At 62.8% G+C, this 115,343-nt stretch carries 92 protein-coding genes and 1 pseudogene (1 of these 93 running past the window's edge); 38 read left to right on the forward strand and 55 right to left on the reverse strand.

All coding sequences use genetic code 11. From position 1 onward, the window contains the following. Positions 1-315: 315 nt before the first annotated feature. On the reverse strand, positions 316-801 hold the full coding sequence (locus tag ACQ4WS_RS10090) for an asparaginase domain-containing protein (protein WP_034781194.1): 486 nt from the start codon (positions 799-801) through the stop codon (positions 316-318). A 177-nt stretch (positions 802-978) separates the two neighbouring features. On the opposite strand from ACQ4WS_RS10090, the gene ACQ4WS_RS10095 reads away from it, so the two are divergent. Beyond that, positions 979-1,752, forward strand: coding sequence for an L-asparaginase (locus ACQ4WS_RS10095; RefSeq protein ID WP_436475857.1), 774 nt, complete (start codon positions 979-981; stop codon positions 1,750-1,752). Here the strand turns inward: ACQ4WS_RS10095 and ACQ4WS_RS10100 are convergent. Next, positions 1,740-2,753 carry a D-2-hydroxyacid dehydrogenase family protein gene (locus tag ACQ4WS_RS10100; protein ID WP_436475859.1) on the reverse strand — a complete coding sequence of 338 codons (1,014 nt, stop codon included), beginning with the start codon at positions 2,751-2,753 and terminating at the stop codon, positions 1,740-1,742. The two genes, ACQ4WS_RS10095 and ACQ4WS_RS10100, sit on opposite strands and share 13 nt — an antisense overlap. A gap of 328 nt (positions 2,754-3,081) precedes the next feature. Between ACQ4WS_RS10100 and ACQ4WS_RS10105 the strand changes: the two genes are divergently transcribed. Further along, complete coding sequence (locus tag ACQ4WS_RS10105; RefSeq protein ID WP_436475861.1) at positions 3,082-4,953, forward strand: phosphoenolpyruvate carboxykinase (GTP); 1,872 nt, start codon at positions 3,082-3,084, stop codon at positions 4,951-4,953. 142 nt (positions 4,954-5,095) lie between these two features. On the opposite strand, the gene uvrA is transcribed toward ACQ4WS_RS10105, so the two are convergent. Beyond that, a complete protein-coding gene (uvrA, locus tag ACQ4WS_RS10110; RefSeq protein ID WP_436475863.1) occupies positions 5,096-7,945 on the reverse strand; it encodes an excinuclease ABC subunit UvrA in 2,850 nt (949 codons plus the stop codon). Positions 7,946-8,326: 381 nt separating this feature from the next. On the opposite strand from uvrA, the gene ssb reads away from it, so the two are divergent. Then, positions 8,327-8,836 (forward strand): single-stranded DNA-binding protein, encoded by a 510-nt coding sequence (gene ssb, locus ACQ4WS_RS10115; protein WP_034781209.1) that lies wholly within the window; start codon positions 8,327-8,329, stop codon positions 8,834-8,836. Positions 8,837-9,041: 205 nt separating this feature from the next. Here ssb and ACQ4WS_RS10120 read toward each other — a convergent pair. Continuing rightward, a pseudogene (locus ACQ4WS_RS10120) lies at positions 9,042-9,451 on the reverse strand (transposase); the annotation flags it as partial. 466 nt (positions 9,452-9,917) lie between these two features. Between ACQ4WS_RS10120 and ACQ4WS_RS10125 the strand changes: the two are divergent. The 14 genes from ACQ4WS_RS10125 (at position 9,918) to ACQ4WS_RS10190 (ending at position 30,084) form a co-directional block, all read left to right on the forward strand. Next, positions 9,918-10,628 carry a response regulator gene (locus ACQ4WS_RS10125; protein ID WP_436475865.1) on the forward strand — a complete coding sequence of 237 codons (711 nt, stop codon included), beginning with the start codon at positions 9,918-9,920 and terminating at the stop codon, positions 10,626-10,628. A 10-nt stretch (positions 10,629-10,638) separates the two neighbouring features. Next, positions 10,639-13,794, forward strand: a complete 3,156-nt coding sequence (locus tag ACQ4WS_RS10130; protein ID WP_436475867.1) for a ligand-binding sensor domain-containing protein — start codon at positions 10,639-10,641, stop codon at positions 13,792-13,794. Positions 13,795-13,991: 197 nt separating this feature from the next. After that, on the forward strand, positions 13,992-15,158 hold the full coding sequence (locus ACQ4WS_RS10135) for a DUF5009 domain-containing protein (RefSeq protein WP_436475869.1): 1,167 nt from the start codon (positions 13,992-13,994) through the stop codon (positions 15,156-15,158). Position 15,159: 1 nt separating this feature from the next. Then, on the forward strand, positions 15,160-16,263 hold the full coding sequence (locus ACQ4WS_RS10140) for an acyltransferase family protein (protein ID WP_436475871.1): 1,104 nt from the start codon (positions 15,160-15,162) through the stop codon (positions 16,261-16,263). A gap of 7 nt (positions 16,264-16,270) precedes the next feature. Beyond that, positions 16,271-17,533 carry a glycoside hydrolase family 18 protein gene (locus tag ACQ4WS_RS10145; RefSeq protein WP_436475873.1) on the forward strand — a complete coding sequence of 421 codons (1,263 nt, stop codon included), beginning with the start codon at positions 16,271-16,273 and terminating at the stop codon, positions 17,531-17,533. Further along, entirely contained in the window at positions 17,530-18,447 is a 918-nt protein-coding gene (locus ACQ4WS_RS10150) for a glycosyl hydrolase family 18 protein (RefSeq protein WP_436475875.1), read from the forward strand. Before ACQ4WS_RS10145 ends, ACQ4WS_RS10150 begins: the two co-directional genes overlap by 4 nt. Before the next feature lie 160 nt (positions 18,448-18,607). Continuing rightward, positions 18,608-19,372 carry an aldo/keto reductase gene (locus ACQ4WS_RS10155; RefSeq protein ID WP_436475877.1) on the forward strand — a complete coding sequence of 255 codons (765 nt, stop codon included), beginning with the start codon at positions 18,608-18,610 and terminating at the stop codon, positions 19,370-19,372. A gap of 201 nt (positions 19,373-19,573) precedes the next feature. After that, a complete protein-coding gene (locus ACQ4WS_RS10160) occupies positions 19,574-22,234 on the forward strand; it encodes a TonB-dependent receptor (RefSeq protein ID WP_436475879.1) in 2,661 nt (886 codons plus the stop codon). Between the two features lie 117 nt (positions 22,235-22,351). Then, positions 22,352-23,956, forward strand: coding sequence for a glycosyl hydrolase family 18 protein (locus ACQ4WS_RS10165; RefSeq protein WP_436475880.1), 1,605 nt, complete (start codon positions 22,352-22,354; stop codon positions 23,954-23,956). Positions 23,957-23,975: 19 nt separating this feature from the next. Next, positions 23,976-24,878, forward strand: a complete 903-nt coding sequence (locus ACQ4WS_RS10170) for an SMP-30/gluconolactonase/LRE family protein (protein WP_436475882.1) — start codon at positions 23,976-23,978, stop codon at positions 24,876-24,878. Beyond that, positions 24,851-25,528, forward strand: a complete 678-nt coding sequence (locus tag ACQ4WS_RS10175; protein ID WP_436475883.1) for a PulJ/GspJ family protein — start codon at positions 24,851-24,853, stop codon at positions 25,526-25,528. The genes ACQ4WS_RS10170 and ACQ4WS_RS10175 overlap by 28 nt, the downstream gene beginning before the upstream one ends. Beyond that, a complete protein-coding gene (gene gspK, locus ACQ4WS_RS10180) occupies positions 25,528-26,472 on the forward strand; it encodes a type II secretion system minor pseudopilin GspK (protein WP_436475885.1) in 945 nt (314 codons plus the stop codon). Before ACQ4WS_RS10175 ends, gspK begins: the two co-directional genes overlap by 1 nt. A 75-nt stretch (positions 26,473-26,547) precedes the next feature. Then, positions 26,548-28,206: a beta-N-acetylhexosaminidase gene (locus ACQ4WS_RS10185; RefSeq protein ID WP_436475887.1), complete on the forward strand. Its 1,659-nt coding sequence runs from the start codon at positions 26,548-26,550 to the stop codon at positions 28,204-28,206. 9 nt (positions 28,207-28,215) lie between these two features. Then, positions 28,216-30,084 carry an MFS transporter gene (locus ACQ4WS_RS10190; RefSeq protein ID WP_436475889.1) on the forward strand — a complete coding sequence of 623 codons (1,869 nt, stop codon included), beginning with the start codon at positions 28,216-28,218 and terminating at the stop codon, positions 30,082-30,084. A gap of 422 nt (positions 30,085-30,506) precedes the next feature. Here the strand turns inward: ACQ4WS_RS10190 and ACQ4WS_RS10195 are convergent, their stop codons facing one another. The 6 genes from ACQ4WS_RS10195 to ACQ4WS_RS10220 all read right to left on the reverse strand — a co-directional run bounded on the left by ACQ4WS_RS10195 (position 30,507) and on the right by ACQ4WS_RS10220 (position 38,507). Continuing rightward, positions 30,507-32,759, reverse strand: a complete 2,253-nt coding sequence (locus ACQ4WS_RS10195) for a YgiQ family radical SAM protein (RefSeq protein WP_436476028.1) — start codon at positions 32,757-32,759, stop codon at positions 30,507-30,509. 248 nt (positions 32,760-33,007) lie between these two features. After that, on the reverse strand, positions 33,008-33,286 hold the full coding sequence (locus tag ACQ4WS_RS10200) for a DUF4404 family protein (protein ID WP_436475890.1): 279 nt from the start codon (positions 33,284-33,286) through the stop codon (positions 33,008-33,010). Positions 33,287-33,297: 11 nt separating this feature from the next. Further along, positions 33,298-33,510, reverse strand: coding sequence for a VF530 family protein (locus ACQ4WS_RS10205; RefSeq protein ID WP_071326083.1), 213 nt, complete (start codon positions 33,508-33,510; stop codon positions 33,298-33,300). 109 nt (positions 33,511-33,619) lie between these two features. Further along, positions 33,620-35,773, reverse strand: coding sequence for a M3 family metallopeptidase (locus ACQ4WS_RS10210; RefSeq protein WP_436475891.1), 2,154 nt, complete (start codon positions 35,771-35,773; stop codon positions 33,620-33,622). A gap of 225 nt (positions 35,774-35,998) precedes the next feature. After that, complete coding sequence (locus ACQ4WS_RS10215; RefSeq protein ID WP_436475892.1) at positions 35,999-38,134, reverse strand: M3 family metallopeptidase; 2,136 nt, start codon at positions 38,132-38,134, stop codon at positions 35,999-36,001. A gap of 154 nt (positions 38,135-38,288) precedes the next feature. Then, positions 38,289-38,507 carry a SlyX family protein gene (locus ACQ4WS_RS10220; RefSeq protein ID WP_436475894.1) on the reverse strand — a complete coding sequence of 73 codons (219 nt, stop codon included), beginning with the start codon at positions 38,505-38,507 and terminating at the stop codon, positions 38,289-38,291. A gap of 160 nt (positions 38,508-38,667) precedes the next feature. Here ACQ4WS_RS10220 and ACQ4WS_RS10225 point away from each other — a divergent pair, with 160 nt between their 5' ends. Together ACQ4WS_RS10225 and ACQ4WS_RS10230 are read left to right on the forward strand one after the other, a co-directional pair. Next, positions 38,668-39,048: a type II toxin-antitoxin system RelE/ParE family toxin gene (locus tag ACQ4WS_RS10225; RefSeq protein WP_436475895.1), complete on the forward strand. Its 381-nt coding sequence runs from the start codon at positions 38,668-38,670 to the stop codon at positions 39,046-39,048. Beyond that, on the forward strand, positions 39,045-39,401 hold the full coding sequence (locus ACQ4WS_RS10230) for an addiction module antidote protein (RefSeq protein ID WP_436475896.1): 357 nt from the start codon (positions 39,045-39,047) through the stop codon (positions 39,399-39,401). Before ACQ4WS_RS10225 ends, ACQ4WS_RS10230 begins: the two co-directional genes overlap by 4 nt. A gap of 7 nt (positions 39,402-39,408) precedes the next feature. Here the strand turns inward: ACQ4WS_RS10230 and ACQ4WS_RS10235 are convergent, their stop codons facing one another. Beyond that, on the reverse strand, positions 39,409-41,469 hold the full coding sequence (locus ACQ4WS_RS10235) for a UvrD-helicase domain-containing protein (protein ID WP_436475897.1): 2,061 nt from the start codon (positions 41,467-41,469) through the stop codon (positions 39,409-39,411). A 209-nt stretch (positions 41,470-41,678) separates the two neighbouring features. Between ACQ4WS_RS10235 and ACQ4WS_RS10240 the strand changes: the two genes are divergently transcribed. Continuing rightward, the gene (locus ACQ4WS_RS10240) at positions 41,679-42,164 is read left to right on the forward strand and encodes an SRPBCC family protein (protein WP_436475899.1); all 486 of its coding nucleotides are present in this window, start codon (positions 41,679-41,681) and stop codon (positions 42,162-42,164) included. Between the two features lie 9 nt (positions 42,165-42,173). Here the strand turns inward: ACQ4WS_RS10240 and ACQ4WS_RS10245 are convergent, their stop codons facing one another. Beyond that, on the reverse strand, positions 42,174-43,295 hold the full coding sequence (locus tag ACQ4WS_RS10245) for an HD-GYP domain-containing protein (protein ID WP_436475900.1): 1,122 nt from the start codon (positions 43,293-43,295) through the stop codon (positions 42,174-42,176). 164 nt (positions 43,296-43,459) lie between these two features. Next, positions 43,460-44,908: a dihydrolipoyl dehydrogenase gene (locus tag ACQ4WS_RS10250; protein ID WP_436475902.1), complete on the reverse strand. Its 1,449-nt coding sequence runs from the start codon at positions 44,906-44,908 to the stop codon at positions 43,460-43,462. A 128-nt stretch (positions 44,909-45,036) separates the two neighbouring features. Between ACQ4WS_RS10250 and ACQ4WS_RS10255 the strand changes: the two genes are divergently transcribed. Continuing rightward, positions 45,037-45,927: an ArgP/LysG family DNA-binding transcriptional regulator gene (locus ACQ4WS_RS10255; RefSeq protein WP_436475904.1), complete on the forward strand. Its 891-nt coding sequence runs from the start codon at positions 45,037-45,039 to the stop codon at positions 45,925-45,927. Position 45,928: 1 nt separating this feature from the next. Here ACQ4WS_RS10255 and ACQ4WS_RS10260 read toward each other — a convergent pair whose 3' ends face one another. Next, positions 45,929-47,992 carry a primosomal protein N' gene (locus ACQ4WS_RS10260; RefSeq protein ID WP_436475905.1) on the reverse strand — a complete coding sequence of 688 codons (2,064 nt, stop codon included), beginning with the start codon at positions 47,990-47,992 and terminating at the stop codon, positions 45,929-45,931. Between the two features lie 409 nt (positions 47,993-48,401). Between ACQ4WS_RS10260 and ACQ4WS_RS10265 the strand changes: the two genes are divergently transcribed. From ACQ4WS_RS10265 to ACQ4WS_RS10320, 12 genes are all read left to right on the forward strand, one after another. After that, on the forward strand, positions 48,402-48,569 hold the full coding sequence (locus tag ACQ4WS_RS10265; RefSeq protein ID WP_436475907.1) for a Flp family type IVb pilin: 168 nt from the start codon (positions 48,402-48,404) through the stop codon (positions 48,567-48,569). Between the two features lie 76 nt (positions 48,570-48,645). Further along, positions 48,646-49,194, forward strand: a complete 549-nt coding sequence (locus tag ACQ4WS_RS10270; protein WP_436475908.1) for an A24 family peptidase — start codon at positions 48,646-48,648, stop codon at positions 49,192-49,194. After that, positions 49,191-50,024 (forward strand): Flp pilus assembly protein CpaB, encoded by an 834-nt coding sequence (gene cpaB / locus ACQ4WS_RS10275; protein ID WP_436475910.1) that lies wholly within the window; start codon positions 49,191-49,193, stop codon positions 50,022-50,024. The genes ACQ4WS_RS10270 and cpaB overlap by 4 nt, the downstream gene beginning before the upstream one ends. A gap of 43 nt (positions 50,025-50,067) precedes the next feature. Further along, positions 50,068-51,513 (forward strand): type II and III secretion system protein family protein, encoded by a 1,446-nt coding sequence (locus tag ACQ4WS_RS10280; protein ID WP_436475912.1) that lies wholly within the window; start codon positions 50,068-50,070, stop codon positions 51,511-51,513. After that, positions 51,506-51,793 (forward strand): hypothetical protein, encoded by a 288-nt coding sequence (locus ACQ4WS_RS10285; protein WP_436475914.1) that lies wholly within the window; start codon positions 51,506-51,508, stop codon positions 51,791-51,793. Before ACQ4WS_RS10280 ends, ACQ4WS_RS10285 begins: the two co-directional genes overlap by 8 nt. Before the next feature lie 12 nt (positions 51,794-51,805). After that, complete coding sequence (locus tag ACQ4WS_RS10290) at positions 51,806-52,963, forward strand: CpaE/TadZ family protein (protein WP_436475916.1); 1,158 nt, start codon at positions 51,806-51,808, stop codon at positions 52,961-52,963. Positions 52,964-52,977: 14 nt separating this feature from the next. Further along, a complete protein-coding gene (locus ACQ4WS_RS10295) occupies positions 52,978-54,327 on the forward strand; it encodes a TadA family conjugal transfer-associated ATPase (protein WP_436475918.1) in 1,350 nt (449 codons plus the stop codon). A 1-nt stretch (position 54,328) separates the two neighbouring features. Next, positions 54,329-55,303: a type II secretion system F family protein gene (locus ACQ4WS_RS10300; protein ID WP_436475920.1), complete on the forward strand. Its 975-nt coding sequence runs from the start codon at positions 54,329-54,331 to the stop codon at positions 55,301-55,303. A 22-nt stretch (positions 55,304-55,325) separates the two neighbouring features. Continuing rightward, positions 55,326-56,270 carry a type II secretion system F family protein gene (locus ACQ4WS_RS10305; RefSeq protein WP_436475921.1) on the forward strand — a complete coding sequence of 315 codons (945 nt, stop codon included), beginning with the start codon at positions 55,326-55,328 and terminating at the stop codon, positions 56,268-56,270. Positions 56,271-56,298: 28 nt separating this feature from the next. Further along, entirely contained in the window at positions 56,299-56,715 is a 417-nt protein-coding gene (locus ACQ4WS_RS10310) for a TadE/TadG family type IV pilus assembly protein (protein WP_436475923.1), read from the forward strand. A gap of 27 nt (positions 56,716-56,742) precedes the next feature. Continuing rightward, positions 56,743-57,147 (forward strand): TadE/TadG family type IV pilus assembly protein, encoded by a 405-nt coding sequence (locus ACQ4WS_RS10315; protein ID WP_436475925.1) that lies wholly within the window; start codon positions 56,743-56,745, stop codon positions 57,145-57,147. 31 nt (positions 57,148-57,178) lie between these two features. Further along, complete coding sequence (locus ACQ4WS_RS10320; protein WP_436475927.1) at positions 57,179-58,399, forward strand: pilus assembly protein TadG-related protein; 1,221 nt, start codon at positions 57,179-57,181, stop codon at positions 58,397-58,399. Positions 58,400-58,402: 3 nt separating this feature from the next. On the opposite strand, the gene ACQ4WS_RS10325 is transcribed toward ACQ4WS_RS10320, so the two are convergent. The 3 genes from ACQ4WS_RS10325 to hemE all read right to left on the reverse strand — a co-directional run bounded on the left by ACQ4WS_RS10325 (position 58,403) and on the right by hemE (position 62,718). Beyond that, positions 58,403-59,092 carry a response regulator gene (locus tag ACQ4WS_RS10325; protein ID WP_436475929.1) on the reverse strand — a complete coding sequence of 230 codons (690 nt, stop codon included), beginning with the start codon at positions 59,090-59,092 and terminating at the stop codon, positions 58,403-58,405. Further along, complete coding sequence (locus tag ACQ4WS_RS10330) at positions 59,092-60,762, reverse strand: sensor histidine kinase (RefSeq protein WP_436475930.1); 1,671 nt, start codon at positions 60,760-60,762, stop codon at positions 59,092-59,094. Before ACQ4WS_RS10330 ends, ACQ4WS_RS10325 begins: the two co-directional genes overlap by 1 nt. Before the next feature lie 870 nt (positions 60,763-61,632). Beyond that, positions 61,633-62,718, reverse strand: coding sequence for a uroporphyrinogen decarboxylase (hemE, locus tag ACQ4WS_RS10335; RefSeq protein WP_072457493.1), 1,086 nt, complete (start codon positions 62,716-62,718; stop codon positions 61,633-61,635). A 198-nt stretch (positions 62,719-62,916) separates the two neighbouring features. Between hemE and ACQ4WS_RS10340 the strand changes: the two genes are divergently transcribed. The 5 genes from ACQ4WS_RS10340 (at position 62,917) to ACQ4WS_RS10360 (ending at position 72,281) form a co-directional block, all read left to right on the forward strand. Next, positions 62,917-64,860 carry a dipeptidyl-peptidase 5 gene (locus ACQ4WS_RS10340; RefSeq protein WP_436475932.1) on the forward strand — a complete coding sequence of 648 codons (1,944 nt, stop codon included), beginning with the start codon at positions 62,917-62,919 and terminating at the stop codon, positions 64,858-64,860. Beyond that, complete coding sequence (locus tag ACQ4WS_RS10345) at positions 64,857-69,038, forward strand: DEAD/DEAH box helicase (RefSeq protein ID WP_436475934.1); 4,182 nt, start codon at positions 64,857-64,859, stop codon at positions 69,036-69,038. Before ACQ4WS_RS10340 ends, ACQ4WS_RS10345 begins: the two co-directional genes overlap by 4 nt. Positions 69,039-69,093: 55 nt before the next feature. After that, positions 69,094-69,582, forward strand: coding sequence for a hypothetical protein (locus ACQ4WS_RS10350; protein WP_436475935.1), 489 nt, complete (start codon positions 69,094-69,096; stop codon positions 69,580-69,582). A 167-nt stretch (positions 69,583-69,749) separates the two neighbouring features. Beyond that, entirely contained in the window at positions 69,750-71,609 is a 1,860-nt protein-coding gene (locus ACQ4WS_RS10355; RefSeq protein ID WP_436476030.1) for a DUF885 domain-containing protein, read from the forward strand. Between the two features lie 171 nt (positions 71,610-71,780). Next, positions 71,781-72,281 (forward strand): hypothetical protein, encoded by a 501-nt coding sequence (locus tag ACQ4WS_RS10360; RefSeq protein ID WP_436475937.1) that lies wholly within the window; start codon positions 71,781-71,783, stop codon positions 72,279-72,281. An 83-nt stretch (positions 72,282-72,364) separates the two neighbouring features. On the opposite strand, the gene tatC is transcribed toward ACQ4WS_RS10360, so the two are convergent. The 38 genes from tatC to ACQ4WS_RS10550 form a co-directional block, all read right to left on the reverse strand. Beyond that, the gene (gene tatC / locus ACQ4WS_RS10365) at positions 72,365-73,120 is read right to left on the reverse strand and encodes a twin-arginine translocase subunit TatC (RefSeq protein ID WP_436475939.1); all 756 of its coding nucleotides are present in this window, start codon (positions 73,118-73,120) and stop codon (positions 72,365-72,367) included. After that, the gene (tatB, locus tag ACQ4WS_RS10370; RefSeq protein WP_436475941.1) at positions 73,117-73,650 is read right to left on the reverse strand and encodes a Sec-independent protein translocase protein TatB; all 534 of its coding nucleotides are present in this window, start codon (positions 73,648-73,650) and stop codon (positions 73,117-73,119) included. The genes tatC and tatB overlap by 4 nt, the downstream gene beginning before the upstream one ends. A gap of 48 nt (positions 73,651-73,698) precedes the next feature. After that, complete coding sequence (gene tatA, locus ACQ4WS_RS10375; RefSeq protein ID WP_071075001.1) at positions 73,699-73,935, reverse strand: Sec-independent protein translocase subunit TatA; 237 nt, start codon at positions 73,933-73,935, stop codon at positions 73,699-73,701. An 80-nt stretch (positions 73,936-74,015) separates the two neighbouring features. After that, positions 74,016-74,387, reverse strand: coding sequence for a histidine triad nucleotide-binding protein (locus ACQ4WS_RS10380; protein ID WP_436475944.1), 372 nt, complete (start codon positions 74,385-74,387; stop codon positions 74,016-74,018). 16 nt (positions 74,388-74,403) lie between these two features. Then, complete coding sequence (locus ACQ4WS_RS10385; protein ID WP_034753849.1) at positions 74,404-74,775, reverse strand: phosphoribosyl-ATP diphosphatase; 372 nt, start codon at positions 74,773-74,775, stop codon at positions 74,404-74,406. Next, a complete protein-coding gene (hisI, locus tag ACQ4WS_RS10390) occupies positions 74,772-75,209 on the reverse strand; it encodes a phosphoribosyl-AMP cyclohydrolase (RefSeq protein ID WP_436475945.1) in 438 nt (145 codons plus the stop codon). Before hisI ends, ACQ4WS_RS10385 begins: the two co-directional genes overlap by 4 nt. 32 nt (positions 75,210-75,241) lie before the next feature. After that, complete coding sequence (hisF, locus tag ACQ4WS_RS10395) at positions 75,242-76,003, reverse strand: imidazole glycerol phosphate synthase subunit HisF (protein WP_436475946.1); 762 nt, start codon at positions 76,001-76,003, stop codon at positions 75,242-75,244. A gap of 59 nt (positions 76,004-76,062) precedes the next feature. Continuing rightward, positions 76,063-76,836, reverse strand: coding sequence for a 1-(5-phosphoribosyl)-5-[(5-phosphoribosylamino)methylideneamino]imidazole-4-carboxamide isomerase (gene hisA / locus ACQ4WS_RS10400; protein WP_070219639.1), 774 nt, complete (start codon positions 76,834-76,836; stop codon positions 76,063-76,065). 49 nt (positions 76,837-76,885) lie between these two features. Then, the gene (hisH, locus tag ACQ4WS_RS10405; RefSeq protein WP_436475948.1) at positions 76,886-77,524 is read right to left on the reverse strand and encodes an imidazole glycerol phosphate synthase subunit HisH; all 639 of its coding nucleotides are present in this window, start codon (positions 77,522-77,524) and stop codon (positions 76,886-76,888) included. Between the two features lie 35 nt (positions 77,525-77,559). Further along, positions 77,560-78,150, reverse strand: coding sequence for an imidazoleglycerol-phosphate dehydratase HisB (gene hisB, locus ACQ4WS_RS10410; RefSeq protein WP_010402123.1), 591 nt, complete (start codon positions 78,148-78,150; stop codon positions 77,560-77,562). 19 nt (positions 78,151-78,169) lie between these two features. Then, positions 78,170-79,264: a histidinol-phosphate transaminase gene (gene hisC, locus ACQ4WS_RS10415; protein WP_436475951.1), complete on the reverse strand. Its 1,095-nt coding sequence runs from the start codon at positions 79,262-79,264 to the stop codon at positions 78,170-78,172. Between the two features lie 33 nt (positions 79,265-79,297). Beyond that, on the reverse strand, positions 79,298-80,239 hold the full coding sequence (locus ACQ4WS_RS10420) for a DNA-methyltransferase (RefSeq protein ID WP_436475952.1): 942 nt from the start codon (positions 80,237-80,239) through the stop codon (positions 79,298-79,300). Beyond that, entirely contained in the window at positions 80,236-81,561 is a 1,326-nt protein-coding gene (hisD, locus tag ACQ4WS_RS10425) for a histidinol dehydrogenase (protein ID WP_436475954.1), read from the reverse strand. The genes ACQ4WS_RS10420 and hisD overlap by 4 nt, the downstream gene beginning before the upstream one ends. A 24-nt stretch (positions 81,562-81,585) precedes the next feature. Continuing rightward, complete coding sequence (gene hisG / locus ACQ4WS_RS10430) at positions 81,586-82,260, reverse strand: ATP phosphoribosyltransferase (protein ID WP_436475956.1); 675 nt, start codon at positions 82,258-82,260, stop codon at positions 81,586-81,588. A gap of 6 nt (positions 82,261-82,266) precedes the next feature. After that, positions 82,267-83,517 carry a UDP-N-acetylglucosamine 1-carboxyvinyltransferase gene (gene murA, locus ACQ4WS_RS10435; protein ID WP_070257789.1) on the reverse strand — a complete coding sequence of 417 codons (1,251 nt, stop codon included), beginning with the start codon at positions 83,515-83,517 and terminating at the stop codon, positions 82,267-82,269. Positions 83,518-83,521: 4 nt separating this feature from the next. Beyond that, positions 83,522-83,758: a BolA family protein gene (locus ACQ4WS_RS10440; protein WP_010402134.1), complete on the reverse strand. Its 237-nt coding sequence runs from the start codon at positions 83,756-83,758 to the stop codon at positions 83,522-83,524. Between the two features lie 58 nt (positions 83,759-83,816). Further along, positions 83,817-84,578, reverse strand: coding sequence for an ABC transporter permease (locus tag ACQ4WS_RS10445; RefSeq protein WP_436475958.1), 762 nt, complete (start codon positions 84,576-84,578; stop codon positions 83,817-83,819). Next, complete coding sequence (locus ACQ4WS_RS10450; RefSeq protein ID WP_099379208.1) at positions 84,575-85,492, reverse strand: ABC transporter ATP-binding protein; 918 nt, start codon at positions 85,490-85,492, stop codon at positions 84,575-84,577. Before ACQ4WS_RS10450 ends, ACQ4WS_RS10445 begins: the two co-directional genes overlap by 4 nt. A gap of 203 nt (positions 85,493-85,695) precedes the next feature. Continuing rightward, a complete protein-coding gene (locus ACQ4WS_RS10455) occupies positions 85,696-86,043 on the reverse strand; it encodes an STAS domain-containing protein (RefSeq protein WP_436475960.1) in 348 nt (115 codons plus the stop codon). Between the two features lie 52 nt (positions 86,044-86,095). Then, positions 86,096-86,731 (reverse strand): MlaC/ttg2D family ABC transporter substrate-binding protein, encoded by a 636-nt coding sequence (locus tag ACQ4WS_RS10460; RefSeq protein ID WP_436475962.1) that lies wholly within the window; start codon positions 86,729-86,731, stop codon positions 86,096-86,098. Between the two features lie 71 nt (positions 86,732-86,802). Further along, on the reverse strand, positions 86,803-87,687 hold the full coding sequence (locus tag ACQ4WS_RS10465; protein ID WP_436475964.1) for an MlaA family lipoprotein: 885 nt from the start codon (positions 87,685-87,687) through the stop codon (positions 86,803-86,805). Beyond that, entirely contained in the window at positions 87,684-88,154 is a 471-nt protein-coding gene (gene mlaD / locus ACQ4WS_RS10470) for an outer membrane lipid asymmetry maintenance protein MlaD (RefSeq protein WP_034753810.1), read from the reverse strand. Before mlaD ends, ACQ4WS_RS10465 begins: the two co-directional genes overlap by 4 nt. 78 nt (positions 88,155-88,232) lie before the next feature. Beyond that, on the reverse strand, positions 88,233-89,018 hold the full coding sequence (gene mlaE, locus ACQ4WS_RS10475) for a lipid asymmetry maintenance ABC transporter permease subunit MlaE (protein ID WP_436475967.1): 786 nt from the start codon (positions 89,016-89,018) through the stop codon (positions 88,233-88,235). After that, positions 89,015-89,824 (reverse strand): ABC transporter ATP-binding protein, encoded by an 810-nt coding sequence (locus ACQ4WS_RS10480; RefSeq protein ID WP_436475969.1) that lies wholly within the window; start codon positions 89,822-89,824, stop codon positions 89,015-89,017. Before ACQ4WS_RS10480 ends, mlaE begins: the two co-directional genes overlap by 4 nt. Positions 89,825-90,083: 259 nt before the next feature. Then, on the reverse strand, positions 90,084-91,547 hold the full coding sequence (locus tag ACQ4WS_RS10485; protein ID WP_436475971.1) for a glutamate synthase subunit beta: 1,464 nt from the start codon (positions 91,545-91,547) through the stop codon (positions 90,084-90,086). A 69-nt stretch (positions 91,548-91,616) separates the two neighbouring features. After that, on the reverse strand, positions 91,617-96,317 hold the full coding sequence (locus tag ACQ4WS_RS10490) for a glutamate synthase-related protein (protein WP_436475972.1): 4,701 nt from the start codon (positions 96,315-96,317) through the stop codon (positions 91,617-91,619). A 193-nt stretch (positions 96,318-96,510) separates the two neighbouring features. Further along, the gene (locus ACQ4WS_RS10495) at positions 96,511-97,218 is read right to left on the reverse strand and encodes a transposase (protein ID WP_436475974.1); all 708 of its coding nucleotides are present in this window, start codon (positions 97,216-97,218) and stop codon (positions 96,511-96,513) included. Positions 97,219-97,373: 155 nt separating this feature from the next. Then, the gene (locus ACQ4WS_RS10500; RefSeq protein WP_436475976.1) at positions 97,374-98,054 is read right to left on the reverse strand and encodes a response regulator transcription factor; all 681 of its coding nucleotides are present in this window, start codon (positions 98,052-98,054) and stop codon (positions 97,374-97,376) included. A gap of 139 nt (positions 98,055-98,193) precedes the next feature. Continuing rightward, entirely contained in the window at positions 98,194-99,330 is a 1,137-nt protein-coding gene (locus tag ACQ4WS_RS10505) for a PAS domain-containing sensor histidine kinase (RefSeq protein ID WP_436475978.1), read from the reverse strand. 49 nt (positions 99,331-99,379) lie between these two features. Next, positions 99,380-102,484 (reverse strand): DEAD/DEAH box helicase, encoded by a 3,105-nt coding sequence (locus ACQ4WS_RS10510; RefSeq protein ID WP_436475980.1) that lies wholly within the window; start codon positions 102,482-102,484, stop codon positions 99,380-99,382. A gap of 208 nt (positions 102,485-102,692) precedes the next feature. After that, on the reverse strand, positions 102,693-103,181 hold the full coding sequence (locus ACQ4WS_RS10515) for a YbjN domain-containing protein (RefSeq protein ID WP_436475981.1): 489 nt from the start codon (positions 103,179-103,181) through the stop codon (positions 102,693-102,695). Between the two features lie 11 nt (positions 103,182-103,192). After that, a complete protein-coding gene (locus ACQ4WS_RS10520; RefSeq protein WP_436475983.1) occupies positions 103,193-103,900 on the reverse strand; it encodes a hypothetical protein in 708 nt (235 codons plus the stop codon). Positions 103,901-103,906: 6 nt separating this feature from the next. After that, positions 103,907-105,646: a putative porin gene (locus ACQ4WS_RS10525; RefSeq protein WP_436475985.1), complete on the reverse strand. Its 1,740-nt coding sequence runs from the start codon at positions 105,644-105,646 to the stop codon at positions 103,907-103,909. A 37-nt stretch (positions 105,647-105,683) separates the two neighbouring features. After that, the gene (locus tag ACQ4WS_RS10530; protein ID WP_436475987.1) at positions 105,684-106,400 is read right to left on the reverse strand and encodes an energy transducer TonB; all 717 of its coding nucleotides are present in this window, start codon (positions 106,398-106,400) and stop codon (positions 105,684-105,686) included. Between the two features lie 10 nt (positions 106,401-106,410). Then, positions 106,411-106,821 (reverse strand): ExbD/TolR family protein, encoded by a 411-nt coding sequence (locus ACQ4WS_RS10535; protein ID WP_436475989.1) that lies wholly within the window; start codon positions 106,819-106,821, stop codon positions 106,411-106,413. Between the two features lie 13 nt (positions 106,822-106,834). After that, on the reverse strand, positions 106,835-108,616 hold the full coding sequence (locus ACQ4WS_RS10540) for a DUF2341 domain-containing protein (protein ID WP_436475991.1): 1,782 nt from the start codon (positions 108,614-108,616) through the stop codon (positions 106,835-106,837). A 56-nt stretch (positions 108,617-108,672) separates the two neighbouring features. Then, entirely contained in the window at positions 108,673-110,304 is a 1,632-nt protein-coding gene (locus tag ACQ4WS_RS10545; protein WP_436475992.1) for a ShlB/FhaC/HecB family hemolysin secretion/activation protein, read from the reverse strand. A 141-nt stretch (positions 110,305-110,445) separates the two neighbouring features. Then, positions 110,446-115,343, reverse strand: the final stretch of a protein-coding gene (locus tag ACQ4WS_RS10550) for a filamentous hemagglutinin family protein (protein WP_436475994.1). Its footprint extends 8,785 nt past the window's final position; only the last 4,898 of its 13,683 coding nucleotides appear in the window; its start codon lies off the right edge, out of view; the stop codon is at positions 110,446-110,448.

The following is a 115,343-nucleotide window of genomic DNA, read 5'->3' on the forward strand; positions in this document are numbered from 1 at the left end:
GCAGCCTTCCGTACAAGTTTGGGGCTTTGATGATAACGGACATCTCACCCGACTGCGTCGCCTCATATCCGCTTCCTGTTCGTCAGGCCAGCGCTTTGCCTTCGGCTTCCTCCAGATTCGCAGTCGCCCGCGACACCCTTGCCGTTCAGCTAACTCTTCCCCTTGTCGGGCGAGTAGAGGACTTGCACCTCCCAGTGAGTGCGCCCTGCCGGGCGCACCGTAAAAAAAGCCCGTTAAAACGGGCTGGTCGAATTGTGACAGCGTGTCAGCCAGAGCGTTTGCCGGTCTGCCTGTCGCGCCCTGTCTGGCGTTGGCTTACAAGGGCTGGAACACGCCGGCGGCGCGGTTCTTTTGTACATTGTCCCAGGCGAAGATCTGGCCATTCATGGCCACGTAGACGCCGGCTGGCAAGGTTTGCGCCACGCCACAGGCAAAGCCCAAGTTGAACAGGGCATCGGAGTTGTCGATTTCGTAGGGAATCATGGCGCCCGTCAAAATCACCGTTTGCTGCAGGTTCGCCGCGCCCAGCACTTGCGCCGTTTCGCGCATGGTGTCGGTGCCGTGGATGATGACGATGGCTTTTTCCTGCGCCGCGCGGCACGAGGCCAGCACGCGCTGGCGGTCCGCATCTTGCATGTCGAGCGAATCGAGCAGGGGCAGTTGCTCCAGCGCTACCGGCGCCGTCATGCGCGCACGGGCAATCGCTGCCGGCAAATGACTGTCGGAAAAGCCCAGGGTACCGTTCAATTCGTTGTAGTGTTTGTCGAAAGTGCCGCCGGTGGCGAGTATGCGCAAAGTCATGATGTGGTCACGATGTCAGTGGAGAATGACGCGCATGATAGCGTGGATTGGCAGCGTTGCGTGAATGCCATCGCAGATGGGGCCGCGTGCTTGCCGCCCTGCTACAGCACCGCATCTGGAAAATTTGGCCATCTGTGAGTACACTGGTTTCTTTGTTTGCCTACCGCCCGACTCCGTATGAAAGCGCTCGCTCCCGGCACCGTCATTTTTCACCGCCACCGCGGCTATGGCGTCATCACGTCCGTCAATTTGCTGACGGGCTGGATCGCCGCCCGTTTCGGCAGCGAAGCGCGGACCCTGGACCTGAACCTGTCGACCGATGATGTGCAATTCGCCGACGGCGAAGCGATCCTGTTTCGCCGCGCGCCACCGGACCGCATGCCGCACGCGCGCCTGATGGCCATGGTGCGCGAGCTGCACCAGGCCGGCTATCAAAAACTGTATCTGTATTCCTGGCCCAAGCCGTCCGGCCTGCACTGGCGCTGGCATTTGTTTACGGGGCCGCGCGACAGGATGCAGCGGCCCTGGCGCGAAGGCTGGTACGGCTCGGGCGCCGATTACAACGTCAATCCCGTGATGGGCTGGGGCGATACGCCCGGCGCCACCACTGACGAGCTGATCGATGCGCTGGCGCGTTTCGACCCGCAGGGGCTGGCACAGGCGCTGGGGCGCGACGACGACCATAGCGCGTGGTTTGGCCGCGTCTGCGACGCTCTGTTACCTGATTACATGTACAGCCTGGACATGCCGCGCACGCCAGGCGAGCCCTTGCCCGACATGCCGCCCGTGCCGGTGGTTGCCGTGCGCGCCGGCGTGGCGCCGTACGCTGGACCGGACATTGCCTGGCCGCCCGGCTGGGCCGGCCTGTGGCGTGGCCGGCACGTGCTGCCCGCGCCCGCCATCCGTATTACAGGCGAGCCGGATCTCGTCAAGGGTTTTCAGCGCTCCTGAGGGGCTTGCCGCGCATGCTGCAATGCCTCGGGATTGAGCAGGCGCGTGCATTGACCCTGCGTAAAATCGACAATGTTTTGCAAGGCGTAGCGGAAATACAGCTCATAGCTGTCACGCTCGACGTAGCCCAGGTGTGGCGTGGCCAGCACGTTCGGCAGCCGCAGCAATGGAGAACCTGGCGGCAGTGGCTCGTCCGTAAACACGTCCAGCGCGGCGGCGCCAGGGCGCCCCTGCGGCAGCGCCGCTTCCAGCGCGCCTTCTGCCACCAGTTCGGCACGGCTGGTGTTGACGAACAGGCTGCTCGGTTTCATGCGCGCCAGGTCTTCGCTTGTTACCAGGCCGCGCGTCTTGTCGGACAGGCGCAGGTGCAGGGTCAGCACGTCGGCCTGCGCAAAGAAGGCCTCGCGCGATGTCGCCGCCGTATCGCCTGCCGCCACGGCTGCCGCGCGGCTCGCTTCGCTGCCCCACACGAGGATGGTCATGCCGAAGGCGCGGCCATAGCCGGCGATCAATTGACCGATCTTGCCGTAGCCCCAGATCGCCAGCGTGCGCCCTTTCAATACCGTGCCGAGCGTATTGCGCTCAGGCTCCAGCGACGCCGTCTGCCACAGGCCTTCCTGTAAATGTTGTGCGTATGGCACGATCTTGCGCTGCGCTGCCATGATCAGCGCCCACGTCAGTTCGGCCGGCGCCGTGGGCGAGCCGATGCCTTCCGCGATGGCGATGCCCAGCTCGGTGGCGGCAGGTACGTCGATGTGTCCGCTGACCTTGCCCGTTTGCGAAATCAGTTTCAGATTCGGCAGTTTCGACAGCAAGGCCCGGTTGAAACTGCTGCGTTCACGGATCAGCACCAGCGCGTCGAACGGCGCCAGGCGGATCGCCAGCTGGCCCAGTCCCCGCGCCGTATTACTGAACACTTTGACCTCGTGGCCATCAAGCAACTGAAAGCAATCGAGGCCGCGCACGGCATCCTGGTAATCATCGAGTATGGCAATTTTCATGGTGGATGGCCGATTTTAATGAGGATTTGGTAGGGAAATAACAGGATACGCGAAATGCTGAATAGCCTACTACATTAGTCAAGCTATTCTCCTACATTTTTGCGAGAATAGCCGTTACGCGGGTGTACAATCGCCGGCACTTTTGAAGCTTCCTGAGTATAGTTATAGCGCAAACTGTTCCCGCAGCCTGGGCGCATGATCCAGGTAAACGACACCAGAGCCCTGCCCGCGTGAAGGATCCGCCCGCAGTGAGCCGCAGCCACCTCTCAACGATGCTGCCTGTCTTGCCGGAATGACCAGAATTTCTTTTATTGGTATTGGAGGTAATATGAATCAGCCCGTCATGGGTGGCGTCGCCGCACTCAACGTCCCAGCTTATATTAAACAACAGAAACTGATCAACTGGGTGGCCGACATTGCTGCGCTGACCAAGCCAGAGCGCATCTACTGGTGCGATGGCTCGCAAGAAGAGTACGAGCGCCTGTGCGCAGAAATGGTTGCCAGCGGCACCATGAAAAAACTGAACGCGCAAAAGCGCCCGAATTCCTACCTGGCCTGCTCCGACCCGAGCGATGTGGCCCGCGTCGAAGACCGTACGTATATCTGCTCAGCAACGAAAGAAGCGGCTGGCCCGACGAATAACTGGACCGAACCTGGCGAGATGCGTCACACCTTGAACGGCCTGTTCGATGGCTGCATGCGCGGCCGCACCATGTACGTCGTGCCCTTCTCGATGGGCCCGCTTGGCTCGCCGATCGCGCACATCGGCGTGGAACTGTCCGATTCGCCTTACGTCGCCGTCAACATGAAGATCATGACCCGCATGGGGCGTGCCGTGTACGACGTGCTGGGCACCGATGGCCAGTTCGTGCCGTGCGTGCACAGCGTGGGCGCACCGCTGGCTGCCGGCCAGGCCGACGTGAAATGGCCGTGCAACAGCACCAAGTACATTGTGCACTTCCCTGAAACGCGCGAAATCTGGTCCTTCGGTTCCGGCTACGGCGGCAACGCCTTGCTGGGCAAGAAATGCTTCGCCCTGCGCATCGCCTCGAACATGGGTTACCAGGAAGCGCAATCGGCCGATAACAACCCGGGCTGGCTGGCCGAACACATGCTGATCCTGGGCGTGGAATCGCCGGAAGGCAAGAAGCATTACGTCGCAGCAGCCTTCCCATCGGCTTGCGGCAAGACCAATTTCGCCATGCTGATCCCGCCGGCAAGTTTTAACGGCTGGAAAGTGACCACCATCGGCGACGATATCGCCTGGATCAAGCCGGGCGCCGATGGCCGTTTGTATGCCATCAATCCGGAAGCGGGCTACTTTGGCGTGGCACCGGGTACCAACGAAAAAACCAACTACAACTGCATGGCGTCCATGCGCGACAACACGATCTTCACCAACGTGGCGCTGACGGACGATGGCGATGTCTGGTGGGAAGGCTTGACCAAGGAAGCACCAAGCCACCTGATCGACTGGCAAGGCAAGGACTGGACGCCCGCGTCCGGCACCAAGGCCGCGCACCCGAATGCGCGCTTCACGGTTGCTGCTACGCAAAACCCTGTCATCGACGCTGCCTGGGACGATCCGGCCGGCGTGCCGATCTCGGCCTTCATCTTCGGCGGCCGCCGCTCCACCACCGTGCCGCTGGTAACGGAAGCGCGCAACTGGGTCGAAGGCGTCTACATGGCCGCCACCATGGGCTCGGAAACGACGGCCGCCGCCGTGGGCCAGATGGGCGTCGTGCGCCGCGATCCATTTGCCATGTTGCCGTTTATCGGCTATAACATGAGCGACTACTTCCAGCACTGGCTGGACATGGGCGTCAAGGTGGGCAAGGTCAACCCGGCCGCTCTGCCGAAGATCTATTGCGTCAACTGGTTCCGTACGGACGAGGCTGGCAAATTCGTCTGGCCTGGCTTTGGCGACAACATGCGCGTGCTGAAGTGGATGCTGGAGCGTATCGAAGGCAAGGCGGGCGGCGTGGAAAACCTGTTCGGCACGACGCCACAGTATGGCGACCTGAACTGGGATGGCTTGCCATTCACGCAGGAACAGTTCGATACCATCACCTCGATCGACAAGGCCGCGTGGGTGGAAGAATTGAAATTGCATACGGAGTTGTTTGAAAAACTCGCGTATCATCTGCCGCAAGAATTGGCAGATAACAAGGCCGCGCTGGAGAAGCGTTTGGCTGAGTAAGATTTAGTAGTGGGGGAGAAACACGCTGGCAAAGACTGGCGTGCTATAAATGACACGCCGGCAATGACTGGGGTGCTAGCAAAAAGAGAAACGGCGCGGATTGCATGAGCAATCCGCGCCGTTTTTTATTGTGCTGCCGTCGTTACTGCTTCAGCAGCGGCCCCAGATACTTGCCCGTCACGCTAGCCGGGTTCAAGGCCACGTCTTCCGGCGTGCCCGTGGCGATGATCTGCCCGCCGCCGGCGCCCCCTTCAGGGCCCAGGTCGACGATCCAGTCGGCCGTCTTGATGACGTCGAGGTTGTGCTCGATGATGACGAGGGTGTTGCCCTGGTCGCGCAGGCGGTGGATGACCTTTAGCAACAAATCGATGTCGTGGAAGTGCAAGCCCGTCGTCGGTTCATCGAGGATGTACAGGGTGCGGCCCGTGTCGCGCTTGGACAGTTCCAGCGACAATTTCACGCGCTGCGCCTCGCCGCCGGACAAGGTGGTGGCACTCTGGCCCAGCTTGATGTAGCCGAGGCCCACGTCGAGCAGGGTTTGCAGCTTGCGCGCGATCAAGGGCACGGGCTTGAAGAATTCATGCGCTTCTTCCACTGTCATGCCCAGCACTTCCGTGATGTTCTTGCCCTTGTAGTGCACTTCCAGGGTTTCGCGGTTGTAGCGCTTGCCGTGGCAGACGTCGCACGGTACGTAGACGTCGGGCAAGAAATGCATCTCGACCTTGATCACGCCATCGCCCTGGCACGCTTCGCAGCGTCCGCCCTTGACATTGAACGAGAAGCGGCCCGCGCTGTAGCCCCGTTCCTTGGCTGTCGGCACGGTGGAGAACAGGTCGCGGATCGGCGTAAACAAGCCCGTGTAGGTGGCGGGGTTCGAGCGCGGCGTGCGGCCGATGGGCGCCTGGTCGACGGAGATGACCTTATCGAAATGCTCCAGGCCGCTGATCGATTCGTGCGGCGCCGGTTCCGTCTGCGAACCATACAAATGGCGCGACAGGGCCGGATATAAAGTATCGTTGACCAGCGACGATTTGCCCGAGCCGGATACGCCCGTCACGCACGTCATCAAGCCCACCGGCAAGCTCAGCGACACCTTTTTCAGGTTGTTGCCCGTCGCGCCAGTAATGAGCAGCTGCTTTTCCGGATTGCTGGCGTGGCGCTTGGCGGGCACGGCGATTTTCAGCTTACCGTTCAGGTACTGCGCCGTCAGCGATTTCTTGTTCTTGAGAATATCTTGCAGGGTGCCTTCGGCGATGATCTCGCCGCCGTGCACGCCCGCGCCAATGCCCATGTCGACGATGTAGTCGGCCGTGCGGATGGCGTCTTCATCATGCTCGACCACCAGCACGCTGTTGCCGATGTCGCGCAAGTGTTTTAACGTTTCGATCAGGCGATCATTATCGCGCTGATGCAAGCCGATCGACGGTTCATCGAGCACATACATGACGCCCGTCAAACCGGAGCCGATTTGCGATGCCAGGCGGATGCGCTGTGCTTCGCCGCCGGAGAGCGTGTCAGCGCTGCGGTCCAGCGACAGGTAATCGAGGCCCACATTGTTGAGGAATTTCAAGCGCGAAATGATTTCCTTGACCACGCGGTCGGCGATCTCTTTCTTGGCGCCCGTCAGTTTCAGTTTTTCAAAGAATTCCAGCGTCTCGCGCAGCGGTTTTGCCGCCACTTCATAGATGGCGCGCTGCTGCTTGCCCGTGCCGACCTTGACGAAGCGCGCTTCCACGCGCAGCCGCGCGCCATCGCATGAGGGGCAGCATTTTTCATTGATGAACTTGGCCAGTTCTTCCTTGACGGCCATCGAGTCCGTCTCGCGGTAGCGGCGCTGCAGATTGTTGACCACGCCTTCGAACGTGTGTTCCTTGATGACGGTACGGCCCCGTTCGTTGACATAGGTGAACGGAATCACTTGCTTGCCGGAACCGTACAGCACGGCTTGCTGCGAATTCAAGTCCAGCTGCTCGAACGGCATGTCCAGGTCGAACTCGTAATACGCGGCCAGGTTCGACAGCATCTGGAAGTAAAACTGGTTGCGGCGGTCCCAGCCCTTGACGGCGCCGGAGGCGAGCGACAGGTTCGGGAACGCGACGATGCGTTTCGGGTCAAAGAATTCGATGTGTCCCAGGCCGTCGCATTCGGGGCAGGCGCCCATGGGGTTATTGAACGAGAACAGACGCGGCTCCAGTTCCTGCAGGGAATAGCCACACACATTGCAGGCGAACTTGTTGGAGTACACGTGCTCCTGGGCGGTCTCCATTTCGTAGGCAATGGCGCGGCCATCGGCCAGGCGCAGGGCTGTCTCAAAACTTTCCGCCAGGCGCTGCTTGATTTCCTGGTTCACCTTGATGCGGTCGATGACGACATCGATCGTGTGTTTTTCCGTCTTTTTTAATTTCGGCAGGTCATCGACTTCATAGATCTTGGCCGCGTGCGTGCCGCTCTGCACGCGAAAGCGCACGAAGCCCTGCGCCTGCATCTGCTCGAACAGATCCACGTGTTCACCCTTGCGGTTGGCGACGACGGGCGCGAGTATCATCAGCTTGGTGTCTTCCGGCATGGCCAGCACGGCATCGACCATTTGCGACACGGATTGGGCCGCCAGCGCGTTTTCCGGGTGGTCGGGGCAGTACGGCGTGCCCACGCGCGCGTACAGCAGGCGCAAATAATCGTGGATTTCCGTCACGGTGCCCACCGTCGAACGCGGGTTGTGCGAAGTTGCCTTCTGTTCGATGGAGATGGCGGGAGATAAACCCTCGATCAGGTCGACATCGGGCTTTTCCATCAGCTGCAAAAACTGGCGCGCATACGCCGACAGCGACTCGACATAGCGGCGCTGTCCTTCCGCGTACAAGGTGTCGAAGGCCAGCGAAGACTTGCCGGAGCCGGACAAGCCGGTAATCACGATCAGCTTATTGCGCGGCAAATCGAGATTGATATTCTTGAGGTTATGCGTGCGAGCGCCGCGAATGCGGATCTGTTCCATGTGATTGCCTTGCTTTCAGTGAGTGGTGCGGCCGGCGCATCGGGCCAGGGTGCGGATGAAAGGCCACAACGGGTCAACCTGTAACTATAGCCGGGTTTTGCTCTGCATGCCTGAGGCGTCCATGGGCGGATTGCGCCGCCGGGCGAACGTGCCCTGACAAAGTTTGATACAGATGCGTGCAGACGTCGAAACACTGTATATAATACCAGTATTCGAGTTTCTTGTTTTCGCCTGCCGTGAAAAAAACGTGCTGCCGCACGGGAGATGGCGTCCGCCAGAAAGCGGGTGCTTTGCGCCGCGTGGTCGCTTATAATCCTCGTTTAGTACACTAAACTAACGCGCGGGACACCGGCTCCCGCTGCAGTTCATCAGGAGTTATTCATGGCATCAGTCAACAAAGTCATCATCGTCGGCAATCTGGGCCGTGACCCGGAAATCCGCTACATGCCTAGCGGCGACGCGATCGCCAATATCGCCGTGGCCACTTCGTACAAATCGAAGGACCGCAACACGGGCGAACAAAAAGAATTGACAGAGTGGCATCGCATCTCGTTCTTCGGCCGCCTGGCGGAAATCGTCGGCCAATACCTGAAAAAAGGTTCGTCCGTCTACGTTGAAGGCCGTCTGCAAACCCGTAAATACACGGACAAGGATGGCGTCGAGAAGTATGCAACCGACATCATCGCGGAACAGATGCAAATGCTGGGCGGTCGCTCCGGCATGGGCGGCGACGCCGGCGGTGGCGATGACAGCTACGGTGGCGGTGGCGGCTACGAAGCACCTGCCCCGCGCCAGGCGCCAGCCCCGCGTCCAGCCCCGGCACCGGCACCACGCCCGGCACCGAAGCCAGCGCCGAACTTCTCGGATATGGATGACGATATTCCGTTCTGAGACCTAGTAGTCTCTAATTTGTAAACTAAGCCCTGTAGGTCATTGATCTACAAGGGCTTTTTTTTCGCAATTTTTTGACAACTGCCCGAGAATTTATATAGGCTAATATTTTCATGCGTAAACAATAGGTCGTAACTTGCCGGCACGATATTCAGTAAAAACAGTTCGAGTTAGCGCCGGTGAGCGCGTGCCTTTGCTCATTGACAGCCACGACAGCGTTTTCCGCATCGAGCTTGGCGCGATAGCGATAACAGGTCTGGCTAATGCAAAATGCCTGACCGGCCAGTCCTATGGTGGCTGAACGCTGGGCCACGGCGCATTGCGCCATCTCCCGCCGCTGAGATGGCGCCACCATTTTTTTGTCAGGCCCTCCGCGACGATCTCGGCTTGCAAGCGCTCTTCGGCGTACATCTTCTTCAGGCGCCTGTTTTCATCCTCCAGCTCCTTCATGCGGGCCATCAGCGAGGCATCCATGCCGCCAAACTAGGAGCGCCCTTTGTAGAACGTGGCGTTGCTGATGCCGTGCTCGCGGCACAGCTCAGTGACTGGCGATTCGCCTTCGGCTTGCTTGAGAATGGCGATGATCTGGCTATCGATAAAACGGGACGTCTTCATGCAGAACTTTCAAAAAAACTGAATTTGGAAAATTCTACTTTTAAACGCAATCATTTGCTGGGGGGATTACCCCCCGTATGTCCGAACAGCAAGGATTTTTGTTAAGTTTTGTAAGAGTTTCTCGCTTGGCGTTGGAGCCGGCGCCACGGCTGCACAGGCTCTCGCCCCTGCAGCGACGGCTCCGGTAAGGAAATGTAATGCGCTCGGCAGCTGAAAAACACTTTTCTTAAAGAAATCAATGGCTTGAAGTCAATTCGTGAGGCCGGAAGGCCGGTGCTAGAATAAATCAGTGGGTATCAACCGCCGGGTTCCGGGTTGGTTCCCGCAGTTTGCGGAATCACATATTCCGCCCTTTGTATGGTGCTTCTCCCTTTTGCCGGTGCCCCGCCGGGCGCCGGCTTTTTCTTTCCTGCACCTTTTGGTTATACTAGGCGGAATTCGAACTGATTCATCTGACAGGAAGCGTATGCGCAAGATATTGATTGCGGAGGATGACCAGAAGGCCGGCGCTTTACTGAAAACCTACCTGGAAAAACACCAGTACGAAGTCATCCTGGCCCCGGACGGCCTCACTTTCCAATCCGAATTCTCCCGCTTCGCCGACCAGCTGTCACTAGTGATACTCGATGTGATGCTGCCCGATACCGACGGCTTTGTACTGTGCAAAGAGGTGCGCCGCCGCTCCAACCTGCCGATCATCATGCTGACCGCCATCTCCGATGGCGCCGACCGCATCGTCGGCCTGGAGCTGGGCGCCGACGATTACATCGCCAAACCCTATGACCCGCGCGAACTGCTGGCGCGCATCAAGTCGCTGCTGCGCCGCGCCGGCATCGACAACCAGAACGTGACGCGCTACTACCGCTTTGTCGGCTTTACGCTGGATCTGCTGGAGCGTACCGTCACGGACAGCGCTGGCGCGCGGGTGCCGCTCACCGGCCTGGACTACCAGCTGCTGAAGTATTTCGTCGAACACCCTGGCCATATCCTGGACCGCAGCGTGTTGTGCGAACAAACGCGGGGCCGCGACGCCGGTCCGCTCGACCGCTCGCTGGACGTCCAGATCAGCAAACTGCGGCTGCGCCTTAACGACGACGGCAAGCAGCCCTCGCTGATCAAGACCGTGCGCGGTGCAGGCTATGTGTTCTCGGCCAATGTCGCCGTCGTGCCGGCTTGAGCCGGCCGGTATGCTGCGCAATGTCATACTGGCTTGCTGCTTCTGGCTGCTGCACTGCGCGGCCATGGCCGCCGTGCCGCATACGCTCAACTTCGACCAGCTGAGCGTCAAGGACGGGCTGGCGCAGGAAACCGTCACCGCCATCGTGCAGGACCAGCAGGGCTATATGTGGTTCGGCAGCCAACATGGCTTGAGCCGTTACGATGGTTATCGCGTCACCGTCTACCGCACCATCCCGAACGATACGCGCAGCCTGGCCGACAACTGGGTGCAGGTGCTCCACGTCGACAAGAAGAACCGTTTGTGGATAGGCACGCGCGGCGGCCTGCAACGCTTCGATCCGGCGACCGGCGATTTCACGCGTTTTCCCTCGGCCGCCGCCGATGGTCCCGGGCGGGTCGGGCGGCAGCAGGTGCAGGCCATCATCAGCGACGGCTACGGCCAGCTATGGCTGGGCACCAGCGACGGTGTCCACCACTTCAATCCCGAATCGGGACGGTATACGGTGCTGCGCCACGACGCAGCCGATCCGGCCAGCCTGGCCAACGACCATGTCAATGCGCTGGCCCTGGATGCGGAAGGGGGACTGTGGGTAGGCCACAAGCAGGGGCTGGACCGGCTGGCCGGCGGTGCCACCGGCTTCCAGCACTTCCGCATCGACACGCCGACCAACCCCAACGCGCCGTTGAATGAGGTGCAGCAGCTGCGCATCGACCAGCGCCAGGTCCTGTGGCTGGTGACCATGGATGGCCTGGTCAGCTGGCAGCTGGGCGTGCCGGGCATGCCGCGCCATGTGTTTGGCCCGGCCGACGGACTGGCGCCGGGGCTGGTGACGGCGCTGGTGCAGGACCGCGACAACACGCTGTGGCTGGGCACCAATACCAACGGCTTGCATCGCTGGGATGCAGGCCAGCGGCGCTTCGTCATGATTCCCGCCGATCCCCACCAGAGCGCCGGCAACGAGGTCTCCAGCCTGTTCCAGGATCACAGCGGCACCTTGTGGGTCGGCAGCTGGACCGCCGGCGTACGTCGCGCCGATCTCGCCAGCGGTGGCTTCAGCCGCTACTTCCACATCCCCGGCGATCCGCACACCTTGCACGACAACCGCATCTACGGCATGAGCAGCGATGGCAGGGACGGGCTGCTGCTGGCCGGCATAGGCGGCATCGACCGGCTCGACCCGGCCACCGGCAAAGTCACCCGGGTGCGTGGGGACGCCAGGCTGGAACGCCATATGAACAACAAGGAGATCGTGCTGGCGGTGTACCGCGACGCGCGCGGCGGCACCTGGATCGGCAGCAGCGCCGAGCTGGGACGCCTAGATCCTGACCGCGGCACCTATACCGCACACAATTTCAACACGCCCGATCCGAACAGCGACTCGATCACCCACATCGCCGGCGACCGCGCCGGCAATCTGTGGGTGGCCAGCCGTGGCGGCTTGCACCGCATCGACAGCGCGGGAGGGCCGGACCGCAGCTTCCGCCATGACGAGAGCGATCCGGCCAGTCTCAGTGACGACTGGGTGCGCATGACGGTGCAAGACGCCAGCGGTGCCATCTGGGCCGCCACCGACAACGGACTCAATCTGCTGGCGGCCGACGGCAGCGGCTTCCGTCACTTCCATCACGACCGGACGGACATCACAAGCCTCAGCAGCGACCGCGTGCAATCGCTGTTCGTCGACCGTCAAGGCACGCTGTGGGTCGGCACCAACGGCGGCTTGAACCGCATGATGCGCGATGCTTCCGGCGCCATTCGTTTCCGCCGCTACACCACGCGCGAGGGATTGGCGGACGACTCCATCGGCGCCATCCTGCAGGCCGACGACGGCGCGCTCTGGCTCAGCACCGCCAACGGTATCTCGCGCATGGAGCCGCAGGCGGCCACCTTCAAAAACTACTCGGCGCGCGACGGTATGATCGAGGGTTACTACTTTTCCGGCTCGGCCTACCGCAATCGCGACGGCACAATGTATTTTGGCGGCGTCAATGGCCTGACCGTGTTTCATCCAGCGGCCATCCGCGACAATCCCTATCCGCCGCCGGCCGTGGTCACCTCCATGCAGGCCGGTGGCAAGCCGTTGCCCATCGATGGCGCCAGCGTGCGGCTGGGGCACGACGCCGCCGCGCTGTCCTTTGAATTCGCGGCGCTGCATTACAGCGACCCGCAGCGCAACCGTTTCCGCTATCGGCTGGCGGGCTACGATCATGACTGGACCGGCAGCGACGCCAGCAAACGTATCGCCACCTACACCAATCTCGATCCCGGCCGCTACGAGTTCCAGGTGCAGGCCGCGAACAAGGACGGGGTCTGGGGCCAGCCTTCGCCGCCGCTGGTGTTCGAGATAGCACCGCCATACTGGCAGCGCTGGTGGTTCCGGCTGGCGGTGCTGCTGTCCGCGCTGATGCTGGTGTGGGGCGGCCACCATACCCGCGAACGCATGCACTCCCGGCGCCAGCGGGAACTGGAGGTGCAGGTACGCACCCGCACCCAGGAACTGGAACAGGCCCAGACTCAGTTGCAGCGCTACGTGGCGGACCGCGAGCGCCTGTTCCTTTCGATCTCGCACGATCTGCGCACGCCGATCACGCGCCTCAAGCTGCGCTCCGAGCTGCTCAACGACGAAGCCGTGCGCGGCGAGTTCCACGATGACCTGGATGACCTGGATATGATGGTCAAGGGTGCTCTGCAGACCGTGAAGGACAGCGACATCTACGAGAACACCACCCCGGTGCGACTGGACGCGCTGATCGACCGCATGCTGCGCAGCGCCCAGCTGGCCGGGCACCGTATCGGCTTCGCGCCGGCCGGCCTGGTGGTGCAGGCCAAGCCGCTGGCGCTCAAGCGCGCAATCGGCAACCTGCTCGACAACGCGCTGTTCTATGGCGGCGCCGCCGATGTCTGCACCGAGGAGTACGACGGCGTGGTGCATATCCAGATCCGCGACCACGGACCCGGCGTGCCGGCGGAGAAGCTGGCGCAGTTGTTCGAGCCGCACGTCCGGCTCGATCATGGTCGCGCCCAGAACGCCACCGGCCTGGGGCTGGGACTGGGCATCGCACGCGGCATCATCGAAGACAGCGGAGGCGTGCTGGTGTTGCAAAACCATGCCGAGGGTGGCCTGGTGGCCACGATCATCCTTCCCGGCGCCACAAATTCGTAATGATTTGTGAATCCGCCCCGGGCCCGCCCACAGCTTCTGGGGCGATGCGGGGCACTTGTGTAAAGAAACGTAAGCAGGGCCGCGCCATTTTTTGAAATTAGTGATTTTAATCAGTGACTTGGCGTGTACAGGGGGCGACGTTGCAAGGCCCGTCGGGCACATGCTAGTGTCTGTCCATCCTGATTGAAAGACCCTCCATGCCTGCTACCCTCCCTGTACTGCCACGCCAACGGATCTTCGCCATCGACGCCCTCCGTGGCCTGACCTTTTTCGTCATGCTGTTCGTGAATTGCCTGTCCGGCGCCAGCGGCATCCCCTACGGCATCCAGCACATGGCCGCCAGTGTCGACGGCATGAGCTTGGCCGATGTGGTGTTCCCGGCCTTCCTGTTCGTGGTCGGCACCTCCATCCCTTTCAGCCTGAATCACCGATTGGCGGTGGAAGGCGGCATGCGCCAGACCTTGTGGCAGATCGTCACGCGTGCGTTCGGCCTGATCGTCATCGGCCTGTTCATGGTCAACACGGAAGAGGGCTACAACGAAGCGGCGATGGGTATCTCGATCCAGTTGTGGGCCCTGTGTTTTTACGCGGCGGCGATGCTGGTGTGGGGCACGCGCAGCCACCGCGTACTGCGCTGGTTGGGCGCCGCCGTGATCGTGGTGCTGGCGCTGATCTATCGCAGCGGCCCTGATGGACAGGGCTGGATGCAGACGTCGTGGTGGGGCATCCTGGGCTGCATAGGCTGGGCCTATCTGGTCTCCAGCCTGGCCTACCTGGCCGCGCGCGGACGTTTGCCGGCACTGGCGTTGGCGATCGCCGCCTGCGTGCTGTGGTTCATCCTCAGCCAGGCGGTGGATGGCAACGAAGTGATCGCCATGCACGCCACGCATATCAGCATAGTGCTGTGCGGCGCCTTGTGCGTGCTGCTGTTGTTTGACGGCGCGCGCAGCCACGGCCGCGGCGGAGCGCCACGGTTGGCCGCTGGTACCTTGCTGGCGCTGGTGTTGGCGTTGTCCGCGTGGTTGCTGCACCACTACTACCCGATCTCCAAGATCGGAGCGACGCCGCCGTGGGCGCTATATTGCGCGGCGCTGTGCGGTGCGCTGTTTGTGTTGCTGTACTGGCTGATCGAAATGCGCCAACTCACGCGCTGGACCGCGCTGGTGCAGCCGGCTGCGGCCAATCCGCTAGTGACCTATCTGCTGCCGGTGGTGCTGGCCACGCTAATGCGCTACCTGCACCTGCGCTGGTGGCCGGTGCTGATGCACGGCGGCGCGGCGATCGCCTTCGCGCTGCTGTTCTCCGCTGTCGTGATGGCGGTGGTGGCTGTGCTCAATACCTATAACCTTAAATTGAAACTCTGAGATGTCGAATTCTGCTTCCCCACGCTATCTGGCCCTGGACGTGTTTCGCGGCCTGACGCTGGCGTTGATGATCATTGTGAATACGCCCGGCGGAGAAAACAGCTACGCGCCGCTCGAACACGCGGTCTGGCACGGCTTCACGCTGACCGACCTGGTGTTCCCCTCGTTCCTCTTTGTGGTGGGCGCAGCCATGAGCCTGAGCATGAAGAAGTTCGCCGTGCATAACGAAGCCTATTTTCTCAAGCACGTGGTCAAGCGCGGCGCGCTGATTTTCCTGTGCGGCTATGTGTTGTACTGGTTCCCATTCTTCACCCCGGACCTGACGCTAGCGCCGTTCGCCAATACAAGGGTCATGGGCGTGCTGCAGCGCATAGGCTTGTGCTATCTGTTCGCGTCGTTGATTGTGCGTTACAGCGGCTTGCGCGGCGCCGCGATATTCAGCGCGGCAGCCTTACTGGGCTATTGGTGGATCCTGGCTTCCTTCGGCGACTACACGCCGGGCGGCAACGCGGTGCTCAAGCTGGATCTTGCCTTGCTGGGCGCACCGCATATGTACCACGGCGAAGGCGTCGCCTTCGACCCCGAGGGGATACTCAGTACTTTGCCAGCCATCGTCAACGTGTTGGCCGGCTACGCTGCGGCGGTCTGGCTGCGGCACAAAGGACCCAACCAGCGCACGCTGGCGGCGCTGGTGGTGGCCGGCGCGGCATGCCTGTTGCTGGCATATGGATGGAATGCGCTGCTGCCAATTAACAAGAAGCTGTGGACCGGTTCCTTCGTCGCCTGCACCACGGGCTTCGACCTGATCATACTGGCGCTGCTGGTCGGCGTCATCGACATGGCCGGCCTGCGCTTCGGCACCTATTTCTTCGAGGTGCTCGGCAAGAACACGCTGTTCATCTACTTGCTGGCCGACGTCGCGGTGATCGTGCTGGCGCGTATTCACGTGGATGGGCAGATGCTCTACCGCCGCCTGTATGAAGTCCTGTTTCTATCGTGGGCATCCCCATACAACGCCTCGTTGCTGTTCGCGGTGGCGTACATGCTGGCGTGTTGGCTGGTGGCGTATGCGATGGACCGAAAAAAGATCTATATCAAACTCTGAGGAGACTATGCGTACACATTTATCTTACCTGGCCCTGACTGCGGCCCTGCTGGCCTACGGCGCGCAAGCGGCCGAAGTGGGTTCCTACTACACCGGCTGGAGCGTGGGGAAGGGCTTCCGCCTGAAGCAGCTGGACCAGTCGGGCGCCGCTGCCGGCTTCACCTATCTGGTATACGCGTTTGAAAACGTCTACAAGATGCCAGATGGCGGTGTCCGCTGCGACAGCGGGCGTGACAGCGAGGACGTTGCCAACGGCATGAACGCAACGCTGGACTACGCCCGCCGATTCACCGCCGATGAATCGGTTGACGGCAGCGCCGACCGGGAAGGGCAAGCGTTGGCCGGCAACTTCAACCAGCTGGCGCAGTTGAAGAAGCGCCATCCGGCATTGAAGGTGCTGGTGGCGTTGGGCGGCGGCGAATGGTCGCATCAATTTCCGGCCGGCGCGTCCACCGCGGCCGGGCGCAGCGCGCTGGTGTCGTCCTGCATCGATCTTTACCTGCGCGGCAACCTGCCCAAGCTGGCGGGACACGGCGGCGCCGGCGCGGCCGCCGGCGTGTTCGATGGCATAGACCTGGACTGGGAACATCCGGGGCCGGGCGACAAGGCCAACTTCACGCTGCTGCTGGAAGAATTCCGCCGCCAGCTGGACGCGCTGGGCAAGCGCAGCGGCAAGCACTATCTGCTGACCGCCGCCATCAACAGCACCGACGACAAGATGCGCTATACCGATCCCGCCGCCTACAGCCGCTCGCTGGACTGGATCAACCTGATGACCTACGACTTCCATGGCGCCTGGAGCAAACAGGGGCCGACCGGCTTCCAGTCCAATCTTTACAGCGATCCGGCCAGCGCCGACGCCACCCCGCGCAGCGTCGAGGCCGGAGTCAAGCGTTTCATGCAAGCCGGCGTCCCGGCGAACAAGATTGTGGTGGGTGTGCCGTTCTACGCGCGCGGATGGAGCGGCGTCGCCCCCGCCAACAACGGCCTGTACCAGCCGGCAACCGGCGCCGCGCAAGGCTTCGAGGAGGGCGCGGAACAGTACTCGACCATCGCGGCGCGCGGCCTGACCACTTTCTATCATCCGCTCACCAAACAGCTATGGACCTACGATAAGGGCACCTTCTGGACTTACGACGATCCGCGCGTGATCCGCGACAAGGCGGACTATGTGCGCGCGCAAGGCTTGCGCGGGCTGATGTCCTGGTCGCTGGACCAGGACGATGCCACGTTCTCGCTGTCGCGCGCGATGCAGGAAGTGCGCAAGTGAATCTGCGACACCTGGTCGCCGGCGTATGCATTACCGCTGTTGTCGCCGCTGTCGGCGCCACGCTGGTCATGCCGGGCCAATCGCCAGGCGGCTTGCCGGCGCGCGTTCTCGCCGGCTACTACCCGGCCTGGTACGAATCGCCGGCGCGCCTGCGCGACATCGATCCCCACTATGGACTGGTGTACCTGTTCGCCGCACGGCCGGTCGGCGGTACGCCCGGCACCACGGGCGCCGTCTACTGGAAAGCGCCCGGCGACGGACGCGGCGCCGCCGCCCACTTCAAGGAGGACCTGCAGCATGCGCGCAGGGTCCAGGGGCGCAAGGTCATCCTCTCCGTCGGCGGCGACGGCAACGGCATGAGTTTTCCGGAGCGCGCCAAGTCGCGCGCCTTCGTTGCCAGCATCGTCGACCTGTATCGTCAGTTCGGTGGCATCGATGGACTGGACTGGAACACTTTCCAGTCCAACCAGCGGCCGGACACCGCCGAAATGATCTGGATCAGCCTTGAACTCAAGCGCCTTTACCCGGGCTTCATCATCAGCGCGCCACCGGCGCCGTGGAGCACGATCGACCAGCGCTTTTGCCGCGACATGCTGAGCGCCGGCGCGCTCGATTACTGTGCGCCCCAGTATTACGACGGTCCCAATCTGGCCGATCCGGCCTGGGTTGCCGCCAACGTCGACCAGTGGGTCAAGCTGCTGGGCGCAGCCCACGTGATGGTAGGCTTCGGCATCAACAACGCCCCCAACTTCATGAGCGATGCGCAGGTTGCCGGCACCTGGCGCGAACTGCAGCGCCGCCACCCGGATTTGCGCGGCGCCTTCAACTGGGAACTTGCCACCGACGAGAGCCAGGGCTGGCCGTTCGCCCGCAAGATTGGACCGTTGGTGCTGCAAGGCGTCACACGCCGCTAGCTTATTCAAATTTGAATAGTTTATTGACTTCTCTTTACACACCATGACCACTTCCGTTCCACGTATCGCCCTCAGCGCTAAAGGTCCAACTTTGTCAGGTATTACGTTTGGCTGCTGGCGTATGGCCGGCTGGCAGCAGACGCCCCAGTAGCGGCTGGCGTTGATCGAGCAGGCGCTGGAGTTGGGCATCACCGGTTTCGACCATGCCGACATCCACGCCAGCGAAGCTCCTTTTGGCGCCGTGCTGGCGCTGGCGCCGCATCTACGCCAGCGGATGGAGATCGTCGGAAAATACGGTATCCACGGCGGCCTGTTTGGTGCGCGCCTCCCCCACTACAACACCGGCAGCGCGCACATCATCGCCAGCGCCGAGCAAAGCCTGCGCCACCTCAATACCGAGCACCTCGACCTGCTGCTACACAGGCCCGATCCGTTGATGGATGCCGACGAAGTGGCGGAAGCCTTTGCCGCCTTGCGCGCGGGCGGCAAGGTGCGCCACTTCGGCGCGTCGAATTTCAATCCGGCGCAGTTCGAACTGCTGAATGACCGGGTCGCCATGGTCACCAATCAGGTCGAGTTCTCGCCGCCGTGCCTTGACCGCTGGGCGACGGCACGCTGGATCAGTCGCAGCAGCCACCTGTTCGAGCATCCGGCCATCGCGGCGATGCTGGAAGAACTGGCCGCGCGGTATGGCGTCGCGTCGGCTGACCGATTCAAGCCGGGTAGAAGCATTGCGCGGCTGCGAGCGCCGCCACCGGCATCGAGGTGCCGTAATCAGGCTTCCTTGTTGCAAGCGCGGCACAGTATCTCTGTAATGAATTGTAAGCGCACGAGGGATTTTTCAGGCGCCGCCCGGGGCGCTGGGGGCAGGCGGGAATGCTGCGTAAGGAAGTGTAAAGACGGCTTTTGGCGTTCAGGAAAATAATCAATAAATTCAGAAGCTTATAAGTAATTTAACGGTACGGGGCGATGATTTGTCCTGGCCGCGAAGGCAATGTTAGTGTTGAAAAACGGCTGCAGATAAACGCAAACACGAGCCGCAACGCCGTAGCGAAGCACCTAAATAAGCAGTTGGGATTTCAATCGAGATGACGGCATGTCCGTCACGCCAACAAGAGGAAAGAGCATGTTTGATTTGAATCGCAGAAAGACCCTGATCAGCACTGCAGTCGCAGGCGCGCTGGCCGTACTGGCGGCGCCGGGGTTCGGGCAGGAAGCCGGCCCACCGCCAGAATCCGCCGACACCATTCAGGAGATCATGGTGACGGCTACGCGCTACAGCACGTCGCTGCTGAAAACGCCGGTGGCGGTGACCGCCGTCACGCAGGATGACTTGACCCGCCAGGGCGCGGTCAACGTCAAGTCGCTGTCCGGCGAAGTGCCCAACCTGCAGCTGGGTGGAGCGGTGGACGGCAGCTCCGGCGTGCAGATCGCCATACGCGGCGTGTCCAATTCCGACTTCAGCGAAATCGGCAACCCTGCGGTCGGCCTGCACGTGGCAGGGATTTACTCGCCGCGTCCACAAGGTGCGCTGGCCCTGCTGTTCGACCTGGACCGGCTGGAGATTTTGCGCGGCCCGCAGGGCACGCTGTTTGGCCGTAACTCCACCGGCGGCAGCATCAACATCATTCCCAACAAGCCTGTCATCGGCAGCAAGGAAGGCAGTGCCGAACTGGATCTGGGTAACTACAACCACCGCCAGCTGAACGTGGTGCAGAACATCCCGGTCACCAACGACATCGCGTTGCGCTTCACCGCCATGGGCGTCAAGCGTGACGGCTGGATCAATCAAACCCAGGACAAGTACGACGTCAATATGCCGGCCAAAGGTTTTCCGGCCGACGGCATTCCAGACACCGACCAGCGCCGCAACCGCCAGCTGGACAAGAGCGACTACTACACCAACCGCAACCAGTGGGCGACGCGCCTGTCCGGCCTATGGAAGGTGAGCAAGGACCTGCAATGGCTGGTCTCCTACGAAAACTACCAGAACAACGACGCCGGCGAACTGGCGCTCAAGGACTGCGCGCAGGCCGCCGGTACGGCATATGCCTGCAAAGGCGGCAAGTACGATGTTGCCATCAACGTGCCGGGGATTACCGACATGTCGATCCGCACGCTGCGCTCCAACATCGTCTGGAATGTCAGCAAGCAGACCGACATCGAATACAGCTACGCGCATGCGACGCAGCGCCGCTCCCAGCAGCAGGACAGCGACGCCGGCTACCAGAACATCGAGGCCGACGTCAACGCCACTGCGGCGGCGGGCGGCGATCACTGGCCGGTGGTGGACAACGCCACCTATACGCTGGGATCGAAATTCGCTTCCGACGTCCACGAACTGCAACTGCGCCAAAACTTCGGCACGCTGCGCTATGTGGCCGGCCTGTTCTACATGAAGGAGAAGAACAACATCGACTTCGGCCAGGACTTCCTGAATCAGGGACCGAACGGCTACCCTTACTCCAACTACTACCACCAGCCGGACCGCCGCTCCGAATCCAAGGCGGCGTTCGCGCAGTCCGACTGGCAGTTCACCCCGGCCTGGAACTTTACCGCCGGTGTCCGCATGAGCAAGGACTCGCGCGCCGACAACAACGGCCAGTTCTGGGAGTCGTATGGCAAAGACTACTTCAACGGCATCCTCGATCCGGGCGGTCCGGGCACGCCAGGCTACACCGGCGTCAATTCCGGCATGCTCAAGCCGGGTATGGGCGCCTACTATGGCAGCGGCGTGTTCCCGGCTGGCTCGGCAATCAGCAACCACGCGGAATCGTGGAGCAAAACCACCGGCCGCCTGGGCCTGACTTGGCAGATCGACTCGCGCAACATGGTTTACACCTCGCTGTCCACCGGTTACAAGGCTGGCGGCTTCAACGATCGCTTCAATCTGTGCGGCTCCGAGCTCGATGCCAGCGGCAAGCCTTATGATTGCGCCACCGGTCCGGCCGGCCCACAGTACTCCTTCCTGCCGTACCGGCCGGAGACCGTCACCAATCTGGAATTCGGCTACAAGGGCAAGCTGCTGGACGATCGTCTGACCTTGTCGGCCACGGTGTTCTACAGCCGCTACAAGGACATGCAGGTCACCGGCCAGCACACCGTCGGCCGCAGCAAGCGTACCTGCGATGCGGAACATCCAGCCTGCGACGCGGTGATCAGCTGGTATTCGACTCAGAACGTGGGCCGGGCCGATATCAAGGGCCTGGAACTGGAAGGCCAGTATCGGCCATGGCGTGACGCCCGCATCAGCTACTCGGCCTCGCTGCTGAGCGCGAAGATCGCCGACTACCCGACCTACAGCGACGACATCGGTTGCGACGCCCGCGCCGCGCAAGGTGTGACGCCGTGCCCGGAATATTACACCGGAACCGATCCATCGCTGGCCCAGCTGCGTCCCTACAACGTGGTCGGCAACCATCTGCCATACTCGCCGCCCAAGACCATGAACCTGAGCTTCTCGCAGGATTTCTACTTCAACGACGGCTGGTCGCTGACGCCATGGGTCCAGTGGCGCTGGCAGGACAAGATGTACTTCTCGCTACGTAATCTCGATACGCCGCACCTGTCCGACGCGCAGAAAGCCTACAGCCAGGTGGATGCCTCGCTGCGCCTGAGCGCACCGGGCGGCGCCAAGTATCCATGGCACGCCGAGCTTTACGTCCGTAACGTGGCCGACGTGCGCGCCAAGACCTGGGCCGGCATCGCTGGCCCGCAGCAGACCTTCACTGTAGCGTCGTACAACGATCCGCGCATGATCGGCATCCGCATGGGTACCGAGTGGTAAGCGCCCCGGCAGTCTGATTCACCCCGTGGTAAAGCAGCAAGCGGCGGTCAGTACGCGGACCGCCGTGGGCGGAATGCGCCCGGTCCATCCTGTTCATAACCTAACCTGGAGACTTTCGTGATCGCTACCAAATTTGTTCCGAGCCCGCTGCGCGCATTGGCCGCGTCCTTCACCCTGGGGGCCGCCGTCCTGAGCGCCGATGCTTCGGCCGCGGCGTTCGTGCTGGCCTATACGGACGGGCAGATCGCCCAGTCCTACACCAATCTGCAGGCCTTTTACGGCAACCTGTCGGCCGTCGGTCTGGGTTCGTCCTACGCCATGCTGGCCAACGGCAGCATCGACAGCAGCGGCCTGACCACCACCACCAACAACATCATCACCTTCTCCAAGAGCAAAAACCTGCCCTTGTATCCGACCGTCTCGGACTACAGCAATTCCTTCGGCGGCTTTGATCCGTCCGTGAGCAACGGTTTCCTCGCCAGCGCCGCCAGCCGCGCGACCGCCGTCTCCAACCTGGTCAACCTGGCCGTGAACAACGGCTTCGCCGGCATCAACATCGACCTCGAAGCTGTGCAGCCGGCGATGAAGACGCAGATGTCGTCCTTTATCAGCGCACTGGCAACGGGCCTGCACAATCAGGGCAAAAAACTCATTATCAGCATTCCGCCGATGAGCGGCGATGGCCAGCCGGCCTATCTGGCCGGTTACGACTACGCTGCGATCGGCGCGGCGGTGGACTACTTCCAGCTGATGACGTATGACGAAGTCGGACCTGGCTGGTCCTCGTCCAATTCGGCCACCTGGCCTGGACCGGAAGCGGGCCTGGACTGGATGCAGTCCAAACTGGGCTACGCCGTATCGCGGGTGCCGGCAGCCAAGGTGCTGCAAGGGCTGCCTACCTATGGCTACGACTACAGCACCGGCGTCGCGGCTTACTGGAAGGGCGCCAACGGCGTATCCGGCTACAACGACGTCATCGCCGCCCACGGCGCAAGCAAGAAGCGCGACACCGCGTCGGCCACGCCATACGCCACCTGGGGCACGGTGGTACAGCAAGCCGATGGCACGGCATGGAGCACCGCCAACAAGCAGCCGGTGTTGTGGTATGACGATGCGCAGAGCATTACCGCCAAGGCCGCGCTGGTGAACACCTACGGGCTCGGCGGCACCAGTGTCTGGGCCATGGGCTACGAGGATGGCACATTTTGGAGCGCGGTGAGCGCGGGCCTGGGCAGCGGCGGCGGCACCGACAGCAATATCGCCCCCACGGGCACCGGCTACGTGTGGACCGCCAATGCCACGTCCACCGCCAATACCAACAAGGCGGCGGCGGGCGCCGTCAATGACGGTAATACCAGCACCAGCCTGACGCTGAACAGTGTGGGAGAAGGCGCCAGCCCGAAATGGCAGGCGGCCGGCGTCATCTTCACAGCGACCAAGGTCATTTCATCGGCCAAGTTCATCAACGGTGCGATTGACACTTACGGCAATGGCTATTTCGAATCCGGCCTGAGCTTGCAGTACACCACCAACGGCACTACTTGGATAGATGCGGGATGGGCGGTCAGCCCGGCTTATCCGAACAGTGCGTCGGCCGGTGGCATAACTTATACCTTCAGCGGCGCCGGCATCAGCGGCGTGACCGGCGTACGGATGACGGGACGCACCGGCGCTTCTTCGTGGAGCGGTTCGATCAAGGAACTGCAGGTGCAGGGACATTGATTTTTCCAAAGGAGATTGTATGCGGTTGATGAGTGCTCTCCTGCTGGCGGCGACGTCGTGCCAGGCCGCTCCTTCGATGAGGGAGGATCTTTTTGTCGTCACGCCGCTGACAGCGGAGCGCAGTTTCACCGCCGGCATAGAAGGGCCGGCGGTGGACGCGGCGGGGAATGTGTACGCGGTCAATTTCGGCCGCCAGCAGACCATCGGCATCGTCACTCCGCAAGGCGTGGCGCGCGAGTTCGCCACGCTGCCCGGCGCCTCCGTGCCGAATGGCCTGCGCTTCGATCGCCAGGGCGCGCTGTACGTGGCCGATTATATCGGCCACAACGTGTTCCGCATCGCGCCGGACGGCGCCGCGCCGCAGCTGTACGCGCACGAGGCCAGCATGAGCCAGCCCAACGACCTGGCCATCATGGAGGACGGCGTGCTGTATGCCAGCGATCCGGATTGGGCGCACGACACAGGCCGCGTCTGGCGCATCGACCGTGATGGCAAGGTGACCCTGGCGGCGGACGGCATGGGCACCGCCAACGGCATCGAGGTCAGTCCTGATGGCCGGACTCTGTATGTGAACGAAAGCGTGCAGCGCAATATCTGGGCCTTCAGTATCGGCGCCGATGGCGCGTTGACCAACAAGCGTCTGCTGCATCGCTTTGAGGATTTCGGCATGGACGGCATGCGTGTCGATGTCGATGGCAATCTGTACGTGAGCCGGTTTGGAAAGGGCACAGTGGCCAAGCTTTCGCGGGATGGCCAACTGCTGCTGGAGATCGTTCTGCCGGGGCTGCGGCCCAGTAATCTGTGCTTTGGTGGGCCGGATGGCCGCACCATCTATGTCACCGAGGTCGAACATCAGCAACTGCTGCAGTTCCGCGTCGACCGTCCAGGACTGGAGTGGCAGCGCATACAGGGGCGCCAGTGACAACGGCAGGCCGCCATGCTCGGCGCGTGCGCGGCATGTCGCTGGTCGAACTGTTGGTGACGATGCTGCTGCTGTCGTTGATGGCGGTGCTGGGATGGCGCGCGCTCGATGGCATCCTGGCCTCGCGCGTGGCGCTGACCGCGCAACTGGACGCCATACGCGGACATCAGCTGGCTTTTGCGCAGCTGGAAGCCGATTGCGCGCAACTGATGCGCAGCGCATCGCTGGACGGCCAGCCCACCTTGTCGGCGGCGCAGGGCCGGCTGGTGCTGCTGCGCGGCGTCGCCGGCGATGGCGGCGCCGACCGCATGCAGGTGGTGGTGTACCACATCGATGGCGACCGGCTGACACGCAGCACCTCGGCCGCCACGCGTGATCTAGTGCAGCTGCAGGCAAGCTGGAAGGCGGCGGTATCGGGCGCGCCGCCGCCGGAGGGTGTGACCTTGGATCGGCAGGTGGCGGCCTTCGCGCTACGCACCTGGAGCGGGGGTGCCTGGCAGTCTGTGGCTGCGGCTGCGGGTGCAGACCGTCTGCGTACACGACGTGTGGTGCGGCCTCCGGTGGCGGAGGCGCTGGGGCTGCAAGTGATACTGCATCCGGCCGACAGCGTGGCGCCGCTGGTGCGCATGTACATGCTGGGAGGCGGCTGATGCGCCACCACGCTTGCCGGATACGGAGGCAGCGCGGCATTGCGCTGCTGACCGCGCTGTTGATCACTACCTTGGCGGTAAGTGCTGTGGCCAGCCTGTTCTGGCACCAGCTGGTGGAGGTCCGCATGATGGAGAGCCAGCGCCTGCGCCTGCAAACGCAATGGGTGCAGCGCGCTGGCCTGGATTGGAGCCGGCAGCTGCTGCGCGACGACGGCCAACGCTCGCCTGAACTGACCACGCTGGACGGTATGTGGAACCAGCAGCCGGCCGAGATTTCGCTGGACCGCTACTTCGATCGCGATCCAGCGGCGCAAGCCGGATCGCGCGCCACGCTCGCCAGCAGCCTGGTCGACGCGCAGTCACGCTACAACCTCGCCAATCTGGCCAGCGATCGCAACTTGAACCTGGCCGAAATCGCCGTCTATGAGCGTCTGCTGGCCGGTTTGCGGCTTGACCCGGCTCTGGCTTTACGCACCGCGCTGGCCATCGCCGGCGGGCAGCAGGGGCCGGGACAGGGGGGCGGCGGCGTTCAGAGGCAAGCGTCGCTGTTGCGCGTCGACGAGCTGTCCAGCGTGCCGGGTTACACGCCGTCAGTGCTGGCTGCGCTGTCGCCCTTTATTGTCTTGCTGCCGGCGCCGGCCGATCTCAATCTGGACAGTGCTGCGCCGGAACTGCTGGCGGCGGTGGCGCGCTTGCCGCTGCCGCAGGCGCGCCAGCTGGCGGAGCGCCGCCGCCAGGCTTACTTCCGCAGCATGGCGGAGCTGCAAGCGGCGTTGCTCGGCGGCGCGCTGCCGGATGGCGTGCGGGTCGGCCTGCGTAGCGACTATTTCCTGGTCGAGAACCAGATAAGACTGGACCACGCCGAATTGAATACCGTTTCATTGCTTTACCGGCCGCGCGGGAGTGCGGCCTCCATTGAGCTGGTCTGGACCCGTGAGGACTGACCGGCCCTGCGTTTTCATTTTACGTTTGAGGTGAGTATGCGTTTACTATTTTTTGTGACATGTATGGTGGGGTCGATGGGGGCTGCACAGGCCCAGCAGATTGTGCCGCTGCCGGCGCACCTGCAGCGCAATGCGGGCGAGTTCGCGCTGACAGCCGGCACCCGCATCGTTGCCGATGAGGGGGCCCAGGCCGAGGCGCAGATGCTGCGGGATTACCTGCGCCAGGCCACCGGCTTCGCGCTACCCGTGGACAGGCGTGATGGCACCAACGCCATCCGCCTCAAGCTGGACGCGAGTCTGCGCTCGCTGGGCAAGGAAGGCTATCGACTGGTCAGCGACGCGGGCGGCGTGAACATTACCGCCGCCGAGCCGGCAGGCCTGTTCTACGGCGTGCAGACGCTGCGCCAGATGCTGCCGGCCGATATCTATCGCAAGGCGCCGCTGCGGCGCGGTTGGCAGCTGCCTGCCGTCAGCATCGAAGACCAGCCGCGCTTTGGCTGGCGCGGCAGCCATCTGGATACGGCGCGCCACTTCATGCCGAAGAGCTTTGTGCTCAAGCACATCGAACTGCTGGCGCAGAACAAGATGAACGTGTTCCACTGGCACCTGACCGACGACCAGGGCTGGCGCATCGAGATCAAGCGCTTCCCGCTACTGACGCAAGTGGGCGCCTGGCGCAGCGAGACCCAGCTGACGCCACGTCCCGGCGATCCGCCCGGTCTGCGTTACGACGGCCAGCCGCATGGCGGCTACTACACGCAGGAGGATGTCCGCGAAGTGGTGGCGTATGCCGCCGCACGCCATATCACGGTGGTGCCGGAGATCGAGATGCCGGGCCATGCGCTGGCCGCCATCGCCGCCTATCCCGAATTGGGCAATCGCCCCGACAAGAAGCTGCCCGTGGGCCGCGAGTGGGGCGTGATCACGCAGGTGTTCAGCCCCGAGGAGCACACGGTGCGCTTCCTGCAGCAAGTGATGGACGAGGTGCTGACGCTGTTCCCGGGCCAGTACATCCACGTCGGCGGCGACGAGTGCCCGAAAACCGAATGGGCGCATGCACCGGCGGCACTGGCGCGCATGAAGGCGCTGAAGCTGGTGCCGGCGTCCACCACGCTGGAAGACATCCAGAACTACAAGGATGGACAAGGCAAGCCGGCCGAGCACCCCGCGCTGCATCAACTGCAAAGCTGGTTCATCGGCCAGATGGGCACCTATCTGGCGCAAAAAGGCCGCCGTCTGATCGGCTGGGAAGAGATCCTGGAAGGCGGCCTGGTATCCGGCGCCACCGTGATGAGCTGGCGCGGCGAAGAGGGGGGGCTGAACGCCGCCAAGGCCGGGTACGACGTGGTGATGGCGCCCGAACGCGACACCTATCTGGACTACGCCCAGCTGCCGGCCGACACGCCGGGCTATCGCGAACCACTCGGTGCACGCGTGGTCAATACCCTGGACCATGTGTACGCCTACGAGCCGCTTCCCGCCTCCATGCCGCCCGAACTGGCCAGGCACGTGCTGGGCAGCCAGGCGCAGTTGTGGACCGAATACATGCAAGGTCCGCGCGAGGTCGAATACATGGCCTGGCCACGCCTGCTGGCGATGGCGGAAGTGTTGTGGACGCCGAAGCCACTCAAGGATTACGCCAACTTCCAACAGCGCCTGCCATCCTCGTTGCAGCGCCTGGAGGCGCAAGACGTCAATTACCGCACTGCCGACGGCCCGCATTGGCCGCGTTGAAAGGGAATCATGACTACGCAAAAAAATTACCAGGTGTTCCTGGCCGTGGTCAGCGGCCTGGCCGGCTTGCTGTACGGGATAGACATCGGCATCATCGATCCGGCGCTGCCTTACCTGAACCGCTCGACCAGTCTGTCGGAAAGCCAGTTGTCGCTGGTGGTGGCGGCGGTATTGGCCGGGTCCATTCTGGGATCGGTGCTGGCCGGCGCGCTGGCCGACTGGCTGGGCCGCAAGCCGATGATGGTGGTGAGTGCGCTGATGTTCGTCGGCAGCGTGGCGGTGATTTATCTGTCGCAATCCTTCATGCCGCTGATGCTGGGCCGTCTGTTACAGGGCATGAGCGGCGGCGTGATCGCGGTGGTGGTGCCGCTTTACCTGGCCGAGTGCCTGCCCGCCGCGCAGCGCGGACGCGGGGTGGCACTGTTCCAGTTCATGCTGACCGCAGGCATCGTGCTGGCCGCCTTTGTCGGCAACCACTACCTGGGCAACGCGGAACTGGAAATACAGGCCGCTGGCGAAGATCAGCAGCGCATCGTGGCCGCGGCCGATCACGCCTGGCGCAGCATGTTCCTGACCGTGATGTATCCGGGAGCGCTGTTTTTCGTGGGCTGCTGCCTAGTGTCTGAATCGCCGCGCTGGCTGATACGTCAAGCGAGGCCGGAAAAGGCGCGCGCCGCTTTGGCGCGCCTGTTGCCGCCGGCCGCCGCCGAGAGCGAGTTCAAAGAGATCGTCGACGCGCTGGCGGTGGAGCAGGAGCGGCCAAGGTCGTCGCCGGTGGCGGCGCTACTTGAGATGCTGACCGAGCGCCGTTATGTTCTGCCGTTTATCCTCGCCTGCATCATCCTCGGTTGCAACCAGGCGACCGGCATCAACTCGGTGTTGCAGTTCATGTCCACCATTTTGCAGAAGGCCGGCCTGGACCCGGTGGCGGCGGCCGGCTACGGTACGGTCATCAAGATCCTCAATTCGGTAATGACAGTGGTGGCAATCGTGCTGGTCGAGCGCAAGGGCAGGGTGTTCCTGCTGAAGCTGGGCACTGGCGGCATTATCGTCTCGCTGTGTCTGCTGGCCTTGTTGTTCCACCGCTTTGAATCGCAGCGCGTCGACGTGCGCGCGGAGGTGGCGGCGCTGGTCAAGGACAACCGTCTCGACTTCAATCTGGCGGATGCCAGCTGGGCCGGCCAAGGGGCTGTGCAGCTCAACGTTCTATATCAGTATGGCGACCATCAGCAGGTGGCCGAGGCCTACACGCCGACCGAGGCCTCGCAAGCGGTGTTAAAGCGTGCCGCCGACGTGGTACGGGCGCTGCCGGCCGGGCAACGTGCGTTGATCGAGCAGGCGCAGCTGGCATGGAGCGGGCGCGCTGCAGCCGCTGCGGTGAAACCGGCGCAGCAGTTGATCGCAACACTGCCTCCGGCGTCGCGCGAGGCTCTCAATGCGGCACGGCAGGTGTACGTGGCCATGCATGTGCAGGTGGCCAACGCGGCTGCAGGGCAGGCGCCCCTGCAGATTCTGCGCGCCTATGTCGGACCGACACCAAGCCGTGCCAGCGGCCTGTTGGCGGCGCTGTGCATTGCCGGGTTTATTGCGTTCTTCTCGATCGGTCCGGGAGTGTGCGTCTGGTTGGCGCTGTCAGAGCTCATGCCCACGCGGATACGTTCAGTGGGCATGGGCGTGGCGTTGCTGATCAACCAGGGGACCGGAACGCTGATCGCAGGCGCCTTCCTGCCTATCGTCGGGAATTATGGCTTTCACGTGATGTTCCTGTTCTGGACCGCCTGCACGGTGCTGTACTTTGTGACCTCCGCGTTTTTCCTCCCCGAAACCAAGGGCAAGTCGCTGGAAGAAATCGAGCGCCTGTTTGCGCGGCCCGAATAGGAGTCAGCACGCTAGCTGGTTCTAATGGAATGGACGCTCTCTTTCAAACGGCATCGAGGTGCCAAAATAGGGGGATATAGGTTTATGTGTTTACGCGCATGTCTATATAAATATTATCTAGACGTAGGTAAGCCCCCATTTTCAGAGCGCGCTAAGAGCCGAGGTTAAGTAATCCTCAGGAAATTATTGTGAAGTTATGACGAACAGAGCCGGATGCAATGCAAGGCGCCCGCTGCGACGCAGTGCGAGCACTGCTAGCAGAGGGCAAGCCTCGACGGCCACCTTGCACAGCGCCGGCTATGGAAGTCAGAAATCACAATAATTTATTGTAGATAACTTAACCAAACATGGTTGCCATGCTGTTCTTGCAAAGGCGCATATCTAAAAAATAGAGAAGTTGTTGATGTGATTAAGGGTTTGCATTAGCGGCGCACGCCCCTTGCTGGTGCAGCGCCCTTTGCCGGTGTCTTGGCACGGCCCAGCGGCACGGCGGCCGGCTTGGCACGGGTCTTGATGGTCGACAAGATCGAGGGCCGCACCTTCGATTCGGCAGCTGCCGCTTTAGGTGCCGCTGCCGTGCCGCCCAGGGCGATGCGGTTTTTGCCTGGCGTGACCTTGAACTTGTCCGGCGTGCCGGCGCCATGCGTCTGGCGGCTGCGTTCGCCTGCGGCCAGGCCGCCCGACTCCGACGACGTCCAGGCAGGAATCAAGTGTTTGTCGCCATTGCCGATCAAGTCGCCACGGCCCATGTTGACCAGCGCTTCGCGCAGGATCGGCCAGTTGGCCGGGTCCTGGTAGCGCAGGAAAGCCTTGTGCGTGCGGCGGATCTTGCCGCTGCGCGCCGTTTCCACCCCTTCCGAGTCTGCCGTGACCTTGCGCAAAGGATTCTTGCGCGTGTGGTACATGGTCGTCGCCATGGCCATCGGCGTGGGCATGAAGGTTTGCACCTGGTCCAGCTTGAAATTGTTTTTCTTCAGCCACAGGGCCAGATTCAGCATGTCCAGGTCCGTCGTGCCCGGATGGGCGGCGATAAAGTAGGGAATCAAATACTGCTTCTTGCCTGCTTCCAGCGAGAAACGGTCAAACATTTCCTTGAACTCGTCATACGCGCCGATGCCGGGCTTCATCATCTTCGACAAGGTGCCCTCTTCCGTGTGCTCGGGCGCGATCTTCAGCAAGCCGCCGACGTGGTGCGTCACCAGCTCTTTGACATACTCGGGCGAACGCACGGCCAGGTCGTAGCGCAAGCCCGAGCTGATCAGGACTTTCTTGATGCCCGGAATGGCGCGCGCCTTGCGGTACAGCGAGATCAGCTTGCTGTGGTCCGTGCCCAAATTCACGCAGATGGACGGGTACACGCAGGACAGGCGCCGGCACGACACTTCGATCTCTTTTTCCTTGCAGGCCAGGCGATACATATTTGCCGTCGGGCCACCCATATCGGAAATGGTGCCCGTAAAGCCTTTGGTTTTATCGCGGATATGCTCGATTTCACGCAGGATCGACGGTTCCGAACGGCTCTGGATGATGCGTCCTTCGTGCTCCGTGATCGAACAGAAGGTGCAGCCGCCGAAGCAGCCGCGCATGATGTTGACGGAGAAGCGGATCATTTCCCAAGCGGGAATATGCGCCTTGCCATAGCTCGGGTGCGGTGCGCGCGCGTAATTCATGTCGTACACGCCATCCATCTCATCCATGGCCAGCGGCAGCGGCGGCGGATTGAGCCACACGTCGCGTTCGCCGTGCGCCTGCACCATGGCGCGCGCATTGCCGGGATTCGATTCCAGGTGGAACACGCGCGAGGCGTGCGCATACATGACGGGGTCATCCTTGACAACGTCGTAGGCGGGCAGGCGCACGACCGTCTTGTCGTGCTTTTCCTTGGCCATGGCCAGGCGCTCTTCGCGGCTCATGATGCGGATCGGCTTGATGACTTCGGCCGATTTCGACGCATTTTCCGTGGCGCAAGCGGTCTTGTCTTCCTGCACCATCTCGTACGGGCTGTAGTGCGGATCGATCTTGCCGGGCACATCGACGCGGGTGGAATTGTGCACGCCCCAGTCCTCGCCGGGCAGCCAGCCGGACGGCACCATGAAGGCCGTGCCGCGCAAGTCACGGATATCCTTGATCGCTTCGCCAGCAGCGAGGCGATGGGTCAGGTCGACCAGCGCCCGCTCGGCATTGCCGAAAATCAACAAATCAGCCTTGGAATCGGGCAGGACGGAACGGCGGACCTTGTCCGACCAGTAATCGTAATGGGCGATGCGGCGCAGGGACGCTTCGATGCTGCCGATGACTACCGGCACGTCGGGATACGCTTCGCGCGCGCGCTGGGCGTACACGGTAACGGCGCGGTCCGGGCGCTTGTTCGGTTCGGCATTCGCCGTGTAGGCGTCATCGGAGCGGATCTTGCGGTCGGCCGTGTACTGGTTGACCATGGAATCCATGTTGCCGGCGGTAATGCCGTAGTACAAACGCGGCTTGCCGAGGATGCGGAACGCGTCGGCCGACAGCCAGTCCGGCTGGCTGATGATGCCAACGCGATAACCTTGCGCTTCGAGCAGGCGGCCAACTAAGGCCATGCCGAAACTCGGATGGTCGATGTAGGCGTCGCCCGTGACGAGGATGACGTCGCACTGGTCCCAGCCCAGCGCGTCCATCTCGGCACGCGACATCGGCAGGAATGGCGCCACAGCAGCGCGGGCAGACCGCTTGGGAACGGTCGCAAATAAATTGGTAGGGGAGCTCATAGGGTACGGATTGTACCGGAATTGGCCATTTCCAACCTGACGGCCTGCTTTTTACTGTTGGATTTTCGTACAAAAAACGTTTATTTTTCAATTACTTGGGATGAATGGGGCAGACCCGTTGGGGCAATGCGTCCCAGTGGGGCGCATTGCAATCGCGTAGCGACGGACCCCGATCAGATTCCCATGTTAGCCAGAATCTCACCCAACTCCCGCAGCGCTGGCTCCAGTTTCGGATGCTTGACGGCGAATTTGGCCGACAATTCCTGGCTGCGCTCGGCCAGGCCATAGGTCGTCGACTCTTCTTCCTGCTCCTGCGCGGCGCGCTTTTCCAGCAACTGCTGAATATCGCCATTGAGCTTTTGCAGCAAACCATGCGTTTCTTCATCCACAGGATCGCCAGATGCGATGGTCGATTGCAGCTGTTGCAACGATTCCTTGAGTTTGCTATCCATGTTTTTTCCTGTCAGTCAGTAAATTGCGTGTCCAGGTACAGCTGTTCCACCTTGCTCCTGGCCCACGGGGTCTTGCGCAAAAACTTCAGGCTCGACTTGATGCTGGGATCGCTGATGAAGCAATTGATATCGATGTGCTTGGCCAGGCCATCCCAACCGTAGTGGGCGTGCAGGCGCGTCACGATACCTTCCAGGGTAATGCCATTCAAATCTTGCTGACTCATATACTCTTTCGACTGCCTTCTTGTTTACATCTTACTCAATTCTACGCCGCCAGCATAGAAAGCTTGCGTGCGCCGTATCAACGCAACGCAAGCTTCTGATGAGGACGCCTTACTTGGCGTTCAAGCCGCGGCGTTCCAGCAAAGGTTCCACGGTGGCGTCGCGGCCGCGGAAGTCACGGAACAGTTGCAGCGCATCGACACTGCCGCCGCGCGACAGCAATTTGCTGCGGAACCAGTCGCCATTCTTGCGCGTCAGGCCGCCGTTTTCCTTGAACCAGTTGACCGATTCCGCGTCCAGCTTTTCCGACCACAGGTAAGCGTAGTAGGCTGCCGAATAGCCGCCCGAAAAGCTGTGCGAGAAATAGCTGGTGCGGTAGCGTGGCGGCACGGGCGCGTAATCGACGCCCGCGTCTTTCAGCGACGCCGCTTCAAAGGCCAGCACGTCGGTCGGGATCTGGCTTGGCGCCAGCTGGTGCCAGCGCTGGTCCAGCAAGGCCGCCGACAGGTATTCCGTGGTCATGAAGCCCTGGTTGAATTTCTTCGCCGCCGTGACCTTGTCGAGCAATTCCTGCGGCATGGCCGCGCCGCTCTGGTAGTGCTTGGCATAGTTTTGCAGCACTTCCGGCCAGACGGCCCACATTTCATTGACTTGCGACGGGTACTCGACGAAGTCGCTCGGCACGCTGGTGCCGGCAAAGCGCGGGTACTTCACGTCCGAAAACATGCCGTGCAGCGCATGGCCGAACTCATGGAACATGGTCGTCACTTCATCGAACGTCAGCAAGGTCGGCTGGCCGGCGGGCGGCTTCGGAATGTTCAACTGGTTGGCGACGACGGGATGCGTGCCCATCAGCGACGATTGCGACACGTATTCATTCATCCACGCACCGCCATGCTTGTTGCCGCGCGCATAGAAGTCGGCGATAAACAGGGCCAGCGGCTTGCCGTTGGCGTCCAGCACGTCATACACGCGCACGTCCGGGTTGTACACCGGTAGATCAGTACGCTGCTTGAAGCTGATGCCATACAGTTTATTGGCGGCAAAGAAGACGCCGTTGTTCAGCACGCTGTTCAATTCCAGGTACGGTTTCAGCTCGTTTTCATCAAAGTTAAAACGTTGCTTGCGCAGCTTGTCCGTGTAGATGGCCCAGTCGGCCGCTGCCACCTGGAAGCCGCCCTTTTCCGCATCGACCACTTGCTGCAGGTCGGCCGCTTCGCGGCGCGCGTTGGCGACGGCCGGTTTCGCCAGTTCCGACAGCAGGGTGTTGACGGCCGTGGTGGTCTTGGCCGTCTGGTCTTCCAGCGAGTACGCGGCATAATTGGCGTAACCGAGCAGGGTAGCCCGTTCGGCGCGCAGTTTGGCCAGCTTCAGCACGATGGCACGGTTGTCGAACTCGCCGCCCTGGCTGCCACGGTTCAAGGATGCATCCATCAAACGCTGGCGTGTCTTGCGATCCGTCAATACGGCCAGCGGTGGCTGGCCGCTGGTGTTCACCAGGGCGATGAGGAACTTGCCCGTCAGGCCACGCTCCTTGGCGGCAGCGGCGGCCGTGTCGATATCGCTGTCCGTCATGCCCGCCAGCTCGGCACGCGTGTCGACGACGATGCTCCTGGCATTCGTTTCCTTCAGCACGTTTTGCGCGAAAGCCGTTTCCAGGCCTGCCTGCTCGGCGTTGTAGGCCTTCAATTTTTCCTTGTCCGCATCGGACAGCTTGGCGCCGGCGCGCACGAAATCCGTGTGATAGCGGGCCAAGAGGCGCAAGGATTCGGCATCCAGGCCCAGCTTGTCGCGCTTGGCGTACAGGGTGTCGATGCGGGTAAACAGTTTCGGATTCAGGGTGATCGCGTCGCCATGCGCGGCCAGCTTCGGCGACACGTCCACTTCCACCGCTTCCAGCACGGCGTTGGTATTGGTCGAGGTCATGTTGCTGAAGATGCTCTGCACGCGGTGCAGCAGCTGCCCCGTGCGCTCGAGGGCCACGATGGTGTTTTCAAATGTGGGCGCCTGGCGGTTGCTGGCAATGGCGTTGACTTCGGCCAACTGGCGTTTCATGCCTTCGGCAAACGCCGGCGCGTAGTGCGCATCCTTGATCAGGCCGAACTGCGGCATCTGAAACGGCAGCGGGCTCACTTTGAGCAGGGGGTTCTGGGCGCTGACGGCGGCGGCAGGCGCGGATTTTGCAGTGGCGGCAGCCATGGCGGACGGAGCGGCGTGGGCCAGCATGACGCTGGCGGCGATGACGAGCAGTTGTGGACGGATCATGAGATCTTTCAGGAAGCGCGGGGAAGAACCGCGATCGCGTCGCGGGCCAGTGGCAGATCATAGCAGTCTGTCACACAGGCGTCATCCAACATGGGCGATCCTGCGGTGCAGCACGCCAAATGCGCGGTTTACCACGGTTTGCAATCGAAATCTCCAAATAAAAATGGCCGCCAATTGCTTGGCAGCCACTTCATTGACCCGGCTTTGACGCCGGAATCACACGACTTACTTGCCGTTCAGGCCACGGCGTTCCAGCAGCGGTTCGATCTTCGCATCGCGGCCGCGGAAGTTGCGGTAAATGTCGAGCGCATCGGCGCTGCCGCCGCGCGACAGCAACTTACTGCGGAACCAGTCGCCGTTCTTGCGCGTCAGGCCGCCGTTTTCCTTGAACCACTCGACCGTGTCTGCATCGAGCTTTTCCGACCACAGGTACGCGTAGTAACCGGCCGAATAGCCGCCCGCGAACGCATGCGAGAAGTAGGTGGTGCGGTAGCGCGGCGGCGCCGGGGCGAAATCGACGCCCGCTTCCGTCAAGGCGGTCTTTTCAAACGCCAGCACGTCGGTGGGGATCTGGGCCGGGGTCAGCTGGTGCCAGCGCTGGTCCAGCAGGGCCGACGCCAGGTATTCCGTGGTTTTATAGCCCTGGTTGAAATTGTCGGCCGCCGTCACTTTCGCCAGCAACTCGGCTGGAATGGCCGCGCCCGTCTGGTAGTGCTTGGCGTAGTTTTGCAGCACTTCCGGCCACAGCGCCCACATTTCATTGACTTGCGACGGGTATTCGACGAAGTCGCGCGGCACGCTGGTGCCGGCGAAGCGCGGATATTTCACGTTCGAAAACATGCCGTGCAGCGCATGGCCGAATTCGTGGAACATGGTGTTGACTTCGTCAAACGTCATCAGGGTCGGCTGGCCCGCTTCCGGCTTCGGAATGTTGAGGTTATTCGCAATCACCGGCTTGCGGTTCAGCAAGCTTGACTGGCCCACGTAGGCATTCGCCCAGGCGCCGCCGCGCTTGTTGCTGCGCGCGTAAGGGTCGAGCGTGAAGATGGCCAGCTGCGTGCCGTCTTCATTGAAAACGTCGTACACCAGCATGTCGGACGTGTAGACGGGCAAGTCGGTACGCTGCTTGAAGGTGAGGCCGTACAATTTACCTGCAGCAAAGAACACGCCCTTGGTCAGCACGCTGTGCATTTCAAAGTACGGTTTTAATTGCGTCTCGTCGAAGTTGTAGCGTTCGGCGCGCACCTTGTCGCTATAGAAGGCCCAGTCGGCAGCGCCCACCTTGAAGCCGCCTTTTCCTGCATCGATGACCTTCTGGATATCGTCCGCTTCACGCCGCGCATTGACGACGGCCGGCTTCGCCAGCTCGCCCAGCAAAGCGTTCACGGCGGTGGTGTCGTGCGCCGTCTGGTCTTCCAGCGAGTAGGCGGCATAGTTAGGGTAGCCCATCAGCGCGGCACGTTCGGCGCGCAGTTTCGCCAGTTCCAGCACTTCGGCAGTATTGTCGAACTCGCCGCCATGGCTGCCGCGCGCTTGCGAGGCGGCCATGATGCGTTCGCGCAAGGCGCGGTTGGTCAGCAGCGACAGCGGCGCCTGGCCCGTCGTGTTGACGAGGGCGATCACATATTTGCCATCCAGACCACGCTTCTTGGCCAGGCCCGCGGCCACTTCGATGGCGGCTGGCGACAGGCCGTCGAGTTCTTCGCGCGTGTCGACGACGACGGCCGAAGCGTTCAATTCCTTCAGCACGTTCTGTGCGAACTTGGTCGACAGGGCAGCCAGCTGGCCGTTGTAGGCGCGCAGCTTTTCCTTGTCAGCCGCCGACAGCTTGGCGCCGGCGCGCACGAAGTCCGTGTGATAGCGTTCCAGCAAGCGCTTCGATTCGGCATCCAGGCCCAGCTTGTCGCGCTTGGCGTAGAGGGTGTCGATGCGCTTGAACAATTTGTCGTTGAGCATGATCGCGTCGCTGTGGGCCGCCATTTTCGGCGCCAGCTCGCGTTCCAGGCCCTGGATCGTCTCATTCGTGTTGGAGCCGGACATCACGGAAAACACGGTGCGTACGCGGCTCAGCAACTGGCCCGAGCGCTCCATGGCCACGATGGTGTTGTCGAAGGTGGCCGCTTTCGGGTTATTCGCAATCGCCTTGATTTCTGCCAGGTTGGCGGCCATGCCTGCCGTAAAGGCGGGCGCGTAGTCGGCGTCCTGCACCTTGTCGAACGGTGGATAGTGGAAGGGCAGGCTGCTGGCCTGCGCAAACGGGTTCGAAGCAGGCAGCGCTGCGGCCGCGGTGGCGGCAAAAGCGGCGGCGGCTGGCGCCAGCATCAGGCTGGCGGCGATGACGAGCATTGTTGGACGGGTCATGTCTACTTTCAAGGAGCGCAAGAGAACCGCGATTGTGTCGCGGGCCAGCTTGAAATAATAACAGCCTGACACACTTGCGTCACCAGCAACGACTGACCTTAGCGGGTCGGCGGGTAATGAATGGTTTTCATGTACCCCGCGCCATGATGCCGATTTAGTAATGCGGCGGACGTTCGTTGACCAGCCCGCCATTCGCCTGCTGCGCCCCGTCGCGCACATGCTCACCCAGCTTGTGCAGCATCGCTTCGAGCTGGTCGATACGCTTGCCCTGCTGGTACACCATCTGGTTCAGCGACTCGACCAGATCCTCCTGCTGCGCCAGCTTGATTTCGATATCGACGAAACGTAATCCCATCTGTTCTGCATTGTCCATGGTGTTCTCGGTGATTCCTGACTGAAAGCGGCATTCTACCGCCGCAGCGGCGTGAGCCAGGACAAACAAGCGACATTCTTTCCGAAGCGGTGCCAATTTCTGCCTATTCTCTCCGTATGGCTGAATCAAATGGCTTGACGAATGAGAACAAACGATTACAATGAACCTATCCACTTTGCCTGAGTTGATCGACACGCGCAAGACGGCCAAATACCGCCGCTGGGAAGACTCCCTGCACGACGTGGCGGCCGCCGCCATCGATGCGCGCATCAAGCATTTGCAGCATGGAAAAAAGGGCGATTGGCGGCCGGTAGGCGAAGGCGTCTGCGAGCTGCGCTTTTTACAGACGGGGCCCGGCTGGCGCGTGTATTTTCACGAAACGAATCGGGGCACACTGATCTTGCTGCTGTTGGGTGGAAACAAATCGAGCCAGCAACGCGACATCAGGCAGGCGCAAGCGATCCTCAGGGATTTGAAAGCCCGGCAGGCAGCCATCCGGAAAGCGGCAGCAGCCCCATCGACAGGAGCACGAAAGAAATGAACCAACACCCCGACCATGACACCTTCGACCTGGACGACCTCGACGCACTGGGATTGAGCAAATTTGACCCGACGCAACACCTGACCAGCAAGGCCGCCGTGGCCGCCTACATGAGCGAAATCGTCGCCACCGGCAATGCCGAACTGTTCCAGTCCGCCATGAACGACGTGGTGCGCGCCTACGGCATGGGCAAGGTGGCGGCCAGGGCCGACATCACACGCGAAGGCGCGTATAAAGCCTTGCGCGAAGGCAGCAAGCCGCGCTTCGAAACCATTTTAAAGATGCTCGATGCGCTGGGCATGCAGCTGGCCATCGTGCCGAAAACCACGCCCGACGGCGCCGTGGAAGCCTGAACGCCGCTTAAGCCTTCGGCGCGGCCAGCAAGGCCTTCATGCGCGCCAGCCGTTCTTTCGGCGAAATAATTTCCGCCTCCGTCGGCACGGCGTCGCCCACATCGAGTTGCATTTCCTTGATGAAGCGCGACGGGTCGCAATGGACTTGCTCACCTGCCCGCTTGCGCTTCTTGCACCAGGTGACGTGCAAGGTGCGCTGGGCGCGCGTGATGCCCACATACATCAGCCGGCGCTCTTCCTGGATGCGCGCGGCGATGGTTTCAGCGGGCGCGTCAGGGTCGCCCTTGTGCGGCAAAATCCCCTCTTCCACGCCGACCAGAAACACGTGCGGAAACTCCAGCCCTTTCGACGCGTGCAGGGTCGACATGCGCACGGCGTCCTGTTCCTCGTCCTTGCCTTCCAGCATGGTCATCAGCGCCACCATCTGCGTCAGTTCCAGCACGTTCTTTTCTTCGCCATCGCGGTCCTTGCCGCCCCGGCCCCGTTCCTTCAGCCAGTTGACGAATTCCAGCACGTTCTGCCACTTGCTTTGCGCTTGCCGTTCCTCGAAGGCATCGTACAGATACGATTCGTAGTGGATTTCCTTCATCATGTCATCCAGCACTTCGGCCGCATTGTCGCCGCTGCCGGCCGCACCGGGGCGGCTGGCGCGCGATTCGAGGTCGTTGATGAAGTTGCAGAAGTCGCGCAGCGGCCCCAGTTGGCGGTCCGTCAGCTTGGCCTCGATGCCGCCCTTGAAGACGGCCTGGAACAGCGAGCACTGCCACTGCCCCGAGAACGCGCCCAGCACTTCCAGGGTCGACTGCCCCACGCCACGGCGCGGCGTCGTCACGGCGCGAATGAAGGCCGGGTCGTCGTCTTCGTTGGCCAGCAGGCGCAGGTAGCTGATGATGTCCTTGATTTCGGCCTTGTCGAAGAAGCTCTGGCCGCCCGAAATCGTGTACGGGATGCGTTCCTTGCGCAAGCATTGCTCGATGATGCGCGCCTGGTGGTTGCCCCGGTACAAAATCGCGTAATCGGAAAATTTATTTTTTCGCTCGAAATGGTCGGCCGAGATCATGATGGCGACTTGTTCCGCCTCCTGCTCGTCCGTCTGCATGCCCAGCACCTTGATCGGCTCGCCCAGGCCGTGTTCCGACCACAGCGACTTTTCAAACAGTTTCGGGTTGTTACCGATGACGGCATTGGCCGCATTCAGCACGCGCATGGTGGAGCGGTAATTCTGCTCCAGCTTGATCACCCGCAAATCGGGGAAATCCGTCTCCAGCGTCTTCAGGTTTTCCACGGTGGCGCCGCGCCAGGCATAAATGGCCTGGTCGTCGTCGCCCACGGCCGTAAACATCGGCTTCTTGCCGATGCCCGTCACCATCAGTTTCACCAGTTCGTACTGGCAGGTGTTCGTATCCTGGTATTCGTCGACGAGCAGGTAGCGCAGGCGGCGCTGCCATTTGTCGCGCACGGGGCCGTTGTTGCGGAACAGTTCCACCGGCAGGCGGATCAGATCGTCGAAATCGACGGCCTGGTAGGCGGAAAGCGTTGCCACATAGCTGCGGTAGATGCGCGCCGCGTTCGCTTCATCCTCATCCTTGGCTTGCGCCAGCGCCATGTCCGGGTCGATCAAACCATTTTTCCACAGCGACATGGCGTTCTGGATGCCACGTATCACCTGTTTATCGGTGGTAATGGCGAGGTCTTGCACGAGGGAAAAACAGTCGTCGCTATCCATGATGGAAAAGCGGTCTTTCAGCCCTACGCCATTGGCTTCCTGGCGCAGGATTTTCACGCCCAGCGAGTGGAAGGTCGACACCGTCAACTGTTTGGCCTGGCGTGGCTGCTTGAGCAGCTTGGCGATGCGTTCCTGCATTTCCAGCGCCGCCTTGTTGGTGAAGGTCAGCGCGGCGATGGTGCGCGGATCATAGCCCCGGTCTTCGATCAAGTGGGCGATCTTTTGCGTGATCACGCGCGTCTTGCCCGAACCGGCGCCCGCCAGCACCAGGCAGGGGCCGTCGAGGTAGGTAACCGCTTCGCTTTGGGGCGCATTCAGACCGAACTGTGGTGCTTTGGACATCAGGGTATTTCCGCAGGGAACAGCAGCTCATTGTAACAGCGTCGCGTGGGCCAATTGCATGGCGGCCCATGCCTGAAAAACAGGCAATGGCATTGATATCTCGCTCTGTGCCGCCATCTTGGCCCATGCCATGCGTGCGGCGAGGCCGGCGCTGGAGTACCATTCCGCCTATATCGCCCGTGCGCGCCCACTTACCGAATGACAGTCCCATGAAATTTGAACACCTGATTGAAATCAACGATCCTTTGAACCCGCTGATCGACACCTTGACCCTGGAGCAAGTCTGGCGCGGCCTGGTCTTGCGCGCCGAGTCGCCCAAGCTGTTCGTGCCGCACCTGGACGAGTGCCAGATCAGCGAGCGCAGCGATACCGGTTTCGCGCGCAGCCTGCGCTATGGCGAGCTGGTCATCAACGACAGGGTGGTGCTGGTGCCGCAACTGCAGGTGCGCTACGAAGTGCCGGCGCAACAGGATATCAGCGCGTCCTCGCTGGTGATGACCATCGAAATGCCCGACGAAGCGAGCCTGTGGGTGCGCTTCCAGTACGACGACGGCCACGACGCGGCCACCGATGCGGCCAACGCCCTGTACGACGACTTCCGCCGCTCCGCCTACAAGGAATCCGACATCGACACGGTGCGCATCATGCGCGAACTGGCGCTCGAAGGACGGCTGGATGCAGGTCTGCTGAATTAATCACCTGCGCTAAACTCTTGCGCTGCGGCCCCACAATTGATCCGGGCGAAACTGTAAACCCGCCTGCTCCGCGCTGAGCACTTCGCGGATGGCGTGCAAGTCCACGCGCGTATCGCGCCGCAGCGGCACGTCCAGGCGCGCGCCGCGGGGGCCGATCAGCGACTGCACATGGGGCGTGGTGGCGTTCAAGCCCTTGCGCGTGACGACGCCGATTTCTCCATTGAGTAATCTGACGAAGGTGCCGACGGGGTAGATGCCCAGCTCGCGCACCAGCAGGGAGGCCAGCGGCGCATCCAGGGTGGCCTTGTCGGCCATCAGCATGTCGCGCAGGGCCACGTTCGGCAGCAAGGGCTGGCGATAGCTGCGCTTCGACACGCGCGCGCAATAGCGGTCGGCCAGCATGATCAGGCGCGCGCCGATGCCGATCGCCGCGCCTTGCGTGCCCAGCGGATAGCCGCTGCCATCGATATTTTCATGGTGCTGCAGCACGGCCTGCAGCCAGACGGCGTCCGTGACGCCGGCCGCGCGCAGCAAGTCGACACCGGCTTGCGGATGGGCGCGCAAATAGGCGCGCTCATCTGCGTCCAGCGGGCCCGCCTTGTGCTGGAAATCCGCATGGCGTTCCAGCATGCCCACATTCATGCTCAGCGCGGCCAGCAGCACGCTGCGCACGACCTCGTCATCGAGTTTCAGGGCGCGCGCCAGCAGGGCCGTGATGACGGCCGTGTCGACGCTGTGGCGCACGGCAAAATCGCCCGCGCCCTGGTTGTGCAGGATGCAGGCCAGCGCCACGTCGGCGTCCAGTGCCACCGCCTCTTCCACCAGCTGCGCCAGCGGCGCGAGGGACACGTGGCTGCCCGCCTGCCCGGCGGCAATGGCCGGCAAGACGAGGGCAAGGCCAGCCGTGACAAGGTTCAGCATGCGCAGTGCCGACGGCGCTTGCGTGGCCGTGCGCGGCACGTCCGCACTGGCATCGGCGATGACGCCGCGCGCCAGCAGCAATGCGATCTGGTTCACGCTGCTGATGACATGGCCCAGCCTGGCCAGCAAGCCGCCCGTTTCGCCGTGCACGTCCCAGGGCAGCGCTACGCCCAGGGCGAGTTCTCCCGCATAAATGCGCCGAATTTTCACATCGTCTCCGTCATCGCTAGCCGCCACCCTTTTTACCATCGGGTGCTCGTGGGCATGAACCAATTGAAATGTTTTTTGCTTTTAATCAATATTTCAATGTGGCAGCGATGATCGCGCAATCATGTGCGCTTGTCTACAAAATTATGTAAAGCATAAAGTTGCATTCAAGGTCCGGGCGTGCAGTCGGCGCAGCCGGACGCGTGTTCCGGGTCTTTTTCCAGGTGCAGCGCCAGTTCGCGCAAGGCCGTACGCACGCCTTCCTCGATGACGGGGTGGTAAAACGGCATGTCGAGCATGGCCGGCACCGTCAACTGCGCCTGGCACGCCCAGGCCAGCAAGTGGCCCAGGTGTTCCGCCCTTGGGCCGATCAGCTCGGCACCGAGAAAGCGCTTGCTGCCGAATTCCGCATACACGCGCAGCAAGCCCTGGTTTTGCAGCATCACGCGGCTGCGGCCCTGGTTGCCGAACGACACGGCGCCGACGGCGAAGCGGCCCGCGTGGCTCACGCACAATTGCTGGTAGGTAGCGCCCAGGGTGGCGATCTGCGGCTCCGTGAAGGCAATCGTCAACGGCGTGCGGCGCAAGCCCGGCTTCACATTGGGAAAGTGCGCCGCATTGTCGCCCGCGATGCGGCCCTCGTCGGCTGCCTCGGGCAGCAGCGGCAAGGCATTGTCGGCATCCCCGGCGATGAAAATCGCGCTCTTGCCGCACTGCATGGTATGCGGGTCATGCAGGGGAATGCCATGGCGGTCGAGCTCGATTTGCGCCGTCTCCAGGCCGATCTTGTCCACGTTCGGCGCGCGGCCGATGGCGGCCAGCACATATTCGAACTGCTCGGTTTTTTCCACGCCGGCGGCATCGCTGCTGGTGAGCGCGATGCCGCTGCCGTCTGGCGTTTTGGCCATGCGCGCGACCTTGGTCATGAAGCGGATATCGAGTTCGCGCGCCAGCACGGCATCGGCCTCGCGCAGCACCAGCGGATCCGTCAGTTGCGCGACTTTATTGCCGCGCGCAAACAGGGTCACGCGCACGCCCAGGCGGGCCAGCGCCTGGCCCAGCTCCAGGCCGATGACGCCGCTGCCAACCACGGCCACGGAGCTTGGCAAATCCGTCCATTCGAACACGGCGTCGCTGGTGATGACCCGGTCGCCCGCCGCTTGCCACTCGGGCGGCACGATGGGCGTGGAACCGGTGGCGATGACCACGCTGGTGGCTTCGACAAGCGTATGCTCATCCACCTGCAATTTTCCGGGGGAAATAAAACGCGCATGGCCGCGCAGTTTTTCTTCCTCGGGGATGGCGTTGACGCCGTCGAGCACGAAGCCTACAAAACGATCGCGCTCGCTGCGCACCCTGGCCATCACCTGCCGGCCATCGATGCGTACGGGGCCAGGATGCACGCCAAAGGCCGGCGCGCTAGCTACCGCATGAGCTGCCTCGGCGGCCGCGATCAAGAGCTTGCTGGGCATGCAGCCCACCCTCGCGCACGTCGTGCCGTACGGTCCGCTTTCGATCATCAGCACGCGCTTGCCCTGCATGCGCGCCGCCTTGTGCGCCGTCATACCCGCCGTACCGCTGCCGATCACGGCCACATCCACTTGTATCGTCTTCATCGTGCTATCCATCCACTGAGGTTGCTCACAGCGTTCGATACTACCCGTTTGGCGAAAATAAGGTTTTACTTTGCAGCAATATATGTATTAGTATAACTAATCATTTTCAAAATTTATAAGCTGAGCTAATGGGATCACTCGATTATCGCGCGCTGGCCGTGCTGGACGCCGTGGCCAGCCATGGCAGTTTCGACAAGGCCGCCCTGGCGCTGGGCATCACCCAGTCGGCCGTCTCGCAGCGCATCAAGGCGCTGGAAGACGCCAGCGGGCGCCTTCTGATCATCCGTGGCCAGCCAGCCGTGCCGACGGGCCTGGGCCAGCGCCTGATCGTGCATCACCGCAACGTCAAGCTGATGGAAGCATCGCTCGACATCGACCTGGGCAACAGCGTCAGCATGCCGGAAATCGCCATCGCCATCGATGCCGACAGCCTGGCCACCTGGTTCCCCGACACTTTATACGCCCTGCTGGCGCCGCCGCGCTGCCAGCTCGACGTGCGTCTGGCCGACAGCGACAGCGCCCTGCAGATGGTGCGCGACGGCTCCGTGTTTGGCTGCGTGGCGGCCGAGTCCGGCACAGCGATCGACGCGGCGGCCGCCACCAGCGTCACGCCGCTAGGCACCTTGCGCTATGTCTGCGTGGCCACGCCCGTGTTTGCGGGCCACTGGTTCGGCGATGGTTTTATTGCCGAGGCGGTGCAACTGGCGCCGGCCGTGGTGGGCCAGCACGGCTTGCTGGCGCGTTTCCTCGCGGAACAATTGAGCATGCGTGAACCCTTTCCGCACCACACCTTACCCGTGGAAACGGCGCGCCGCAGCTGCGTCCAGGATGGCCTGGCCTACGGCCTGATGCCGCAGCGCCTGGCCGCGCCAGCGCTGGCGACAGACCGTCTCGTGGATCTGCTGCCGGGCAGCACCCTGGACGTGCCGCTGAGCTGGCACGCGTGGACTTTGGACACGCCGTTTACCAAGCTGCTGTCCGAGCAGATCGTCAAGTCGGCGCGCGACTACCTGCAGTAATTTAAATATCCAGCGGGTCCACTTCCAGCGACCATTTCACGCGCGACTTCATGGCGCGCAATTCACTTAACCATTCTTTCAAGAACGCCTGCAGCGCGGGCCGCGAGGGCGATTCCAGCAGCAGCTGGGCGCGGTCCACGTTGTAGACGCGCGTCATGCTCATGGGAATCGGGTCATTGATGGTCACCTGCGGGTGTGCCATGCACTCTTTCGCCGCCTGCAGGAACTCGATGGCCGTAGCCAGTTCGGGCGCCTCGGCGCGCAGCAGGGCCTGGAACAGATACGGCGGCAACGCCGCCTGGGCCCGCTCTTCCAGCAAGGTCGTGGCGAAATGGTCGTAATCGTGGTTGACGACGGCGTCGTACAGAGGATGGCGCGCATAGCGCGTCTGGATCAGCACCTCACTGACGCTGCCGCCTTCCGCCTGCGCGGCCCGCCCGGCCCGCCCCGCCACCTGCATCAGCTGGGCAAACAGCCGTTCGCTGGCCCGGTAATCCTGCGAAAACAGGGCCGTGTCCGGGTTCAAAATGCCGACCAACGTCAGCTTTTTGAAATCGTGGCCCTTGGCCACCATCTGCGTGCCGATCAGAATATCCACTTCGCCCCGGTGCACGGTATCGAACGCTTCTTGCGCGCTACCCTTCTTGCGCGTGGAATCGGCATCGATGCGCAAAATACGCGCCTCTGGAAACAATTGCTGCAAGCCCTCTTCCACCCGCTGCGTGCCGCGTCCCAGCGGCTGCAAGTCGACGTTGCCACAGGTGGGGCAATGGCGGGGAATGCGCAATTCCAGGCTGCAATGGTGGCAGCGCAAGCGGTGTTCCGGCTTGTGCAGCACCATGAACGAGGTGCAGCGCGTGCAATTGCTGATCCAGCCGCACGATTCGCAGCAGATCACGGGCGAATAGCCGCGCCGGTTCAGGAACAGCAGCGACTGTTCCCCGCGCTCCATGCGCAGTTTCAAGGCGGCCACCAGATGCGAAGTCAGGCCGTCTTTCGGCTTGTCGCGCTCCATGTCCAAAATCTTGACGCGCGGCAACACCGCATTCTTGACGGCCCGTTCGCGCAATTCCAGCTTGCGGTAGCGCCCCGTCTGCGCGTGGTGCCAGCTTTCCAGCGAGGGCGTGGCCGAACCGAGCACGATGGGAATCTGCAATTGCCAGGCGCGCCACACGGCCAGGTCGCGCGCCGAATAGCGCAAGCCTTCCTGTTGCTTGTAGGACGGGTCGTGCTCTTCGTCGATGACGATCAACTTGAGCTGCGGCAAGGACGCAAGAATGGCCAATCGCGTGCCGAGCACGATGCGTGCCTGGCCCTGGTGCGCGGCCAGCCAGTGCAGCATGCGCTCGCCCTCGGACAGGCTGCTGTGCAAGGTGGCCAGCATGACGCCAGGAAAGCGCGCGCGGATATTGCCTTCCAGCTGGGGCGTCAAATTGATTTCCGGCACCAGGATCAGGATTTGCGCCGCCTCGTCGCGTGCCAGCACCTGGGCGCAGGCTTGCAGATACACTTCCGTCTTGCCGCTGCCCGTCACGCCGTACAGCAGGGTCGGCTTGAAACCCCGGGCGCCGCCGATGGCATCTGCCGCTTCCTGCTGGGCGGCATTCAGCGCCGGCATGTTCAGCGGCGTGCCGTCGTGCGCATCGGCCAGCTTGGCCAGCTTCTTGATGGCCCGGTCGAGCGCCACGGTAGTGAGCACGCGCAAGTTCTTCGGCAAGCCCGGCAGCGCCACTTCACCCAGCGGGCGCTGGTAGTAATCTGCGGCAAAGGCGGCCAGCGCCAGCCACTGTTCCGACAGGGGCGCCAGCTGGCTGCGCACGGCCAGCACATCCTTCAACTTCGCGGCGGGCACATCGGTGCTGTCGGACACACCAACGATCAGCCCCATCACTTCGCGCCGGCCGAACGGCACCAGCGCCAGCTGTCCCACCTGCGGCAGCGGCGCAGCGGCGCCCGCGTCCGCGCTCCCGTCCGCCACCGCGTTCCAACGGTAGTCGAACAGGGCGTTCAGGGGCGTGTCGAGCGCAATTTTCAAAATGCACTGCGTCGTGAGGCACTGCTGCATGGGTGGGGAGCCTATCTCAATCAATGGCATGAACAACGCGCGGCGTGGCGTCCGGAACCGGCGCATGCGCCAGCCGGCCATGATACTAGCTCTGCCCGGCAAACGCCTAACCGGTCGCGCCCGGTCAGCACAATAGTTATCCGAATTGTCACTAAAAATAACAGTGTTATTGCCAAGCCGGCGGGGCTGCGGCCCCTGGTACAAATGTCCTGCGCGGCGGCAAAAAAAAGGGTCGATTGTACCAAGCCGAAAGTGACCTTTGTGGGATGACCGGCGGGAACACGCAGCCTATAGTTAGCGCTTCGGCAATTTCTAGCAAGCCTGCCAAGGCTGCCGAAGCAGTTCATGCCCGGCCGGACCACTCCCCGGCGCAGGCCCTGCGCAACCCCTCACTCACAAGGAAAACAGCATGCATGCAATTAAAAATTTCATCCAGAACGAAGACGGCGTCACGGCCATCGAATACGCGCTGATGGCGGCCCTGATCGCCACCGCGCTGATCGCCGCCGTCACCATCCTCGGCGATGGCATCAAGGCCGGCTTTACCGCCGTCGTCAAGAAAATGACCGTCGCCTGAGTCTTGCCTTCCCGGACGCACAGCGCGTCCGGGTACCCCGCCCTGCCGCGCACCGCCACCGTTCACCGCCATCGTCATGACTCCCCTTTTCTCAATCACCGTTCCCACCTTGCTGCTGTGCGCCCTGCTGGCCTGCGCCGTCTGGCATGACGTGCGCAGCCGCCGCATCCCGAATGGCCTGGTCTTTGGCGGCGCGCTGGCGGCCCTGCTGCTGCATGCTGTGCTCACGCCCTTGGGCGGCGGCCTGGGCGTGCCGGCCTCGCTGGCCGGGCTGGTGCTGGGGCTGGCCCTGCTGCTGCCCATGTACATGCTGCGCGCGCTCGGTGCCGGCGACGTCAAGCTGATGGCAATGGTGGGCGCTTTCCTTGGGCCGCAGCAACTGCTGTCGGCCACCTTGCTGACCCTGCTGGCGGGTGGCGTGCTGTCCCTGCTGGTGGCCGCCTGCACGGGCGTGCTGCGCCAGGTCCTCGGCAATAGCTACCGCATGCTGTTCTACAGCCTGCTGCGCGGCGTCAGCGGCGGCAATGCCCGGCTCGATGCGCCCCAGGCCGCCAGCGGCAGGCTGCCGTATGCGATCGCCATTGCGGCCGGCACCGCCCTGTCCTTTTTCTGGAGCTTTTCATGAGACATACCCGCGCCATCGCGCTGATCGTGCTGGCCTTCGTGGTGGCCCTGGCCGCCGTCCTGGTAGCGTTGCGCTGGATCAACGCACAAGCGGCGCCCAACAGCAGCAAGGTAGCCGTCGCCAGCGCCGACATCAACCTGGGCGCGCGCCTGGCGCCCGAGATGATCACGCTGGTGGACTGGCCGGCCGGCGCCTTGCCGCCGGGCGCCATCAGCGATGCCAAGCTGCTGGAGGCCAGGGTTGCGCGCAGCAATATCGGCCGCGGCGAACCTGTTCTGGAAAGCAAGCTCGCGCCCGTCGGCACGGTCGGTGGCCTGTCCGCCGCCTTGGGCGACGGCAAGCGCGCCATGACGGTGCGCGTCAACGACGTGGTGGGCGTGGCCGGCTTCGCCCTGCCCGGCAACTTCGTCGATGTGCTGGTCAATACCCAGGACGAAGCGGAAAAGAAACGCACGCAAGCCAACGATGCGGCCATTTCCAAGATCGTGCTCGAACGCATACTGGTGCTGGCCATCGCCCAGGAGTCGAGCCGCGACGATACCAAGCCCAAGGTGGTCAACGCGGTGACCCTGGAGCTGACGCCGGAGCAGGCGGAAAAGCTGGACCTGGCGCGCAGCGTGGGCACCCTGTCGCTGGTGCTGCGCAACCAGATCGAAGACCAGCCCGTCAATACGGCCGGCGCCACCCGCGCCAGCCTGCTCGACCTCAAAGCGCCCGCCAAGCCAGCCGTGGCCGTCGTCAGGCGCGCCGTCGCGCCGCCGCCGGCGCGCGCGGCCGGCGAGCGCATCGAAGTCATCAAGGGCCTGGAGCGTAGCGCACAGCAATTCTGATGGCCATTCCAAGAACGATTTCAAGCACTGATTGGGGAAGCAATTGACACATCCATTGAAACGCCCGGCCTTGCTGCTGGTACTGGCGGCCAGCCTGTTGCCGGGCCAGGCGGCTACGGCCGCCAAGGCGGCCAAGACGACGGCCAAGGTACAGCACGCGGCAGCCCCCTCGACCACGGCGCTGCCGCGCCTGATCAACCTGTCGGCCGGCAAATCGCAACTGCTGCACCTGCCGTTCGCGGCCAGCCGCCTGGCCGTGGGCGATACCGCCATCGCCGACGTGATCCTGCTCAATGCCAATGAAGTCTACCTGCTGGGCAAGCGTCCCGGCGCCACCAATCTGATCCTGTGGGACCGCGCCAAACAAGCCACCATCATCGACCTCGGCGTGGCCATCGACACGGGTGCGCTGCGCCTGCAGCTGCAACAACTGTTCCCCGACGAGACGCAGATCTCCATCCACGGCGCGGCCGACACCCTGCTCTTGTCGGGCACCGTGGCCGACACCGTCAAGGCCAGCCAGATCGTGGCGCTGGCGCAATCGTATGCCGAGCGCGCCAGCGGCGGCAGCGCTGCCGGCGGCGCTGCCGCCAGCGCCGTGGCCGGCATCAAGGTGATCAATATGCTGGCCATCGCGGCGCCGCAGCAAGTCATGCTGGAAGTGAAAATCGCCGAAGTGTCGAAGAGCCTGGTCGACCAGTTGGGCGCCAGCCTGGGCGTGAATGTCCAGGTCGGCAACTGGACGCATTCCTTGCTGTCGAACCTGCTCAGCGGCAACCGCAGCCTGATCGAGGCGTTCAACAAGAAAAATGGCAACTTCGTCAGCATCGACGCGCAAAAGCGCGACGGCCTCGTGAAAATCCTGGCCGAACCCACCATCATGGCCATCAGCGGCCAGGAAGCCAGTTTCCTGGCCGGCGGCAAGGTCTTCATTCCTGTCAGCCAGAACAACAGTGGCGGCACGCCCACCATCACCCTGGAAGAAAAGGAATATGGCGTGGCCGTCAAATTCACGCCCACCGTGCTCGATGGCGGACGCATCAATCTTAAGGTAGCGCCGGAAGTTTCCGAACTGAACAAGGATGGCATCGGCCTGAGCGCGGGCGGCACGAATGCCACTGCCTTGCTACCCTCGTTCACAACGCGGCGCGCCACCACCACGGTGCAGTTGTTCGATGGCCAGAGCTTCGCCATCGGCGGCTTGATCAAGAACAATGTGACGACGAATATCAAGGCCCTGCCCATGCTGGGCGAGATCCCCGTGCTGGGCGCGCTGTTCCGCAGCAGCGACTTTCAGAGCGACCGCAGCGAGCTGGTCTTCATCGTCACGCCGCACTTGGTCAAACCACTGCCGGCCGTGCCGCCCCTGCCCACGGATGGCTATGTGGAACCGTCGCGCGCGGAATTTTTCATACGCGGAAAAATGGAAGGAACACCGCCGCCCGCCACGGCAGCAGCCGCAACACAACCGGAGCAGCAACATGATTGATTTCCCCCGCTTTCTTTCCCTGCTGACCGTCATCGCGGCGCTGGGCGGCTGCGTGCAGCAGACACCGCGGCTCGACAGCCAGTTTGGCAACAGCGTGCGCCAGACGCAGGCGCAGCAAGTGCTGCAGCCCGACGCCGCCGCGCGTCAGCAAGCCCGCCTGGCCGCCAGCGGCGGCATCGATGGCCGCGCCGGCGTGGCTGCCTACCAGCACTACCAGGAATCGTTCCAGACCCCGCCGGCATCGACGCAGGCCCTGACCATCGGCGTCAGCAAGCGCTAGGGAGGGCTTACCGTGCAAATCACCGTCAACTCAAGAGATGAAAAAAGCCTGGCCGGCATCGCTGCGCTTTTGCGCAGCCGCAATCCCGCGCACCAGGTCGACACCCTGGCCGGCCCCCTGAAAAGATTGCCCGTGGCCAGCTCGCCGGACGTGGTGATCGTCGACCAGCCGAGTATCGAAGCCGGCGACCTCGACAACCTGGAACGGCTGAGCAACCAGCACCCGCGCATCGCCTTCATTTTGCTGTGCCGCCATCACACGCCGGACTTCCTGCTGCAAGCCATGCGCGCCGGCGTGCGCGAGGTGATCGATTATCCGGCCCCGCCAGGCTGCCTGTACCAGGCCATCGAACGCATCGAGGAAAAGCTGCAGCGACGCAGCCACGCCAACGGCAAGCTGCTGGCCTTTATCTCGTGCAAGGGCGGCAGCGGCGCCACCTTCCTGGCCACCAACCTGGCCTATGCGCTGGCGGCGCAGGGCGACAGCCGCGTGGTGCTGATCGACATGAATCTGCAGTTCGGTGACGCCTCGCTGTTTGTTTCCGACCAGAAACCGCTGGCCACGCTGGCCGACGTGGCGCAGCAGATCCACCGTCTCGATCCGTCGTTCCTGGCCTCGAGCATGCTCAATGTCCTGCCCAATTACGGCGTGCTGGCCGCGCCCGACGACCCCACGCTGGCCAACGACGTGAAACCGGAGCACGTGGACGCCATCCTCAGGCTGGCGCGCCAGCACTACGACTTCATCGTGCTCGACATCGGCCGCAGCCTGGACGCGATCAGCATCCGCGCGCTGGACCAGGCCGACATGATTTTCCCCGTGCTGCAAACCACCTTGCCGTATATCCGCGACGGCAAGCGCCTGCTTGATGTCTTTCACTCGCTCGACTATCCGATGGAAAAAATCCACCTGCTCGTCAACCGCCACGACAAGGGCAGTGAGATCAGCGTGTACGACCTGGTGACGGCCTACGGCAGCGATGTCTACATGACCGTCCCCAACCACTATGAAGCGGCGGCGGCCTCCGTCAACCAGGGCATCCCCGTGCTGCAGCTGGCCCCCACGAGTCCCATCACGCGGGCGCTGCAGGAATTCGCCCGGCGCCTGAGCGGAGCGGCCCCCATCGCCGCGCAGGATGGCTGGCTGGGCCGCCTGCTACGCCGCGCCTGAACAAGGACGACACCATGAACGCAGTCACCATCCCGATCCGCGAACGCCTGGGCCAGCTGCACACGCACTTGCGCCAGGGCACCATCGACAACCGCGCCTACCAGTTGCTCAAGCAGCGCATCCACGCCATCCTGCTCGACCGGGTGGACCTGGAAAACCTGCAGCGCATCTCGCCCGAGCAGGTGCGCGAACAGCTGCGCCTGCTGGTCGAACGCCTGCTGGAAGAAGAGGCCGTGGTCATCAACGACCTCGAACGCAAGAACCTGACGCGCGACATCCAGCACGAAATGCTGGGCTTCGGCCCGCTGGAATTGCTGCTGGCCGACCCCACTGTGTCCGACATCCTCGTCAACACCCACAAGCGCGTGTACGTGGAGCGGCGCGGCAAGCTGGAGCTGACGGACGTGTGCTTCAGCGACGACGCGCATTTGATGAAGATCATCGACAAGATCGTCTCGCGCGTGGGCCGCCGCATCGACGAATCGAGCCCCATGGTCGATGCGCGCCTGCCCGACGGCTCGCGCGTGAACGCCATCATCCCGCCGCTGGCCATCGACGGCCCCGTGATGTCGATCCGGCGCTTCTCGGCAGACCCGCTGCGCCTGGCCGACCTGGTGGCCTACGACAGCATGACGGCGGGCATGGCGGAAATCCTGCAAGGCCTGGGCAAGGCGAAGATCAACATCCTGATCTCGGGCGGCACGGGCAGCGGCAAGACCACCATGCTCAACGTCATTTCCGGCTTCATCGGCGCCACCGAGCGCATCGTCACGGTGGAAGACGCGGCCGAACTGCAACTGCAGCAGCCGCACGTGGTGCGCCTGGAAACGCGCCCGCCGAATATCGAGGGCAAGGGCGAGGTGACGCAGCGGGCGCTGGTGCGCAACGCGCTGCGCATGCGGCCCGACCGCATCATCCTGGGCGAGGTGCGTGGCGGCGAAGCGCTCGACATGCTGGGCGCCATGAACACGGGCCACGAAGGCTCGATGGCCACCATCCACGCCAATACCCCGCGCGACGCCATCACGCGGCTGGAAAACATGATCAGCATGGCGGCCGCCAGCCTGCCCAGCAAGGCCATGCGCCAGCAGATCAGCTCGGCCGTCAGCGTCGTGGTGCAGGTGTCGCGCCTGACGGACGGCAAGCGCAAGGTCACCTCGATCCAGGAAATCACGGGCATGGAAGGCGACATGATCACCATGCAGGAAATCTTCAGCTTCCGCCAGACGGGCATAGGCGATGGCGGCACCGTGCTCGGCCATTTTTCCTCGACGGGCATCCGGCCCCGCTTCCTCGAACGCCTGCATACCTTCGGCATCACAGTGCCGGCCCAGCTGTTCGAACCGACACGGCAGGGACTTTAAGATGGCTTCCCTGTTCCTTTTTGGCACCCTGGTCTTCAGCGCCGCGTTGCTGCTGGCCAGCGGCGCCTACCTGATCTGGCACGGCATGCGCAACCGCGCGCCCGGGCGCGTGGCCCAGCGCGTGCGCAATGCCAGCCTAGGCAGCGCCGACCACCATCCCGCCCTGTCGATCAGCAAGCAGCGCCTGCTGGCCCGCCACCCCCTGTTGCAGCGCCTGCTGCAGGCGCTGCCGCCGGCGGCCGTGCTGGACCGATTGCTGCTGCAGGCGGGACGCGGGCAGACGGTGGCGCAGCTGCTGGGCTGGTGCCTGGCCGCTCTGCTGGGCGGCCAGCTGCTGGGAGCGCTAATGGGACTGCCCCTGTCCTTGCTGGCGGGCCTGGGGGCGCTGGCAGGCGCCCTGCCCCTGCTGCACTTGCGCCGCGCACAGCAGCAGCGGCTCAAGCGCATCGAACAGCAATTGCCCGATGCGCTGGACCTGATGGGGCGGGCGATGCGCGCCGGCCATGCCTTTCCCACGGCGCTGAAAATGGTTGGCGATGAAATGCCGGCACCGCTGGGCAGCGAATTTCGCGCTGTCTTCGACGAAGTCAATTTTGGCGTGGCCATGAGCGATGCTCTGGGCAACCTGGCCAGCCGCGTGCCCAGCACCGACTTGCGCTACTTTGTCGTGGCCGTGCTGATCCAGCGCGAGACGGGCGGGAACCTGGCCGAGCTGCTGGGCAGCATCAGCGCCATCATCCGCGACCGCCTGAAACTGCTGGGACAAATCCGCGTGCTGTCGGCCGAGGGCCGCATGTCAGCCTGGATCCTGGGACTGATGCCGTTTGCCGTGGCGCTGATGATGCAGCTGAGCAGTCCCGATTTCCTCAGCCTGCTGTACCTCGACAGCGCCGGCCGCAAGATGCTGCTCACATCCGGCGTGATGATGGCGCTGGGCATTTTGGTGATCCGCAAGGTAACGCACATCCGCATCTGAGTTTTTTCCCGAAAGGTTGCTCATGAGTTTTCTGCAATTACTGTTTCTGGCGCTGACCTTTTGCGCCGCCTTCGGCGCCATGCTGTTGCTGCTGCGCCCTTTCGCCTCGTCTACTGTGCAATCGCGCCTGGCCGCGCTGGCCGACCAGCAGGCGCCAGGCCGCAAGGCAGGCGGCAGGCGCTGGCTGGCGCGCCTGCTGCACCTAGCCGTACCGCTGGGCAAATTGTCCTTGCCCGCAGAGAACTGGGAAGGCTCGCCGCTGCGCAGCCGCTTCATGCATGCAGGCCTGCGCTCGAACACCGCGCCGCTGCTGTTCTTCGCCGCCAAGACGACCCTGGCGCTGGCCCTGCCGGCCGCGGTTTTCTTCCTGCTGCATCAATCCTTCCCCAGGCTCGGCGGCAGCACGCTGGTGCTGTGCCTGCTCATCACCATGGCCCTCGGCTACTACCTGCCCAACGTGGTGCTGGCACACATGGTCAAGCAGCGCCAGCGTGACATTTTCGAGAACTTTCCCGATGCGCTGGACCTGATGACGGTGTGCGTCGAAGCGGGCCTCGGCATGGATGCGGCACTGGCCCGCGTGGCGGCGGAAATCGTGCTAAAAAGCGCCGTACTGAGCGAAGAGCTCACCCTCGTCACGCTGGAACTGCGGGCCGGCAGCAACAAGGAAAGAGCTTTGCGCAATCTGGCCTTGCGCACCGGCGTGGAAGACGTCGACGCCCTGGTCACCATGCTGATCCAGGCCGAACGCTTCGGCACGGGCATCGGCGCTGCGCTGCGCGTGCAGTCCGCACAATTGCGCACCAAGCGGCGCCAGGGGGCGGAAGAACAGGCGGCGAAGATCGCCCTGAAACTGCTGTTTCCCCTGATTTTCTTTATCTTTCCTTCGCTGCTGGTGGTGCTGATGGGTCCGGCCTTCCTGCAAATCTACCGCCTGTTGCTGCCGGCCCTGCGCAATGCCAGCTAAGGCCCGCACACCGGCCCGACAGGAGGGCGTGGCGGCCGTCGAACTGGCCCTGCTGATGCCCGTGCTGCTGCTGATTTTCCTCGGCATCGCGGGCATGAGCCGGCTGTACTACCTGCAGATGGCCCTGGTCAGCGCGGCGCGCGCCGGCGTGCAGTTCGCGCAGGCCGGCCAGACGCAGGACACGGCGCGTATCGCCGCCGCCGCGCAGCGCGACGCCCTGCACGACGCGCCCGGCATGGCCATGCCCGAAGTGACGATACGCCAGCGCTGCGCCGACGGCAGCCCGTATGCCGGCAACGGCAAGTGTCCCGGCTACGCCAGCGCACCGTGGACCTATGTTGAAGTGCGCACCAGCTACGTGCTGGCCGATGCCGCCTCGCCCCTGTTGCCCGCATTCGCGGCGCCGCTGCGGCTGCAGCAGAGCGCCACGGCTCGCCTGCGCTAGGTGCCCTCCAGAAAGAACGATCACGCCATGCATCCCATCCGCCAGCGCGGCTCTTTTGCCGTCGAATTCGCCCTCACACTGTCACTGCTGTTGTTACTCACGTTTGCCATCGTCAACCTGGCGCTGGCGGTATGGAACTACAACACCCTGTCGCAGGCCAGCCGCGAAGGCGCGCGCTATGGCAGCGTCCTGGGCAATACCGATGGCCGCTATAGCCGCGCGCGCGCGCGTGACCTGATACAGCAGCGGGTGGAAGCCTACGCCGTCGGCCTGCGCTTCGACACCATCGAAGTCAGCTGGGACAGCGGCGACAACGCCCCGGGCAGCATCGTCACCGTCAGCGCCAGCTACCGCTTCCATCCCGTCAGTGCCATGCTCGGCTCGCTCAGCATTCCGCTGCGCAGTTCGGCCAGCATGATGATTTCCCAATGACATTCCCCACTCCGCCGAACCGAGGTATTTCATGCGCCTGCCCCCTTCCCTGCGTTACCGCCACTGCCAGCGCGGCAGCATTCCCGTCGCCACGGCACTGCTGCTGCCGCTGCTGATCGGCTTTGCCGGCCTGGCCGGCGACAGCGGCAACCTGTATCTCGTCAAGCGGCGCATGCAGACGGCGGCCGATGCGGGCGCCGTCTCGGCCGCGCTGGAAGTGCAGCGCCAGGCCAGCCTGGCCGACATCGTCGCTGCGGGCAAGCAGGATGCGGCCCTGAACGGCTTCGCCGCCAGCGCTACCAGCGTCCACCTGCCGCCCCTTGCCGGCGCCCATGCGGCGCGCCCCGGCTATGTGGAGGTGCAACTGGCGCAAGCCGTGCCTACGCATTTCATGGGCTTGTTCGGTTTCCGCACGGTCGAAGTGCAGGCCCGCGCGGTGGCCGGCGCGCGGCCAGACGCCACCTGTTTCCTGGCCCTCAACAGCAAGAACGTCAGCGACGCGATGACGGTCACGGGGGCCGGCGAAATCACAGGCGAACACTGCTCGATTTTCGTCAACGGCAGCACAGCCAATACTCTGACGGCCAGCGGCGCCATGACCATCCGCGCCGACAGCATCGGCGTGCAGGCGCCCGGCTACCGACACGACGGTGGCAGCGCCTTCCTGCCCACGCCGCAGGTTGGCCAGGCGGCGCGCCTGGACCCGCTGGCGCGCCTGCAGCCGCCTACAGGCGGCGCCACGCAGGCAAACGGCAAGCTGACGGGCACGGGTACGCACACGCTGCTGCCCGGCGTGTATCCCGGCGGCATCAACCTGTCCGGAGGCATGACCATCAATTTTGCGCCGGGTATCTATGTGCTGAAGGGTGGTTTCACGGTCGACGGCGCCGTCAACTTGCATGGCGACGGCGTGGCCTTCTATACGCAAGGCTCCGTGAACATCCGCGGCAGCGGCGTGCTCAAGCTGGCGGCGCCAGAGACGGGCCCCATGGCCGGCATCCTCTTCTATGGCGACCGCAACAAGGTCACAGACAAGAACGAGATCACGGGCGGCGTCAGCGGCGAGCTGGCCGGCGCTCTGTATTTCCCGTCATCGGCGCTGGATCTGGTGGGTAGCGGCGGCCTCAAGGGCAAGCCCTACCTGATGCTGATCGCTGATACGATGTCGTTTACGGGCGGCATGCTGTCGGAATTTAGCAAGCCCGTGTATAACGACGCCTACCAGGGCTCCCGCGTGGCGATCGCGGAGTAGCGCTCACCCCAGTTTGTGGCGCGTGGCATACACGTACAGCTCCAGTCGATTACCAACGCCGAGCTTGTGATAGATCGAACTGAGGTGGTTGCGCAAAGTGTGTTCGGCTATGAAGGCGCGCCGCGCCAAGTCCTTGTTCAGCGCGCCATTGCCATCGACGACCATGCCGACGATCTTGCGCTCCTTGGCTGTCAGGCTGGCGATGCGCACGTCTTCGGGATTGCTAGGCGGCGGCGCCTTGGGTGCCAGCAACTCGCCGAGCAGGGAGCCGAGCAGGGTCTGCTCGAGCCACAGTTCGCCCAGGTGCACCTTGCGGATCACATGCAGCAGCAGCTCGGCCGGTGCTTCCTTGCCCAGTGCGCCGCGCGCACCGGCACGCACGGCCTTGCCCAGCAATTCCTGGCTGCGCGTGCCGCTCAGCACCAGCGCGCGCGTGCCGCCACCGGCCAGTAGCTGAGGCAAAATATCGGTGGAGCACGAGCCGCCAAGATCCAGATCGAGCACGATGACATGCGGCTGCTGCGAGACAGCCATCGCCAGCGCCGTCTCGGCATCGCTCGCCGAGCCCACCAGCGACATTTCCGGCGTGCCTTCGATCAGCTTTTCCAATCCCCACAACATGGTCTTGTGGTCGTCGACCAGCATCACGCGGATCTTCTGCCCTGCGTACGCGTGCACGCTCGCTGCCGGCATCACAGGGGAATCTCAATCTGCAGCGAGGTGCCGCCATCGCCGGGGCGCTTGACCAGCAGGCGCCCGCCCAACGCCGTCGTGCGCGTGGCGATCGACGATGGCGTGAAAGCCTGGGCCGGTATGCCATCGCCCTCGTTTTCAATCAGGATCTGCAGCCAGCCATTGCTGCAATCGACGTCGATCGTGCCATGCCGCGCGCGCGTATGCTTGCGGATATTGCTGATGCCTTCGCTGACGATCTGGAATACTTCGGCCGCCAGGCGGTCGCTCACTTCGATTGCGGGCGAGACGCGCAGGGTGATATCGATGTCATAAAACTGACGTACCTGTTCCGCCTGGCGCCGCAAGGCCAGGAGCAATTCGGGTTCCTTGCGCGACTGCCCGCTATTGAGATTCTTGACGAAGTGGCGCATGTCGCCCACCACTTCGGTGGCCATCGCAAGCAGCTTGTCGAGGTCGTCGATGAGGGGATTGTCGGGCGCGGCCGCCTGGCGCACGGCACTGATGCCGTGGCGCAAGCCGATATAGGGTTGCAAGGTACTGTCATGCAAGTCGCAGGCGATTTTCTGCCTTTCGCGCTGCCCCGCTTCCGATGCCAGCCGATCCAGCAATTCGATGTTTTCCATCATGGGAAACACTTGCGCCACGATATGCTTGAGAAAAAGCGCATCGGCCTTGCTGAAAGCATGCCGCGCCGACATCAGGTACACGCGTCCATGCCCCTTGCGTAAGCGCAAGGGGGAGCTGACGAAGGCGCGCGCTTCGAGCAGCTCGACCAGGCGCTCGCCTGCATCGCCGCCGAAACGCCGCCACTTGCTGCAACCGCGTCCCAGCACGCGCGTGCCCCCCATCCACAGCCACCACTTCAGGCGCGGGCGCACGTGCAGTACGCTGTGCTCCGGGGTGAAGGCCAGCAGGGCCGGCATGGCGCTCGCACACAGGAGCACAGGTTCGATAGAGGTACCCGCATTGGCCGCCGTCGCCGTGCGCAGCAGCCATTTTTCGGAGTCGGCATCCTGCAGCACCAGGATGCAGCTGCTGGCGCGAAAGAAGACGCGGGTTTTTTCCAGGACGGACGAGAGCGAATGGTTGATGCCGAACCGGGGATTCGACAGGCGGCTGACGTCGCGCAACAGGGCCAGGCGGCGTTTCTGCTGCAGGCCCATGCCGCCCCAGTAGGCAATCAGGTGGCCAAGCGCTAGCAGGAAGCTGGTACACCACAGCAAATGCCAGCGCTGCTCGGGCGTTTCCGCCAGCAGAGCCACCAGCATCAGGGCGGTGGCCGACATCAGGGTTACGCGAGAGCCTTCGCGAAAGCCGAATTGAAACGAGGCGGCCAGGATGGCGAAAAAGAACAGCAGGAACACATAGCCATTGCTGCTGCCGCTGTAGTAGACGATAAGGCCAAACCAGCACACGTCATACCAGTAGATGGCCTTGCCCGGCATGCTGGACAGGCGAATGTGCATCAGGGCAAATAGTGCCGCGCTGTGTAGCGCATACGCGCCACACACCACCGTGGCCAGTTCGCTCAGATGCACATTGCCACCCGGATTGACAGCGCGGATGAGGACGGCAAACACGGCCAGCAAGACACGGATGCCGCACACCATGGCGGCATCGGCGGTATCGCTCGTCAACTGCACGCTGAATGCGTTTTCGTCCTTCACCGCACCTCCGCACCAAGGGATTTCATCAAGGCAGGGCAAAGCGTTACACTTGCCACTGTGCGCAAATATGCAAAATTGCTTTCTTTGCAATCCACGAGTGTACGCAGGGAACTAGTGTTTGTCTACCGGAAAATTGGCACTCCTTTATCCAGGTAAAAAATAGCACTCCATCTTGAAGATGTCTGTGGATAACTTTGTGGACAAAGCAAAATTAACTTTCATAAAAATGTGGACAGAAAATTTTGATCGCCGTCAAGAGCGGCACGAAAGAAAAATTAATCTTTTAAAATCAATGACTTAAAAATTGATGCCCGGGAGGCTAGAAATCCGTGGGGTATTTCCGCCGCTGTGCATAACTGAACCATTTGTAATTTTTTTATATAGCAATCCGCGCCATTTTGAGGCGCCCCATCGGGAAAAACGGGGGGCGGCATGCGGCAAAGTTGACAATTGCCGGGCAAGCCTCCGTTTTACCTGCCGGGCGGCGAAACATTGTTCAATTATCATGCAGTGCAACATGCACTTCACGTGAAACTTGAACATCGACGCTAAGTATCGGTTAACAAATTACTTTTCAATTTTATCCACAGAATCTGTTGATAACTTTGTGGACAATGAAGGAATAAGGCAGGCAAATGAAAGAATAACCTTATCAATAGCAACAAAGTCTGCCGAACAAGGTAATTTTTATTTCTTAATAATCAAGCACTTGCAGAGCATCCCCGGGCATGGCTTTTCGACTGCCTCTTATTTCCGCAGCAAAAAAAATTGTGCATAAGTCGGTATTTCTTGCTAGGGCGCAGCAAAGAAAAAGGCAGGCTTTCGCTGGAAAGCCTGCCTTTCTGCCCCAGCACCAGGGGAAGCGGGGGCTTACTGGCCGCTGCGCATGGCGCGGCTCATGCTGTGCACGGCTTCCACCATGGCTTCCACCGATTCCGGCGGCGTGAACTGGGAAATACCATGGCCCAGGTTGAACACGTGGCCCGTGCCGGCCGACGGCGCGCCAAAGGCGTTGAGCACTTTGGCCACTTCGGCGCGGATCTGTTCCGGGCTGGCGAACAGGATGGCCGGGTCGAGATTGCCCTGCAAGCCCACCTTATGGCCCACCAGCTGGCGCGCGCGCGTCAGGTTGACGGTCCAGTCCAGGCCCACGGCATCGGCGCCGATGTCGGCGATCTGTTCGATCCACTGGCCGCCGCCCTTGGTAAACACGATGGCGGGAATCTTGACGCCATCCTTGTCGCGTTTCAGCTGCGCCACCACTTGTTGCATGTAGGCCAACGAGAATTCCTGGTAGGCGCCATCGGCCAGCGCACCGCCCCAGGAATCGAAAATCATCACGGCTTGCGCGCCGGCATCGATTTGCGCATTCAGGTACTGCGCCACGGAAGTGGCGTTGATGGCCAGGATGTGGTGCATCAGGTCCGGGCGGTTGTACAGCATCTTCTTGATGGTATGGAACTCTTTCGAGCCGCCACCTTCCACCATGTAGCACGCCAGGGTCCATGGGCTGCCGGAAAAACCGATCAGCGGCACGCGCCCATTGAGTTCCGTGCGGATTTGCGTGACGGCCTTGAAGACGTAGTCGAGCGACTCCAGGTCGGGCACTTGCAATGCCTTTACGTCCTGTTCCGTGCGCAGCGGACGCTCGAACTTCGGACCTTCGCCATCGGCGAAATACAGGCCCAGGCCCATGGCGTCAGGCACCGTCAGGATGTCCGAAAACAGGATGGCCGCGTCGAGCGGGAAGCGCTCCAGGGGCTGCAAGGTTACTTCCGTGGCGTAATCGGGATTCTTTGCCAGGCCCAGGAAAGAGCCGGCCCGCTCGCGCGTGGCGCGGTATTCGGGCAAATAGCGGCCCGCCTGGCGCATCAGCCAGACAGGGGTGTGCTCGGTCGGCTGGCGCAGCAGGGCGCGCAGGAAAGTATCATTCTGGAGCGGAGCAAATTGTGGCATGGCAGGCAATCGAGCTTGGAGAAGCGGTATTATCGCATCCAATCGCCGCCATTTCATTGATTCAGGTGCCGCTTTGCAGCATTTGCCACGCACAGCGATGACTTTCGTTGTGCCAGCCCTTCCATTATGATGATGCACGCTGCCGCGCGCCCTGACCCTGCCTGGCGGCCCTTGATCCCCTCACTATACGGAGCCCGCATGACCTCGACCGCATCCAGCACCCCTTATGGCATCTGGCCATCGCCGATCAGCGCGGCCATCGTCGCCGCCGGCGCCTCGCCGCTGACGCAGCTGGCCCTGGGCGGGGCGGATGGCGCCGACGTGTTCTGGCTGGCCGGGCGCGCCAGCGAGGCGGGCCGCAACACCCTGCTGTGCCAGCGCGGCGCGCGAGTCGATGAATTGACGCCGGCACCGTTCAATGTGCGCACCCGCGTGCATGAATACGGCGGCGGCGCGTATGCCGTCGCCGGCGATAGCGTGTATTTTTCGCATTTCGCCGACAACTGCCTGTACCGCGTGAACGGCGACGCCGCGCCCGAAGCGTTCACCACGGGCGGCAACACGCGCCATGCGGACTTCGTCGTCGATGCGGCCCGTGCCCGCCTGATCGCCGTGCGCGAGCAGCATCCGGACGCAGGCCATGCGCAGCCGGAAAACAGCCTGGCCGCGGTCGGCTTCGACGGACGCGAAACGGTGCTGGCGCACGGCCACGATTTCTATGCGGCGCCGCGTTTGTCGCCGGACGGCAGCCAACTGGCGTGGCTCAGCTGGGATCACCCGCGACTGCCGTGGCAAGGCACGGAACTGTGGCTGGCCGATGTGCATGCGGATGGCAGCCTGGGCTCGCCACGCCTGATCGCCGGTGGCGCGCGCGAGTCGATCTGCCAGCCGGAATGGTCGCCCGGCGGCTTGCTGCACTTCGTTTCCGACAGCAGCGGCTGGTGGAATCTGTACCGCCTGCACGGCGCCGACATCGAGGCGCTGTGCCCGATGGAAGCGGAATTTGCCACGCCGCACTGGACCTTCGGCGGCAGCATGTACGGTTTTCTGTCCGACGACGAGATCGTCTGCACGTATATCCAGGCCGGCATCAGCTACCTGGCGCAACTGAACGTGGCAGCGGCCAAGCTGGAACCGATACCGCATCCGTACCAGGAAATCCGCGAACTGCGCGTGGGACCCGGCTTCGTCGCGCTCCTGGGCGGCAGCCCCACCATCGCGCTGGAACTGGCGCGCATCGATTTGGCTAACCATGAGCTGGAAGTGCTGGCGCAGTCGATCACGGCACTGCCCGCGCTCGACTACCTGTCCGTGCCGCGCAGCTTGAGCTTTCCTAGCAGCAATGGCCGCACGGCGTACGCCTTCTTTTATCCGCCCACGAATGGCGACGTGCAGGCGCCCGCAGGAACGTTGCCACCCGTCATCGTCATCAGCCATGGCGGCCCCACCAGCATGGCCAGCAATACCTTGAAACTGGCGACGCAGTACTGGACCAGCCGCGGCATCGGCGTGCTCGACGTCAACTATGGCGGCAGCAGCGGCTTCGGCCGTGAATACCGCGACGCGCTGCGCGGGCAATGGGGCATCGTCGACGTGGAAGACTGCATCGCCGGCGCCCGTTACCTGGCGACCAACGGCCTGGCCGACCCGGAACGCCTGATCATCCGCGGCGGCAGCGCCGGCGGCCTGACGACCCTGTGCGCCCTGACCTTCCACGACGTCTTCAAGGCGGGCGCCAGTTACTATGGCGTGTCCGACCTGAAGGGCCTGGACAACGATTCGCACAAGTTCGAATCGCGCTACACGGATTACCTGATCGCTTCGCAGCCGCAAGCCGAGGCGCTGTACCGCGAGCGCTCGCCCATCCACCACACGGATAAATTGTCGCGCCCGATGATCTTCTTCCAGGGCCTGGACGACAAGGTGGTGCCGCCACAGCAGTCGCAGCTGATGGTTGACGCCCTGCAGGCGCGCGGCGTGCCCGTCGCGTATGTGCCGCTCGAAGGCGAGGGACACGGCTTTCGCAAGGCGGAAAACATCGTGCGCACCCTGGACGCGGAACTGTATTTCTACCAGCGCGTGTTCGGCCTGCCCGTGGCGGCTGGCGAGCCGCCCGTGCATATCGCCAATTTACCCGCATGAGCGAACAGAATGATGACCAGCATCTGCTGGACGAGTTCGCCGGCCTGGAGCAGCACGAACAGATGATCCTGGCCTTGCTGGCCATCGTGGGCGAACCGGTGGGCAAGCATGCCGTGTATGAACACTTGCAGCGCGCCAATGTCGTCGAGCCGGACGGCACGCCGTTTTCCCTGCTGGTGGTGACGAACATGTTGCAGCGGCTGACGCGTCTGGCGCTGGCCAGCGAAGTCGTGGGGCGCGGCTTTGCCTGCGAAGCCAGGCTGCGCTGGCCCGCCATGCGCGCCGCCATCGAGCACCTGGCGTTCCGCGACCTGTGCCAGGCCATCGAGCTGATCAACCCCGTGCGCCGCAACTGGGATGGCTATGTGGAATTGCGCAGCTACCGGCAAGGCGTGGCGCGCCTGCGCATCGCCCTGCTGCGCAATGACGAAGTGCGCCACGTGGCCGCCATCCTGGCCGCCTGCATGGCGTGCTATGAAGCGCAGCAGCTGCATCCGCTGATCGAGATTTTCGGGCGGCCGTTCGAGCCGGAAATGTTGTCTTTCGTCATGCCGCAACTGCAGGATGACATCCTCGCCGTGCTGCTGGGCAACGCCCCGCGCGAGCCGGCCACGGCGCACGCCATCCGTAGCTACGCGCGCGCCCACCACGCGCGCCAGGCGGCGGCCGGCGACCATATCGGCGCCGCCCTGCCGCTGGCCCTGGCCGAAGACGCCCTGCTGTGCGGCGAACTCGACGCGGCCGCCCGCTACCTGGCGGGCCAGCAGGGGCCGCAGGCGCTGTTTGTCGACAGCAGCATCGCCCTATTGCGCGGCGAACACGCGCACGCCGTGGCGGGCTTCGAAACGGCCCTGAAAGGGCTGCGCAAGGAAGCGGGCAAACGCAAGCTGTGCTTTACGGGCATCGGCGGCCACCTGTACGTGCTGGCCCTGCTGCGTGGCAACGACGCCAAGCTGCTGAAAAGCGCGGAAACCTACCTCGATATCGCGCTGCACGCGCAGCCCAACCACGACAGCATCGTCTACCAGCAACTGAACACCTTGCGCCTGGTGCGCGCCGGCGTGCAACTGGCGGAAAGCATCCCCACGCGCAGCTGGGAAACAGGTCTGCAGGCGCAGCTGTTCCAGGCCTTGCTGTACTACTGGCTGGCACTACCGCAATTGAGCGAACGCAAAGATCAGCTACGATCACTGGTGCAGCAAGCCGACGCGGCCGGCTACGACTTGATCGCGGCGCAGGCGGCCGGCTTGCTGGGCTTGATGGGCGAGCCGCAGCAGGAGCGCTATGCGACGGCCAAGCGGGCACAACACGGCTTGACGGACATGGCGCCGTGGTTCGAGCGCCAGGAAGCGTGGCAGCGCCAGTTGAGCGCCCTGATCAACCTGCAGCAGAACGCGCCCGCCGAAGCGCTGGGCGGCGTCTCGCGCCTGGTGTGGCTGGTGGCGTTCGACCCGCGTTTCGGCCTGACGGCCGTGGAAGTGCGCGAGCAGAAACGCGACGCGCGGGGCGGCTGGAGCAAGGGCCGCGCCATGGGCTTGAAACGCCTGGCCGAAGAGGCGGGCGACATCGATTTCCTCACGCCGCAAGACGCCCGCGCGGCCGGCAGCATCGCACCGTTCAAACAGTATTATTCGTCGGCACCGCGCTATGAAATCGAGCTGGACAAGGCCGCCGTCCTGCTGGTGGGCCACCCGCTCGTCTTCTGGCTAGACCATCCCGAGACGCGCGTGGAACTGATCGCCGGCGCGCCCGAACTCCTCATCAAGTCGCACGAGGGGCAGCTGTGGCTGGGCATGCAACCCCCATTACCCGACAACGGCAGCAATGTGGTGGTGCAGCGCGAGACGCCGACGCGGCTGCGCGTGGTGCACATCCTCGACGAGCACCGGCGCATCGGCGCCATCGTGGGCCTGGGCCTGTCCGTGCCCCTGCATGCGGAAAAACAGGTGATGCAGGCGATTGGCGCCATCTCGTCCATGGTCACCGTGCAGTCCGATATCGGCGGCGGCGCCGGCGACGCGGAAGTCATCACGGCCGACCACCGCCTGCACGTACACCTGCTGCCCTACCAGCAGGGCCTCAAAATGCAGATTTTAGTACGCCCCCTGCTCGACAACGGCGCCTATTACGCGCCCGGCAGCGGCGCCGAAAGCGTGTTTGCCGATGTGGCCGGCCGTGCCGTGCAGGCGCGGCGCGACTTGAATGCGGAGCGCGAAGCGCAGCGCCAGCTCATCGGTCGCTGCCTGGTGCTGGAAGAGGCGGAAGAAGAGCATGGCGAATGGCTGCTGGGCCAGCCAGCCCTGGGTCTGCAATTGCTGGTGGAATTGCAGGCGCTGGAGCCAAACGGCATCGTGCTGGCCTGGCCCGAAGGCGAAACCATGCGCGTGTCGAAACGCATCGACAGCGGCCAGATGCGATTGAACATCAAGAGCGAAAAAGACTGGTTTGCCGCCAGCGGCGAAGTGCAGATCGACGAAGACAAGGTGATGGATTTGCGCGCCCTGCTCGACTTGATGCAGAACAATAAAAGCCGCTTCGTGGCCATGGGCGACAACCAGTTCCTGGCCCTCAGCGATGAATTGCACCGCCGCCTGTCTGAACTGGCAGCGTATGGCGAAGCGCATGCCGACGGCGTGCACATCCACCCGCTGGCCGCCTTCGCGCTGGAAGAGCTGGCCAACGATGCAGGCGGCGTGAAAGCCGACAAATTGTGGCGCGAACACTTGCTGCGCCTGCGCGCCCTCGACGATTATCAACCGCAGCTGCCCAGCACCTTGCAGGCGGACTTGCGCGACTACCAGCTGGCCGGTTTCGAATGGCTGGCGCGCTTGGCGCACTGGGGCGTGGGCGCCTGCCTGGCCGACGACATGGGACTCGGCAAGACTTTACAGGCGCTGGCCCTGATCCTGGCGCGCGCGCCCAACGGCCCCACTCTGGTGGTCGCGCCCACGTCCGTGTGCATGAACTGGATCAGCGAAGCGCAGCGCTTTGCGCCCACCTTGAACATCAAACTGTTCGGCAGCGGCGACCGCGCCGACATGCTGGGCACCTTGCAGTCATTCGACGTGGTGGTGGCCAGCTACGGCTTGCTGCAGCAGGAAGCGGCGATGTTTGCCGGCGTGCGCTGGCAGACGATCGTGCTGGACGAAGCGCAAGCGATCAAGAATGGCGCCACCAAGCGCTCGCAAGCCGTGATGGCCCTGCAAGGGGATTTCCGCATGGTGGCCAGCGGCACGCCGCTGGAAAATCATCTGGGTGAATTGTGGAACCTGTTCCGCTTCATCAACCCCGGTTTGCTGGGTACCCTCGACCAGTTTAATTTGCGCTTCGCCGGGCCGATTGAGAAAGATCAAGACAAGCGGGCGGCGGCCGGCGCGCGCTTGCGCTTGCGCCGCCTGATCGCGCCATTCATCTTGCGCCGCACCAAGACGCAAGTGCTGTCGGAATTGCCATCGCGCACGGAAATCGTGCTGGAAGTGGAATTGTCGCCGCAGGAAACGGCGCTGTACGAATCCTTGCGCCGCGAAGCGCTGGAAAAGCTGGCCATGGTGGAAGGGCCGGCATCGAAAAAGGCCATCCAGATCCTGGCCGAGATCATGAAACTGCGCCGCGCCTGCTGCAATCCGCAACTGGTGGCGCCCGAACTGGGCCTGGCCAGCAGCAAGCTGGCGGCCTTCGCGCAATTGCTGTCGGGCTTGCTGGAAAATCGCCACAAGGTACTCGTCTTCAGCCAGTTCGTCGACCATTTGACCCTCATCCGCCAGCACCTGGAACAGCATGGCGTAAGCTATCAGTATCTCGACGGCAGCACGCCCATGCAGGAGCGCAAGCGTCGCGTGGATGCCTTCCAGGCGGGCGAAGGCGATGTCTTCCTGATCAGCCTGAAGGCGGGCGGCATGGGCATCAATTTGACGGCGGCCGATTACGTGATCCACATGGACCCGTGGTGGAACCCTGCCGTGGAAGACCAAGCCTCCGACCGCGCCCACCGCATGGGGCAATTGCGCCCTGTCACCATCTACCGCCTGGTGGCGAAGCACACGATCGAGGAAGGCATCGTCGAATTGCACCAGCACAAGCGCGACCTGGCCGACAGTTTATTGGAAGGCAGCGACGCGGCCGCGCGCATGTCGGCCAATGACATGCTGGGCATGCTGCAGGAGGGCTTGAAAAAGTAAACGGGGAAGCCGCGTTCCATGCGATGATCGTTTTTCCCTGTTTTTATGCCACGCCATGACCGACTTTATCGCCACCACCGCCGGCCAGCGCGCCACCTTTTTGTGCGGCAAATCCTGGACCGCCTACGTCAGCACCTTCCTCATTGCCGTGCTGCTATTTTTTGCCGCCCTGCCGCTGGCCTTCAAGTACAACGCGCGCGCCGCCTTCGTGGTGCTGATCGGCTCGGCCCTGATCGTCGGCTACCGGCTGCTGACGATACGCAGCTATCAGCTGTACTACGACGAGGCGGGCGTGTGGCTGGCGTCCGGCATCTTGCCGTGGAAAAAGAAACTCACGGGCGTCAAATGGCGCGACATGGATGAAGCCGTCTATGAAACCAACTTTTGGAGCTGGCTGTTCCAGTCCTACACGGTGCGTGTCAGCCAGCGTTACACGCAAGACATCGAAATCCACGCCACCGGCATGGCCTGCGGCAAGGATGCCGTGGCGGCCATCAATGCGCGCCATCAGGAACTGCTGCACGGCAACGCCATCGTCGTCTAGCGCCGTGCTTCCGCCGCAAAAAACTGCGCAGCGGCGGCAATTAATGCTAATCTTTGGGCCGCCCAGGCAAGCAAGGCCAACCTTTCAATAGTTGTTTGTTATTCATATTATCAGTTTATTATTTTCTGATTGAAACAAACGGCAAAATATTCAAGAGATAAACTATGCTGACAAGAAATAAAATTGCGCTCGCCGCATTGATGATGGCCTTTACCCTGACACCGGCCAGCGCCGCCAAGAAGCCGCAGAAGCAAGGCAAGGCAACGAGCAGCAGCAGCAAGAAAAAAACCGTCGCCAAGAAGGCTGCCGTCGTCACGGCTGCCACGGCAGCCACGGTAGCGGCCGTCGCCAGCGAGAACAGCAGCGACCGTTCCATGAATAACCTGAGTGGCCAGTTCCTCACGGCCCTGTGGCGCCTGGATCCGGAAAGTGCGATTTCGGTCGGCAAGTACGATGGCGCCGCCAACCTGAGCATTCCCGACGCGGCCAGCCGCCAGAAGCAACTGGCCTTCATCGAAGAATGGCTGGGCAAGTTCGGCAAGCTGAATGCCGGAAAAATGTCGGACAAGCAACGTACCGACCTGGCCTTGCTGACGAATAAACTGCAATCGGACCGCTGGTATCTGACCACCTTCCGCGAATTCGAATGGAATCCCGCCCAGTACAACGTGGCCGGCTCCATCGACTTCATCCTGAATACGGAATATGCCTCGCAGCCGCAGCGCCTGCGCACCTTGCTCAAGCGCATCGCCAGCGTGCCGCAATACTATGCGGCCGCGCGCGCCAGCATCGTCAACCCCACGCGCGAACACACGCAGCTGGCCATCGCCCAGAGCGCCGGCGTGCTCAGCGTGCTTGACGACCTGAACAAGACGGCACAGGGCTCCATCCTGACGCCGGCGGAAAAACAGCTGTACAACGCACGCATCGCCGCCGCCCGCACGGCCGTGCAAGGCTACGCGGCCTGGCTGACGGAACAGGATGCCGCGCTGGCGCAGAACGGCAACGCGCGCTCCTTCCGCATCGGCAAGGACTTGTACGAACAGAAATTTGCCTACGATATCCAGGCCAGCGTCAGCGCCGAGCAGATGTACCAGAAAGCCCTGGCCGCGCGCGAAAAGCTGCTCGAGCACATGGATAGCCTGTCCGACGAGCTGTGGCTGAAAACCATGGGCGCCACGGCCAAGCCGGCGGACCGCACGGCGAAGATCGGCATGGTGATCGACAAGCTGTCCAGCAAGCATGTGGCCGCTGCCGACTTCGTGCCAGAAATCCGCCGCCAGATCCCGGAATTGCAGGAATGGGTGACCAGCCACAACCTGCTGACGATGGATCCGAAAAAGCCCCTGGTCGTGCGTGAAACGCCGGCCTACCAGCGCGGTGTGGCCGGCGCCAGCATCGAGGCGCCGGGCCCGTATCGCCCGCAGGACCGCACCTATTACAACGTGACGCCGCTCGATGGCGAAACGCCGGAGCAGGCGGAAAGCAGCTTGCGTGAATACAACCACTGGATCTTGCAGATCCTGAATATCCACGAAGCCATCCCCGGCCACTACACGCAGCTCGTGTACGCCAACAAGTCGCCCTCGCTGGTCAAGTCCATCTTCGGCAATGGCGCCATGATCGAAGGCTGGGCCGTGTACGGCGAGCGCATGATGCTCGAATCGGGCTATGGCAATAACGCGCCGGAAATGTGGCTGATGTATTCGAAGTGGAACTTGCGCAGCGTCACCAACACCATCCTCGACTACAGCGTACACGTGCTGGGCATGACGCAAGAACAGGCGCTCGACCTGCTGACGCGCCAGGCCTTCCAGACCAAGCGTGAAGCAACGGAAAAATGGCGCCGCGTACAGCTGAGCTCGGTGCAACTGACCAGCTATTTCAGCGGCTACAGCGAGATCATGGACTTGCGCGAACAGCGCAAGCAAGCGCTGGGCAGCAAATTCGTGCTGAAAGATTTCCACGAGCAATTCCTCAGCTATGGCAGCGCGCCCGTGAAAGTCATCAAGGAACTGATGAATTAACTCTTACGCATTGCATCATGCAAAGGGCGCTGCGGCGCCCTTTTTGCTTGGGTTTGCGCTGCCGCAAACCACCGGCGGCCCTGTCGATTAAGCTGATGGGAAGGCAGGCGCCACCGCACTCCTCACTGGCAATTGCCGATTTTCCTGCTAGGCTGGATATCAGGAGCGTCCATGCATATGCCCATCCAGTTCGACACCCTCGATTACGCCAGACGCCTCGCCTTGGCCGGCGTGCCCACACAGCAAGCGGAAGCCCATGCGGCGGCCCTGGGCGATGTGCTGGGTTCGGCCGTGGTCGTGCACAGTGAGTTGGCGGCGCTGGAGCACAATCTGCTGGGAGAAATCAAGCTGGTGGCGCAAAAAATCGCGATCAGGGTGGGGGCCCTTGATGTGAAAATAGATGCGCTGGAACACAAATTCGATACCAAGTTAGAGGCATTGGAACAAAAATTCGATAGCAGAATAGATGCACTGGAACAAAAGTTCGATAGCCGAATAGATGCACTGGAGCAGAAGTTCGATGCCAGATTCGATAACTCCGAGCAAAAATTCGACGCGCGCCTGGAACGCATGGACTTGCGCCATGGCGCGGACATGAAACACGTCTACTGGATGATGAGTACGCTGATCCTGCTCAATCTGGGCATCCTCAGCAAACTGATGCTGCAGTAAGCGCACACTAACTTTCCCAGCAATGAAAAAGCCGCTGCGCCCAGAGGGAGATCAGCGGCTTTTGCTTGCTATCTTGCTTGCGTCTAGGAAGCTTCTTCCGGCGCCTGCGTGGCCTTGACAAAGATGGGCGCCACCAGCAGGCCCAGCTCGAACAGCAGGCACATCGGGATAGCCAGGGCAAACTGGCTGACGATGTCGGGTGGCGTGACGATGGCGGCAATCACGAAGGCACCAACGATCATGTAAGGACGTATTTCCTTGAGTTTGCTAATGCTGACCAGCCCCATGCGCACCAGGATCACCACCACCACGGGTACCTCGAAGGTGGCGCCAAAGGCCAGGCACATCGACATGACGAAATCGAGGTAGTTTTCGATATCGGGCGTGACGGCGATCGACGATGGCGAAAAGTCGCTGATGAAGTGGAAGACGCGGCCAAACACAAAGAAATAGCAGAAGGCCACGCCAGCGATGAACAGCAGGGAAGACGAGATGACCAGCGGCGCGATCAGGCGCTTTTCATGCGTGTACAGGCCGGGGGCGATGAAGGCCCACATCTGGTACAGCACCCAGGGCAAGGCGACAATGAAGGCGATTACCAGCGTCACTTTCATCGGCACCAGGAACGGCGAGATGACGCCGGTGGCGATCATTTTCGAGCCGGCCGGCAGCGAGGCGATCATCGGCTCCGCAATAAAATCGTAGATTTGCGAGGGGCCGGGCCAGTAGAACAGCACGGCACAGACAACGGCGATGCCGATCGAGGCCTTGACCAGGCGGTTGCGCAGCTCGACCAGATGCGAGATAAAAGTTTCTTCCACCGGGGATTTGCTACTCATGAGTAAAAGGAAGAGGAACTGGCGCGCGGACGGAAGCGCGCCACGCGGGCGGCGGCCGACTGCACGTGCAGCTTGCCGCCATGGCGTTGCTTGTACCAGCCAGGGATGGCGGAATTGCGCACCAGCTTCTTGCGGCGGAATTCGCGCGCCTTGCGGGCCAGGTCATCGTTGGTGGCGCGCAGCATGGCTTCATGGGCATCGTACTGCCCCTCATGCGAGCTTGCATCGCCGCGCCAGGCGTTTTCCACCTCGGCCAGGTTGCCGGAGATCGAGTTTTCCACGCTGTGCATGGATTTCTCCACGCTCTGCTGGACGGAATGGGCCGCATCCTGCACTTCCTTCTGCAGGTTTTTCAGCTCTTCCATTTCAATTTCGCGCGAGACCTCGGATTTCACCTGGTTCAGGTAGCGTTGCGCGCGGCCATACAGGGTACCGGCCATGCGCGCCACTTTCGGCAACTTTTCAGGGCCGATGACTATCAACGCAACCACGCCGATGATGGCGATTTTAGAGAGACCGAGATCGATCATATGCGGACAAGGGCTGTTACCGGACGAGGCAAGCGCCCCGCCACGCTATCAGAACTTGCTTTTCTCTTTCGTCTCGACGTCGATGGTGCTTTTGTCGGCCACTTGCGATGGCGCAGCAGGAGGGGTATTGGCTGCCGGGGCGTCATCGTCGCCCTTGACACCATCCTTGAAGCCTTTGACGGCCTTGCCGATATCACCGCCGATATTGCCCAGTTTCTTGGTGCCGAAGACCAGCATCACGATAACCAGAACGATCACCCAGTGCCAAATACTCAATGAACCCATCACATTCTCCTTGCGGGACGGTGCCCGAATAGCGTCAACCAATGCCGGTAGTATACACGTGAACCCGGCGCGTAGCGAAATCAGTGTTGGCCGCGCCAGGGACGGGGACCGCCGTACACGTGCATGTGCAGGTGATACACCTCTTGCCCACCGTTCGGGCCGCTGTTGATCATGGTCTTGAAGCCGCCGGCGGGCGCGCCATCGGCATCATAGCTGACGGCGCAGCCAAACTCGGCAGCGAGCTTCGGCGCCAGGCGCAACAGCTTGCCCAGCATGTCCGTATGGCTGTCGTCGCAATCGGACAGACTGGCCACGTGGCGCTTCGGGATCAACAGCAGATGCACGGGGGCGGCCGGGTTGATGTCCTTGAAGGCCAGCAAGTCCTCGTCTTCATACACGATGCTCGAAGGAATTTGTTTTGCCGCAATCTTGCAAAAAATACAGTTATCCACGCACGCTCCAATCAGGTCAGTGTTTGTCTGTTTCGCCGGCGTCGCGCAGTTCGTCCTTGCGCGCCGCCTTTTCTTCCAGGCCGGACAAGCCTTCGCGGCGCGCCAGCTCGTCGAGCACCTGCTGCGGCGTCAGGTCGAACTGCGCCAGCATCACCAAACTGTGAAACCACAGGTCGGCGCATTCGTACAGGACCTTCGAGGGGTCGTTGTCGCGCCGCGCATCCTTGGCGGCCATCACCGTTTCCGTGGCTTCCTCGCCGATTTTTTTCAAAATCGCATCGTCGCCCTTGGCAAACAGGCGCGCGACATACGACGTGGCGGGGTCGCCGCCGTTGGCCAGCTTGCGCGATTCGATCACGGCGGCCAGGCGCTTCAAGGTTTCACTCATTTGCTCTTGCTTTCCGCATAAATTGTCTCAGGGTCTTTCAGGACGGGGTCGGTGACTTGCCATTCGCCCGTTTTTTCGTCGCCTTCGAATTTCTGGAAGAAGCAAGAATGGCGGCCCGTATGGCAGGCGATGCCGCCAGCTTGCTCGATTTTCAGCAAGACCACGTCTTCGTCGCAATCGAGACGGATTTCCAGCACCTTTTGCGTATGGCCGGACTCTTCGCCCTTGTGCCACAGTTTCTTGCGTGAACGGCTCCAGTACACGGCTTCGCCCAGCTCCACCGTGCGCGCCAGCGCGTCGCGGTTCATCCAGGCGAACATCAGCACGTCATTGCTGCCCGCTTCCTGCGCGATCACGGGCACCAGGCCGTGCTCGTCCCATTTGACCTTTTTCAGCCACTTGGCATTGCTTGCTACGATGCTTCCGTTTTGCATGTTCTGTATCCTGCTTAATTTACTGCTTGTCGTTACGCCAGGCGCATGGGAATGCCCTGCTGCGCCATGAAACGCTTGGCTTCCTGCACCGTGTGCTGGCCATAGTGAAAGATGCTGGCGGCCAGCACGGCGTCCGCGCGGCCCACCTTGATGCCGTCGACCAGATCCTGCAAGCCGCCCACGCCGCCCGAGGCGATCACGGGGATGCTGACGGCGTCGGACACGCCGCGCGTCAGGCCCAGGTCGAAGCCCACCTTGGTGCCGTCGCGGTCCATGCTGGTGAGCAAGATTTCTCCGGCGCCCAGGCTTTCCATCTTTTTGGCCCACGCGAACGCGTCCAGGCCCGTGGCAGTGCGCCCGCCATGGGTAAACACTTCCCACTTGCCGGGCGACACCTGCTTGGCGTCGATGGCGACGACGATGCATTGCGAGCCGTGCTTTTGCGATGCCTCAAACACCAGTTGCGGATTCGTCACGGCCGAGGTGTTGATGCTGACCTTGTCGGCGCCCGCGTTAAGCAGCCGGCGCACGTCTTCCACCACGCGCACGCCGCCGCCCACGGTCAGCGGAATGAACACTTGCGACGCCACCGCTTCGATGATGTCGAAAATCAGGCCGCGATTGTCGCTGGACGCGGTAATGTCGAGGAAAGTGATTTCGTCGGCGCCCTGCTCGTCATAACGGCGGGCAATTTCCACCGGGTCGCCGGCGTCGCGCAATTCCGTGAAGTTGACGCCTTTGACAACGCGGCCATTGGTCACGTCGAGGCAGGGGATGATACGTTTTGCAAGCATGATGGTATCCAGATTGTCGCCAGGCCGGGCGTGCGCAAGCACGCTCCGGCCGGGCAGGCTTAAACGGCGGCGTCGGTCAGTTCGTCGGCGCGCTCTTGCGCCTGCGCCAGGTCGATCGTGCCTTCATAGATGGAACGGCCGCAGATCACGCCTTCGATGCCTTCGGCCTGAACCGCGCACAGCGCTTCCACGTCGCCAATATTGTGCAGGCCGCCCGAGGCGATGACGGGGATCTTGACGGCTTGTGCCAGCTTGACGGTGGCTTCGATGTTGATGCCGCCCATCATGCCGTCGCGGCCGATGTCCGTGTAGATAATCGACTCAACGCCGTAGGCTTCGAATTTTTTCGCCAGGTCGATCACTTCGTGGCCCGACATCTTGCTCCAGCCATCCGTTGCCACCTTGCCATCCTTGGCATCGAGGCCGACGATGATGTGGCCCGGGAAGGCGCCGCAGGCGTCGTGCAGGAAGCCGGGGCTTTTCACGGCCGCCGTGCCGATGATGATGTAGGTGATGCCGGCGTCGAGGTAGCGCTCGATGGTGTCGAGGTCACGGATGCCGCCGCCCAGCTGCACGGGGATTTCCTCGATGTCGTTTTCCACGGCGAAATCCTGTACCGCCTTCAGGATGGCTTTCACGGCGCCTTCGTTCTTCGGCTTGCCGGCAAAAGCGCCGTTCAGGTCGACCAGATGCAGCCGGCGCGCGCCTTGCATCAGCCAATGGCGGGCCATCTCGGCCGGGTCTTCGGAAAATACGGTGGCAAGTTCCATATCGCCTTGTTTCAGGCGTACGCAGTGACCGTCTTTCAGGTCGATGGCGGGAATAAGCAGCATGGTCAGTGTGGTCTAGAGTGAGTGAGAGGCGGAAGCCGGAGAGCTAACGTTAAGGTTGCCAGTGAACGAAGTTCTTGTACAACTGCAAGCCAGCGGCAGCACTTTTTTCAGGGTGAAACTGTGTCGCGAAAATATTATCACGGGCGACGGCGCAAGCGAACGGCGCGCCATAGATAGTCTCGCCCACCGTGTGCGCCGCCTCTTGAGGTTGAGCAAAATAGCTGTGCACAAAGTAAAAATATGCGTTGTCGTCTATGCCATCCCACATCGCATGGGAAGCCGTTTGGCGTACCTGGTTCCAGCCCATTTGCGGCACCTTGAAGCGCGAGCCGTCTTCCTGCACCTGGCCGTCGAGCTGGAAGCGCACGACTTTGCCTGGCAGCAAGCCCAGACCGGCCGCGTCGCCCTCTTCGCTACCGTCAAACAGCATTTGCTCGCCGATGCACACGCCCAGCACGGGCTTGCTGTCGGCGGCGCGCAGCAGCGCTTCGAGCACGCCCGATTCGCGCAGGCTGCGCATGCAGTCAGGCATGGCGCCCTGGCCCGGCAAGACGATGCGGTCGGCGCTGTCGATGTCTTCCACCGCGCCGGAAATGCGCACGTCGGCTTCCGGCGCCACGGCACGCAGCGCCTGCGCCACCGAGCGCAAATTGCCCATGCCGTAATCCACCACCACAATTTTATTCATGTTTGATCTCGGAATCTAGAGTGGTTCGCGGGCGCTTACAGGCTGCCCTTGGTCGATGGAATGATGCCGGCTGCGCGCTCGTCGAGCTCGGCAGCCATGCGCAGCGCGCGGCCAAAAGCCTTGAACACGGTTTCGCATTGATGGTGGGCATTCGTGCCGCGCAAGTTGTCGATATGCAATGTCACGCCCGCATGGTTGACGAAGCCGCGGAAAAATTCCAGGGTCAGATCGACGTCAAAGCCGGCGATCATGGCGCGCGTAAACGGGATGTGGTATTCGATGCCCGGGCGGCCCGAGAAATCGAGTACCACGCGCGACAGCGCCTCGTCCAGCGGCACATACGCATGGCCGTAGCGGCGGATGCCCTTCTTGTCGCCGATGGCCTTGGCCACCGCCATGCCCAGCGTGATGCCCACGTCTTCCACCGTATGGTGGTTGTCGATATGCACGTCGCCCGTCGCTTCGATATCCAGGTCGATCAAGCCGTGACGGGCGATCTGGTCCAGCATATGGTCGAGGAAGGGCACGCCGGTATTGAGCTTTTGCTGGCCCGTGCCGTCCAGGTTGAGGGCGACGCGAACTTGCGTCTCATTGGTGTTGCGCGTGATTTCTGCGGTGCGGTTCATGGGGGGCTCTGGCGATAGGCTAAACGAGGGATGCCTTGAAGGCATCGTAAAAAAGGGAATTTTCTTCCGGGGTGCTGACGCTGATGCGCAGGCAATTGGCCAGCGCAGCATGCATTTTACTCATATTTTTAATTAAAACCTTGCGGGCAAGCAGTTTTGCGCAAACATCGTCGGAATCAGCCACACGAATCAGAAGAAAATTTGCCTTCGAGGGAAATACCGTCACGCCCGGCAACTCCGCCAGGCGCAGCGCCAGGTCGTCGCGCGCGCTGTTGAGCAGGTCCGCCTGGGCATTCAACACGTCGAGGTGCTCGAGCGCGAATTCGGCCGCCGCCTGCGTCAGCACGTTCACGTTATACGGCGGGCGCACTTTTTCAAATTGCGCCAGCAGGGCCGGCGCGGCCGACATATAGCCGAGGCGGATACCGGCCAGGCCCAGTTTCGACACGGTGCGCATCACCACCAGGTTCTCGAACTCGGGCAGGCGGCCCATGAAGCTGCGCTGCGCGAATGGCTCGTACGCTTCGTCGACGACGGCGATGCCCATGTCGCCGAGGGCGGCGAGGATGCGTTCGATATCGGCGCTGGCAAACAAGTTGCCCGTCGGGTTGTTCGGATAGGCGAGGAACACCAGCGCCGGGCGGTGCTGTTCAATCGCCGCCAGCATGGCGTCCATATCCAGACTGAAGTCCGCCTGCAGGGGCACGCCGACGAAATCCATGCCGGCAAACTGCGCCGAACGGGCATACATGACGAAGGCGGGCACGGGCGCCAGCAGCACGGCGCGCTTGCCCGGCTCCTGGTGGGCGCAAGCCATGGCCAGGATGGAAATGAGTTCATCGGAGCCGTTGCCCAGCATGACGCCGTAACCGGCGGGCACGCCCAGCTTGGCGCAGATGGCCGCCTGCAGGCTGGCGTACGACGGCGGATAGCGGTTCAGCGCCACGCCGGCCAGGCGCGCGCCCAGTTCCTCGCGCAGATGCGGCGGTAGCGGATACGGGTTTTCCATCGCATCGAGTTTGATGTAACCGCTGGCATCGGCTACCTGGTAGCTGTTGACGGCCCGCACATCGGAGCGCACGGTGTTGCTGATTAGCTGATCGAGGAAAGACATGCTGCAAACACTCCTGATGAAATTAAATGGAGACTAAATGACGACGTCTTCCGGCACGGCGGCGCTGCGCGCCTTGCGGGCCGGTGCTTTTTTCACGGCGGGCGGCTTTTTCACGGCAGCCGGTTTTTTGGCCGCCGCCGGCTTCTTCGCTGCCGCCTTGGCGGGCTTGGGCGCGGCCAATGTGGCCGGTTCGGCCAGCTCCTGCGTCAATGCCGCCAATCGCTGTTCGATGATGGCGCAATAATCGGGGTTCAGTTCAAAGCCGACAAAATCGCGCCCGCAGCGCTTCGCCGCCAGGGCCGTGGTGCCGCTGCCCATGAACAGGTCGAGCACCACGCCACCGGGCGGGCACGAGGCCTTGAGCATGCGCTCGATGATTTCGAGCGGCTTTTGCGTCGGGTGGTCGGCCCGTTCCGGGTGTTCCTTGTGCAGGCGCGAGACGCTCCACAAGTCTTTCGGGTTGTAGCCCACTTCCAGCCATTTGGCGCCGATGAAGATCGAGCGCGAACGGGCTTTCTTGGTGGCCGCGTCGTAGGCGATGCGCACCGCGTCAAGGTCGAAGTAGTAATCCTTGCGCTTGACGAAGAAGCCGATGGTGTCGTGCACCGATGAAAAGCTGCGCACGCTGCCGCCCATGGACGGCACGCGGCGGTCCCAGATGATTTCATTCATCATCGCCATGCGCTGCTTCAGCATGACGAAGATCTCCGGCGAATAACGCCAGGTCAGAAAGATATACAGGCTGCCGTTGGCTTTCAGCTTGGGCAGCGCCGCATCGATCCACTGCTCCGTCCAGCGCAGGTAGTCGGCCACCGACTGCTGGTCCGAGGCATTGCCGTAATCCTTGCCCAGGTTGTACGGCGGATCCGTCAGGATCAGGTCCACCGAGCCATCGGGAATGCGCGCCAGCCCCGCCAGCGCGTCTTCGCAATAGACCCGGTTGACCCAGTCCGGCTGCTCCGCCAACTTCGTCATGGCTGCGGCTTCAGACGCAGTTCGGCGCTGCGCGCGTGCGCCTGCAAGCCTTCGCCATACGCCAGGGTGGCGGCGACACGGCCCAGGGTTTGCGCGCCCGCTTCGCTGACATGGATGATGGACGAGCGCTTCTGGAAGTCGTACACGCCCAGCGGCGACGAAAAGCGCGCCGTGCGCGACGTTGGCAGCACATGATTGGGACCGCAGCAATAGTCGCCCAGCGATTCGGACGAAAAGCGGCCCAGGAACATGGCGCCTGCGTGGCGGATCTGCTCGGCCCACTGCTGCGGGTTTTCCGCCGAGATCTCCAGGTGTTCCGCGGCGATGCTGTTGGCGATCTCGCATGCTTCTTGCATGCTGCGCACCTTGATCAGCGCGCCCCTGTCCTGCAGCGAGGTACTGATGGTGGCCTGGCGCGGCATCGTCGGCAGCAGCCTGGCGATGCTCTCTTCCACTTGCGCGATGTAGGCGGCGTCGGGGCACAGCAGAATCGCCTGCGCCAGCTCGTCGTGCTCGGCCTGCGAAAACAGGTCCATCGCGACCCAGTCCGGGTCCGTCGTGCCATCGCACAGCACGAGGATTTCCGATGGCCCCGCGATCATGTCGATGCCGACGATGCCGAACACGCGGCGCTTGGCGGCGGCCACATAGGCGTTGCCGGGGCCGACGATTTTATCCACGGCGGCAATCGTCTGCGTGCCGTAAGCCAGCGCGCCGACGGCTTGCGCGCCGCCGATGGTGATCACGCGCGTCACCCCGGCGATTGCGGCGGCGGCCAGCACCATCTGGTTTTTCACGCCGTCCGGCGTCGGCACCACCATGATGATTTCGCCCACGCCCGCCACGTGCGCGGGAATGGCGTTCATCAGCACGGACGACGGATAGGCTGCCTTGCCGCCCGGGACGTAGATGCCGACCCGGTCCAGCGGCGTGATCTTTTGCCCCAGCACCGTGCCATCGGGCTCGGTGTAAGTAAAACCGCGCAATTCCTCGCGCTGGCGTTCGTGGAAGGCGCGGATGCGCTGGGCGGCGATCTGCAGCGCTTCGCGCTGCGCCGACGGCAAGCCGTTCAGGGCCGCCTGCAATTCGGCTTGCGAAATATCGAAGGCCGCCATTTCCGCCGCGCCGCCATGCGGGATGCGGTCGAAACGGTTGGTGTATTCCAGTACGGCGGCGTCGCCGCGCGTTTTCACGTCGGCCAGGATTTTCGCGACCGACGTTTCAATCGCCGCATCGGTGCCCGCCTCGAACGCCAGCAAGGTGTCGAGCGATTGTTGGAAACCATCCTGGCTTGAATCGAGCTTGCGTATCTGTATCGGCATAATCGGCTTTCTGCTACTGAGTGTCTAGACTTGCGAAGCGCGTTCAAACGCCTCGATGATCGGCTGCAAGCGCTCGCGCTTGAGCTTGAGCGCAGCCTGGTTGACCACCAGGCGCGACGAAATTTCCATGATGTGCTCGACCTCGACGAGGTTGTTCGCACGCAAGGTGCTGCCCGTACTGACCAGATCGACGATGGCGTCGGACAGGCCCACCAAAGGCGCCAGCTCCATCGAGCCATACAGCTTGATCAGGTCGACGTGCACGCCCTTGGCGGCGAAATGCTCGCGCGCCGTGTGCACGAACTTGGTGGCCACGCGCAAGCGCGCGCCCTGCTGCACGGCCTTTTCGTAATCAAAACCAGCCTGCACCGCCACCGACATGCGGCAGGCGGCGATATTCAGGTCGATCGGCTGGTACAGGCCTTCGCCGCCGTGTTCGAGCAAGACATCCTTGCCCGCCACGCCGAAATCGGCCGCGCCGTACTGCACGTAGGTCGGCACGTCGCTGGCGCGCACGATGATGACGCGCACGTTCGGATCGTTGGTGGCCAAAATCAGCTTGCGCGAGGTCTCCGGGTTTTCCAGCACCCGGATGCCGGCCGCTTCCAGCAGCGGCATGGTGTCCTCAAAAATGCGGCCTTTCGAGAGTGCCAGTATCAGCTGCGCATTGTCGCCCGTGTTCGATCCGTTCATGCTCATTCCTTGTTATTTGATGCGTACGATGTTCGCGCCGACGGCCGACAATTTCACTTCCATGCGGTCGTAGCCGCGGTCGAGGTGATAGATGCGGTCGATCAGGGTTTCGCCATCGGCGGCCAGGGCCGCGATCACCAGCGACGCCGAGGCGCGCAGGTCGGTCGCCATCACGGGCGCGCCGCGCAACTGCTTGACGCCGGCGATGATGGCCGTGTTGCCCTCGATGGTGATGTCGGCGCCCAGGCGGTTCATTTCCTGCACGTGCATGAAACGGTTCTCGAAGATCGTTTCCGTGACGCGGCTGGCGCCATTGGCGATCGTGTTCACGGCCATGAACTGCGCCTGCATGTCGGTCGGGAAGCCCGGGTATTCCGTGGTGCGGAAGCTGACGGGGTTCGGACGGGCCGACATCTCGGCGCGGATCCAGTCGGCGCCGAAGGTCATCGTCAGGCCCATGGCGCGCAGCTTGTCGAGCGCCGCGTCGAGGATATCGGTGCGCACATTGCGCAGGGTGATATCGCCGCCGGTGGCTGCCACGGCGCACAGGAAGGTGCCCGTTTCAATACGGTCAGCGATCACCGCGTGCGAAGCGCCGTGCAGCGCGTCCACGCCCTGGATCACCAGGCGGCTGGTGCCGATGCCGTCGATCTTCGCGCCCATGGCCACCAGCAGGTGGGCCAAATCGGTCACTTCCGGTTCGCAGGCAGCGTTTTCCAGGATCGTCTCGCCTTCGGCCAGGGTCGCGGCCATCAGCAGGTTTTCGGTGCCGGTGACGGTGATCATGTCGGTAACGATGCGCGCGCCTTTCAGCTTGGCGCACTTGGCGTAGATGTAGCCTGCCTCGATGCGGATCTCGGCGCCCAGCGCTTCCAGGCCCTTGATGTGCTGGTCGACAGGACGCGAACCGATGGCGCAGCCGCCCGGCAGCGAGACCTTGGCTTCGCCGAAGCGCGCCAGCATGGGGCCCAGCACCAGAATCGAGGCGCGCATGGTTTTCACCAGTTCATACGGCGCTTCCAGGGTGTCGATGGCGCTGCCGTTCAAGACCACGCGGTCGCCGTCCTGCTGCACTTTCAAGCCCGTCTGGCCCAGGAGTTTCAACATGGTGGCGACGTCGTGCAGGTGCGGCACGTTCGTCAGGTCCAGGTCGCCCGCGGTCAAGAGACCGGCGCACAGGATGGGCAGGGCGGCGTTTTTCGCGCCGGAGATGGCGATGTCGCCGTTCAGGCGGTTGCCGCCGTTGATGAGGAGCTTGTCCATGTGCTTATCCTTGGAATTCTTCAGGTGTCAGGGTTTTCATCGACAGCGCGTGGATTTCCTCGCGCATGCGGTCGCCCAGCGCCGCGTAGACGATCTGGTGGCGGGCGATCAAACGCTTGCCGGCAAACGCGGGCGAAACGATCACGGCCTGGAAGTGCTGGCCATCGCCCTCCACTTCGAGGTGCGTGCATTCGAGGCCGGCCGACAGATAGCCGTGGATCAGTTCTGGAGTGGTTGTCACGATAAGTCCTTGATATTGAATAATGTAGTGATGTGATGTGCCGCAATCAGTGGCGCAATTAGTGACGCAAACGATAGCCGCTTTTCAGCAGGCGGATCGACGCCAGCGCCAGGATCACGAGGAAGCCGGTGACGATGGAAAGACTGAGCCACGGGCTGACGTCGGACACGCCGAAGAAGCCGTAGCGGAAGCCGTCGATCATGTAAAAGAAAGGGTTCAGGTGCGATACCGTCTGCCAGAAGGCGGGTAGCGAGTGGATCGAATAGAACACGCCCGACAGGAAGGTGGCCGGCATGATCAGGAAGTTCTGGAAGGCGGCCAGCTGGTCGAATTTCTCGGCCCAGATGCCGGCGATCAGGCCCATGGTGCCCAGCATGGCGGCGCCCAGGAAGGCGAAGACGACGATCCACAGGGGCGCGACAAACGACAGATCGGCGAACCAGCAAGTGATGGCAAACACGCCAAAGCCCACGGCCAGGCCGCGCGCGACGGAAGCGAGTACATACGCCGAGAAGATTTCCCAGTGCGACAGGGGGGTGAGCAGCACGAACACCAGGTTGCCCGTGATCTTCGACTGGATCAGCGAGGACGAGGAATTGGCGAAGGCGTTTTGCAGCACGCTCATCATCACCAGGCCGGGAATCAAAAAGGCCGTGTAGCTGACGCCGGGGCTCGGCTCCACGCGGCCATCGAGCACATGGCCGAACACCAGCAGGTACAGCATCGACGTGAGCACGGGCGCGGCCACGGTTTGCGTCGCCACTTTCCAGAAGCGCAGCGTCTCTTTGTAGACGAGGGTGCGAAATCCTGTCGAAATCATACGGTACCTTTATCCATGATCTGCAAGAAGATATCTTCCAGGTCGGCTTGTTGCAATTGCATTTCATCGATCTCGGCGCCCGCTTCGCGCAGGCGGGCGAGGATTTTCTCGACTTCGCTGTATTCGTTGACGCGCAGGCTGAACTTGTTCGGCGCCTGCTGTTCTTCCGGGTGCAGCACCAGGTGCTGCAGGTCGGCCGGCAAGGCGCCGTGTTTCAGGTGCACCTGCAGCTGCGAACCGGCGATGCGGCGGATCAGGGCCGACATGGTGTCGAGCGCCACCACCTTGCCGGTTTTCAGCATGGCCACGCGCTGGCACATGGCTTGCGCCTCTTCCAGATAGTGGGTGGTCAGCACCACCGTGTGGCCGCCTTCGCGGTTCAGGCGCGAGATGAACTTCCACAGGGTCTGGCGCAGTTCCACGTCGACGCCGGCAGTCGGCTCATCGAGCACGATGACGGGCGGCTTGTGCACCAGCGCCTGGGCCACGAGCACGCGGCGCTTCATGCCGCCGGACAGGGCGCGCATATTCGTGTCGGCCTTGCCGGTCAGGTCGAGGTTTTCCATGACCTCGTCGATCCACTTGTCGTTGTTCGGCAGGCCGAAATAGCCGGACTGCAGGCGCAGGGTTTCGCGCACGGTGAAAAACGGGTCAAACACCAGCTCCTGCGGCACCACGCCCAGGTTGCGGCGCGCATTGCGGAAGTCCGTGACCACATCGTGGCCATGGATCTTGACGGTGCCCGCGTCGGGGCGGATCAAGCCGGCGATGATGGAAATGAGGGTAGTCTTGCCGGCGCCATTCGGGCCGAGCAGACCGAAAAATTCGCCTTCCTCGATGGCCAGCGACACGCCGCCCAGCGCCTTGAGCGATTTATAGCTCTTTTCTACATTCGTTATTTGAATTGCGGTCATGTGCTTGTTTCAAGTGTAATGCGTCTGGTGTGATGCGCCAGTTGCCGGAGACATCCAGGCCGGTGCAGGGCGCCGCCTTCAGGCGAGGACGACGCAACAGTCAATTATAGTTGGAAAATTCGTGGAACACTTGGAGATCAATCCGGCGGCGCTGCTGGCCTGCCGGCTTGAAAGCTACGGCTGATGCGGGGAGTGGGACAGGATCAATGATGATGCAGGTCGGACGGGCTGCGTTCGGCGTGGCCGCCGGCGCTGGCGCAGTCGTCGGCGCTCAAAGTGCTCGAGACGAGCGAGCAGACGCCATACAGCTTGGTGAGGTTTTTCAGGTTGTTCGGCAGATTTTTCAACTCCAGCACGCCGCCGGCATCCTGCGCGGCGCGTTGCCACGTCAGCATGACGGAGACGGCTGCCGAATCGACGGCCTTGACGTTGCGCAAGTCAAACTTCGTCTGACCCGAGCGGATGGCGTCCAGACCCTGCTCCAATGCCACAGTGGCATTGTGCACGGTCAGGGAAGTCAGGGACTGCAAGGTGTCGAGAGAGTCGGGCATGGCGTCGGGCTGCGCTGGTCTGGAGCTGGGTCAGGAGCTATATGATAGCCGATTATTTGGCTTTGGCAGCAGGACGGCTGGCCAGGGCCTTGTTTTTCGCGGCCAGGGTCTTGATCAGGCCATCGACGCCGCCTTTGCTGATCTCGCTGGCAAAGCTGCTTTTGTAGGTTTCCACCAGCCACGCACCGAGCACGTTGATGTCATAGATCTTCCAGCCGGACGGGGTTTTCGCCACGCGATAGTTCAGGGGCACGGGTTCACCGCGCGCCACGTTCACCTGCGAGCGCACTTCCACGTCCGTATCGCCAGGCTCGGCGCGCATCGGCTTGAATTCCACGGTTTCGTTCTTGATCTGCGACAGGGCGCCCGAATACGTGTAGATCAGCAAGGTGCGAAATTCCGCGGACAGCTGCTTTTGCTGGTCCGGCGTGGCATCGCGCCAGTGGCGGCCGGCGGCCAGGGCCGTCATGCGCTGGAAGTCCACGTACGGCAAGATCTTGCTTTCCACCAATTCGGTGACGCGCTTGATATCGCCAGCCTGGATGGCCTTGTCGGCCTTGGCCGTGTCGATCACGTCCTGGCTGATGCGTTTGACCAATACGTCCGGCGCTTCCGCCGCGGGGGCGGCCTGCGCGGCGGTGGCAAAGGCGATGGTGGCCATCGCCAGCAGTTGTTTCATCAATTTCATGGTTCTACCTTTCATGGTGTTGCTATGCACCGGCTGGCGTTGATCGCAACCGTGGTGTTCTGTACCGGAGTTTACTCCTGCGGCCTGGCCTGGGAAGCAACGGTATTGCTACCAGATGTTACGAGGTCAGCCGGCGCCACATCGGCCGCAGCCGTCGCAGGCGGCGTTTCCGCTGGCACAGGCTGCGGTTGCGCCTCGTAGGCCGGATCATAATCGCCGGTGTCGTTTTTTGGCACTTTGCGGTCGCGGCGGTCCGTATCGCCATCGAAAACCTTGCTTTCGCGCGCCTGCAGGAAGCCGTCGCGGATGAATTCATAACGGTCCAGCGCGGCCGCTTCCATCAGGTTGGTGGCGTCGAGCAGCGCGGCGCGCTTGTCGACCACGCGCGTCACCGTGCCGATATTGCGCACATTGGCCGGATCCTTGTAGCGCCATGGGTCGCCCGTCATATCGAGCGGCAGGGCCACCGTGTCGCGCACGGTCGATGGGCCCAGCAGCGGCAGCATCACGTACGGACCAGACTGCACGCCATACCAGCCCAGGGTCTGGCCAAAGTCTTCGCTATGCTTGGGAATGCCCGCCTGCGAGGCGATATCGATCAGGCCAAGGAGTCCGAAAGTCGAGTTCATGCTGACGCGCACGACGTCTTGCAAGCCCGCTTCCCCCTTGCCTTGCAGCAAGTTGTTTACGGCGCTCCACACATCGGACAAGTTGCCGAAGAAGTTGCCCACGCCCGTTTGCACGAACGACGGCGTGACTTTCTTGTAGGCCGTGGCGACCGGCTTCAGGGCCACCTGGTCAACGGTGTCGTTGAACTTGAACATGGCGCGGTTATACCCTTCCAGCGGGTCGCGCGGGTTGCTGCCGGTGGCGCAAGCGCTCACGCTGGCGGCGATGGCCAGGGCCAGGCCGATACGCGCCAGGCTGCTTTGGGATTGTTTGGTCGACTCGCTCATTTGCTGTCCTTTCCTTCCGCTGCCTTGCTGTAGATGAACTGATTGATCAGGTCTTCCAGCACTGTGGCCGATTGAGTACGGGCGATCTTGTCGCCCTCTGCCAGGTTCGCCAGATCGCCGCCTGCTTCCAGGCCGATATATTGCTCACCCAACAAACCGGCCGTCAAAATCTTGGCCGAGCTGTCTTTCGGAAATTTGTAGCCATCTTCGATGTCGAGTTTCACCAGCGCCTGGTAGGTCTTGTCGTCAAAGACGATTTCCGAGACCCGGCCCACCACCACGCCAGCACCCTTGACGGGCGCCTGCGGTTTGAGGCCGCCAATATTGTCGAACTTGGCACTAATGGTATACGTCTTGCTGAAAGACAGCGAGCTCATATTGCCGGCCTTGAGCGCCAGAAACATCAATGCCGCCACACCCAGCAAGACGAACAAGCCGACCCAGACATCCAAAGATTTACGTTGCATAACAATCCTAAATAATTTTTACTTGCTGCCGCCTGCGCAAGATCTTGCCCAGGCCCGCTGTTGTTCGCTGATTGGCAATTACTTGCTAAACATCAAAGCCGTCATCATGAAATCAAGCCACCACACCATCAACGACGAAATGACCACCGTGCGCGTGGTGGCGCCGGAGACGTCTTCCGGCGTCGGCTGTGCCTGGTAACCCTGGAACAGTGCGATGAACGTCACCGCAATACCGAAAACCATGCTTTTGACATAAGTGCCGTTGGCGATATCTTTCCACACGTTGACGCCACCCTGCATCTGCGACCAGAACGAGCCTTCATCGACGCCGATCAGCACCACGCCGACCAGATAGCTGCCGATGACGCCGACGGCCGTGAAGATGCCACCCAGGATAGGCATGGCGATCACGCCGGCCCAGAAACGGGGCGCCAGCACGCGCTGGATCGGGTTCACGGCCATCATTTCCATGGCCGACAATTGCTCCCCCGCCTTCATCAGGCCGATTTCCGCCGTCAGCGAAGTGCCGGCGCGGCCGGCGAACAGCAGCGCCGTGACGACCGGACCCAGTTCACGCATCAAGGACAGCGCCACCAATTGCCCCAGCGACTGCGTCGCGCCAAAGGTGCTCAGTGTGTAATAGCCTTGCAAACCCAGCACCATGCCGACGAACAGGCCGGACACGGCGATGATCAGCACCGAGCGGCTGCCGATGTAAAACAATTGCTCGATGAGCAAGTGTGGACGGCGCCACAGGCCACCCGAGGAGGCGATGATGAGAAAGAACGAGCGCACGGCAAAGCCGAGGTCTTGTAACGAGCGCCGCAACCATGCTCCGATCGCCGCCAGGAAACGCGCGATCATCGGCCCGCTCCCGTATGCAGACCCAGGTCGTCGGCCAGCGACTTGCCCGGATAATGGAACGGTACGGGGCCATCGGCCTCGGCATTAACGAATTGCTTGACGTACGGATGCGTCGACACGGCCATCTCGGCCGGCGTGCCGTGCGCCACGATCTTGCCAGATGACAGAAAATAGACATAATCAGCGATGGCGAAACACTCCTTCACATCGTGCGATACCAGAATAGATGTGGAGCCCAGCGCATCGTTCAGATTGCGGATCAAATTGGCCGTCACGCCCATGGAAATCGGGTCCAGGCCGGCGAATGGTTCATCGTACATGATCAGTTCAGGGTCGAGCGCGATGGCGCGCGCCAGCGCCACGCGGCGGCCCATGCCGCCCGATATCTCGGCCGGCTTCAATTGCGCCGCATTGCGCAAGCCCACGGCGTGCAGCTTCATCAGCACCAGGGTGCGGATCAGCTCTTCATTCAAGTCCGTGTGTTCGCGCAGGGGGAACGCCACGTTCTCGAACGCCGTCAAGTCCGTAAACAGGGCGCCGTGCTGGAACAGCATGCCCATCTTGCGGCGCATTTGATATAACTCGTCGGTCGCCAGCGTATGCACGATCTGGCCGTCGACATTCACGGAACCGGAACTGGGACGCAACTGCCCGCCGATCAGGCGCAATACGGTCGTCTTGCCACTGCCGGAGCCACCCATGACGGCCACAACTTTTCCACGTGGGAAATCCATTTGAAGGCCCGATAAAATCGAACGTTCTCCATAGGCAAAGTGTAAATCACGGATCTCAACAAGATTTGGCACGACGAAGCTCACTATTTTAATGGCGTATTGTAGTGCAGAAACACCAACCTCTGCTGAGACACCCCTTGGGACAGCCCCGGAAAGGGGAAGAATACAACACTAATGAATCGAAAGTCAGATATTGTAGTGGAAATTTGACCGCCGCATCACGTCCCTGCCCGATCACATTCGCAGCTGTTGACTTGGCAAGTAAAAATAACAAAGGCCACGTCGCGCTCCGCGCCGTGGCCCTGGCTAAAAACGAACAATTGCTCGATTTTTAGCGCGGCAGCAGGGATGCCCCCATCAGGAACTCATCGACGGCGCGCGCGCACTGGCGTCCTTCGCGGATGGCCCATACCACCAGCGACTGGCCACGGCGCATGTCGCCGGCCGCAAACACCTTGGCCACCGAAGTCTGGTAGCAGACTGCGCCATCCGTTGTTGCCTTGACATTGCCGCGCGCATCCGTATCGACGCCGAACGCTTGCAGCACCTGTTGCACAGGGGAAACAAAACCCATGGCCAGGAAGACCAGGTCCGCTTTCATCTCGAATTCCGAGTTCGGCACTTCGCTCATCTTGCCGTCCTTCCATTCGACGCGGCAGGCGATCAACTTTTCCACTTTGCCGCCCTTGCCTTCGAAACGCTTGGTGGCCACGGCCCAGTCGCGCTCGCAGCCTTCCTCATGCGAGGACGAGGTGCGCAGCTTGGTCGGCCAGTACGGCCAGACCAGCGGCTTGTTTTCCTGTTCCGGCGGCTGCGGCATCAGTTCGAACTGGGCCACCGAGGCGGCGCCATGGCGGTTCGAGGTGCCGACGCAGTCCGAACCCGTATCGCCGCCGCCGATCACCACCACGTGCTTGCCCGTGGCCTTGATCTGGTCCTTGAGCTTGTCACCCGCGTTGACCTTGTTTTGCAGCGGCAGGAAATCCATGGCGAAATGCACGCCTTTCAACTCGCGGCCCGGCACGGGCAAGTCGCGCGGCTGCTCGGCGCCGCCGGCCATGATGACGGCGTCAAATTCTTTTTCCAGGTCTTCCGGGAAAATGGTTTCCTTGGCCCAGTTGTTCACGTGGGCAGGGAAATCCTTGCCGACCAGTACGCTGGTGCGGAACACCACGCCTTCGGCTTCCATCTGTTTCACGCGCAAGTCGATGTGCGACTTTTCCATCTTGAAGTCGGGGATACCATAACGCAACAAACCGCCGACCCGGTCGCTCTTTTCAAACACGGTGACGGCATGGCCGGCGCGCGCCAGCTGCTGCGCCGCCGCCAGGCCGGCGGGGCCGGAACCGACGATGGCCACTTTCTTGCCCGTGCTGAAAGGGGCTGGCTGCGGCGTGACCCAGCCGTGTTCCCAGCCCATGTCGATGATTTTATGTTCGATCGACTTGATGCCGACCGGATCTTCGTGTATGCCCAGGGTGCACGCCGATTCGCACGGTGCCGGGCAGATGCGGCCCGTAAATTCCGGGAAGTTGTTGGTCGAATGCAAGATGTCGAGCGCTTCGCGGTAAGCGCCGCGGTACACCAGGTCATTCCAGTCGGGAATGATGTTATTCACGGGGCAACCCGTGGTACAGAAGGGAATGCCGCAATCCATGCAGCGTGCGCCTTGCACGGTCGCTTGCGCGTCCGACAGGTGCAGCACGAATTCCTTGTAATTCTTCAGGCGCGCGGCAGGCTCCAGATAGTGTTCGTCCTGGCGCTTGAATTCCATGAAGCCGGTAATTTTACCCACGATGTTTCCTTTGTATGTTTAGCTGGCGGGAGCGGCGCGGCCGCTCCCTTCACATTCATCTCGGCTGGCTCAGGCGGCGACGGCTTGTACTTCCATGGCGGCGTCAGCTGCCATTTCAATCAGCGCGCGCTTGTATTCGTTCGGGAAGACCTTCACGAACTTGCCGCGCGCCGCGGCCCAGTCGTCCAGCAAGACGCGGGCGCGGGTGCTGCCCGTGTGCTTGAAGTGACGCTCGATCAGGCGCTTGAGGATGACCTCGTCGGCTTCCGGCACGCCATCGCGGTGCTGCGTATGCCAGGCATCGCGGTCGAGATGCTGTTCCGCTGCGGAGACGACCTTGTCCAGGCTGACCATGGCCGTGTTGCACTTGCTGGCAAAATCGCCGGCCGGGTCATACACATAGGCGATGCCGCCCGACATGCCGGCCGCGAAGTTGCGTCCCGTGTTGCCCAGCACCACCACCGTGCCGCCCGTCATGTATTCGCAACCATGGTCGCCCAGGCCCTCGACCACCGTGGTGGCGCCCGAGTTGCGCACGGCAAAGCGTTCGCCGGCCACGCCATTGAAGAAGGCTTCGCCGGCGATGGCGCCATACAGCACCGTGTTGCCGATAATAATGTTGTCCACGGCCCAGCCGCGGAATTCCGTATTCGGCCGCACGATGATGCGTCCGCCCGACAGGCCCTTGCCCACGTAATCGTTGCCTTCACCCACCAGGTCGATCGTGATGCCGTGCGCCAGGAAGGCGCAGGCCGACTGGCCCGCCGTGCCTTGCAGCTGGATGTGGATGGTGTCGTCCGGCAAGCCGGCATGGCCATATTTCTTCGCCACTTCGCCGGACAGCATGGTGCCCACCGTGCGGTTCAGGTTGCGCACGGGCGAGATGAAGGAGACGCGCTCGCCCTTTTCCAGCGCCGCGCGCGCTTGCGCGATCAGCTTGTGGTCGAGCGCCTTTTCCAGCGCATGGTCCTGGAATTCCACGTGGCGGCAGGCCTGGCCATCCGGCGTTTCCGGCTTGTAGAAGATGGCCGAGAAGTCCAGTCCCTGCGCCTTCCAGTGTGAAATCGCCTTCGACTTGTCCAGCAAGTCGACGCGGCCGATCAGTTCGTCATACGTGCGGATGCCCAGCTGCGCCATCAATTGACGGGCTTCCTCGGCCACGAAGAAGAAGTAATTGACGACATACTCGGGTTTGCCAGAGAACTTGGCGCGCAGCACCGGATCTTGCGTGGCCACGCCCACCGGGCAGGTATTCAAGTGGCATTTGCGCATCATGATGCAGCCTTCGACCACCAGCGGCGCCGTGGCGAAACCGATCTCGTCGGCGCCCAGCAAGGCGGCGATGACCACGTCGCGGCCCGTCTTCATCTGGCCGTCGGCCTGCACGCGGATACGGCTGCGCAAGCCGTTCAGCACCAGCGTTTGTTGCGTTTCGGCCAGACCCAGCTCCCACGGCGTGCCCGCGTGTTTCACGGACGACAATGGCGAAGCGCCCGTGCCGCCGTCATGGCCGGCGACGACCACGTGGTCGGCTTTCGCCTTCGTGACGCCGGCGGCCACCGTGCCGATACCCACTTCCGACACCAGTTTCACGGAAATCGAGGCGCGCGGATTGGCGTTCTTCAAGTCATGGATCAGCTGTGCCAGATCTTCGATCGAGTAGATATCGTGGTGCGGCGGCGGCGAAATCAAGCCCACGCCCGGCACGGAAAAGCGCAGGCTGGCGATGTATTCGGACACTTTATGGCCCGGCAACTGGCCGCCTTCGCCCGGTTTCGCGCCCTGCGCCATCTTGATCTGGATCTGGTCGGCCGAGTTCAGGTAGGCAGCCGTGACGCCGAAACGTCCCGACGCCACCTGCTTGATGCGCGAACGCATGGAATCGCCTTCCTGCAGCGGAATATCGACGACGATCTGCTCGGCGCCCACGATGGAAGCCATGGTGTCGCCCTGGCGGATCGGGATGCCCTTCAATTCCTGCGTGTAGCGGTTCGGATCTTCGCCGCCCTCGCCCGTGTTCGACTTGCCGCCGATGCGGTTCATGGCCACGGCCAGGGTGGCGTGCGCTTCCGTGCTGATCGAGCCGAGCGACATGGCGCCCGTGGCGAAACGCTTGACGATTTCCTTGGCCGGTTCCACTTCGTCGAGCGGGATGGCCTTGGTCGGGTCGAGCTTGAACTCAAACAGGCCGCGCAGCGTCAGGTGGCGACGGCTCTGGTCGTTGATGATTTGCGCATACTCCTTATAGCTGGAGAAATTGTTGCTGCGCGTGGAGTGCTGCAGTTTTGCAATCGCATCCGGCGTCCACATGTGGTCTTCGCCGCGCACGCGGAATGCGTACTCGCCGCCTGCGTCGAGCTTATCCATCAGCACGGGATCGTTGCCGAAGGCCAGCGCATGCAGGCGCAGCGCTTCTTCCGCCACTTCAAACACGCCGATGCCTTCCACGTTCGAGGCCGTACCCTTGAAGTATTTGTCCACCAGCGACTTGTTCAAGCCGATGGCTTCGAAGATTTGCGCGCCGCAGTACGACATATACGTCGAAATGCCCATCTTCGACATGACTTTCATCAAGCCTTTGCCCACTGCCTTGGTGTAGTTATAGATGGCTTTGTCGGCCGACAAGTCGCCGGGCAAACCATGCGCCATCTCGGCCAGGGTTTCCATGGCCAGATAGGGGTGGACGGCTTCCGCGCCGTAACCTGCCAGCAAGGCAAAGTGGTGCGTTTCGCGGGCCGAGCCCGTTTCCACGACGAGGCCGGTGGACGCGCGCAAGCCCTTGCTCACCAGGTGCTGATGCACGGTGGAAGTGGCCAGCAGCGCGGGGATCGCCACCTGCTCGGCGCAAATGGCGCGGTCCGAGACGATCAGAATGTTGTGGCCCGATTTGACGGCGTCGACGGCTTCCGCGCACAGCGAGGCCAGGCAGGCTTCCACGCCTTCCTTGCCCCAGGCCAGCGGGTAGCAGATGTCCAGTTCGTACGACTTGAACTTGCCGCCCGTATGCGCACTGATGTTGCGCAGACGCGCCATATCGTCAAAGCCCAGCACCGGCTGCGCCACTTCCAGGCGCATCGGCGGGTTGACGTTGTTGGTATCGAGCAAGTTCGGTTTCGGGCCGATGAACGAGACCAGCGACATCACCATCGCTTCGCGGATCGGATCGATGGGCGGGTTCGTCACTTGCGCGAACAGCTGCTTGAAGTAGTTATACAAAGGCTTCAATTTGTTCGACATGACGGCCAGCGGCGAGTCATTGCCCATCGAGCCCGTCGCCTCTTCGCCGGCCACGGCCATTGGCGCCATGAGGAATTTCAAGTCTTCCTGCGTATAGCCGAACGCCTGCTGGCGGTCGAGCAACGATGGCTGCTCTTTTTCGCCCTGCGCGCGGTCTTGCTTGGCCTGGCCTTCGGCCATCTTGATCTCGTCGAGCTTGATGCGCACCGAGTTGATCCACGCTTTGTAGGGCTTGGCGTTGGCGTAAGTGTTTTTGAGTTCCTGGTCATCGATGATGCGGCCCGCTTCCAGGTCGATCAGGAACATTTTGCCAGGCTGCAAGCGCCATTTCTGGATGATTTTCGACTCGGGAATCGGCAGCACGCCCGATTCCGACGCCATCACCACCAGGTCGTCGTCCGTGACGATGTAGCGGGCGGGACGCAAGCCATTGCGGTCCAGGGTGCCGCCGATGTGGCGGCCATCCGTAAACGCCATGGCGGCGGGGCCGTCCCACGGTTCCATCATGGCCGCGTGGTATTCATAGAAGGCACGGCGGTTGTCGTCCATCGTCGTGTGGTTTTCCCACGCTTCCGGAATCATCATCATCATCGCCTGGGCGATTGGGTAGCCGGCCATCAACAGCAGTTCCAGCGCATTGTCGAAGCACGCCGTGTCGGACTGGCCTTCATAGATCAGCGGAAAGAGTTTCTGCAAATCTTCACCCAGCACGGCCGACTTCATGACGCCTTCGCGCGCGCGCATCCAGTTGAAGTTGCCTTTCACCGTGTTGATCTCGCCATTGTGCGCGATCAGGCGGTAGGGGTGGGCCAGCGGCCATTCGGGGAAGGTATTCGTCGAGAAACGCTGGTGCACCAGGGCCAGGGCCGAGATGCAGCGCGCATCCTGCAAGTCCTTGTAGTACACGCCCACCTGGTCGGCCAGCAGCAATCCTTTATAGACGATGGTACGGGCCGACATCGACGGCACGAAGAATTCCTTGCCATGCAGCAGTTTCAAGGCCTGGATGGCGTGGCCCGACGATTTGCGGATCACATACAGTTTGCGCTCGAGCGCGTCGGTGACCATGATGTCCGGGCCGCGGCCGATGAAAATCTGGCGGATGACCGGTTCCTTGGCGCGCACGGTGGGCGACATCGGCATGTCCGTATCGATGGGCACGTTGCGCCAGCCCAGCACGACCTGGCCTTCGATGCGCACGGCGCGTTCGATTTCCTGTTCACAAGCGATGCGCGACGCGTGTTCCTTGGGCAGGAAGACCATGCCCACGCCGTATTCGCCAGGCGGCGGCAATTCCACGCCCTGCTTGGCCATTTCTTCGCGGTAGTACTGGTCTGGAATCTGGATCAGGATGCCGGCGCCATCGCCCATCAGCGCATCGGCGCCCACGGCGCCCCGGTGATCGAGGTTTTTCAGAATCAGCAAACCCTGTTCGACGATCGAATGGGTCTTGTTGCCCTTGATATGGGCGACGAAACCGACGCCGCAGGCATCGTGTTCATTGGCTGGGTCGTACAGGCCTTGCGCTTTCATGGGCTTCTCCGCTGCAGTCACTATCGAAAAACTAGAGTAGTGCAACGCAACAAAAAACTCAACCACAACAATTAGGGTCGGAGTCTAATTAAATTTAATTCCGTCGCTCTAAAAATTTAATAGGGACATAGTCAAAGCAATTTCAATAAAACGTCAGAAAGAAACCATTTTTTGTTTTAATTGCGAATGTGTGTCAATTCGCATCCGCCTCGGCCACGATTTTGCGGGGACGACCCCGCTTGGCCGGCAGCACTTGCCGCTGCATTTTCAGTTCCAGCGCCTGCTTGAATGGCTCGGAACCCAGCGGCCAGCCCTTCAGCACAGCCTGTTCCAGGGTTTTCACCTGGCTGCTGCCCAGGCCTTGCTCGAACAGGCGCAGATACGCCGCCTCGCGGTCGAATGGCGTATTGCCCAGCGCCCAGTACAGCGCGTGGTCGGTGATGACGGGATCGGGGCGCACGCCCGCATGGTGGGCATAACTGGACCATGCATGCTCCAATGCCTGGCCCACCAAGCCCGTTTGCACGGGCACGCACTCCAGGTAGCGGCAGCAAGTAAGAAAGAAATTGTCGGGATCGATGACCGAGGTTTTGTAGCGTCCCTGCCACAATGCACCTTCACGGCCGTATTTTTGGTTGAAATATGGCACGTAATAGCGCCCCAGCCACTGCATCAGCTGCCCCAGGCCCGTCGCATCGCTGGGCGTGGCCAATAAATGTAGCTGATCTGGCAATAAAACATAGGCGTGAATGGCCACCTTGAACATTTTCGCCCCCGTTTTCAGCCAGGAAAGAAATTGCGCATAGTCAAGCGCATCCTGGAACACGGGCTGGCGGTTGCTGCCGCGCTGGATCACGTAATGGGGCAGTGCAGGGATGATGAGACGGGGCAAACGGGCCATGGCAGAATCGCAAAATATAGGCTAAGACCTTGATTCTACACACTTGCGCGCGCAAGGCGCGACTCTGACCCTGTTTTATTGAAGATATCGGGAAAAACGATTGACTCTGTCCCTTTTATGCCGCCACCGCGCTTGCGGGTGGCTGGCATCGACTATCAAGACAAATTAAAACTGGCCGAAAGGCTGTAGCCCTCGCCATATGCGCTGCGCAGCGGCAAGTCCTGGCCCAGGCCCGTCTTGGCCTTCTTGCGCAAGCGGTACACGAGCATGTCGACCCTGCGGCCCGCATCGGGATCTTCGCCGCCCATGCCGGCCACGATGACGTCGCGCGGCACGGGGCGGGTATTGATGGTGAGCAGGTGCAGAAAGTTGAATTCCTTTTCCGTCAGGGCGATGACGGCGCCCATCAGCTCTAGTTGGCGAGCGCTTACTTTCAAGGTCCACTTGCCCGGCTCCGGCACGGGATCTTGCGGGCCGACGCGGCGGTCGAGCGCCTCGATGTGGGCGGCCAGTTCGGGGAATTTGATCGGCTTGGTGAGATAGTGGTCGGCACCCAGGCGCAAGCCCAGGATGCGGCTGTCGAAAGCGACACGCCCCGTCAGCACCAGCACGCCGATGTGCGGATACAGCTGGCGCATGCGGGGGATGACGTTGAAGCCATCCTCATCGGGCAAGCCCAGGTCCAGTACGACCACGCCGACATTTCCATGACTTAACGCCGTCCACATGCCGCCAGCGGAGCTGGTGATATGCACTTCGTGTTCGAGCTCAACGAGGAACTCCGCCATGTCTTCGGCGTAGTCGAGATTGTCTTCGACGATCAGTATTTTCGTCATTGCTACGCCATTCTTCCGTTAATGAGCACACCGAGGGCAAAATCATGCCATGCACTTCTGCACCATCATGGACGGCACAATAGGTTTACGTCAAGGAATTATCACGGTTGCCTTCAGCGGAAGCAAGGCTTTTCCTTGTCTAGACAGGAAGCGGCAGCCAAATCCGAAAAACGGCCCCGCCTTCGGGCAGATTATGCCCCTGCAAACTCCCGCCATGCACGTCCACCACGGCGCGCGCCATGTACAGGCCCAGGCCCGCGCCCGGATGCTTGGCATGGCTTCCACGGCTGCCTTTTTCGAACAGCTGCGCCAGTTCTTCTTCCCGCAAGCCGGGCCCCGCATCGCGCACGCACAGCGCCACGCCGCCCTCGGGCACCAGTCTGGCCGAGACGGTGATGGCGCTGCCAGGCGGGCTGAACTTGACGGCGTTGTCGAGCAGGATTTTCAGGCACAGGGCCATGCCGGGCACGTCACAGCGCAGCCTGGCCGGCAAGTCTTCGTCGAGTTCCAGCTGCACCGGGTGGCTGGCAGGCACGGTGGCAGCCGCCTGCTGCAGCAAGGCCAGCGGCGCGATGCCGTCGGCAGCCCGCTCGCGGCCGATGGCCGCCATGCGTTCGGGTGACAAATAATCGTCGATCATGCCCAGCAGGCGGTCGACGGCCGTCTGGATTTTCACATAGCGCTTGCGCGTGGCCTCATCCGCCTCGGTGGAAGTCGAGACGAGGCGCTGGATGGCGCCATCGATGGTGGCCAGCGGCGTGCGAAATTCGTGCGACAGCATCGAAGCGAAGCGCTTCTGCTCCTTTTCCCGTTCGGCTTCCTGCACCTGGACGGCGCTGACATCGCGCAGCGTGCCCGCCACAGTGACGCCGCGCCCTGACGCCGCGGGCACGATGGTCGAGCTGATTTCCAGCGCCAGCAGGTGGCCGTCGGCGTGCGGCACTTCCACTTCGCGCAACAGGGTCAAGCGGCTGGTATCGCCATCGCGCCAGCGCTGCAGCCGGGCCGGCAAGTCTTGCGCCAGGCGCGCCGCGTGGCGCTGCAAGGCAGGCAAGTCATGGCCCGTCAGGCGCTGTGCGGCGGGGCTGATGTAGATCAATTCGAGGCTCGTGGCGTCGAGCAGGAAGGCCGCATCACGGCCGTGTTCGGCCAGCAGGCGGAACTGCGCTTCGCCCGCCCGCGCGCGCAGCAGGGCGCGGCGCAACTGGACGAAGCGCAGCGCCATGAGGATGACGCCGGCAAGCAGCAGAAGAAGGAAAGGCAGGAGGGGCAGCATGCGTTATACCTGGCGAGAAAGAATCGCCAAGTATAAGCGTGCGGCAGCGTTAATCTTCCAGCGGGGCGAAAATCTGCTGCAAATCTTCCTGCGTGAGGGCCATCTTCTGCGCTTCGCCTTCGGCCAGGATCGATTGCGCCAGTTCCGATTTCTTTTGCTGCAGCAGCTGGATTTTTTCTTCCAGGGTGCCCTTCGCAATCAATTTGTAGACGAACACGGGCTTGTCCTGGCCGATGCGCCAGGCGCGGTCCGTGGCCTGGTTTTCCGCCGCCGGGTTCCACCACGGGTCGTAGTGGATGACCGTGTCGGCGGCCGTCAGGTTCAAGCCCACGCCGCCCGCCTTCAGGCTGATCAGGAAGATGGGCACGGCGCCCTGCTGGAAGGCGGCCACTTGCGCGCCCCGGTCCTTCGTTTCGCCCGTCAGCAAGGCGTAGGGAATGTCGCGCGATTCCAGCTCTTCCTCGATCAATTCCAGCATGCTGGTAAATTGCGAGAAGACGAGAATCTTGCGTCCTTCATCGAGCAAGTCTTCCACCATCTGCATCAAATCAATCAGCTTGGCCGAACCGGCCGATTGCTTCTTCGCCGGCAAGGATTTCACCAGGCGCGGGTCACAGCAGACCTGGCGCAGTTTCAGCAGCGCTTCCAGGATGACGATCTGGCTGCGGGCTACACCCTTCTTGTCGATCTCTTCGCGTACTTTTTGATCCATCGCAAGACGCACGGTTTCATACAGATCGCGCTGCGGTCCCGTCAATTCCACCTTGCGCACCATTTCCGTCTTCGGCGGCAGCTCTTTGGCCACATTGTCCTTCGTGCGGCGCAGCAGGAAGGGCTTGATGCGGCGGTTCAGGAGCATGCGGCGCAGCGGGTCGTCCTGGCGCTCGATCGGATGGCGGAACTGCGTGTTAAACGTCTTTTCGTCGCCCAGCAAGCCCGGCAGCAGGAAGTGGAATTGCGACCACAGTTCGCCCAAATGATTTTCCAACGGCGTGCCGGACAAACACAGGCGGTGGCGCGCGCGCAGCAGGCCCGCACTTTGCGCCGCCTTGCTGCGCGTATTCTTGATGTAGTGCGATTCGTCGAGGATGACCAGGTGGAAATCGTGCTCACGCAAGGTCTCCTCGTCGCGCGGCAGCAAAGCGTAGGTGGTCAGCACCAGGTCGCATTGGTCGATCTGGTCGAATTGCTGGGCGCGGTCCTTGCCTTGCAGCAGCAACACTTTCAGGCTGGGCGCGAACTTGGCCGCCTCGTCCTGCCAATTGCCCATCAAGCTCGTCGGCGCGATCACCAGCGCCGGGTGCGTCAAACGTCCCGCTTCCTTTTCCACCAGGATATGCGCCAGGGTTTGCACAGTCTTGCCGAGGCCCATGTCGTCGGCCAAAATCCCCGCCAGGTCATGGTCGCGCAGGAATTGCATCCACGCCAGGCCATCGGCCTGGTAGTCGCGCAAGGTCGCTTGCAAGCCGGCCGGGGCCGCCACTTTTTGCACGGAACCGAACTGGCTCAGCTTGCGGCCCATGGTGCGCAGCTGCTCGCCGCCCGTCCACTGCATGTCCAGGCCCCGTGCCAGCTCTTCCAGGCGCGCCGCGTCCAGGGTGGACATGCGCACGGCATGTTTGATCTTGTCGCTGAAGTACAGTTCCCCCAGGGTGTTCAGGATGGGGCGCACTCTGCCCCACGGCAGGGCCACGCGCGTGCCGTCCGGCAAGGTCGCCAGCATCTGGTCATCGTCGGCATGCGCTTCGATGACTTTCGGATTGAAATCGTTGGGCGCGTTGCGGATCAGCTGCACCAGCACGGGCAGCAACGGCACGCGCTCATGGTTGACGACGATGCCCAGTTCCAGCTCGAACCAGGCGTTGCCGCTGTCCGGGTCCCGGTCGTCGATCTCCGCGTACCAGTCGCCCACGTCGCCCACGTCGTAGCGGTACTTGGCCGTCTTTTCCACGATCCAGCCCTGCTTCAGCAAGGCGTCAATGCCGGACTCGGCAAAACGCAGCCATTCCGCCTGGGAAGGTAGTTGCAAGGCCCCCTTCAAGCCGCTCAAGGGGGCAGAACCCGGCTTCTTGAATTGCAGCTCGGCCAGGGTGGCCAGGGCGCGCGCTTCATCGAGCGTGTTTCTCTGGATAATTTCCGTCACCTCGCCCACTTGCCGCACCACGCGCTGCGACGGGTCGAACGAGACGCGCTCGCCATCGTAGTCATAGGACAGCACGGCGAAGTCGCTCCAGCGTTGCGCGCTGCCATCGGCCAGCATGGCGCTGTCGAGCAGCAAGACCGGTTGCGCCGGCACGTCCTTGCGCAAGCGCTGCGGCAAGGGCTGCGGCAGCGGCATCAAGTGCTGCAAGCCCTGCGCCAGCAGCAATTGCGACACGCGCACCTTGTCGTTCGCGTTCAACGGCGGCGCCTGCGCCACCAGCGCTTGTAGATCGGCGAGGGAAATGTCGGAGCCGCCCTGGTTCAGTTCCAGCACGCCACACGACAGGTTGTCGATGTACCACGGCGGATCGGTGGGCAGCATGTAGTCGATCTGGTCGGCGCCATGGTGCTTCGCGCCTTCCGGCGGATCCACTTGCCAGCCCAGGCGCATGGTCTTGCCTTCGTCGCGCCAGAACAGGCGCGCGGGGCGCACGGGACCTTCCTTCAACGGATACACGAGGCCATTGCCGACATCGGCCCAGGAATTGGCCCACAACAATTTATCCTGCTCGGCCAGCATTTTCAGCAGGGCCGCGCCCACCTTGCCCTTCGGCTCCGTGGCACTGCCCGTCTGCGAATTCTGCCCGCTGCGCATGGCCACGAAGAAACGCACGAGGTCTTCGTCGGCCGGTGTCAGGAATGTGGGAGGCGCCGACAGCAGGGAAAAGATTTCGCTGATGGGACTAGCCGCCGCCACGTCGCCATTCGGCCGCAGCCGCGCCTTGTACAGGCACAGGGCCACGTGGCGGCCACCGCTGGTGGGCGCCAGCACGTAGATCAATCGATGCTGGTTGAGTTTGGGATCAGGCTCGGCTATCGTCAGCACGGCCTTCGGATGGGCGGCAGCCTCCACCCGCTGCAGCCAGGTGGCGACGGCATACGGCAAAGGCGCTCCCGGCGCGCTGGCCGGGGCAACTGGGGTTTCACTGGTTTCGTCGCGGGTAAAATCCATGGGGCGCATTTTTGTGTAAAGGTCTTATCCAAATCGGCAACAGGCAATATTATCCGCCATACAGCCGTTGCTGGCTTGATTCACACACGCTCTTTGAGCAGTTTTAATGCGCGATGCCTAAAAAATAAGTATTTAATACGACACTTGGGACCCGCAGGTGGCAAAAAAGGCCCGTCACGGGCCTTTTTTGCCACCTTTGGCCAGCTTGTCAGGCCGGCACAGTTTCTTCTTCTGCCACGCTGGCGGCCTCGACTACCGATGCAGTGCTCGTATCGGCCGGCGTAAAGTTGCGCAAAAACAAGAAGAACTGGCCCATCATCTGCGTCCACAGTTGCAGATTGATATTCAGGTACTCGCGGCTGACGCCACCGGCGACCAGCACATCCATCTCCAGCACGACGAAATCGCCATGCTGGGCCACGCGGGCAAAACGCTTGCTGCGGTGCCATTCGGCCAGCAAGCCTGCCGGCAGGTCGCCACCCTGCACGCGCAGCGGGCAGCTCAGGGTCAGGTCGGCGTACTGGCCGGGCGATGCTTCGTTACCCCACAGCACCTGAAAGCCGATGCCGTGGCTGGCACTGTGCAGGCGCACGACGCCGTCGTGTTCGATGCTGGTGACGGCGCAGCCGGCCGCCTTGATGGCCTCGGCCGTTTGTTCCGCATTCAGGGTGGTCAGCAAGTTGTTGGTGTGTTCCATCGTCATTCCATTCATTTCAAAAAAATAAAATTATTGGGGGCAGGTATTTCTGTTTGACGCACATCAAAGCGGCCCTGGTACAACTGGTCGCCGTACTGCTGCGCGATTTGCTCGAGTTTCACTCTGCTTTGCGCGGCGAACGGCTGGCGCGCTTGCATGACGCCCAGCACGTCGAGGCCCTCATACGCTTGCAGGATTTCCTGTCCGGCCGCATACAGCTGGGCATTCTTGCTCTCGCAGCGCGCCAGGGCGCCCCGCTGGGCCGTCACTTCGCCGTCGAGGCGCGCACGCTCCGCTTCGATCTGCTTGCCCGTCGCGGCCAGCTGTTCGCTGGCCTGGCGGTACTGCGCCAGGTTGGCGGCCGCCTCGTGCGCGGCGGCGGCGCTGCGCTGTTGCTGCTCGCCCAGTTTTTCCCGTTGCGCGCGCTCCTGCGCCAGTTGCGACTGGCTGCGCGCCAGCTCCTTTTTCAAGCCGTCGCTGGCGGGCGCGGCGGCTGGTGCGGCCTTGGCGGCAGGCACACCCTTCGCTTTGAGCAATTCCAGCTCGCCGCGCGTCTGCTGCAATTGCGCCGTGACATTGCGCAACTCGGCCCGCAGGCGCTCTTCCATGCTTTGCCCCTTCTGTCCCTGCGCCTGGGCTGCGCCACCGGCCAGCAGCAGCAGCAGCAGCAGCAGCAGCAGCAGGATCGGCAAGCGCATTTTGTTGGATATCAACATCATGGCTCCTTAAAAACGCGCGTTCAATTCGATTTGCAGGGTGTCGATCGACAGCGCCGAACCGAACACTTCGCGGCTCGACGTCCAGCGGCCGTTCAACCAGGTGTTCTTGTCGAGCGCATACGCGCCGCCCAGGTAGTAGCCACGCGCATTCGTGCCGCCCAGGTGGAAGGTGGAATCGTTGTAAGCGTCAGGCAAGGCGTCCGGTTCGATGCGCTTGTAGCCGAGCAGCACGTTCCAGTCGCCGCGCGCCGCCGGGCTGGCCTTGCCCAGGGTCGCCTGCAGCATGTAGGCGTTGCCGCCGCTCCTGAAATCGGCTTGCGAGACGCCGCCCGTGCCACCGAAGTTATTCATGATGCCGCCCTTGGCGCGCGCCCACATTTCGTTCTTGTCGTAGGCCATGTTGCGCACATAATCGCCTTCGATGCGCAAGTCCGTGCCGCCGGCCACCCTGCTATCCCAGCGCGCATTCAGGTTGGCCAGGCGGAATTTCGACGCCAGGCCCACGAATTGCGGCTGCGGCGTATTTGCCGGGTCCAGCGGGTTCAGTGCGATATTGCGCAGCAGCATCAAGCTATTGCCCTTTTGCATGCTCGACGGACGCGACCAGTCCGTGCTGCAGCCATCGGCGCCCGCGTACAGCGCGCACGGCTGCGAATACTCGCCGCTGATATTGCGGAAGTTGTAGTAGGCCAGCGCGCCGCGCAATTGATGGTCGCTGTTGATCTTCCACGAGGCGCCCACTTGCGCGCCCAGCAGCCACTTGTTCTCGCTGGACATTTTTGCCTGGCTGCGGCTAGGCGCATTGTCGGACGAATACTCGAGCGGAATCAGGCCCAGGGTGCCGAACACGGTGACATCCTTGGCCGCGCCCACCGGCTGCTGCACCTTGGCGGCGATGCCGTCGAAATTGAGTTCGCTGGAAAACAGTTCGTCGCCGGAGACGAACGGGTTATCGAAGCGGCCCGCCGTCAGTTTCAGCCAGGAAGCGGGCTGGTACGACAACCAGGCCTGATCCAGCCAGATGTTTTTCTTGCCCAAGCCGCCACCGAGCGTTTGCGTGGTGGACACCGGGCTGTCGTCGTTGCCGCTGGCCAGGCGGATGCCCGCTTGCGTGCTGTCGGAAATGTCGGCCAGGATGCCTAGGCGAGCACGGGCGCGCAACAAGTGCTTGCGGTCCTCGCGCGTGTTCAGCAACGCCGGCAGGGCCAGGTTGGTGTTCGAATTGACGTCGTAGCCGCTACCGCTGTTGAGCGAACGCCAGTCGATTTCGATATTGCTGTTGGCCATGTCGTAGTAGCGCGATTCGTAGCGCGCGCGCACATCGCCTTCCAGGCGGATGCGCTTGGTCCAGGCCGGCGTTTCATTCGGCGCCGCCCAGCCGCCCGCCTTGGCCTCGGCCATGACCTGGCTCTTGATGTCGTCGCGGATCTGCTCGCGCACGGTTTGCGAAATATACGGCACGCGCACGTCGCCCGGCTGTACTTGCGCCAGGGCCACCGGCGCTGGGGCCGGACGCGCTTGCGCTTGTGCCAGCGCTTCGCTCTGCGCCTGCGCCAGCAAGGCTTCGCCGGCATCCTTGTTCAGGGCGCCGCTCTGGATCAGGCCACGGATCAGTTTGACCATGGTGCTGTCGGCCGGTGCAGCAGTTTGGGCTTGTACCGCGCCCGCCGCCACGCTCAGGGCCAGGGCAGCCAGCGCCAGCGGAAGGCGGCGCAGGCGCTGTGGGGAAGAAAATATGAGGTTCATCGCTTCTTTCGGTAAAAATTAATATGAATTAAGGACGCTATGGCCGGCGGCCTTTGATCGAGACGCGGGCCGGAAAACGCAGGGACGCCGGGGGGCGCTCATCGGCGCGGAAGTCGCGCACCATGGCCAGCACCTGTTCATCCGTCTGCGCGTTGCCCGTGCCTTGCACAAGGTGGACCTTAGCCGTCCGGCCTTCAGCATCGAGCCACAGGTCGACGCGGATGTCGGCAAACGCCAACTGGCGCGTGCGCGGGTCGCGGGCAAAGGCCAGCTGCAGCGCGTTGGCCACATAGCGGCCATACGATCCCGCGCCGAGGCCACCGCCACCGCCGCCGCCCGTCATGCCGCCGCCGCGCCCGGCCTGGATGCCGAAGGCGTCGCTGCCGGCCTGCGCCGCGCCGTCGATGGTGACGGGGTCACCCTTGTCCGGCGACGGACTTTCCGGCGCGTCATCCATGGGTTTGTCGGCCGGCGTCGGTTCCGGCTCAGACACTTCCGGCACCACCTTGTCGGGCGTCGGTTCCGGCAGTTTTTCCGGTTCCGGCGGCGGTGGCGGCGGGGGTGGCAGCATCAGCATCGGCGGGGCCGCCACTTCGCGCTTGGTGGCCGCCGTGTCCGACAGCAAATACCAGACCAGCGCGGCCAGCGCACCGGCCAGCAGCACGCCGCCGGCCACGCCGCCCCAGCGGCGCCACCACTGCGCCGCGCCCGACGGTTCCGAGGCGGCCATCTTCATCATGTCGTCACGCTTCACCTTGCGCTCCTCATGCCGGCTTGCCGGTCACCAGGCCCACCTGGTTCAGGTCTATGCGGCGCAGCAAGTCCAGCACTTCGACCACTTTCGCGTACTGCACGGCGGCATCGCCGCGCACGATCACGGGGAAGTCGGGCGTCAGGGCCTTTTCCGTGCGCAAACGCTCTTCCAGCTCGGGCAGGGTGACGGGATAGGCGTCGAGGAAGACCTGGCCCCCGTTATCGATGGTGATGGCCTTGGTCTTCGGTTTTTCCAGCGCCATGGCCGAGCTGGCCTTGGGCAGGTCGACCTTGATGCCGGGAATGCTGGCGTTGCTGGTCAAGATGAAGATCACCAGCACCACCAGCAGCACGTCGACGAAGGGCGTGATGTTGATGCCGCCGCTACGCTTGCGGGGGGTAAACTTGGCGGAGGTGGCCATGGTTATGCGCCCCTCACGCCTGTTGCAGCACGGGACGCATCTGGCGTCCGTCGCCCTGCTCTTCAGCCAGACGCGTGGCAAATTCATCGACGAAGACAGCCATATCGGCGACGATGGCGTCCGAACGCGAGGACAGCCAGTTGTAGCCGAACAGGGCGGGAATCGCCACGCCCAGGCCAGCCGCCGTACACAGCAGTGCTGCCGCCATGCCCGGCGCCACCGAGTTGATATCCACGGCGCCGGCCATGGCCGCCACGACGAACACCAGCATGATGCCGATCACGGTGCCGAACAGGCCGACATACGGCGCGCCTTCGATGGTGGTCGAGAGCCAGATCATGCGTTTCGACATGCGCTCGCTTTCGCGCACCATCACGCCATCCATGGCGGCGCGGATGGCGCCGATCGTCGCGTTGGAGACGGCGTTCAGGTCGTAGCCACGGTCATGGCGGCGGCGCATCTCGTCGATGGCCACGTCATACAGACGCCACAGCGAGGAATCCGTCTTCACGGAAGCGCTCAGCTTGCCGTTGCGCGCCAGGTGGTCCAGCGGCGCGCCGGCCGCTTCGTGGAAGGACTGCATGAATTGCGCATTGGCGCGCGCGATGGCGCCATAGCTGCGGCCCTTGCCGATCATGATGATCCACGACAAGACCATCATCAGGCCCAGCACACCGACGACGATCCAGGCGTCGAGCGGCATGGCGGCGATGATGAAGCCGAAATGGCTTTTGCCGGCCTGCTGTTCGTCGGCGCCAAACACGGCCAGGCGCGATTCGGAACCTTGCGAGACGGCGTCGGCCAGCAGCAGGGCATCGGCGCGGGCAGTGCGCGACAGGCGCAGCTCATCGATGGCGCCCGTGAAGTTGTTCAGGGTGGCGTTACCGGAGGCGACCGACGGCGCATCGGCGCCCACCGAGGCCGCCGTGGTAAAGGCCGGCAGCGCGGTAGCCAGCGAGACGGCCGGGCGGCCGCCCACGTACAGGGCCACATTGGCTTTGTCGGCCTTGACAGCCAGGTGCGACCATTGCGCGGCCTGGATCGGCTGGCCGGGCTTGCTGCGCTGGCCATTCACCTGCACGAAAGGCACACCCTGGTCTACGCCGATCAGCAATTCATTGGCGCCGTCGCGGCGGGCATACAGCACTTGCTGCGGGCCCAGGTTGTCGGGACGCACCCAGGCGGAAAAGGTGAATGGCGCGCCGGCGGCCAGCGCCAGCGAAGGCGAGGCAGGCAGCATCAGCGGTGCCGTACCCAGGCGGGCGCCGGCGCCGATGACGGAACCGTCCAGCGCCGGCACGGCCGTCTGGGCATGGTTGCCGTAGGCGGTGCTGTCGCGCGAGGGTACGCCAGGCTCGGTGAAGTGGTACACCAGGCTGTAGTCAGGATCGAAGGTACGCTGGCCATTGCCGGAAGCGGGCGCCTTCGGATTGCCGTAGTACATCCACAGCTGCTGCGGCGTGCCGGCGCTCAGGGCCGGCACGTCGACCCAGATCAGGGCGATGCCCAAGAGCGGATTGAATTGCTCGATCTGGTGGTTCAGCACCGTTTTATCGTCGCCCGCCACGAAGCGCAGGTCGGCGCCATTGTCGCTGACGCCTTCAAAGTTGAAATTACCCGAATGCAAGCGCAGCAGCACGGGAATGCGGCCGGGATCGCCGCCCACGGCGCCGGCCTTCGGGCCGGCATCGACGGTGACGGGTTTGCGGTAAGCCCAGTCGGGCTGCCACCAGGCATGCGCCAGGCCGGGAACGAGCGTGCCCAGGATCGTGAGCAAAAAAAGAAAACGTTGCATGACAGTGATTCTCCGAAGAAAAGTCTAAAAAAGTGCAGTGCTGGTGAGCTGGCCCGTCAGTAGCTGGCCGACAGGTTGAAATTGATGCGGCGCACGTGTTTGTGCGTGCGCGGGCCATCGCGCAGCGGGTAAGCAAAATCGATGCGGCCATTCAGGTAGCGCAGGAACTGGAAGCTGCTGCCCACGCCCACGGAGGCCAGGCCGAACAGGTCTTTCTGCTCGATCATCGGATCGCGCAGGCGCAGGCGCGCGCCATCGGCAAAGGCAAACAGACGCCAGTTTTCCAGGCGGCTGAAATACGTCAGCTGGGGCGTGCGCCATTCGACGCTGCCCGAGACGCCGTAATCGCCCGTCGCTTCGGCCGACAGGTAGCCGCGCACGGAATTGGCGCCGCCGGCGGCCATCTGCTCGCCCGATACGAGTGCCGCATCGGCCAGCTGGCCCGACATGCGGCCATGCAGCTGCGCGCCGCTGCCCAGGGTGTACGTGGCGTTGGCGTCGCCCTTCAGGACGAGAAAGCTGGGCGAGGCCTTGTAGCGCTTGTTGTCGTAGGCGGCGCTGTTGCTGCCATAGCCGAACGCGGCGCGCGTGCCGGCCACCAGCGACAGGCCCAGGCCATACGTCGCCGCATCCGTCTGCGCAAAGCCGTTGTAGGCCACGCTGAGCGGCACGTATTTCAAGGGAATGCTGGAACCGGCGCCATTCAGTTGCAGCGCTTCCTGGTTATCCTTGAAATCGATGCCACCGCTAAAGCTGTGCCACCAGATGCCGCTGTTGGGCACCGTGTAGTTGACTTTCATGCCCAGCGCGTGGCCCTTGCCCAGCACGCTGGTACCGCCCGTGCTGGCCACGTTGCTGTTCGACTGGTAGCCGGTCGCTTCCACGCTCCAGCCCTGCGTGCCGATGGGCGCCACGTACGAGGCGGACCACACGCGGGTCTGGTTCAGGTCGCCCGGCGTGCCGAAAAAGCTGATGGTGGCGCTATGCCCCATCTGCCACAGATTGTCGTGGCCAAGCGAGACGCTGCTGCGCAGCTTCTTGGTATCGGCGCTGTAATCGTTGTTCAAGCCGACACTGGCGCGCCATGGGCTGCTGTCTTCCACTTTCAAGTCCACATCCATGGTGCCGGGCAGGCTACCCTGCTTGACCAGCGGCATCACCTGACGCTTGGGTCCGCGGTTCAGGGCCGTCAGTTCCACTTGCGCCTGCGTAAAGTCGGGTACCTTGCCTTCCGTCAGGGCCGGCACTTGCTGGCGCACGTCGAGCGGCGAGTTGTATTGCGCACCGACCACGCGCAAGCGTCCCACCTTCGTCTCGCTCACCTGCAGCACCACCACACCCTGCTCCACCTGCTGCTCCGGCAAGTCCACGTAGACGGACTGGTAGCCGCGCGCCTGATAAGCCGCAACGAGGGCGTCGCGCGCCCCTTCCACGTCCTTCAGGGTGCGGCCCGGCCCCAGGAAGGGCGTGACCGCCTCTTCGATGGCACGCGCATCGAGCACGGTATTGCCGCGCACCAGGTATTCCTCGATCGTCACTTGCCGTTCCGGCGCGGCCGGCGCGGCGGCAACTGTTTCCTGAGCGCAGGTCATGCCGGGCAGCGCCAGCATGGCCAGGCACAGCATCGTCAAGGCGGTCGCGGGTGCCGCGGGTGCCGCCCCCTTGCCCTGTTTTTTCATCTCACGCATCTTCCATTCACCTTAAAATCAAACGGTTGCCCTGTGTTGCGGCGCTGGGCCGGCGTTTTTTTGCTGCTAATGCTGATCTACTGATGCCTAGACAGCCGCCGCGCGCGGCGACTGCCGAATGTCATCAAATGTTCATAAAACTCACGGTTGCAGTCCGCGCCGCTCGTTCGGCGTGAGCGCCTGCAGCTGCGGCGCCGTCAAGGGCCCCGCACCCAGCACCTGCACCACGCCGGCCGGTTGGTAGCTGGACGCCTGCGGTTCGCCGCCCTTGCCCTTGCCAGCGCCGCCCTCGTCCGCCTGCTCGTTGCCAAAGCCCAGCACCTTCACCGTGAACAACGACGGCTGCGCCTGGCGCGTGGCGGCCCGTTCGCGCTGCAGCACGTCCTGCGCCGCCGTGACGGCTTGCGAGGCGGCCGCGCTGGCATTGCTGAGCGCCCCCACGTTCACGGCGGCGATGGCCGGCATGCCCGTCGACTTGCCCTGCACCTGGATGTTTGCCGCATTCACCACCTGCAAGGCCGCCAGGTTGACGTTGCCCGAGACGCGGATGCCCGCCTCGCCCGCGTCGATGCTGCCCAGCGGGGCGATCAGGTCGATGTCGCCAGGCGGCACCTCCGGGATCGGGTTCAGGGTGGCGATGCCGGCGCCCGTATTCGGCGTCGTCGGCGACAGGCTGACCATGCCGATGTCGTCGTAGACCCGGCGCTGCGGCGTAAACACCACGGTGGACTTGGAACCGCGGCCCGCATTGATGTCGCCCTGCGCCGACCAGGCCAGGATGTTGCCGCCGAAGGTGGTGAAGATGCGGCTCTGGCCCAGCAGGATGCTGTCCCTGGCGTATATCTGGATTTCACCGGCGCCCTGCGTCAGCACGCCCGAGCCTTCGCCCGGCACGAAGCCGCCGTCGACGCCCACCAGGGTGCGCCCGCCCGGCGTCAGGATGTCGATGTTGCCGCCGAAGTCGGTGTGGATGCCGGCATCGACCAGGTCGAACACCGGCAAGTGGTCGTTACCCGACAGTGCATATTGCTGGCGGGTCAGGTAGTTGACGCCCTTGCGCGGCCGCTTGGTACTGGCACTCTCGGCGCCGTCCGCATAGTAGGTGGCGCCACTGAACATGGTCAGGTCGCCCGCATAGGTCACGGGCTTGCCCTGCGCATCCTTGCTCGGGAACAGCGTGGCGATGGCTTCGCGCCCGCGCAGGTAGCTGCCTTCGCGCACGCCGCCGGCAGCCGTGTACTCGCGCCCGCCTGCCTTGAGTTCGGCGAAATACATGTTGCGCAGGAAGACACGCTGCTGCTCGGCCGGCAAGGCCGCGAAAAACTTGCGCGCGTCCATGCTGCCGGCATCGAAGGTCAGCCCGGCGCCATTGCGCTGTCCGGCGCCGTAGCGGGTTTCCAGCCAGTTGACCAGGTGCAGTTGGCTCGACAGGCCGTACTCGCGCTGCAGATCGCGCTTGGCGCCGCCGCTGCTGGCCTGGAGAGTCTTGTCGAGCTCGCTTTGGCGCGCGGCCAGGAAGGCGGGCGCGCCCGCCGCGTCGCCGCTGTAGCCGAATTCCGTGCGCAACCAGTCGGCCAGTCCCAGGCGGCCGCCATACACGGCCACCGCCTTGCCCGGCTGGTCAGCCAGCGACTTGCCCGGGTCGATCAGATTGGCAGCGTCGAGATAGCGCGCGGCAAAGGCGTCGTAGTTGGGACCATGCGCCCCGACCCCGGCCGCCACCGCGATGCTGGCGCCGCTGCTGCGGTCGCCAGACGTGCTATTCGTCACAGCACCGATACTCTTCAGCTCGGCCTTGTCGGCCATGTCAATATCGCGCCCGGCCGTCACTTCCAGCGTGCCCGGACCGCCCACGTAGAAGGTGCCGTAGCGAATGTCGCGGCCGGCACGCACGACCGACACCTCGTCCGGATTGTTGTGCAACACCAGATTGCCGCGCGCCGAACCTACCCGGATTTCCATCGGCCGCAGCGGCAGCGAAGGATTGGCATACGCTATCTCCGAAGTCCAGCCCAGCATTCCTTCCGGCGTCGCTTCGACCAGCCCCAGCACCGTGCCGGCGTTGACGATGTCGCGTCCGGCACGGATATCGACCGGACCGGCGCCCTCGTACCAGGTGCTTTGGCTGGCCGCGTAGCCGCCGCCGCGCGTGACGATGGAACCTGTGCGCAAGCCGACGATGTCGCCCGCCAGCGCGTAATAGCGCGCCGGCAGCTGGCCCTGCACCGCATAGCCCGAGGCGGTGGGCGGCGTCAGCGTGAACAGCGGATAGCGCTGCGGTAAAGCGCCCGCTTCGCGCTGCGCGAACAGCACGCTGGGCGCCTGTGCCTCCTGGTTGACGTTATGCGTGTACATGTCGCCATAGGCGGTAGTGCCGGAAACGCCCGCGAAACCCGGATTGAAAGGGCTGGGCAGCGCGCTCGGATCGGCGCCCGACGCCGTCACCGAATAGCCACCCGCGTAGATTGACTCGGCGGCCAGCAGTTCCAGTTGCCCCGGCGTGCGGCGGGTGAAATGCGCATCGACCGGCGATGGCGCCAGCAGCATGCCGGTGGCCGGCCGCGCCAGCGTGTTGGTGCCGGTATCCGTCGCACCCTGGGCGGAGTTGCCCATATACAGGTTGCCGCTGGCGGCCACGGCGCGCAATTGCGACGGCATCACGAAACGCCCGCCGCTGGAAGCCTGGTTGCCGCTGGCGCGGTCGTCGCTCCAGGCCGTGGATGGCGTCAGGTTGCCGCCCGCGCTGAACAGGTCGATAGCGGTCGACGGCGTCCACAGCGAGAACCAGCTGTAGCCCTCGCCGTCTTGCGCCACGCCCTTCGCGGTGAACGGCGTGCCATTGTTGATCTGGGTGACGCGGCCGGCGTCGCCCACGCCGCCCAGCACCAGGTCGCCGCGCGCATCGATGCGCACGCCGGAGTCGCCCGGCACCACCACCGGGCCGCCGCCCGCGATGGACGAGGTGGCGGTGTAGACCTGATAGGCGCGCGACTCCTGGCTATCGCCCTTGTCGAAGCGCAGTTCGATGCCGCCCACCGCTCCCGCCTCCATGCGCAAGGCGCCGCGCAGGTTGACGAAGGTGCTATTGAGGTCGCCACGGTTGCCGGCAAAACGGGTATCGGGCATGATCTCGCCGATCGTCTCGGCAAAGGAGCGCACTTCGGCCACCGGATTGAGGCCGCCGCCAATACGCACGTCGAGGTCGCCGCCGCCGGTGAGCGTGAGTACGGAAGCGTCGGCCGATACCCGGCCGGTGCTGGCCACCGCCAGGTTCAGGCCCTGGCTGCGCATGACGAATTTGGCGCCTTGATCGGTACGCGGCGACAGCATGCCGGCGGCCCTGCCCGCCTCAAGCACGAGGTTGCCGCCGCCCAGGGTACCGATGCCGGTGAAGCCGGTCATCACGGGCAGGGTCTCGTACAGGTAGTTCGTGCCGAGACCGCCGGCGACGTAACTGCCAAAGTTGATCCACCAGGCGGTGGGCACGCCATCGCCCTGGGCGACCGCGCTGCCGGTGCCCTGGCGCCACAGCCAGGTGCCGACGGCGCTGCTGTCCTGCTGCGGACGCAAATAGCCCAGGTCGTCGGGGCGACGCTCGGTGCCGTAGCCGGCGCCCACCAGGTCGCCGGTGACGTCGCCCTGCGCGCGCACCAGCACGTTGCCGCCATGCTCGGGATACCAGGCCTGGTACAGGCTTTGCGCGCCACCGTCCACATAAGGCTTGAAGGCGTCGCCATCGGGGCCGAGGATGGAACCCAGGCGATCCGCCGCGCGCGGCAAGCGGTAAGCCGCCGCCACATTGGCCGCCTGGGTACCGGCCGTATACACGCCGTACGGCGAACTCTGGCTGAAGTTGCCGCCGGCCAGCAGGTCGAGGTCGCCCGTGCCCGTACGCAGCACGCTGAACAGCTGCTGCCGCGCAGGCATGGACACCATCGGGAAGCTGCCGCCTTCGGGCAGCCAGGTCACCATGTCGCCCACGCCCCACTGGTTGTACGCCAGCAACTCCTCCACGCTGGAGAAGTCGGCGAGATTGATCAGCGTGCCAGCGGGATAGCCGACATATAGTTCCGAGTCGCCCATCCAGTAGAAATTGCCCGCCACGCCCTCGATCGGCGGCGCCGCCACCGTCGGCAAGCTAGCTGCCAGAACCGCGCCGTAGTGGTGGTCGGTCAACAGCAAACTGCGGTTATCGCCCATGGGGCGCAGCGCGCGGCTATCGGCCGCCTGCATATCGGCACCGGCCACCAGGCGCATCGACCACGACTGCGAACCGCTGGCCAGCATCGGCGCCAGCGCCCAGTTGCGGCCCTGGTTGCCGTCGGCATCGGCCGCACGCAATGCCACCGAGTCGGCGCCGCCAGGCAGCCGCACCCAGGTTTCGCTCGGCACCAGCGCGCCCTTGCGCAGCTGCAGCTCGCCGGCCAGCACCACGCCATTGGCGGGCGTATCAGGGAAGCCGTCGCCATCGTAGTCGGGGCTCGGCGTATCCTTGACCGCGCCCACCGGGTACGGCAGCGGCACGCCGCCGGGCCAGGTCATGGCCGCCACGGACATCCCCACGGGCAGGCGGGTACCGGCATCGAGCCGCGTGCCGCTGCCCAGCGTGACGGCCTTCGCCAGCACGGTGCCGGCCGCATACACGATATCGCCGGCGGCATTGCGCACGGCGCCGCCCAGCACCGTACCGGCCGGCAATTCCACCTCGGCCGTCAGGGTGGCTTGCGACGGCAGCGCCGTGCCGGCCCGCAAGCTCATGGCTTTCATCGGCAAGTCGTAGTTTAAGCTGCGGCCGGACTGGAAGAAGGTATCGTCGGCCAGCGTGACCAGCTGGCCATGCGGCACGATGACGTCGGCGCCGAACGGCACCCGGCCCTTGGCCAGCATCCAGCCCTTGTCGTCCGGCGTGACCGGCAAGGCCTTGCCATCGAAGCCGTCATTGATGCTGCCAAAGACATTCAGGTTGCCGCCGGCGCGCAGCACCAGCGCGCCCGCTTCGCCGGAACCGGCCACGCCGGTCTTCTGCGTGTGCGGATTGA

It is taken from the genome of Janthinobacterium leeuwenhoeki (assembly GCF_051380795.1).
Classification (GTDB): Bacteria; Pseudomonadota; Gammaproteobacteria; order Burkholderiales; family Burkholderiaceae_D; genus Janthinobacterium.

Coding starts and splice junctions, on each gene's coding strand:
- ACQ4WS_RS10090 (WP_034781194.1), bottom strand. CDS start 801: ATGACTTTGCGCATACTCGCCACCGGCGGCACTTTCGACAAACACTAC.
- ACQ4WS_RS10095 (WP_436475857.1), top strand. CDS start 979: ATGAAAGCGCTCGCTCCCGGCACCGTCATTTTTCACCGCCACCGCGGC.
- ACQ4WS_RS10100 (WP_436475859.1), bottom strand. CDS start 2,753: ATGAAAATTGCCATACTCGATGATTACCAGGATGCCGTGCGCGGCCTC.
- ACQ4WS_RS10105 (WP_436475861.1), top strand. CDS start 3,082: ATGAATCAGCCCGTCATGGGTGGCGTCGCCGCACTCAACGTCCCAGCT.
- uvrA (WP_436475863.1), bottom strand. CDS start 7,945: ATGGAACAGATCCGCATTCGCGGCGCTCGCACGCATAACCTCAAGAAT.
- ssb (WP_034781209.1), top strand. CDS start 8,327: ATGGCATCAGTCAACAAAGTCATCATCGTCGGCAATCTGGGCCGTGAC.
- ACQ4WS_RS10125 (WP_436475865.1), top strand. CDS start 9,918: ATGCGCAAGATATTGATTGCGGAGGATGACCAGAAGGCCGGCGCTTTA.
- ACQ4WS_RS10130 (WP_436475867.1), top strand. CDS start 10,639: ATGCTGCGCAATGTCATACTGGCTTGCTGCTTCTGGCTGCTGCACTGC.
- ACQ4WS_RS10135 (WP_436475869.1), top strand. CDS start 13,992: ATGCCTGCTACCCTCCCTGTACTGCCACGCCAACGGATCTTCGCCATC.
- ACQ4WS_RS10140 (WP_436475871.1), top strand. CDS start 15,160: ATGTCGAATTCTGCTTCCCCACGCTATCTGGCCCTGGACGTGTTTCGC.
- ACQ4WS_RS10145 (WP_436475873.1), top strand. CDS start 16,271: ATGCGTACACATTTATCTTACCTGGCCCTGACTGCGGCCCTGCTGGCC.
- ACQ4WS_RS10160 (WP_436475879.1), top strand. CDS start 19,574: ATGTTTGATTTGAATCGCAGAAAGACCCTGATCAGCACTGCAGTCGCA.
- ACQ4WS_RS10170 (WP_436475882.1), top strand. CDS start 23,976: ATGCGGTTGATGAGTGCTCTCCTGCTGGCGGCGACGTCGTGCCAGGCC.
- gspK (WP_436475885.1), top strand. CDS start 25,528: ATGCGCCACCACGCTTGCCGGATACGGAGGCAGCGCGGCATTGCGCTG.
- ACQ4WS_RS10185 (WP_436475887.1), top strand. CDS start 26,548: ATGGGGGCTGCACAGGCCCAGCAGATTGTGCCGCTGCCGGCGCACCTG.
- ACQ4WS_RS10190 (WP_436475889.1), top strand. CDS start 28,216: ATGACTACGCAAAAAAATTACCAGGTGTTCCTGGCCGTGGTCAGCGGC.
- ACQ4WS_RS10195 (WP_436476028.1), bottom strand. CDS start 32,759: ATGTCGCGTGCCGAGATGGACGCGCTGGGCTGGGACCAGTGCGACGTC.
- ACQ4WS_RS10200 (WP_436475890.1), bottom strand. CDS start 33,286: ATGGATAGCAAACTCAAGGAATCGTTGCAACAGCTGCAATCGACCATC.
- ACQ4WS_RS10205 (WP_071326083.1), bottom strand. CDS start 33,510: ATGAGTCAGCAAGATTTGAATGGCATTACCCTGGAAGGTATCGTGACG.
- ACQ4WS_RS10210 (WP_436475891.1), bottom strand. CDS start 35,773: ATGATCCGTCCACAACTGCTCGTCATCGCCGCCAGCGTCATGCTGGCC.
- ACQ4WS_RS10215 (WP_436475892.1), bottom strand. CDS start 38,134: ATGACCCGTCCAACAATGCTCGTCATCGCCGCCAGCCTGATGCTGGCG.
- ACQ4WS_RS10220 (WP_436475894.1), bottom strand. CDS start 38,507: ATGGACAATGCAGAACAGATGGGATTACGTTTCGTCGATATCGAAATC.
- ACQ4WS_RS10225 (WP_436475895.1), top strand. CDS start 38,668: ATGAACCTATCCACTTTGCCTGAGTTGATCGACACGCGCAAGACGGCC.
- ACQ4WS_RS10230 (WP_436475896.1), top strand. CDS start 39,045: ATGAACCAACACCCCGACCATGACACCTTCGACCTGGACGACCTCGAC.
- ACQ4WS_RS10235 (WP_436475897.1), bottom strand. CDS start 41,469: ATGTCCAAAGCACCACAGTTCGGTCTGAATGCGCCCCAAAGCGAAGCG.
- ACQ4WS_RS10240 (WP_436475899.1), top strand. CDS start 41,679: ATGAAATTTGAACACCTGATTGAAATCAACGATCCTTTGAACCCGCTG.
- ACQ4WS_RS10250 (WP_436475902.1), bottom strand. CDS start 44,908: ATGAAGACGATACAAGTGGATGTGGCCGTGATCGGCAGCGGTACGGCG.
- ACQ4WS_RS10255 (WP_436475904.1), top strand. CDS start 45,037: ATGGGATCACTCGATTATCGCGCGCTGGCCGTGCTGGACGCCGTGGCC.
- ACQ4WS_RS10260 (WP_436475905.1), bottom strand. CDS start 47,992: ATGCAGCAGTGCCTCACGACGCAGTGCATTTTGAAAATTGCGCTCGAC.
- ACQ4WS_RS10265 (WP_436475907.1), top strand. CDS start 48,402: ATGCATGCAATTAAAAATTTCATCCAGAACGAAGACGGCGTCACGGCC.
- ACQ4WS_RS10270 (WP_436475908.1), top strand. CDS start 48,646: ATGACTCCCCTTTTCTCAATCACCGTTCCCACCTTGCTGCTGTGCGCC.
- cpaB (WP_436475910.1), top strand. CDS start 49,191: ATGAGACATACCCGCGCCATCGCGCTGATCGTGCTGGCCTTCGTGGTG.
- ACQ4WS_RS10285 (WP_436475914.1), top strand. CDS start 51,506: ATGATTGATTTCCCCCGCTTTCTTTCCCTGCTGACCGTCATCGCGGCG.
- ACQ4WS_RS10295 (WP_436475918.1), top strand. CDS start 52,978: ATGAACGCAGTCACCATCCCGATCCGCGAACGCCTGGGCCAGCTGCAC.
- ACQ4WS_RS10300 (WP_436475920.1), top strand. CDS start 54,329: ATGGCTTCCCTGTTCCTTTTTGGCACCCTGGTCTTCAGCGCCGCGTTG.
- ACQ4WS_RS10305 (WP_436475921.1), top strand. CDS start 55,326: ATGAGTTTTCTGCAATTACTGTTTCTGGCGCTGACCTTTTGCGCCGCC.
- ACQ4WS_RS10315 (WP_436475925.1), top strand. CDS start 56,743: ATGCATCCCATCCGCCAGCGCGGCTCTTTTGCCGTCGAATTCGCCCTC.
- ACQ4WS_RS10320 (WP_436475927.1), top strand. CDS start 57,179: ATGCGCCTGCCCCCTTCCCTGCGTTACCGCCACTGCCAGCGCGGCAGC.
- ACQ4WS_RS10325 (WP_436475929.1), bottom strand. CDS start 59,092: ATGCCGGCAGCGAGCGTGCACGCGTACGCAGGGCAGAAGATCCGCGTG.
- hemE (WP_072457493.1), bottom strand. CDS start 62,718: ATGCCACAATTTGCTCCGCTCCAGAATGATACTTTCCTGCGCGCCCTG.
- ACQ4WS_RS10340 (WP_436475932.1), top strand. CDS start 62,917: ATGACCTCGACCGCATCCAGCACCCCTTATGGCATCTGGCCATCGCCG.
- ACQ4WS_RS10345 (WP_436475934.1), top strand. CDS start 64,857: ATGAGCGAACAGAATGATGACCAGCATCTGCTGGACGAGTTCGCCGGC.
- ACQ4WS_RS10350 (WP_436475935.1), top strand. CDS start 69,094: ATGACCGACTTTATCGCCACCACCGCCGGCCAGCGCGCCACCTTTTTG.
- ACQ4WS_RS10360 (WP_436475937.1), top strand. CDS start 71,781: ATGCATATGCCCATCCAGTTCGACACCCTCGATTACGCCAGACGCCTC.
- tatC (WP_436475939.1), bottom strand. CDS start 73,120: ATGAGTAGCAAATCCCCGGTGGAAGAAACTTTTATCTCGCATCTGGTC.
- tatB (WP_436475941.1), bottom strand. CDS start 73,650: ATGATCGATCTCGGTCTCTCTAAAATCGCCATCATCGGCGTGGTTGCG.
- tatA (WP_071075001.1), bottom strand. CDS start 73,935: ATGGGTTCATTGAGTATTTGGCACTGGGTGATCGTTCTGGTTATCGTG.
- ACQ4WS_RS10385 (WP_034753849.1), bottom strand. CDS start 74,775: ATGAGTGAAACCTTGAAGCGCCTGGCCGCCGTGATCGAATCGCGCAAG.
- hisI (WP_436475945.1), bottom strand. CDS start 75,209: ATGCAAAACGGAAGCATCGTAGCAAGCAATGCCAAGTGGCTGAAAAAG.
- hisF (WP_436475946.1), bottom strand. CDS start 76,003: ATGCTTGCAAAACGTATCATCCCCTGCCTCGACGTGACCAATGGCCGC.
- hisA (WP_070219639.1), bottom strand. CDS start 76,836: ATGCTGCTTATTCCCGCCATCGACCTGAAAGACGGTCACTGCGTACGC.
- hisH (WP_436475948.1), bottom strand. CDS start 77,524: ATGAATAAAATTGTGGTGGTGGATTACGGCATGGGCAATTTGCGCTCG.
- hisB (WP_010402123.1), bottom strand. CDS start 78,150: ATGAACCGCACCGCAGAAATCACGCGCAACACCAATGAGACGCAAGTT.
- hisC (WP_436475951.1), bottom strand. CDS start 79,264: ATGTCTTTCCTCGATCAGCTAATCAGCAACACCGTGCGCTCCGATGTG.
- ACQ4WS_RS10420 (WP_436475952.1), bottom strand. CDS start 80,239: ATGACGAAGTTGGCGGAGCAGCCGGACTGGGTCAACCGGGTCTATTGC.
- hisD (WP_436475954.1), bottom strand. CDS start 81,561: ATGCCGATACAGATACGCAAGCTCGATTCAAGCCAGGATGGTTTCCAA.
- hisG (WP_436475956.1), bottom strand. CDS start 82,260: ATGAGCATGAACGGATCGAACACGGGCGACAATGCGCAGCTGATACTG.
- murA (WP_070257789.1), bottom strand. CDS start 83,517: ATGGACAAGCTCCTCATCAACGGCGGCAACCGCCTGAACGGCGACATC.
- ACQ4WS_RS10445 (WP_436475958.1), bottom strand. CDS start 84,578: ATGATTTCGACAGGATTTCGCACCCTCGTCTACAAAGAGACGCTGCGC.
- ACQ4WS_RS10450 (WP_099379208.1), bottom strand. CDS start 85,492: ATGACCGCAATTCAAATAACGAATGTAGAAAAGAGCTATAAATCGCTC.
- ACQ4WS_RS10455 (WP_436475960.1), bottom strand. CDS start 86,043: ATGCCCGACTCTCTCGACACCTTGCAGTCCCTGACTTCCCTGACCGTG.
- ACQ4WS_RS10460 (WP_436475962.1), bottom strand. CDS start 86,731: ATGAAATTGATGAAACAACTGCTGGCGATGGCCACCATCGCCTTTGCC.
- ACQ4WS_RS10465 (WP_436475964.1), bottom strand. CDS start 87,687: ATGAGCGAGTCGACCAAACAATCCCAAAGCAGCCTGGCGCGTATCGGC.
- mlaD (WP_034753810.1), bottom strand. CDS start 88,154: ATGCAACGTAAATCTTTGGATGTCTGGGTCGGCTTGTTCGTCTTGCTG.
- mlaE (WP_436475967.1), bottom strand. CDS start 89,018: ATGATCGCGCGTTTCCTGGCGGCGATCGGAGCATGGTTGCGGCGCTCG.
- ACQ4WS_RS10490 (WP_436475972.1), bottom strand. CDS start 96,317: ATGAAAGCGCAAGGCCTGTACGACCCAGCCAATGAACACGATGCCTGC.
- ACQ4WS_RS10495 (WP_436475974.1), bottom strand. CDS start 97,218: ATGGCCCGTTTGCCCCGTCTCATCATCCCTGCACTGCCCCATTACGTG.
- ACQ4WS_RS10500 (WP_436475976.1), bottom strand. CDS start 98,054: ATGACGAAAATACTGATCGTCGAAGACAATCTCGACTACGCCGAAGAC.
- ACQ4WS_RS10505 (WP_436475978.1), bottom strand. CDS start 99,330: ATGCTGCCCCTCCTGCCTTTCCTTCTTCTGCTGCTTGCCGGCGTCATC.
- ACQ4WS_RS10510 (WP_436475980.1), bottom strand. CDS start 102,484: ATGGATTTTACCCGCGACGAAACCAGTGAAACCCCAGTTGCCCCGGCC.
- ACQ4WS_RS10515 (WP_436475981.1), bottom strand. CDS start 103,181: ATGGAACACACCAACAACTTGCTGACCACCCTGAATGCGGAACAAACG.
- ACQ4WS_RS10520 (WP_436475983.1), bottom strand. CDS start 103,900: ATGATGTTGATATCCAACAAAATGCGCTTGCCGATCCTGCTGCTGCTG.
- ACQ4WS_RS10525 (WP_436475985.1), bottom strand. CDS start 105,646: ATGAACCTCATATTTTCTTCCCCACAGCGCCTGCGCCGCCTTCCGCTG.
- ACQ4WS_RS10535 (WP_436475989.1), bottom strand. CDS start 106,821: ATGGCCACCTCCGCCAAGTTTACCCCCCGCAAGCGTAGCGGCGGCATC.
- ACQ4WS_RS10540 (WP_436475991.1), bottom strand. CDS start 108,616: ATGCAACGTTTTCTTTTTTTGCTCACGATCCTGGGCACGCTCGTTCCC.
- ACQ4WS_RS10545 (WP_436475992.1), bottom strand. CDS start 110,304: ATGCGTGAGATGAAAAAACAGGGCAAGGGGGCGGCACCCGCGGCACCC.